Below are 96178 nucleotides of genomic sequence, written 5' to 3'. Positions count from 1 at the left end.
AACTGTCACTCCTTTAAATCTTCCAAATGTGGCTAGAGCCATGTGTGGAATTGTCGAAAGAAAATGAATGATGTCTAATTATCCCCAGAACTAACTCCTGTGGAAACAAAAAAATATGGATAAATTGAAATTGTTCACAACTTTATCCACAGCCTGTTGATAATATTATAGCTTCATTCACATATTCACAACCAAAAGTAATATCATCATAGCAAAAGAAGGCCTTATTTTCAATGTATGTCGCTAATTTATCCACAAATTCAATACGTTGTGCATAATTATTATTCACACCACTATATATTGTTTATAATCTGTTCGGCATTCGACATCATTGGCCTCAAAGCGCGAAAAATTATTCACAGCTTGTCCGATTGGCAAGCAGAATTTTCTTCTTTCACCATCTGTTCATAACTTCTGGTTGAATGTTCTAGCAGCCGCACAATCGACCAAAGGTGAAAAATAGCTGTGGATAGTCTTCCAAAGTCCTCTAACGGAATCTCTGAGTTTCCATTTGAGGGCTTTTTGTTGTGACTCAACTTATAATGACCCTCTAGTCGATTTCCGTTGATAGATTCAGATCGCTTATGGCGTCGAATGGTCGGCGACCCCAAGAATGACTCGGACGGCACCTTCGCCGTTTGAGCAGAAGTCTAAAAACATCTGGTTATAGGCTGTTCCATTGCAACCTTCTTTGCGAACGACCGTACTATAAGGAAAAATGGAGCGGGGGAACCACGGATGCGGACCGAAGGGAAGGGCTTGAGCTGGAGAAAAATAGGGATGCTGCTTGCACTGGCCGCCCTATTGGTTCTGATCGCGGTATGGGCTCAGAGCTATTATTCGAAGAAAGTGTTTCATATGGAAGACATTAAGTACGCGAAATATGCCGATTCGGGAAACGGGACCATCGAGTACAGAGGATCATTTGGCCGCGGGGAGCCGGTCTATGTCCATGCCGATGAAGAGGGGAAAAGGGTTGAGATTGCCGGCGAAATATATGAAATACGGGCATATGGTAACGGATCGGGACATTCGGCGTCCTATGAAGTGATCTATCCTGACGGGAAAGTCTACCGCGTGGAACCGTTTGGAGACCGGAGCTTTCTTGCATACGACGAGAAGGGGGAGATGGTGATACCCGGCATGAGGTTCATGGACGGCAGCGGCCAAGTTTATCGATCCGATCCGGATGAGCCCCGCTATTTCCCCACGGAGCTGGCCAAGGCTGCTGACGAGCGGTTTCATGACCCGAATGGCAGCATAGGATTCTTTTTGTTGGCGCTCGGGATAGGGATCATGAACTGGTGCTTCTTCAGATATGAGCCTTTCCAGCGGTTTATGTTTCATATTTCGCCATCAAATTGGATGTATGATAATCCGGAGCCCAGCGATTTCTACTTCTTTATGTGCAAGGCAGGGGGGATTTTCGGTATGGGATTCTCATTGTGGATATTTTTTGCGCATGCATTATGACAAAAAAAGCCCGTTTTCGTCATGGATCGGATCCAGCGAAAACGGGCTTTTCTTTAAGATATACGAACGTTTAGAACTTCGAAGCATCGCCTACCTGACTATTATCGAAGAAAACCACATCGGATGCCTGCTGTTTTCTGAGAAGGTACGTCGAACGGTGTTTTTCTTACTATAGTAAGCTTACGCGTTCTCGAATCGGCGCTGGAATTCGGTAATGGCCTCATAATCTTCCTCCAGCTTCCGGGAAATGCGTATAAAAATCGGCAGAAGCGCTTTATAAATATCGGCGCTTTCTTTCACGGGCTGGTGTTCATGGGTGCCGCCGACCATCGTCTCGACGATATCGAGCGACTCCACTCTGCCTGTGGCATACAGTCCAAGGACCACTGCGCCAAGGCAAGAGCTCTCGTAGCTTTCCGGCACGATCACCTGCTGGTCAAAAATATCCGCCATCATCTGACGCCAGATCGGTGAACGGGCGAAACCGCCTGTGGCATGAATTTTGGCCGGCCGGCCGATTTGTTCCTCCATCGCCAGCAGAACGGTATACATATTAAAGATCACGCCCTCCAGCACGGAGCGGATCATATGCTCTTTTTTATGATTGAGCGTTAAACCAAAGAACGAGCCGCGGGCATTCGGATCCCATAATGGCGCGCGTTCTCCCGTCAGGTACGGGTGAAATAGGAGTCCGTTCGAGCCGGGCGGAATACGGTCCGCGATTTTGGTCAGCACATCATAGGGATTGATGCCCAGACGCTTGGCCGTTTCGATCTCGGAGGCGGCAAATTCATCGCGAACCCAGCGGAAAATCATGCCCCCGTTATTGACCGCGCCGCCGATGACCCAATGCTTCTCCGTCAATGCATAGCAGAAAATACGTCCTTTCGGATCGGTCATCGGCTTGTCGACGACCGTACGGATGGCGCCGCTCGTACCGATCGTGGCTGCAACGACGCCCGGCTGGATGGCGTTCACGCCCAGGTTCGACAGAACTCCGTCGGCAGCGCCGAGCACGAACGGCGTGGAGACGGAGAGCCCCATGGCTGCGGCATACTCGCTTTTTAAGCCCTCCATGATATGTGTAGTAGGGACGATGGTCGACAAATGGTCCTCGGTGATGCCGGCAAGCTCCAGCGCCTGCGGATCCCATGCCAACGCCTCGAGGTTCATCATCCCGGTGCTGGAGGCAATGGAATGATCAACGACATATTGGCCGAACAGCTTGAAATAAACGTATTCTTTGATCGAAATGAATTTGGCTGCTTGCGAAAAGAGGGAGGGCAGCTCATGGCGCATCCACATCAGCTTGGTTACGGGTGACATGGGATGTATCGGAGTTCCGGTTCTAAGGTACAGCTCCATGCCGCCAAGTTCCTTTTTGAGCTTCGCCGACCAGGCTGCACTGCGGTTATCCGCCCAGGTAATGCAGCGGGTTAGCGGGGTGCCCTGGCTGTCCACGGCAATGACGCTGTGCATGGCTGCGCTAAAGGATACGAACAGCACTTGAGCCGGATCGATCCCGCTCTGCGTCATGACGCCTTGAACCGAGGCGATGACGGTTTGAAAGATTTGTTCCGGGTCTTGTTCGGCCGTAGAGGGAGTCGGTGTAAGCAGCGGATATTCGCCGCCGGCCTTGGCAACGACCTCACCGTTCTCCTTGAAAAGGACCGCTTTGGTGCTTGTAGTTCCGATATCGACGCCCATCATATAGTTATGTGTACTCAAGAGACCTACCTTCTTTCTACGTAAGGGCACCCGGCAGCTGCTTAAAAAACAGCGCTTCGGGAGCCCTCATGTGTCTTATTGCTTCATTATACAATTACATTCAGAACCAGAGCCAACACGAGCCCGGTTACGGACAGAATCGTTTCCAGCACGGTCCAGGATTTTAGCGTCTGGGCTACGGTCATATTAAAGAATTCTTTTACCATCCAGAAGCCTGCGTCGTTAACGTGGGACAGTACGATGGAGCCTGCTCCGGTAGCGAGCACCACTAGCTCCACATTGGCGCCCGGCGTCATCGCAAGCACGGGAGCAACGATTCCAGCGGCGGTTGTCATGGCTACGGTTGCAGAACCGGTTGCGATGCGAATGAGCGCCGCGACAAGCCATGCGAACAGAATCACGTTGATATTGGCGCCGGTTGCAATTTCGGCGATGGCATTGCCGACGCCGCTGTTGATCAGAACCTGCTTGAAAGCGCCGCCTGCACCGATGATCAGAATAATCGTGGCGATCGGAGCGAGGCATTCGCTGGTGAAGCGGGAAAGATCATGTTTATTAAAGCCGCGGGCGAATCCAAGCGAGAAGAAGGAGAAGACCGCAGCAATGAGCAGGGCAATGATTTCATGACCGATAAATTTGCAGAACACGGAAATGAAGCTGGTGGACTCCGGATCGATAATGTCGGCCGCGGATCCGATAAGCATCAGAATGACCGGCAGCAGGATCGTAAACAAGGTGATGCCGAAGCCTGGCAAGCCTCGTTCCGCTTTGCTTGAAAACTGCTCGGCCAGCTCTTCGGGCGGTTCGGTTCGAATCCGTTTGCCGATAAATTTACCGAACACCGGACCGGCGAGTATCGCTGCAGGAATTCCGACCAGGAACGAATAGAGAATGGTCATGCCAAGGTCCGCATCATAAGCTTCAATGGCAATCATCGGGGCGGGATGCGGAGGCACCAGCCCGTGAACGGTAGACAATCCGGCCAGAATCGGAATGCCGATGTGCAGCAGGGACATTTTCGTTTTGCGTGCAACCGTGAACACAATAGGAATCAGCAGGATGACGCCAACCTCGAAAAATACGGGAATACCGACAATAAAGCCGACGATCATCATCGCCCAGTGGACGCGCTTCTCGCCGAAGCGGTCCACGAGGGTGGTGGCGATTTGTTCGGCACCGCCGGATTCGGCCATCATTTTTCCCAGCATGGTACCGAGGGCGATAACGATCGCAATCGTTCCGAGCGTTCCGCCAAGACCGCCGGTTATCGAAGTAATCACATCCGCAGGCTGCATGCCCGTCAATAGACCGAGGATCAGTGCGGAGATCAGTAAGGTAACGAAAGGATTCCATTTATATTTGGAAATCAGCACGATCAGGAAGACGATCGTCAGCAGTGTCCAGATCATTAAGGTAGCGTTATGACTGAGACCGAATAGTGAATTCATATCTTGCTTCCTCCTATAGATTACCCATTTGAATTGGGAAATGGTTAATATCATCGGGCTGTTCTGCGGTAGTATACCCAAAACAAAAGCGAATTCTATTGTATACTTGTCGACAACTTAGAGCGTACACATGTAATATCAGTGCGGAGGAAGGGAGGATTATATTAATCCTCCGGAAAACTAAGATGAAGCGTCTGACGGGAATCATCGAAGTAATGCTGAACCGCCGTTTGGATCCGTGCCGGATCCAGGGATTCCATCTCCGCAATAAGCTGAAGATGCTTGTCCATGACATAGCGAACCTTGGGGCTCCCGCCACCGAATACCTGCCGCGTCGTAATGAGCATCACCGTGATCACGATAGGGCGAATGCTCTTCCACAGATGAAGAATTCGTTTATGGTTTGCTTCCGTTATAATCCGTTCATGAAAAGCCAAATCCTGATAGGAGAATTCCACCGGATCCTGATGTTTGGCGGCAAGCTCCATCCGATCGACGATTTGCTTTAAATGCTGGATAAGTTCAGGCTGCGGATTCGCAAACACATGTCCTTGCACAAAGCTCTCGATAAGAAAACGGACATCGTATAGTTCCTCGACTTCCTTGAGCGATAAGCCCATGACGACGGCTCCCATTCGCTCCAATTGAATCAACCCTTCGCTGGACAGCGTTTTCATCGCTTCCCGCACAGGGGATCGGCTCGTGCCGAATTCACCCGCGATCCGGTTCTCGGATAGGATTTCTCCGCGCTTGATGGTGCCGCTGATAATCTGCAATCTCAGTTCGCTGGCAATGGCCTCTCCGAGAGAGGCTCCCTGAAGCCACGTTGAGGGAAATTTCATAGCATAATTCTCCAATCCAGTACTGATTCTTGAAGTTCTCCAGTGATCATCATACCACAAGGAATGAAAGGGGGACCATGCCCAGCCTGGTCATAATGCCTGCAGGGAACATGCCCTAAAGAAACAGCAGGGTGCATGAAAGAGAATATATGTTATTCCGATTTCTCAACGGCATGGCCGCCGAATTCATTGCGAAGCGCGGCAACGACTTTGCCGTGGAACGTATCTTGATCAAGGGAGCGATAACGCATGAACAGCGACATGGCGATGACCGGCGCGCTGGCTTGAACCTCGAGTGCCGTTTCCACCGTCCATTTGCCTTCGCCGGATGATTTCATCACGCCTTTAATGCCTTCGAGCTTCGGATCCTTGGAAAAAGCGTTTTGCGTCAGTTCCATGAGCCAGCTGCGAATCACGGAGCCGTTCGACCATACCCGCGCAACATCCTCATAGTTAAAATCAAACGCGCTCTTTTCCAACACTTCAAAACCTTCCGCAATGGACTGCATCATGCCGTATTCGATGCCGTTATGGACCATCTTCAGAAAATGCCCGCTGCCGCTTTCACCGGCATACAAGTAACCATTCTCGACAGCCATATCCTTAAACAAGGGCTCAATGCCGCTAAATACGTCGCGGTTGCCCCCAATCATGAAGCAGCCTCCATTATGCGCGCCTTCCATGCCGCCGGAAGTGCCGGCATCGAAATAATGAATGCCCTGCTCCGCCAGGCGTGCTGCACGGGCGATGGAATCTTTATAATGCGAATTGCCGCCGTCAATCAAAATATCGCCGGACTCGAGGAGGGGCGTAAGCGATTCGATGACCGAATCCACGACCTTACCGGCCGGCACCATCATCCAAACGATGCGTGGTTTATCCAGTTTGGCTACGAGCAATTCGGTGGATGCCGCAGCTTCCGCGCCGCACTCGGCGGCTTGAGCGACCAGTTCCGTATTTAAGTCGTAAGCTACGACCTGATGCTGATGGTGAATCAGATTCTGAACCAGGTTGAGGCCCATTTTCCCCAGACCGATCATGCCTATTTTCATAAAACAATGCAGCTCCTTTTTAGATGTATACTTGTATACAACTTAAATTCAATTTTTATACTACTCTTTTATGGCTCTGGTGTAAACATGGGGGATAAAGAGGACTGGAGGGCGTGATGTTGACCTAAAAGGGACCATCCACAACGTGTTCAAATAGGTTATCCCCATGTGGATAATTCAAAACTAGCAATAATGACTACTTGTGGAAAACTTATGAGTTGGTCGAAGTCAAGTTTGGTTTGACTTTTGGGCCTGAACGTGATTAAATATATAAAGGCATTTTCTGTGAAGATGAGAACATTATCCGCTAGCAAGTAGCGGTCTGTTTACAAGAGATACGTCCATAGACGTCGGTTCAACAAATCGCGGTCTATTCTTCCGTGAAAGTGCGTCGATTGACGTTTTGATCTTAAAATATGGGTAAGCGATATTCCTGTAAGGGGGTGCATTAATTCATGAGACCGACTTTCAAACCGAATGTAAGCAAACGCAAAAAGGTACACGGCTTCCGTAAAAGAATGAGCACGAAGAACGGACGCAAAGTATTGGCTAACCGCCGTCAAAAAGGCAGAAAAGTACTGAGCGCTTAATATTGTGCCACGAAGACCACCGAGGTGGTCTTTTTTTCGTAATATCTGCTGCGGTGTGAGGAGTTTCCTTTGAAACCGGCAGAATATAAGCTACATTGAGTGGTAAAGGTTCGCAATCGGGTGTTTAGCGCGGTTTTGGCATGCCTATACTATTATAATAGTAGGGATGTCACAGCAGCGCAGGATGTAATGAACTTGATTAACGGCAGGGCGGTAGAAACTTGTGCATAGAAAACTTCGTTTACGGAACCGCGCTGATTTCAGCCGGGTATATCGACACGGAAAGTCCTTCGCCAATCATCAATTTGTTGTCTATTGGTCGCGCAAAAAAGAGGTAGAGCAGTTTCGCGTCGGCGTTTCGTGCAGCAAAAAGATCGGCAATGCGGTTGTCCGCAACCGGATGAGACGGCTGGTTAAAGAGATTGTCAGGCACCATCAGCACCAGATTATCGAGCATATCGACCTGATCTTTATCGTTCGAAAGGGAGCGCTCGACAAGTCCTATCAGGAGCTGGAGAAAAGCGTGCTTCATGTATTGAGGAAATCGTCCCTTTTGAAAGCGAAGAGGGGCTGAACCATGTGTTTATTTGTCCATATAAATATGTTATGATTTACCGTGGAATGGAATGGCGAAGAGAGGGGTTTTGAAGTGTCGTTCATGAAGACAAGACGAGGAAAATGGTTCCTCCTCACCGCTGTAATACTCGCAGTGGCCGTTATATCAGGTTGTGCGCCTGGAGCTGACCAAACGCGTACCATTGAAGACTTGAAAAATGGAGGCTTTTGGCAGAGCAACGTTGTTTATTACTTTACATGGGCACTTGATACGTTTGCGACATGGTTTAACGGCGAATACGGATTGTCCGTACTCGTGATGGTGCTTATCGTCCGTACCTTGATTTTACCGCTGACTCTGAAACAGGTCAGAAGCTCGAAGGCAATGCAGGCCATCCAGCCTGAAATTCAGAAAATTCGCGAGAAATATAAAGATCAGCCTGAAAAAGTCCAAATGGAAACCATGAAGCTTTTCCAGGAGAATAAGGTTAATCCGATGGCGGGATGTTTGCCGCTGATCGTACAAATGCCGATATTTATCGCACTCTATCATTCGATTTACTATAACAATCTCCTTCGTGATCACGAATTCCTGTGGCTGCAATTGGGTCAACCGGACAAGCTGTTTATTTTGCCGGTGCTTGCGGCTGCAACCACTTATTTCCAAACGAAAATGATGATGAAGATGAACCCGTCTCCGCAAATGGGGATGATGCAGTTCATGCTGTTCGTTTATCCGATTCTGATCTTTGTAATGTCCTTCCAGTTCCCATCCGCACTTCCGTTGTACTGGTTCTACAGTAACCTCTACACGATCGTGCAGAACTACTTCTTGTACCGAAACAATGACAAGGCTGCAGTCGTGGCAAGCGTTGCCAGCGCAACCGAAGGTCATAAGAGCAACAAGAGCGGTAACAAGGGCGGGAAGAAGAGTGGCAGCAAAGGCGGGAAAAAAGGTTCGAAGGGAGCCAAGAAGTCGAGATGAGTAAAATCGTCGCAACAGGAAAAACCATTGAAGATGCTGTCGCACAAGGGCTGGCCCGCTTGGGTGTAAGTCAAGACCGTGTATCGGTTGAAGTATTGAGTCAGCCATCAAGAGGATTCCTGGGCCTGTTCGGGGTCAAGGAAGCGAAAGTCGAACTAACGCTCCTGCCTGACGGTGCCGGCGGCGAACCATCTGTGAAGGAAGTTTCTCCTTCGGGTACGCAAGCTGCTCCGGCCAAAACGGTTCAGGTCTCTCATGCCTCCGTGGCGACGCAGGCAGCGCCTGCGGGCACCGCGATTGCCGAGAGCCCCGGGACAGCTTCCCTTGAAGGCAAGGACCCTTACCAGGAAGCCATCGCCTTTCTTATCGAAACTGGACAAGCCATGGGGCTTGATATCTCCGTTGAGATGGAGAAGGGAAAAGACTTTACGACGCTTCAAATTTCCGGAGCCGGACTCGGACTGATGATCGGCCGCCGGGGCCAGACGTTGGATGCACTTCAGTATTTGGCGAATATCGTAGCGAATCGGTACTCCGATAGTTATCTGCGCATCGTACTGGATGCCGAGAACTTCCGCGACCGCCGCAAGAAGACGCTGGAGGATCTGGCCGATCGATTGGCGGGACGGGTTCTGAAGACCCGCAAAGAGATTGTGCTAGAGCCTATGCCTGCTGCGGAGCGGAAGGTGATTCACGCCAAGCTTCAGTCCCATGGAGCCGTGAAGACGTACAGCAAGGGCGAAGAGCCGAACCGGCGGGTTGTCATCACGCCCAAGTCGTCCTAAATGAGTTGAAGAGCCTATATAAACAATGACTCCTTAAGCTTCAAGAGGGAGTCATTGTTTTTTAGAGAGACCTATACGCAAGACTTCCGCAGGAGGTTTTTGTTTAAGATGATAGATCAAGCAGCGGGGGAGTACACCGTTTGAGGTGTAATCCCGAGGTTTTTTAAATAGAAAGAGGTGAAGGAAACGATGTTTAGCGATACGATTGCAGCCATTTCTACGGCAGTCGGTGAAGGCGGCATCGCGATTATTCGCGTCAGCGGGCCGGACTCCGTTCGGGAAGTGGAGCGTATATTCAAAAGTAAAAACAAGCTAACGCAGGTGGAGTCCCATACCGTTCATTATGGTCATATTGTGGATCCGAAAACGGGGGAAAACCTTGAAGAGGTGCTCGTGACCGTAATGCGTGCCCCTCGTTCGTTCACGACCGAGGATGTCGTGGAGATCAGCGCCCATGGCGGCGTCATCTCCGTGAAGCGGGTCATGGACCTGCTGCTTCAATTAAACATCCGTTTGGCAGAGCCCGGAGAATTTACGAAGCGGGCCTTCTTAAATGGCCGGATAGATTTGTCTCAGGCCGAAGCCGTTATGGACCTGATCCGTTCGAAATCGGACCGTGCCTTCTCCGTTGCCCTCAAGCAGGTCGAAGGTACGTTATCCCGCAAAATCAACGAGCTGCGCCATACCCTGGTCGAAACGCTGGCCCATATCGAAGTGAATATCGATTATCCAGAGCATGACGTGGAGTCGCTCACCTCGGAATTCATTAAAGAGAAAAGCAAACTGGTGATGGGGGAAATCGATAAACTGCTCAAGACCGCGCAAGAAGGGAAAATTCTGCGGGAAGGGATTACGACTGCCATTGTCGGACGTCCTAACGTGGGCAAATCCTCGCTTCTGAACACGCTAGCCCAGGATAATCGGGCGATTGTCACGGATATACCGGGTACGACTCGCGATGTGATCGAGGAATTTGTCACCATTAACAACATTCCGTTGAAGCTGCTGGATACCGCAGGCATTCGGGAGACGATGGATGTGGTGGAGCAGATCGGCGTGGAACGATCCAAGCATGCGGTAAACGAGGCGGATCTCATTCTGCTCGTGCTGAATGCCAGCGAGCCGCTTCATCAGGATGAATTGGAATTGATGGAACAAATACGCGGTAGACAATGCATTGTCATTATGAATAAAATGGACTTACCGTCTAATCTCGATCTGGACATTCTCCATCGGTATTATCCCGATGAATTGATCGTTCCGATGTCGGTGAAGGCGCAAGAGGGGATTGACCGGCTGGAAGAGGCCATATCGCACCTGTTCTTCAGCGGCCAGATAGAAGGCGGGGATTTGACTTATGTGAGCAACGTGCGGCATATCGCCTTGTTGAAGAAATCCAAGCAGTCCCTGCAGGATGCCTACGACGCCGCCGAACAGCTCATTCCGATCGATATGATTCAAATCGATGTGAGAATGGCCTGGGAACAGTTAAGCGAGATCCTGGGCGAAGCGGTTGGCGATTCGCTCATCGATCAAATTTTTTCACAGTTTTGCTTGGGTAAATAAGCTCCAGGGCTTACTATATAGAGTAGGAACAGCTCAGCAATTTCAGGGATCCGAGATGGATGCCCTTTGATTACGTATATAACACAATAAGAATAGGAGGGTGAGCTATGAGTTATATGGGTGGCACTTATGACGTGATTGTAGTCGGTGCGGGCCATGCCGGTTGCGAGGCTGCACTGGCGTCCGCGCGTATGGGTGCTGAAACGTTGATGGTTACCATCAACCTGGATATGGTTGCTTTTATGCCTTGTAACCCGTCCATTGGAGGTCCTGCCAAAGGACATGTCGTACGCGAAATCGACGCGCTGGGCGGAGAAATGGGCCGCAATATCGATAAAACCTTCATTCAAATGCGCATGTTGAATACGGGAAAAGGTCCGGCCGTCCACGCGCTGCGCGCTCAAGCGGATAAGTTTTCTTATCAGCATACGATGAAAGAAACGATGGAGAAGGAAGAGAAGCTTACCCTACGTCAGGGTATGGTGGATCAGCTCATCGTGGAGGATGGCGTGTGCGTGGGGATCGTGACGCAGACGGGTACGGAATATCGCGCGAAAGCCGTTGTGCTGACTACCGGTACGTATTTGCGCGGTAAAGTCATTATGGGCGAACTCATGTATGAGAGCGGTCCAAACAATCAACAGCCTTCGGTAAAACTGGCGCATAACCTGCGTGAGCTTGGATTCGATCTTGTTCGCTTCAAAACAGGTACGCCGCCGCGGGTGCATAAGGATACGATTGATTTCTCCAAGACTGAAATTCAGCCTGGGGATGAGAAGCCTAAATTTTTCTCTTACGAAACGAAATCCTCCGACAATGAGCAGCTTCCTTGCTGGTTGACGTATACGTCGGTAGATACGCATAAGATCATCAATGACAACCTTCATCGCGCGCCGATGTTCTCTGGCGTTATAGAAGGAACGGGTCCGCGTTATTGCCCGTCCATCGAGGACAAGATCGTTCGTTTTGCCGACAAGCCGAAACATCAGATTTTCCTGGAGCCTGAAGGTAAAAATACAAAAGAATACTATGTGCAAGGTCTATCCACCAGCATGCCTGAGGATGTTCAGCTTGCGGTGCTTCGTTCCATTCCCGGAATGGAGAAGGTAGAAATGATGCGTAACGGTTATGCGATTGAGTATGATGCCATGGTGCCAACGCAGCTGTGGCCTTCTCTGGAAACCAAGAAGCTGCCGGGCCTGTTCACGGCAGGTCAGATCAATGGCACCTCGGGATATGAAGAGGCGGCAGGCCAAGGTATTATGGCAGGGATCAATGCGGCTCGTAAAGTGCAGGGCAAAGAGCCAGTCATTCTGGATCGCTCCCAGGGTTATATTGGAGTGCTGATCGATGATCTGGTGACTAAAGGGACGAATGAGCCGTATCGTTTGCTCACCTCCCGTGCAGAATACCGTCTGCTGCTCCGTCATGACAATGCCGATCTGCGCCTTACCGAAATCGGTCATGACATCGGACTGATCTCGGAAGAACGTTATGCCAAATTCGTGCTGAAGAAGCAGCTCGTTGAGCAGGAGATCGAACGTCTTCGTCAAACGAAGGTGAAACCGGTTGAGGTGAATGCGATGCTGGAAGACGCCGGGTCAGCACCGATCGTGGACGGAAGCAATATGCTGACCATTTTGCGTCGTCCGGAGATTACGTTTGCCATGGTGGAGTCACTCTCGCCGTCTCCTTACGAGCTGGATGAGGAAATGAAGGAGCAAGTCGAAATTCAAATCAAATATGCGGGTTATATTGAGAAACAGCTGGGACATGTGGAAAAGCTGCAGAAGATGGAGAAGAAACGCATTCCGGAGGATATCGTTTACGACGAGATCAACGGACTGGCCATGGAGGCTCGGCAGAAGCTGAACAAAATCCGTCCGATTTCCATCGGCCAGGCATCGCGCATTGCCGGCGTAACGCCAGCGGATATTTCGATACTTCTCGTTTACCTGGAGCATTATAACCGGGTAACCGCAGCGAAAGGATAAGGAATGGACGACATTCAGAAAGCTTTTGTTGACCGGCTCGGCGAGCACGGGATCACGATTGACGAGAAACAGCTTCATCAGTTTGAGATGTATTACGAAGTGCTGGTGGAATGGAATGAGAAAATGAATTTAACCGGGATAACCGAACGGGAGCAGGTTTATACGAAGCATTTTTATGATTCAATTACGCTTGCCTTTTACGTGGATATGAACAAGATCGGCAATCTGGCGGATATCGGATCAGGTGCCGGCTTTCCGGGAATTCCGTTAAAAATCTGCTTTCCCCATCTCAAGCTGACGATTGTAGATTCGCTGAATAAACGGATTACGTTTCTGAAGCATGTTGCGGATACCCTCGGGCTGTCCGGGATTGAGATGATCCATGGGCGAGCGGAAGAGGTTGCCCGCAAACATGGGTACCGTGACGGGTTCGACCTGGTCACGGCAAGAGCGGTAGCTCGAATGGCTGTATTGAATGAGTTCTGCCTGCCTTTCACGAAGGTAGGGGGACAATTTGCGGCGATGAAGGGCAGCGACCCTACGGATGAGGTGAAGGAGGCGGCCCGCAGTTTGAAAGAGCTGAGAGGGGCGTTGAACAAGGTTCATTCGTTCTCTTTGCCTGTAGAGGAATCTGGCCGTCATATCGTGGTGATCGATAAAAAGGGAGCCACGCCTTCCAAGTACCCCCGCAAAGCGGGTACGGCCAGCAAAACGCCGATCGTGTAAGCGAAAGCGACTTCGGAAATGAGATACGAACTGATTATAGAGGAGGACTCTTATAAGAGTCCTCCTCTTTTTTTATTTACTGTATTATTGATTAAGAGAGGGCATGTTAGTGAACTTGATGCATTCATTCATCCCTATATGGAGTAATATCGTGAGGCTCTCAATTAATTCCGGGTGTTTAGTCGGCTAGCCATCCTCTTGAATGATAGGAAGTGTCATTCGTTGGATAGCGAAAGGCTGAGTTCGGAAATGTGTTGTTTCTAAAACAGTTGTAACACATTGGCTACTAAACTTTTGTCCCTTGGATATATCTGTTAAGCTTTGAATGTTTCACGTGAAACATTTCAAATGTTTGAGGTGCGCTGAATAAATGATATCTATGGTAGGATTATATTTCCTGCTAGAGTTATGATCTGCGCCAAAATATTTCTTAAGGAATAAGTTGGATGGAACTCTCTTGAATGAAAGCTTCCCATTTTATTAATCGTTTAAGAGAGAGTAATTGCTTTCTTTGCAGATGAGGATAGAAGCGAGTTCTTGAATTGGCAAATCCCACAATTATTATGAATGCTGTGATCATAGATAAGGCTATGGAAGGGGAGATGCGGTTCAAGAGCATCATTTTGACGGATAAACTTTGGAACTGTGCACAAATCCTGTATAAAGCAAGCGAGAAATGCAGGAAAAAAGGTGATATTGGAGAATAGAGTTATAGGACAAAAAGTGGTAGAATAGAATCGTAGTATCCATTTGAGCTGGCGGGCCCTATTGCCCGATCCTTGAAGGGATGAAAGAGTATAAATCCTGGCTTGGTGACTTTTCCATCCTTGCTTCGTGCAGTCAACAACCTTCGATTGTTGTGACTGCTGTTTTTTGGAAGTGCCAGGTTAACCCAAGGGGGTTCTTGGCCTCATACGAAGTAGAACAAAATATATACCGCTTGTGAGATATCGATTGATAGTAAACATCATGATATTGCCTCCTGATCTATCTCTCAAGAAGCAACCGCTTCATGCAGCGGGTTCGATCAGAGAAAACACGGCTATCGACACAGACGTTTTTCTCTAATCAGCATGAAATCTGTTTTTGCAGGGAAATGCCTGACATCACAATGATTTCCAGCACCGTAACAACTTAAATGACTAGTTCTACATGGTGGCTGGAACGATCCGTGTATGCTCCACATTGTGGTTGTTCAATCGTTTAACCGATTCCGGGATAAACCGGAGGCTTATCCGTGCTATCATGAAATTAGGTGGTAATATACGGAATGAAAGAACAATTTTCGAGATTGTTTGGCTTAGCGGCAGAGCGGAACCAAGGGGATGAAGTGAAACAAATCCCGGTAAACGAGGTTGTCAGCAGCCCATACCAGCCACGGACGATTTTTGATGACGAGAAGATTGATGAGCTGCTTCAGACGATTAAAACCCATGGAGTTATTCAGCCTATCGTCGTTCGCGTTCGAAATGGCGTGTATGAGATCATTGCAGGGGAACGCCGCTGGCGTGCGGTTAAGAAGCTGGGTCTGGACACGATTCCGGCCATTGTTCGGGAGTTCAACGATTCACAAGCAGCCTCCATTGCGTTAATCGAGAATCTGCAGCGTGAAGGTCTTACCTCGATTGAAGAGGCAGTAGCTTACCAGAAGCTGATCGATCTTCACCAATTAACGCAGGAGAGCTTGGCACAGCGACTAGGCAAAAGCCAGTCCACGATTGCAAACAAGATTCGTTTGCTGCAGCTGCCGGAAGCGGCCAAAGTGGCTTTAATGGAACGCAAGGTCACTGAGCGTCATGCGCGTGCACTGCTTTCCTTGGATAATGAAGAAACCCAGCTTAAAGTGCTGGACGAAATCATAACCAAAGAACTGAATGTGAAACAGACGGAAGCACGTATCGCCTTTTATAAAGAAGTAACGACAATGAAGAAGGCCAAGCGCATATCGTATAGTAAGGATGTTCGCCTGGCCCTGAATACGATTCGTCAATCGATTGATATGGTATCCGGTTCCGGGATGGCGATCAAAACAACGGAGAATGATCACGAAGATCACTATGAAATCGTTATAAAAATACCTAAACGTTAAGATATGGTGTGAAGCGGTATGCATCGTACCGCTTTTTCTGTTGATCAAGAGATCAAGATTCTCTGCAGCAGCGATATCTTTGCTTATTAGGTTTTATGCTGCAGATGAGAAATATGTAATTTTATTATTACTCATTTTCATCGAGCGCTATATCCTGGGCATCCCGTATTTTACGGGATCGTTCACATATTACATATACAGCCTTTCGCTGTATATCATCTATTGCGACTACTTAGAAGAGTCTTCCTACATTGAGGTGAAATGAGTGTCAAAGATAATTGCCATAGCAAATCAAAAGGGCGGTGTCGGCAAAACGACGACTTCCGTCAATCTGGGAGCTGGATTGGCTTCGCTAGGCAAACGGGTGCTTTTGGTGGATATAGACCCCCAAGGTAACACAACGAGTGGGGTTGGCATTAACAAAGCCGATGTTGCAAATTGCATTTACGATATTATCATCAATGAAGTACACCCGAAGGACGCCATCTGTGGGACTAATATCGAAGGTTTGGACATCATTCCGGCCACCATTCAATTGGCTGGTGCCGAGATTGAGCTTGTTCCTACGATTTCTCGTGAAGTACGATTGAAGAAATCACTCCAATTAGTCAAACCCCAGTATGATTATATTTTGATTGATTGTCCTCCATCGCTTGGCATTTTAACGATCAATTCATTGACCGCGGCCGATTCGGTCATCATCCCGATTCAATGTGAATATTACGCATTGGAAGGTTTGAGTCAGCTGCTGAATACGGTTCGCCTCGTTCAGAAACATCTGAATACATCACTCAAGATAGAAGGCGTATTGCTGACGATGCTGGATGCGCGCACGAATCTGGGCATTCAGGTGATTGAAGAAGTGAAGAAGTATTTTCAGGAAAAAGTGTACAAAACGATTATCCCGAGAAATATTCGTTTGAGTGAGGCACCGTCTCATGGGCAGTCGATCATTACGTATGATCCCCGTTCAAAGGGAGCGGAAGTATACTTGGAGCTGGCAAAGGAAGTGATCTCTTATGAGTAAACGTTTGGGAAAAGGGCTGGATGCGCTGATTCCATCTTTGTCTATTCATGATGATGACAAGGTAGTGGAAATTCCGCTCAGTCAATTGCGAGCGAATCCGTATCAGCCGCGAAAGACTTTTAACGATGAGGCGATCCAGGAGCTGGCGGAATCGATCCGTCAGCATGGCGTGATTCAACCGATTATTGTCCGCAGCGTGCTGAAGGGTTATGAGATTATTGCCGGGGAGCGAAGATTCCGGGCATCCCAATATTGCGGCAAAGCAACGATTCCGGCGGTGGTTCGTTCCTTCAGCGACCAACAAGTAATGGAAATCGCCCTCATTGAGAACTTACAGCGCGAGAATCTGAATGCCATGGAGATTGCAGTAGCTTATCAAGGGCTCATGGAACAATTTTCCTTAACCCAAGAAGAGTTGTCGTTGAAGGTCGGTAAATCCCGTTCCCATATCGCTAACTTTTTGCGATTGCTTTCGTTACCAGAAGAAGTGAAGGAAAATGTTTCACGTGGAACATTGTCGATGGGACATGCTAGAGCGATCGTGGGAATTAAGGATCCGATTCTTGTTAAACAGCTGGCGAAACAATGCGTGGAGCAGGAATGGAGTGTCCGCGAATTGGAGGAAGCGGTTAAGAATCTGGACCGCAAACCAGCGGATAAAGCGAAGCCTAAGGTCAAGAATCGCGATCCTTATATCGATCATCTGGAAGAGGATCTTAGAGAACGATTTAAAACGACCGTCAAAATTAAGCACAATAAGGATAAAGGGAAGATTGAGCTTAATTATTATAGCAAGCAGGATTTGGAGCGGTTGTTGGAACTTCTTCAATAAGAGCAGGCTTGGTATCTGAAGGCTCCGTTGATGAGTGGTTGGTTAAAAAGTGAGTTTGATTAAAACCAAAGACATGTCGACGTTCCTGAAAGGGAATGAGATATGTCTTTATTTAACTAAACGTGAGGTGCCTCGTTTGGCAGCGGAAGTTGAGAATGCTTGAATGTGTATTGTAAAGGGAAAATACTACGGAAAAATGAAGGGGAAACATCATGGACCCGATCGTTTATCTGGATCATGCCGCGACTTCGTGGCCCAAGCCTCCTGAAGTGTTTGAGGCAATGAAGAGGGCCATGGAAGAGGCGGCTGCAAACCCGGGGCGAGGCAGTCACCGAATGGCGGTGAAGGCATCCCGAGTCCTTTACGGGACTAGGAAGACGCTGGCAGATTTGTTTGGAGTGAAGAACCCCAACGATATTGCGTTGACATCGAATACGACCGAAGCGCTTAATTTAGCCATCAAAGGGTGTTTGCGTGAAGGCGATCATGTCATTGCGACGATGATTGAGCATAATTCTGTGCGTAGGCCGCTGGAATATTTGAAGCGCACCCGAGGCATACAAGTAGACTATGTTCCCGTTGATGAGGAAGGTCAGCTTGATCTGCAACGAATCGAGGGAGCCTTTCGTTCTAATACCAGGCTTGTTGTGTGCAGTCATAGTTCCAATCTGCTTGGTTCCATTATTCCACTTGTTGAGATAGGAGAACTGGCGAAGAAGAAAGGGGCTATACTGCTCGTGGATGCTGCCCAGAGTGCCGGTATGCTGGATATTCATGTAGAGAAGATGCATGTGGGTATGCTGGCGTTCCCCGGGCATAAAGGGCTTCTGGGGCCACAAGGAACAGGGGGGCTGTATATCTCGCCTGATATTGATCTGGAACCATTGCTGCATGGAGGTACCGGCAGTCAATCGGAGGCTATTGAACAGCCGACGGTGCGTCCGGATCGATATGAGGCAGGAACGCCGAATACGATTGGATATGCGGGATTGCAAGCGGGTGTGCAGAAGGTGCTTGAATGGACGCCACAGCATATATACCGGCATGAATGGGAATTAACGCAATATATGATGGACGGCCTGCAAGAGGTGAGAGGCCTTCGTATACTCGGCCCTGCTCTTGGAAAAGCACGGACAGGCATCGTGGCTTTTGTGTCTGAAAAATTCGATGCGTCCGAAATAGCTTTTCGACTGGACCGGGAATATGGGATTGCCGTGCGTGCCGGTTATCATTGTACACCGCTTGCCCATATGGCATCAGGAACGGAACATACGGGTGCAGTCAGAGCGAGCGTTGGGATTTCTACGAGCCGTGACGAAATCGAATTCATGCGAAAAGCGATCAAGGAAATTCACAGTTAAACAAACAGATCAAGATGGAGAAGAGGAAGGAAGAAAGCATGTCTGAATTAAATGAATTGATCATGGAGCAGCTTCATTGGTTTGTCGTCGGAATGGTCATGATCATCTTGATCTTATGGATAACCTTAATTGTTCAAGGGGCAAAATTGCGCAAGATGAAGCGAAGATACGATGCGATGATGGCAGGCAGCGGGGTAGAAGATATCGAATCGCTGCTGGTCCAATTGAAAATCCAAATGGATGAAATTGAAGAAGGGCATGCCAGTCATCAAAAAATGCTGGATTCCATCAACGGCAGCTTGAAAGGAATGAAATCCAAAGTTGGCATCGTCAGATATAATGCATTTGGCGAGCGGGGGAACGAAATGAGCTTCTCCCTGGCTATCCTGAGTGAGGAGGAGGAAGGAATCGTTCTGACCGGTCTGCATAACCGGGAGAGCTCCTATGTGTACGCCAAACCATTGAAGGATGGGCAATCCAAATATCCATTGTCTCCGGAAGAAAAGGAGGCCGTTACTCTTGCGCTGCAAGAAGGGAAGAACGGTTCCACTCCTTGATCCCTGCAAACAGGCAGGTTGCAATAATATCAGATAACCGCATGACCAAGCTTAATCGAGTGTTCTGCAATACGAAGTATTCCATAAAGCCGCCGACATTGACGATTCCCGTGACGTGGATATCGCCAACCGGCGGTAATTCTTTATGTACGCCGGCTCCAGGCTTAAGAGGGCCATCGGCGATCTGAATGGAGCCTACGCTGGTTGATTGGCCTAAGCAGGCGTCAATCCCGATCACAAAAGGGTTATCGAATTTCTCATATATGGCGGTCAGCGTATCCTTCAGATTCATGGCGTGGACAGGCTCGTCCAGCGTCCCGTATAGATGAAACAGCGAACTGTTGTAGCGGGCAAGCGAAGTGCCGACCAGCGGTCCCAGGCAGTCACCGGTGGACCGGTCGGTGCCGATGCAGACAATGACAAGCGGCCGGTGCTGAATACGGGCGTCGGAGAGATGAAAGAGCAAGCGATGTATAATAGCAGAATGGATATTAGGGTCCGTGTGTGGTATTTTTAAGCTGGAAGCCTCCGGGCGAGACGTGATTTTAGATAGACGGTTCATAGAATCTTCCTTTCGTCTGCATTTGGTAGTATCAGTATATGGATGAAAGACTGTTTTTATACTTTGCGTTTTGCTTAAAATGCGATTTAATCATTTCGAGCGGTAGCCGTGCTTTGAATATGTATAGGACATGGACCCGCAGGTGTTCTATGAAATGTTGATTTATTTTAAGAGTTTTATATAAAACCCTTGTTTGCCGGACATGATAATGAGAGATATATACAACTAAAATGATAGGAAGCATGAAGGAGGATTTGGCAGTGGAAGGTGCGATGGTGATCGCATTCGATTCCACCCAGCAGGCGCTGCGCGCGGAAATGCTGCTGGAGTATGCGGATATCGAAATAGATCTGTTCCCTACGCCGAAAGAGATTACGGCTGGCTGTGCATTATCGATTCAATTCCCCTCTGATGCGTTAAAGGATGTTCAAGAGATTATCCGGCTGGAGCATGTGGAGATCCGGGGCATTTTTGCGCTTGATGACAACGAGAGGTATATCAACATCGAAGAGTAAGGGAGGACATCAGGGATGAGGGGCTTTGGTTACTTGTCTGGGGAAACTACAGAAGATGGTGTAGACTTGCAAACGATAGCTGAGGAGGCAGAGGGTTTGAAAGATAAGATCTGGGGATGGTTAACGAATGAGGAGATGTGGATGAATATTCTGTCATCCGGCATTCGGGTAATCATCATATTTATTCTGACGCGTCTCGTGATCCGGGTTGTGTATAAAATGATTGATCAGTTCCTGCTCCGGCAGGAGAAGAGCCGAATCCAGGTGAACTCAAGACGCTTTGTTACAGTAGGGGAATTGTTAAAAAATGTAACCTCCGTCGTATGTAATTTTGTCATGATCTTAATCATTCTGTCGGAGTTCAACTTCAAGCTAGGACCACTGTTGGCTGGTGCCGGTGTACTGGGTCTTGCCATCGGTTTCGGTGCACAGAGTTTGGTGAAGGACGTTATTACCGGATTCTTCATTATATTCGAGGATCAGTTCGCCGTAGGTGACGTGATCAAGAGCGGCGAGTACCGGGGAACGGTCGAAATGATCGGACTGCGCACATCGCGTGTCAGGGGGCTGAACGGGGAAACCTATATTATTCCGAACGGGATGATTACCAGCGTTACGAACTACTCTCTTTCCAACTCGCTCGCGATTGTGGATCTGCCAGTGAAGAACGATCAGCAGGTGAAGGATACGATCACATTGATTCAATCGGCACTTACGGGAATCATGGACCGCCGGCCCGAGGTGCAGCGTACGCCGGATGTGCTTGGGATCCAGTCTTTGACAACGTCGGAATATGTGGTTCGCATCGTAGCCGAGTGTAATCCGAATGCCAGGGAAGCCGTGGAACGCCAGATTTTTACCGATATCAAACAGGCCATTGAAGCACGCGAGCTGGGGCAAGAACGCGCTCAGGGTTGATCTATTCGGTGATCCGATGTTATATAATAGATAATGAAGCGACGAAACAAAAGGGAGCGGTAACCATGGAGCGCAAGGTTTTTCAGTTAGGGGATATCGTTCAGATGAAGAAGCCCCATCCTTGTGGAAATAATGAGATGGAGATTATTCGCATGGGAATGGATATTCGGATTAAATGCACGAAGTGTCAGCACAGCGTGTTGATCCCCCGTGTAAAGTTCGAGAAGAATATGAAGAAGGTTTTACGTTCGGCGCAGGAATCGGAAGGGGCAGGGGATACACCTTAATATTTCCTCCCCGGAAGCTTCCCAAGCCAGTATTCATGAAGCCGGTAAGGCGAATCTGATCGAGCAGCTAAAAAGAGATGGAGACAAGCTATTGACCAGATAACGTTTCCATGATATAATCAATCTTGCTGTGGAAAGGTACCCAAGAGGCCCAAGGGGGCTGACTCGAAATCAGCTAGGCGTCGCAAGGCGTGCGTGGGTTCGAATCCCACCCTTTCCGCCACCAATCGTTTTTACCCGTCATTACGCGGTTTACAATACGATATGTGATGCGCAAGCTGTTCGAAATACATACGTTAAGGCGCTAGCTGATTACGAAGCGCCTAACTGATTCCGGAATACTCTCTACGTGATATCGCGTAGGGGGTATTTTTTCGTTATGGATAAAAGAACCGGTCGTAAAACGGTAGGAACGCGACAGCCCATCATTAACGTAGCTTTGCCGTCTTATACGCTACAGGAAGCCGTCGATTTTGTCGTTAAGATAAAGCGCGCCAACAACCTAAAGGAACGGACGATTAGCGGCTATATACAGAATATGAACTACTTTATCGAATGGGTTACGGAGAGGCATGGCGAAATAACAATTCGCGAGGTAACGGCCGATCTATTGCGCGAGTATGTTTTATGGTGCGCGACGGATAAGGAATACTACGCCGGCCATCCGTTTAAAGCGGAGTACGAGAAAGGGAAGCTCGGGTTATCGCCGGCATCGGTAAACGTCCGTATCCGCGTGTTAAAGACGTTCTTTGCGGTACTGCATGAAGAGGAGATTATCGATCGGAATCCGGCTGCTAACGTCTCCCTAATGCGTCAGGATGTCGATACTGTTATGCCGCTTAGTGACGATGAGCTGCGCCGCTTTATGAAGGCACCAGACCAACGACAATGGGCGCAATGGAGGGATTCCGTCATTATGACGCTAATCCTGGACACAGGCTTGCGGCTAGGCGAGATTTGCGCGTTAGAAAAGCCGGAGATTGATTTCGTTAAAAAGTCGATTACGTTGCCGGCATCGAAGAATAAGAACCGTAAATCCAGGACGTTACCTCTATCAACAGAGACGGCGCGCCTATTAAAGCAGCTTATTGCGGAAACGGAGCGCAACTTCAACACTACATATGTATTTACTACTAATTATGGCGAGCAATTAAGCGAGAAGACGATACAGAAGTCATTTGATAATTACGCGGAGAGGGCTAAGCTGGGCCGGACAGTTTCACCGCATGTGCTACGTCATAACTTCGCGACAATGGCTGCAGAGAACGGGATGTCGATATTCCACCTGCAGAAACTCATGGGACATGCTGACATCGCCACAACGCGTAAGTACGTCCAAATTAGCGAGGGCAGCCTGGCGGAAGAACATAAGCGGTGCAGTCCGTTAACGCGCCTGACAAGCCGTAAGGGAGGCCGTTGATATGACGAAGCCATCAGGCGGCATTGTCCGCGTTCAGAAGCGCGATAGCGGCTATACGATACTGGACCCGTTCTTCTTATCAGACGAGCGTCTAACGTGGAAGGCAAAAGGATTGCTCGCGTATCTCCTGTCTAAACCGTCTAACTGGCGAGTTTATATCGCGGATCTCGTTAAGCGTTCTAAGGACGGACGAGACGCCGTATATTCCGCGATAAAAGAACTCGAGAACTGCGGTTATGTTGAGCGCCGACAGACGCGTGATGAAGGTAACCGAATAACCGGAATGGAAACGGTAATCTATGAGCGGCCGATTATCGACGATCCAGATCCGGACTTGCCACATACGGATATTCCGGACGTGGAAAAACCGAAGACGGAGAAACCGACGCAAGTTATTAATGAATTTAGTAATAATGACTCTAAGAGAGAAATAGATAAGAGCGACAACGATGCTATTTTACACGCGTTGGCTAAAGCATTACGCAAGCTGCCGCTAAACGATACCGCAAGCCTATACGACCACTATTTCGAGGATACTTACGCGATGCTGACGCGTAGATTTAGCGGTCAACTAGAGGCGGATGTCATTGCGCTGGCTGCCGATCGGTATTTCACGAAGGCCGTTGATCTACGGACGGGACTGCCGAAACCTAGCGTTTATTCTCCGGTCGGTGTATTTCACGATTGCTATGTGGAGGCGCTGGCGGAGTGGAGAGCGGCCCAATATAAGCGAAGTGCGGGCGGTGCATAAGTCGCATCGTGAGCGGAATAGTACTCCGGCCATCCTCGTGCGTGATCCGGCGTCTATCTGCGTCAGTCTGCGTCCAGTTGCGTTTACGTTTCGTTTGCGTTGCGCGAGTGGAAGATGGTACTGCGGTGTTATGTGATTACCTTATTTTTCCGCGAGACAGGCCGATTAGAGCGTGTTAATATCGGTTGCGACGTCGATTCGCACGCGAAAATAGACGTCAATAATTACGATCATGACGCGGAGGACTAAAATGAGGATTGACGCAGAGACTAGAAGAAGAGAAGGGCAACGTTTGGCTGCAGGAGAAGTGACAGTAGAAGAAATCGCGAAGAAATACAACAGGGATAAATCAACTGTCCGTGGCTGGAGGAGAGACGCAGAAAACATAGCGGAGGAATTGTCCGTAGGTACCGGTAGTAATGAAGTACATAAACTACGCAAAGAAAATGCACAATTAAAGGGACAGGTTCAATCTTTACTTAAGACTGTAACGCAGTTAGCGTTGAATCAGAAATAAGTATGTAAAATAAAAAAGACCGCTCCGCCTGTCATTCGGGTTAGTGGTCTTTTCTTCGTTTATATTCGCTTAAATAACGCAGTGTCCCGTGAGTAATATGTCCTGGCACTGGTATCAACGTTCCGTACACGCACGTAATCGGCCGTATACCGATCGATAAAACCGCGTTCAACTTCCGCATATTGACCGGCCACGTCCTCCTCCCAAACGGAGATGAGCGCTTCCGATAGGGCAGCCGCGAAGAAATGGACATCTTGATAGAGTTGGCGCAAATCGCGTTCTATACTCATGATGATGACGTTCCTATTCCGAAGAGATAGATACCAATTGAGCTGAGTAATAAAAGTAATACGATAAAAGCTATGATAGACCCACGTAGATTCCTCATTAATTCTCATCCTCTATAATTTCAATTAATTCCTCAATGGAACAGTCCAATGCACGACAAAGTTTCTCAAGAGTATCAAATTTAATGCCGTCTGTTTTCTCGTTATAAAGCTTCGTTATACCATTTCTATGTAAACCGGTCATATCCGCGAGTTCAGAAATCTTTATTCTCTTCTCTCCCATTATCCGTGACAAATGAACTTTAATCGCCATGCTCAGCCTCCATTCAATAAGAAAATTATAAATTAGAGTGTAAAAAATATCAATTAGGCTATTGACGATGCACATTACAGTGTATATACTGAAGGTAATCAAACGAACACTACAGTGTGCAAATAATATATTGGAGGTTTCAAAATGACTAATGCAGTAATGTTAGAAGTTTCCCGCAAATCCCTCGTTACCAGCCTGTACCCGGTAGGCTACCGCTATTCCCGTCGCATCGACCGCTTCATCCTCGTATGGAAGCCAGAGAACAAGCGCAAGCAGGAAATCGACGTTCCTATCCGTGTTCTCGCGCTGACTTTGCCGGAAACATTCGCAAGCATCTGCGCAGGTTACACGGCCGGCTGCGTCGAGGTGACCGAATCAGAATTACGCGAACTAGGGTTTTACCTGGAGGTGACGCATAATGCAGGCAACGTTTAACAACGGACTATCACGAACACAACGTGCAGCAACTCGCCGGACAAGCCGCAAGACTCAGCGTTATCTAATCCGCGGCCTAGCGTGGTTTATCGCAATGATAATTCGGGAGGTGCTATCGTGATTCTCGAACGCGTGCCGCTACTACTCGTATACACGCCGCATGAATCCGAGTTCGTTGACGCAACCATCGTACATACCGCGCCATTGACTGCTATGTATACCGTTGACGGTGCGTTGTGGATCGCCAGAATCACGTCACAAGACGATTACTACGTCTGGACAACCGATGCGCCACCGGTCATCATTTCGCAGGATAAGGGGCCGGACGATATACCAGGGATCCGCGCCAAGCTGCAGAGTATATCCGGATTGGACTTCTTATGCCGCGATGTACTAGACACCGGAGTTGACGTAGAATTTTCGCTGTGATGTAGTTTCAAACTACACCGTTCCCCGATGATGCCCGCGATAGTTGCGCTAACAGCTAACGCGGATGAGTGGAGGGGAGTTCGGTAATTGACCCGTCCAGGTCGTATGTAAAACGCTTGACCACGTACCTTATCGGCGGCAACCGGTTAGGATCGCCATGCGTGGAATCGGTCGCGGCTGCAAACGTGACCACCGTCCGTATCTCTTCCGCTCCAACGGTTGAGAATCGCCATGCGGACACTTATTCGTCTGACTTGCGGCAACAAGTCGGTGAACTAAACGCGATATGAGATCGCTGATCTCCCGGAAAAGTATCGTGTCTATCCTCGCTAACAGGCTGAGTGGGGAGGCAATTGCGGATGGAGGCGGCAACCTTCGTCCGCTTTTGTTATGTAATACGTAGCGAGACGAACATGCGTTCCACTTTTTTGAGGAAATATTAAGATTTCTTTTGTTAACAAATCATGGTGGACAGGTTATATTGAATCTAACTACATGAGAGGGGCGGCGCGCCATGAATTTCAATCTGAACGAAGCTATCCGATCTTACCAAGATAACGGAGATACACGAATAATTGATCGTATCATGGAGGATGTAGAGGAGATCGACTTTACCGAGGACCCTACGCGAAGATATGTATCATCTGAAATGAGCGAAATCCGGATTGACCTGTCCGAACCACATTTATATATCGTTTACAGAATTAAAGCGATACGAGAGAAGGCCGTTAAACACGCGTGGTATATTCGCCAGCCATTGCGCTATTTGTATCCTGAGATAAATCGCTACTTATCGATCTTGATTGTGGATTGCGGAATGGAAATTCCGTTTGAGCCGATAGATAATGACAGATACGTATGGACGTTCGACATAAACACCGAGTTGCTTACCTGGCTCATTGGCAGTGAATCCGAGATAGAACAACGCTTTAGGGAGAATTATCAGGAAACGGAGTATAAGATTTATCAGAGCTTAGTTGCAAGAGTCAGCGCGGTAGAAGAGGAAGCTGCTAAAGAGGAAACGCGAATTCGAGATGAGGTTATGGGCGATATGCGCCAGGCGTTAATGTACGTCCTCAAGTATGTTGATGCGAGTAGAAGCGATAGGGAGATCGTCAGCTATGTCAACGACGCAATCATGACGCGTTACCATGACATACAAGCGTATCGAAACGGCCTGCGTCGCGTTCGTAAGTCCGGTAGTGATCGGCGAGTGAAGCCGAAGTTTACTAACGCAAAGGTAACGGTAATCGGGTTTGAAGTGCCAGAATGGGTATTGACGAAGAAATTGAACGTACAGCAAGCGGAATTCCTGCAGAATTTGATTAATTCGGTGGAAGAGGACATACGCGAAGGAAGAGAAGAGGACTATAACGTCACAGCGGACGGGGAGTATATAGTCTCGGGGGCTTATGTAGCGCGGGTTAGCGGGTTACCGTATGAGACTGCGCGGAAGAGATTGACGAGAATAAGAAAAAAACTTGAGAAATATTTACTATAAGTGTCCCAAGTTGACAGTATATTTAGAACAGTGAGAGGAGTAAAAAGTATAGATATCCTACTTAAACATATCACAAAAATCACGGTTTTGCAACCCATATTTTAAGGAGTCAGTTAGTTTCTTATTTTGAAGGACACCGTATATTTTACAAGCGTTTGCGGTTACGCACTATGAAAGCCAGTCTGCCACCGCGTCGAATGCCTGACGACGTGAGGCGGCGTTTTTATTTGCAACACTGTATCAATAAACCACTACTACAAAGGAGGACGTTAAAATGAAACTCACATCAGAAATCATTCGCATTTGTCGTACGAATCTCGGCATGTCGCAAGGTAAACTCGCAAGAGAAGCCGGCATTTCCTGCCCATTAATTGGCGCAATCGAACGTGATGAAAGGGCGCTGCTGCCGCACGTTGAGTCGCGGATACGTAAGGCTATTCCGCTGTCGGATGAACAGATTGCCGATATCGTTGACGCTAACAGACGCGTGAACTCTTTCCGAGACGCTGCTAATTCCGGTTAATAGCGTATGTTCCCGTACGGTCAACATGACCAGCATGAACAAGTCGAAAAGGAAGGTCAAAACATTACGAATCCGAGGAAAACCGCCTCGAATCCGGTCCCTGCATACCTTACCTTGCGGATTATTTGAGGAAGAGATTAGCGCGATGAAAATGATATGTCCCAGCCCGATGTGATTTTCTTCGGGATGGATGAATTGGACGGCCAGTCCAAGAAGGCAGTTGCTTTGGATGTTGTGTTGATATATTGGGGCGCGTAGAAGAAAAGAAATAGACGAACAAATAGGGATAGAAACCTCGAAAAGACTGATATGCCTTACGTGGCGCGGTATTCGGGGATTTTGAGATGTATCTGAAATGCAGTACAACTGTACGTTTTTGTATCTGAAATGCAGTATATTTTAGGAGGGGTATTGGTGGCGATTAACAGACAAAAGGAACAGTGGCATTGGGGGAATCTCACGCTGCAAACAAAGCGAGGCGTTCTCGCCAGAAAGGAATCTATTGAGGAAGAACTCGGCGATCGCTTAGCCAGTCTCGAAATTGTGATGAAGACGACAGAAACACAAATACAAGGTAGGAAGGCGTTGGACGAGCTCCGCAGCCACGCGGATGACAACGGAGGCTTTGTATTTGCTATGTTTAACGGATGCGTCACGATGGATCAACGGTTCCCATCGCTTAATCAGTCCGACCTGGCGCGCCTAATGTTCATCGGGACATATACGAACTATGACGGCCGGCTGCAGTACGATAACGGTCGCCCCATAGATCGGAAATCGCTTGAATCTCTGTTGAATATGAGCCGCGCTCGATTTCTGGAGTTTTTCAAAAAGCTGACGGCTGAGGAAGTCGTTAGTGTAGACGAAGAACATGGAGACATCCACATCAATCCGTCAGTGTTCTATCGCGGAGAAATGAAGAAATCCGGGTATGACTTATCCGAATACCAACATACACGACTATTCCGGAGCACTGTCCGCGATCTTTACAATCGATATAACGGCCGCACAATCAAGCAACTGGCCCTTGTCTTCGCGGTACTTCCTTTCATTAATTTCGGATTCAATGTTGTTTGCTTCAACCCGGGCGAGAACAACGAGGATAGAGTGAAGCCGATGGACCTTGAGAACTTGGCCGCGCTCCTCAGTTACAAGGATACGCACAGATTGCGTACCGCACTCGATTCGCTCAAACTTGACGGAAAACCGGTATTCTTACTCATCCCAGACATTAATGACAAAAGAAAGCGCCGGATAATTGTTAACCCTAGAGTGGTATACGCGGGGCCTGCGAAGAGCCTGGCCGGAATCAAAGTTCTATTCAATTAAGCGTGGAAGCCGTAAAAGGCCGAAGCGCTATTTTTATTGTCCTACGGGCTGGACATTAAACCGCCTGGGAACACGCGGGGGAAAATATGAGGGTGCAGACCGCAGCGACCCGTAAAAGGACGAGTCAAATGAGATACGTTAATGACTATGTTAGGGTAAAGCACACGATTAAAGAAGGAAACCACGTTGTAAAAGTCTACGCGCCAGACGGTCTAGAATACTGTAAAGGGGTCTGGCCGGTCACGGACGAGAATACGAGCCTGGGCGCAATTTGGTCCGGTCTATTTCAGGGCGATAAGGTGGCACGCTTATTTGGTATCGATAAAGTCGCGATTAATTCAACGGATACCGAAGCGTTCGCTGCTTACTGCGCTGAGTCTGCGGAGGTGGACGGGAATGAATAAACTTTGGAGAGCCGGCGATCGGCTTGTCGCTTACGTCGATGACCTTGACACCATCCGCAAAATAAATCGTAGCCATCCGTATTATACCGAGACCGCCCAGTATTATGAGGGCGGGATATGCGTTGCAAGACAATACAACGTGCCTGACTCGAAGAAGCGAAATGCGCGCCGGTTGCTCGGCGTGAACGTCGATAGATAACGGTACGGTAAGGGCCGCTATAACGCCGATACAGCCGCTATATGTCCGGAAGGTATAAACACCTTCGGGGCCTATTTTGCGTGGCTAGAATCCAGCAGAAACAACGATATGGGTGCCATAGACGAACGATTTTAGCGGAGGGGAGGCGAGAGTATTAACGAGAAAATGTCGGATGCGAAAACGTATTGCCCGTACTACCGAAATGATTCAAGCTGCGCGCTATTGGCCGCTATGGATAAGGAAGACATCAGGTGCAAAGTGGCACGGGGAGAGGAAAGTATTCGCTGCCGTTACTTAGATACTCAAATCGCGAGAAGGAGCTGAGCGCCGTAATGAAGGACGTGAAGGTAATCTCTATCGAGCCGATCGAACACGGCCATAAACGCCGCGTCACTTTGCGGAGTGAGAAGAGCGGCCGGGAATTTGAAATGATCTTCGGGGACTCGATTTCGGAATCCACTATACGGAGAAACGCGCCGATGCTTGTGAAAAAACAACACATAAAAAGGGGATAAAACAATGTTTATCGAGAGCAAAACATGGACTGGCCTAAATGACCAAGAATCAATGACGGAGGTGTACTCGATGGTTGTGCCGACCAATTATAAATCACCGGTTGCACCGCCTAAACCAAAGCGAGAGAAAGCGAAGTCGATGCGCCGGAAAGGAAAGGTTAGAATGTTCAACTTGGAGAAGAATTTCGGATTCCTTCGGAGTGGCAAGGACGATTTCTTCTTTCACATCTCATCCGCAGCAGAACCAGGCTTGTCATATCTCATGAGTGGGGAACGCGTAACGTTTGAAGTAGGTGAAGATAGGCAAGGGCGCCCGATTGCCGTTAAGTTGGCGTTAGCATCATGAGACCGTTATTTCAAGCGGTCGTTACGGAGATTGGCTCGACGAAACTTATCGCAATCAACTATTTCGATGAGACCGGCGCCCATGCAGACCAGATAATCCGCGGCATTGAGGGCGTGGAGGAACTCGCAATTATTGACGTGGTGCTCGAGGCTATGCGCTTGCACAAGGTTGATACGGTGGACATCGATACGGACAACGATATGCTGTTCAAGCTGTTCCTGCCGGTGCCTGGCGTAAAAGTAACGCTGGTCCCGTCAAGCACGCTCAGTGGATTGCGCCGGCACTTATCGCCAGGATCGCCAATATATCCGTTCCTTGCGGAGATGTGCGCGGAAGATGAACCGGAAGAAGTCAAAGAGATTGAAGAAGTATCGGAGCCGCGAAAGCCGTGGTATACCCGGATAATCCAATACATTAGAGGAGTGTTCATGAATGATTAAGTTTGAACTGAAAGAGAAGTACGACAAGCAAGATGCACGATTTACCGAGCTACGGAGCAAACACGACGGATTGGTACGGGAAGCCGAGCAAAAGGTCGCGGATCTCGTTGCGGAGAAACAGCGGATTCTTATCCGGGAGTTTGACGGTGAAGACGTAGCCGCAGACCGTGCGACGATTACTAAGAAAATCGAATCCGCAGAAAAGGCCGTGCAGGAGGCGAAGAGCGTCCGAGATGCAGCGTTCGCATATGCGTCTGAAAAATCGCGAGAGGGCCGTATCACCGTACTGGACCTGACGAAGGACTGGAACACGAACGTTATTCCGCAGATTCGCGAAAAGGAGCTTAAGCCGATCGTCGAACGGATGGCCGAGGCCCGGGCGGATATGTATAACGCGCTGCTCGACTTTTACGAGCTGACGGAGGAATACGCCAGTCAACACCGCGAGTTGTCGGAACTTGAGCGTCGAGAATCGGATAGTCTTCGGAGAACGTCGTATGCAGTGCAACAGATTGAGCAGGAGTATAACCTCCCACTTGCTAAGTTGCCGGAATTGACCTCGATTAAACAGAAACGTGCGCTGCCGAAAGGGATCGACCGTAAACCAACACAAAAAGGAGCGAAATAACTTGAAATATTCAGACGTAGTAAAAGCGGAGAAACTTGCGACCGGCGATTCGCTGAAAATCGCACAAGCAACGCAATTGAAAAAGGACTACGAAGGTAGTATCGCGGCTTTCTTTAACGAGCAGTCGGGGGTGGGTTTCGTGGCGGTGCCGACCGCGGAGGACGTCGAACGATTCAACGCCAAGGCAGCCGAAACAGGAGACGCGGACGATATCGCACGAGCTGCGCTGATTGCTGATCGCTTCGAACATTATGAAGGCGAAAAGGTGGCGCACCTAGTTAATCGGGCTACCGGCGAGCAGCTACGGACTAAATTACGGTCCGGCGAGAAGATTACCGCGAATGACGTTAGAGCAGCGCAGGAGTTCGGTAAGTTGAATCCTACCGCTGAGAACGTGTCTTTGTACTCTCAGATCAAGCGAAAACACGAAGAGGGGGAATCGAAATGAAAAAAGAACTAATTGCGTTTGCAGGTTTCGAAGGAACAGACACACAGCAAATTAGGTTCTCGCGAACAGCTTGTGCACTCTATCTAGACAACAAGGGTTATGTACCTATTTCGTTAAAAATCGGCATTAATAGAAAGTACTATCACGAGTTTTTTGTTCGTTCGGGCACTATTTTTAAAGAGCAGTTGCCCCCGTTTGACGAAATTCTCATTACGTTAAGGCCGGAATACCCCGATCTTACCGACTATCCAATTGATGCTTATTACGTTGGACATCCATATTACAAGGGTTAAATACTGATACCGAAGGGCTCGCCGAATGGCGGGCTCTTTTTGTTTTCTTAAACACAAAAGGGGGAAACGAAGTGAACGCAGTAATGGAGGAAGGAATGTATTGGGCAGTGCAGGATATGGTAAGCATGCTCATGGTCAATAAGGCGAGAGGATCGGAAGAGGAAAAAGCCGAGGTTATGCGTTTAGCTGCCGAAAATATGACATCCAAGTTAACGGAATCCGGAATCATTACACCGTTGAGAGATGCGGAGAAAGAACTATTTATTACAACGATTATTGGTATCGCAACCGCAATGTCTGAGGCGGTGACTGACTGATGGAAGCAGTAGACATCGGCGGCATCAAAGCCCGCGTTTCAGCAGATATTTCGCAATTCGAGTCCGGAATTAACAAGGCGAAGGCGAAAACAGCAGAACTCGGTAAATCCGCGACAGAAGTAACGGGTGCATTTAAAGACCTCAACTCGACGCTGGCAGGAATGGGCGCCTCGTCCGCTCAGATTTCGAAGATAAACGACGCTATCCGAAAAGCTAATCCGGAAATTCTGCGTAAGGGGCTGGCGGAGGTACGCGCCGAACTCACCAAGCTCGGCATGTCGTCAACGGAGATCGATAAAATAACGAGCGGACTTGAAAAGAGCGCAACGGGCGCCTCAACAGCGTCCAAAGAGATTAAAGCGCTGGGGGCCGCATATGCAGGCCTAGCGGTAGCTATGGCCGCAATCATTACGAAGTCCGTCGAGTTTTCCGCCACGTTTGAACAGTCGATGGCTAACGTTAAAGCAATTTCGCAGGCAACCGGGGACGAGTTCGAAAGTCTGCGCAATCAGGCGCTAGAGCTCGGAGCCACAACGCGATATACGGCCGCAGAGGCTGCGGACGCGCAAGCTTTATTAGCACAAAGCGGCTTTAAAACGAAGGATATCATCGCGTCATTACCGGGCGTATTATCGCTTGCATCCGCAGGCCAGACGGACCTGGCGACAACGGCCGATATCGCTGCGTCTGCGCTGAACGGTTTCGGATTAAAGGCGGAAGAGACCGCACGCGTGGCGGACGTATTAGCGAAAGCATCGATCGATACGAACGCGGACGTTACAGATTTAGGCTTCGCGCTCAAGTACGTTGCGCCAGTCGCTGCGGCAATGGGCGTGAGTATCGAAGAGGCAGTCGCAGCTATCGGCGAGCTCAGTAACGCCGGTATTAAGGGAGAGATGGCTGGTACGCAGTTACGTGCGATCTTGCTCGCGCTGTCATCTCCGTCAGAAGAAGCGGCCGGATACATGGATAAACTCGGCGTCAGCATTTCGGATGCGGCCGGTAACATCAAGCCGCTGAGTACGGTTGTCGGTGACATGGCCGGAGCTTTCGCGCGCTTAACGCAAGTACAGCAGGCAGACGCTGCAGCTACGTTGGTCGGCCGTGAAGCAGCTTCCGGATTCTTGACGCTGTTAACGCAAGGTAAGGCGACGCTCGACGGATATACCGCGAGTCTTCAAAATGCAGGCGGAACGGCGCAAGAGGTAGCGGATATCCAAATGGACACACTCAAAGGCGCCACTCTCGAATTACAGTCTGCGTTAGAAGCGGTCGGCATAACAGTCGGGGATAAACTGGCGCCAGCCATCCGACAAGTGGCCGAATTTATAACGAATCTCCTGCAAGGATTCACGGAAATGAATCCGGCATTACAAAGCGCAATCGTGGCGTTCGGTGTAGCGACAGCCGGAGTCTTAGGACTTGCGGCAGCATTCGGCGTTCTGGCTATCGCGCTGGGCGGACTTCAAATCGCAGCAGCTCCGTTTATGGCGGTGGCTATCGCTATTGGCGCGGTAACGGCGGGAATAGCGGCGCTTGTAACGCAATCGAACCAAGCGGCAGAAGCCGTTAAGCAACATGAGGCCGCGCAGAAAAAACTCAACGAAACACTCGATAAGTCACCGATTAGCAATACGATTCAAGACGTTCAGAACATGCGAGACATGATCGGCGAATTGAATCCGGTACTCGAAGAAAGCGCGAAGTTGCAGGAACGGTTGAACGAAATCGAAGCGCTAGGCGACAAAGGCCAGGGAACGCCGGCTCTCTTATCGGAAGCTATGGACATTAACGAGCAACTCGAAGAGATGGACGAGAAGCTACGCACGATGGGTTATGACGGCGTAGAGGATGCGACGGCCAAAGCGGAAGAGCTTAAGGAGCAGATTAACGATTCGATTCCGGCTCTTCGCGAAATGGAACGTGCGGAAATCAACGCGCTCGCTACGAAAGTCCAACACATCGATAAAGTAGAGAAGCTGCGTGATGAATACGACAAGCTGACCGCAGAGGAGAAGCTGTCCGAACAGCAAAAGGCGCAATTGGCGAGTGTTGTCGAGGCGTTGACGAAAGAGTATCCCGGATTGATTGCGCAGTTGGACGAAGAGAACCAATGGCATATTACAAACCGCGGTTCTTTGGACGACTTGATAAAGGCGGAAAGTGAATCCGTTAGCGCGTCGGCAAAGGCAGCAAAAAGCCGACTGAACAACTGGAAAGTTGAGACCGAAGCGAAACTTAAACTCGCACGCGCTCAGATATCCGCCCTAGAAAAGATTGAGGGCTTTAATTTTGCCGGCAGTGCGATTGGCAAGAGGCTCCCAGGTGAAGTGGGCAAAGGCTTCGAGATGATCGGGGACCAGATTCTCGGTGCTGTTCGAGCGAAAGCGCAAGATAACGCCAACAAGTATCAGCTAGACCTCAACGAAATCGAGAAGGATATCGCGTCCATTACTTCCGGCACTTACGGAAAGTTTGACGTTGGGAGCGGAATCGACCTTAGTGACCCTGAGAAAGAGAAAAAGAGCAAAACCAAGAAGGGCAAGAAGGAGAAGTCCGCAGCCGAACTCGCCGCCGAAGCGCGCAAGAAAGCGTATGACGCCGACGTTGCCACGATCCGTTACCAGGCGGACATGTACGACTGGTCGGCGGACAAGCAAATCGCGGCTTACGAAAAGCTGCGCAAGACACATAAACAATATCTCGCGGAGTCCATCGAAGACCGGCGCACGCTCGACCTGCAGCTAAAACGATTAGCGGAAGACAGCGCCAAGTCGCGCTATGAGTTCTCGGCGGAATGGATCGCGAAGGAAGAACGCCGCATGGAGGACAGCGCTAAGTCCGAAGTAGCGATCGCACAGGCGAAGCTCAATGCGTGGACTCGCGTACGCAACCGCTATAAAAAGGACTCGGAAGAGTACAAGAAAGCGGACGAGGAAATCTACAAAGCGCGCAAGGATCTCGCTAAAGCGGAAGAGGCCGAAGCCAAGAAGGAATACGATAACTCTTCCGATTGGATTAAGGCACAGGAACGACGCATGCAGGACGCCGGCAAATCCGAACAAGAAATCGCGAAGATGAAACTTGACGCCTGGACTCGCGTGCGCAATCGGTACATGAAGGATAGCGAGCTGTACAAGAAAGCGGATGAGGAGCTGTATCAGGCGCGCAAGTCCTATACGGAGAAGACGACGAAGCTGGCCGAAGATTCCGTTAAGACGCAGAAATCCGCCATTGAGTCCGCCAAGAAAGCGGAACTCGACGCTATTGAAGCGCGTAAGAAGGCGTTTGTCGACGCTCAAGACGCGAAGATTAAGGCGATCGACGAGCAAATCGCGAAGGAAGCGGAGCTCAATTCCGACCTCGATTACGAAACGCGATTAGCGGAGAAACGCGCCCGCGCCGCCGAATTGGAGAGCGCCGTCGGTCCGGAAGGTATCCAGGAACGCGAAGACGTCCTAAAAGAGATCGACCGCATGCAACTCGAGCACGAACGCGAGCTCCGTAAACGCGAATTGGAATCGCAGAAAGATGCGCTGCAGGACGAGAAGGATGCGCAGACAAAGGCGTTCGATGACGAGAAGGCGGCGGCCGAATCGCAGTTTAATGCGCTGATACAGGCGTTCGAGTCGTACGGCGGCGATATCAAAATGATTGAGGCCGCGATATCTGCGTTCCGAATTACGGAAAATGCTTCCGCTAATGCCGCCATCTTATCCGAATTGGATTCGTTTGTGGCCGGCTATAACGCAAGAATGGCGCAGATTAGCCGAGTAACGGCGACGCCGGATTCGGACCTATCGGAATATAACGCGAACAAAGACGCATGGTCAGCGGCTAAGAAACGCGGTGATGCCGAAGAGATGGCGAGACTGGCCGCACGTAACGAGGAGCTGCGGAAGAAGTACGGCATTGAGCAGGATACCGGCAAGCTGCAGACGTTCCATGGCGGAGGCGTAGTCCAGGGACGAAACGGTGAGGAAACGCTGGTACTCGCGAAAGCTGGCGAAATGTATCTGAACTCGCAGCAGCAAGCGGCCTTATGGGATACGTTAAGCGGGCGTGCAATGGCGCCAGCAACGAACGCATTTCCGGCTGTTACGACGATTACGAATCACTTCGATATGGGCGCGGATGAAGTCGTATTGACCGATAAGGCAGATATCGCAGCGTTCTACGACGAGCGAGCGCGTACGGTTCAGCGGCTACAGACGCAGGGGGTTAAGACTAGATAAATACAGGGGGAATTTGAATGAGTTTATGCGTTTCGCTCTACTTAAACGGAGAGATACATGCGTATGCTGACTCGCGTGTCTCGGCTTATATGGACGGCAAAAGCTACCACGTACATGATGAATTTGAGAAGATGCGTCAAATTGGCGATAAGGTCGTATTTACGTCCGGAGACCTTAGTCTATGCGAGTCGTTGTATGAAGATATAGATGAGCTCAGCACAATTGAGGACATTGCAGACGCAGCTCGTATACTATATGCCGAATTCAAAACCGTCAATCCGCATTATGACAACGGTGAGTTCGGCGTTGAGTTTGGCGTGTACATCCACGTAATCGAGGGCGGCACTCCGGTCTACTATCAATTGCGTTATAACGACGATTTCAAGCCGGATAGGCAAGAACCAGGCAACCAAGATCTATTCGCGGTGGCAGGGCGATCAGATGAGGCACTTGAGCATATTTCGAGTTATATGAATCGAAGCATACCGGTCGATAAGGGGATACATCGGACGTATGAGCGTCTGGCTAACGAAACGATCGGCGGTAACCTTGTTCGCTTCACAATAAAACCTGACGGTATTGAGAGAAATGTCCGTCCTATTCGCGAAAGTAAGCCGTTGCGGAAATGGCAAGTAATGAGCGCCGGCCTACATGCGGATATGCAAGGTAACGTGGTAGCGCGGAAGATCACGTTAACAGGAACGGTCGAGAACTCGTCTATTAACACATCAACGATCACGGCCGGCACGATCAACGGCGGAACTATAAACGGTGCGCAGATTATAGGCGGAAGCATCACGTCGAATACCGACATAAACATTAATCGCGACATCCGCGTGGGTAATAACATTTATCTCGGACTATCCGGCCAGACGAATGACCGTCGCATTGAATTCGTAGACAGCGGTGCCTATCGGTCATACATCGGATTTACCGACGCAACCAAGCAGCTAGAAGTATACTCCGCGAATGACCTTCGGCTTAGTAGCGGCCTTGACGTTACTATCTCAGGCATGAGCGCGACGCTTCCGTACCAGTCATATCTCGGATCGTACGCAAGCTCAAACAAAATCGTTGTGCAGTCGGATATCTCGAATAAAGCTGATCGGTCAGAGTTAGCGAGTAAGGCAGACCGTAGCTCGGCCGGATATAATCTCGCATTCGATACCAGTACGCGGAATCTTAAGATGTTCAGCGCGACCGGTGACCTGCTCGCAACCGTCAATATTCCTAAGTAATCACGAAAGGGCTCGCGATATAACCGCGGGCTCTAACTTATTTTAACGAGGAGGAAACGAATGAAATACGAAACGAACGACCAAATTCGTACAAGTATCGACGATTTAACGGAACGACTACGCCAGGCACGCATTGAACAGGGATTGCCACCGGAAGCTAAGCCGTGGCCGGAGACCGTAGAGATGCCGCTCTCATTGGCGTTAGTCGACCGTCTACAGCCGTTTAGAGCAATCGCAATTAAGTATGCTGCGATTCTTGCGGCCGGCCAAGTCACTCGGATTGATACGGACAAGCTTTCTGAGTATGAGGAAATGGTCCGATTACTTAGGCGTTCGGTTGGGTTTTGGTGCGGCATGCACGCGTTAGGTGCGGGGAGTGCGTTTGCCACAATGAAGCGCCTTAACACAATGATTGACGAGGGTAAGGCCGGCGAGATTAATATCAGCGACGAGATGCGCAAGCTTCATATATTTATCGGATGGATGACGAAGGACAGCGGCCTCGACCATGATCTATTTGACCAGCACGGTAAATACGATATGGACGCGCGCAAAGAAGCTAAACGCCTGCTATCCGATCCTACCGCATTCCAAGCGGATATTGACGCAGCATTGGCGCTTATTAATATGAAGGAGGACGATTTATATGAGTAGACAACGGAAGGTATTAGAGGCGCAACTAACTCCGCAACAACGACGAGCGGCACAGCTTATCGTTAATAACGAATGGGCCGAGTTGCTAAATGAAGACGGAAAGAAGAAGACAGCACAAGAGCTTGCCGATGAGATTGGGATAGCGAGATCAACCTACTTCGAATGGAAGGCGCAGGAAATGTTCGCAGCTTACGTTAATTACTTGACTGAGCGCCAACTAGACGCAATGCGCTCGGAAGTGTACGTCCAGCTCATGCGTGCGATCCGCGGTGGAGCGAACGGTATACCTAGCGTAAAGGCGCTCGACTTATACATGCGCAGATACGGATTGTTGACGGACAGGACTGTCGTTGAGGATACGCGCGAAACGATCGAGACGAAGCGTAAGACAGACGATGAAATCCGCAGGGAGATCGCCGAGCTTGACGATATGGTGAGCGGTAGACAGGCGACTATTCCGGACTAAACCTGCGTTTCACCTACAACGCGCTCCCGGCGTAAGGGTACGCTGAAAAACGGGGGTCACCGATAGTTGGCGCCTGAATATCCGCTGCATACTTCGGTGAATATTACGGTGAATAAACCGATGAATAACGTATGCATCCGCAATACAATAACGACACATGCCCGCGAGTCCTTGATACATAAGGGTTTGCGGGCTTTTTTATTTGTCTAAACACACCTATATGATTAACAATCAGCTAGGTACTAGAGTGAATAACGGTGAATGCTTTAGCGCTTTAAAGTGCGGTCCCCCCAAGGCACCCCGTCATTATCGCCCCAGCAACCACACCTAAATTCCGCGAAATAATTTTTAATCCGAGGGTCAAGAGTCCGATTATTAAAAACGGTAGAATTAACGGTTACGACTTGTCTGCGGAAAGAATACACTATATAATAGTAGAAACTAATCCGATAAGCGTAGATGTGACCGAATCAATCCGTTATGTGACCGTAAGCTGAACGTTGATACGACGCCAGTTATAACGGAAATGATAACGAAAATGTGACTCGAAATCAGCTAGGCGTCGCAAGGCGTGCGTGGGTTCGAATCCCACCCTTTCCGCCACCAATCGTTCTAAGTTCCGCTGTTATGGATGCAGACGATATTGTTACATAAACCGAGGCGTTAAGCTGTACGGACGCCTTTGAATAAAACACCCTCATGCAGGACAGATGACCTGCCGAGGGTGTTTTTCGTTGTCGAGAAGCGGATATAAAAAGAAGGGCCCTAATGGGCCCTTCCTTCTGGGTAGGCGGTGCTTGTGAATTGGAATCATTTTATCAGCACTTCTGCGAACCTTGTCAACAGCTTCACTTGTCCTAAAGGTCAAGCACTCGGCTCATTTCCTCAGCTTGCAATTCGTGCGACGATCAGAAACCTTCTGCGTTGTTCAGTTGCAACGTTCAACGGAACCACACCTCTCTCATGCACCGCCTGATTATAATGTGCGCATAAAGGACTGTTTGTATACATGCTAATTTCATCGAATGGCAATTTAGAGTAAATGGTGAGCCTTCATTGCTTGAACGACAGCCATATAGGCTAAGCTCGATCGTGGGGCATCCAATAGGACGGACGCCGAACAATACCATGCGTCTGGAACACTCCAGGCTGTTACTTAGGCTGCACCCGACGCTTGTTTAACCATACGCGATCATCATTTTGAGTTTCAGGAAAGGTGTCGCCCTTGCTCATTTTAATTTGACGCGGGTTCTCGATGCCCATAATATGGTCTCTAACGCCAACTTCCATATAAATGCCGTTGTTTGGCGCTTTGTCGCCTGCACGAAATTCGGTCTGTTCTCCCATTATGGAATTCCTCCTCATTATGATGGATGGACTGCATGTATTATCATGCGCCAACAGACCTTAAATCATTGCAGGGAAAGAGAGAAAGGCGCGGTAATAAAGGGAAGAGGGCATGTTTGGTTTCGAAAAGAAACTTGCATCCGATCATCCGTTCTGATATAGTATTATGGTGCGAGTTAGACTCGCTCCTTGCTCTCAACATCGATTGAGGGCCGAAGTCCATAAGGAGGTGAAACATATGCGCAAATATGAAGTGATGTACATTATTCGTCCTGACATTGAACAAGAAGCTGTTCAAGCTGCAGTCGATAAATTCCAAGGCATCATCTCCAACGGCGGAGAAATTACAAAGCATGACGTAATGGGTAAACGCCGTCTTGCGTATGAGATCAAGAAATTCCGTGATGGCGTCTACGTTCTGGTAAACTTCAACGCAACACCTGAAGTTGTAGCTGAGCTTGAGCGTCTCATGAAGATTTCTGACGAAGTCATTCGTTATCTCATCACGAACGACGTTGCTTAATACGGACCAAACTTTGTAATTGATTTCGTTCTAAGGAGGGGATTGGATTGTTGAACCGTGTCATTTTGATTGGCCGACTGACTAAGGATCCCGAGCTGCGATATACTCCTTCAGGTGTTGCTGTAACGCAATTTACACTTGCTGTTGATCGTCCGTTTACCGGACAAGGCGGGGAGCGCGAAGCGGATTTCATTCCGGTCGTGACCTGGAGACAGCTTGCGGAGACTTGTGCAAACTATCTGCGCAAAGGCCGTCTGACGGCTGTAGAAGGGCGCATTCAAGTGCGGAATTACGAGAATAACGAAGGTAAGCGTGTATACGTCACCGAAGTCATTGCCGATAATGTTCGCTTCTTGGAGTCAAACCGTGAAACAAGCGGTGGCGGAGGAAATCGTGAGGAATCATCGTTTAACGGAGGAAGCAACGGCAATAGCGGTGGCGGAAACCGTGGGAACAATAACTACTCGCGAAACAACAATCAGGATCCTTTTTCCGATGAAGGAAAACCGATCGATATTTCGGATGATGATTTGCCATTTTAGAGAGCGTAACATCTGAGAGCAAGAAAATGCTTTAAGACCTCAGTAAAATCAAGGGGTTTTAAAGCATTTTAACTGTGTAATGGTAATCTTCATTTACGACCAGCATCCACGGTTTATTAAGATCGCACGATGTTGAGTAAAATGTGTAATATGTTATGACAGTCAATGTAGTCTAGTGATGATGACCATCCTTATTTCAAGATGTGGGTACAGCCCCGTAGTGAGAAGTTGGGGATAGCCAGAGAAAGCTTATTACGTTTGACCAATATGCATAATGAAAGGAACGAGAGTATAACAATGGCATTTGCACAAAGAAATGACGAAGAACGTGGCGAAAGAAAGTTTGCTCCACGTAGAGGTGGCAAAGGTAAACGTAGAAAAGTTTGCTACTTTACAGTCAATAAAATTACTCATATTGATTACAAAAATACGGAAGTTCTTAAAAAGTTCATTAGTGAACGGGGGAAGATTCTTCCTCGCCGTGTGACTGGAACAAGCGCAAAATATCAACGTGCTTTAACAGTTGCAATTAAACGTGCTAGGGCGGTAGCGTTGCTTCCGTACACAACGGATAATATCTAGGAAAAAGGTGTGTTGGCCTTATGGCAACACACCTTTTTCTATGGCAGCACAAAAGAGTTCATTGTACCCGCGGCGGAAGAGCATTGCATATGCGAATCGTTCCTTTTGTTTCTTGAGTTTAGTCCGGAACTCAACTATGATAATTGACAATTAGCTCCATAATAATAGATGATGGATGATATATACACTCAAGTTCGGTTAAAGTGGGAAAACATTGGCTGAACATCATATAGTATTGATCTTGGTGGTGATGAATATGGGTAATCTGAAAATTGAAAAAACTCTCAATGAGGCCGGAAAACGAAATGTAGTAGTTGTGGATGAGGACTACAACATTGTCGAGGAAATAACATTGTTTCTTCACTATTTAGAAGAGAAGGGGCACTCTGAGAACACAATCGAAGGTTATAGTAGAGACTTAAAGGAATATTTCACTTGGTTAAACGAAGTGGGGCTTAAATTTTACGAGGTTAGGAAAGCGGATATGTTTTCTTGGCTTGAGTATTTGAAAACGAAAGTCGGAAAGACGGACAAAGAGAAATCTGCAAAGACAAAGAATAAGTATATGGCAACAATAGCCTCATTTTATCGATTTTATGAAGTGATTGGGGGCTTTGTGACGGAGAACCCATTAACTTATAAAGATGATTCAAAAAACAGACATTTCCTAGTTCAGAAAGTTAGTCGTAAAGATATGGGTTTTAATTTCTTCCGAGTTAAAGAGAAAAAATCAGTTAAGGGTAAGCGTTTGACTCGGGAACAGGTTGAAAAGCTCTATCAAGGACTTGAGATGTTACAGTCAGATGAGAGCTTAAATGCCCGAAATCAGTTATTGTTCAGATTTCTTTATGAAACGGGTTGCCGGATTAGTGAGGCATTAGGTCTTCGTATAGGTGATTATGAGATTCAAACAAAAGTTGGGGTTATAAAGGTAAAAGAGCATGATCCACTATACCATAAAGACCACAACATCAAATCACTAGAAAGGGAAATACCCGTCAGCAGAGATATTGTCTTTGCCATAGAGGATTATATCTTGTATCATCGCCCTGATGATGGAAAACATCTTACGATATTTGTGAATCATGAAACCAGCCCTGGCCAATATATGATCCGCGATACGATAACAAAGCTCTTCAATAAGCTATCTGAACAAGTGGGTATAAAATGCACTCCTCACATGCTTAGGCACACCCATGGAACCGAACTCACCGAATCGGGATTTGATATGCGTTATGTCCAAGATAGGTTAGGTCATAATGATGTTAAGTCTACGAGTAAGTATCAACATTTGTCGCTTGAAGCGAAAACAACGGCATATGAAAGCTTCATGCGTCAGAGAAGGAGCGCGGAGTTGAATTGAGTAGAGCGTATATTTCAACAGTTGATACAAAAACTGATAGATGGGAGGTTCCGTATCAATCGAGTTATGGTGATAAATTATCTTTTGAATTTTCATATTTGCCAAATAAATGGTTCAAGAAAATACATAAGCAAATAACAATTGAATGCATGAGTCTAGGGAAGCCGAGCGTCGAAACACTGTATCGATATAATTATTCATTGAAACGGTTCTTTGAATTCCTGAAAGAATACAACTTGAAAATTATGGATTATGCCGATTTATCGCACCAAATTACTCAAATGTATATTTATTATTTACAACAGATTCATTTAGCAAACTCTACAAGATCGGTTGCTATGTCTGCACTAAAATGGGTAGTAGAACATGGGCAGTTTTTTGAGTATGATGGTTTTCCGGAGGGACAGGTTTTTGATGGAGATGAGTACCAAGCACTGAAGCAAGATGATGTTTTAAGGACAAGGTATATACCCGATAATGTAATGGAACAGATTGAAATAGCTTTAAAAAAGGAGAATAACATCCTCTTGAAGTCTATTGTGGAGATCGGCATCGATTCGGGAATAAGGCTTTCAGAGGTTTTGGACCTAACCGAGGGTTGTATAACTGAAGATTTTACAGGAAAACCCGTATTGTATGTTTTCTCTCCGAAAAATAAGGCTGACAGATATATCCCCGTATCAAATCGAGTCAAACGGGCAGTTCAACTACTTGAACAATACTCAGAAGTGGCCAGGAAAGAACTTGCAACAAACTACATTTGTCTTTACTGGCAAAAACGGAATATACGGTACGCCAGACTGCTCCAAAAAATATTTCGAGATAAACTTTATCGGTTTGTCAAAAAGCATGATATCAGAGATAACAATGGCGAATTATACCCATTAACCTTTCACGCATTTAGGCATACGCTAGGAACGGACATGCTAAATAAGGGCATGAGCATGTTTGAAATTCAAGAATATCTAGGTCACGAATCATTTGCACTCCACAAGCTTATATGCAAAAGTCCAAAATCCAAAAGTTGAAAGCGAATATAAAAAGCTTGGATTTATTGGCATGATAGTCAAGGAAATCAATGAGAAGGAACTTGGTCAAGGAAAGAATCTCGACACGGAAACGCTATTGTCTGCTTCATTGCCTGATGGGGCTTGTCAGAAGCCGATAAATAATGAGGGCAAGATATGCTCTAAATTTAATATGTGCGTGATCTGTCCTAAGTTTATCACGACTCCCGAACACTTACCAATTCATAAAGACCATTTGGATCGTCTCAGAGCCAACAGAGAGGCATATATGGCTCAGGAGTATATCGGGACGACACATCATCTTGAGACTGTTGAATACGCCTTAGAAACGATTATAGGGCGTTTGGAGGCGATGCAGAGTGGTTGAAAGTATAAAGCTTCAATTGTTTGATTACAACCCCCTAATACCCCAATCAGATTTCCGTTGCGGTAATAGTAAATTCTCAGACAATGTATGGGATTTTAACGGATTTATTAATGTAGAGCATTTGTCTGGCAAGAGGCTTATGATTGATTTTGAATTTGTTGTTGATAAGCCCAAAATGCTAGAAGTAATAAAATGGTTTATGCATCATGAGTTAACCACGGGCAAGTTTTCAACTGCCAAACGAAATTTAGACGGTGTTGTTCGATTTTCTAAATTTATAAAAGAATATGCGCCGGAAGTGGAGTCGTTTTCAGAAATTGATCAGATTTTATTGGAGATGTATTTTACGTATTTGCCTGAAGCGAAAAGCGAGACAAGCGGTCAGTTAATAAGTTCTGTTTCAATCAAGAAAAGTGCATTGGCGTTAAAAGAAATCTTATTAAAGGGAAATATTAAAGGCTGGGATGTTCCAAAAGATGTTCGATTTGTTCAGGGTATGTACAATGAGCTCATTATTAATAACAAAGCGTTAAAGAAGGATGCCAAGCAAGCAGAGCAAGTAAACATTGATAAAATTTCGGACGAACAGTTGATCGATCAGATATTGCGTAAAGCAGTAAGTGATTTAGATATGGACGAAAATATACTTGTTGCAGCTAGCGTAGTAGTTGGATTGCAGCTTGGACTTCGCATTAGCGAAATCATTACGATGTATAATGCCTCCATTGAGCCAATTGGCGGAGAAACTAAATTAGTATACAACACCGGTAAACTGCAAGCCGAACCTACGAGGGTGTATAAACCAGCGAATGCCCTTGTCGTACAAGCCATTACGAAAGTTGAAAAATACACGGATCCGTTAAGAAAAGAATCGGGCTTACCGTATTTATTTCTTAATCGAATACGTAATGTCAAAGGATATCCCGTGGGTATAGTTTCCCATGCAAATTGGTCAAAGAATTTTCTAAGACCCTGGCTTCAAAAACACAATCTCCGATATAAAAATGGAGATATTGCTGATTTTTCATCTCATACATTCCGCCACGCTTGCGCTACGTATGCTTTAAAAGGCGGGGCCTCTCTGGAAACCATACGGGAATTGTTAAATCACAAGTCCATTAGAGGTACACAGCACTATACACACCTGCTTCAAGAGGATGTAAGGAACAAGTTCGCGAAAGTATTCAATGAAGGCGCAGTTCTTGTTGGTAAGCAGGCTCTTCAAATAAAAGAAAAACTTAAAGTAATTAACCCATTCAAAGGAAAGACCATCGAACAAGTTGATAAATTGCGTAAAGCGCATAAGATTCAAATTTTGTCACATGGACTTTGTCTTCACCATCCAATGCGAAATGAACCTTGTGAAGGCGACGGGATATGTTTAGGATGCCGCAATTTTTTGACTACTCCGGACTTTCTTGAAGTTCATAAAGGCCGGTTGAAAAAAATTCGTGGCGAATTGGCATCTGCACCTGCTGGAGGTCCTTATGAGAACAAGTTAAAGACAATTGAAAAATACCTCGTAGGAATTATTGATGAGTTGGAAACCCAGGTGAATTATTCCGGAATTGATAATCATTCAGATTACAATATCACACCAAGCGAATGGGAGGGAATGGCATGAGTGACCCTTCTAAAGAAAATAAACTCGTTACACTGGAGCGTATCGAACAAGCAATAACAAACCTCCGAAAAGGAAAGAAAAAACTGTCCATATCAGCGATTGCTAAAAAAGCTGGCATTGAGCGAAAGACGATCTATAATCGTCCTGATCTTAAGGAACGCTGTGATCAAGCCATTTTGCTGCAGATGGAAATTGAAAAAGGGGCAGAAGAAATTGCAGCTACTGCAATCGAAACGTCAACCAGACCAAGCGGCAAAAGATTGCTTGAGAATCGGTATGAAAAAGTTAAGCAGGCGCTTCAGAATGAGAAGGAAAAGAACGAGAAACTTCTGGAAATATGCAGAAAACATGTCATAGAGAAAGCACAACTAAAATCTCGCATCGAATATTTAGAAAATAAAATTCAAGAACTAAGGGATAGGCAATTGAAACCATTCAAATAAAGGCTTGTGCTTGACCGCCACCATGTGACGAGCCGCACGCTGGGAGTCGCGCGCGGCTAATAGAAATAAACATAAATAAAGGTTTCGTATACATGCCATATAAGCAGCAACCCTTACCCGTATAGGAACGCAACACCTTACAATCCGGCGAGCTTTTGCAGCCGTTGGGCAATCTGCATAAAATCCTCATTCGAGATGCCAGGGGCAAATTCTTCCGGCACTTCTTCAAGATCGGGCACTTCCCCTCCTTGGGGAACTCCTCTGACGACTTCCAATCGCTCTCCGTCGGAAGGGTGGGATCCTTTCCAGATTTGAGCGATATCTTCATAGTCTGAATCGCTAAACGTATATAACTTTCGATGAATTCCCTGTTCTTCGTATTTGCGGGTCGCATCAAATGCCCGATTCTCAAGATTGGGAATAGGGAGCATTTTTTTTAAGTCGACTCCGGTCATGATTTCGAGCGCCTTCGCGTAAGCAAGCACATGAACTCCCCCGCGGACCAGCAAGTAACCCGTCATTTCGCGGGCGACAGGATGATCTGTCATCTCGTACACGCGCATCTTATGGGTGCGGGCGCCGCATTCGAGAAAAAAGTTATGCAGCAGATCAAGTACCAGATTGCCACTGTTAAAGACATAATCACCGTTCCATGCTTTGCCCATCGAATCGCCGGGCAACGAGGTTTGAGCTGATGCAATAAAATGGTAGGTATTGCGTTTGTCAACCCCGTTGCGCAGAGGGGACTCATCCGGATCTGCCGGAAATGTGGAACCGGACAGGCATAAATTAATGGAGTTCATCACCAATTCCACATGGCCAACCTCCTCCGCCGTAATGCTGGCCACAAGTTCATAAAAAGGCTTCAGCTTTTTTTTGCTGCGAAAATTCGAAGATTGGACCAAATAATTATTCAACGTAGACATCTCCCCGAAACGGCCGCCTAATAGTTCCTGCACGGCCGCGGCGGCGTTAGCGTCCGGATGTTTGGGAACAGGCAATGCAATGGGCAATCGATTGATGCGCTTGAACATGGCGGACATCATCCCCTTACCAAATTGATGGTTCTTATTATCTTTATGACAGGGGACGTTTGTCTCATGCCGCGCCGGAGCGCTAAGAGAGCATAACCCAAATCATTTGCTGCGTACGCAGAAAAAATGAGGAATTGTCTGTTAGCAGCAGGACATGATCTGGTTTCACGTCGGTTATCGTCCCCCGAACAGGGCCCCGAAACGTTTCAATAACCACCGGCTTTCCTTGAAGCGAGCGCAAGGTGTGATAAAAATACGGGTCAACCAAGGTTACTGTGGATAATGCGGGATTTGCCGTTTCCCTGTACATTCCATTCGGATAAGCATACACGATGAAATCTCCTCCTCATTCTCGTTACCATTTAGCCTATGCCGAAGTAAGGAAGGTTGTGTTTCCGCCTGCGTATAGACAAACAACCCGATAAAAATGACCGGAAACCGGGCGGATGCCGTTGTCTCTTCTATGCGCCTGCCATAGACTAATGCTGTAAGATCAACTTTACCTAACCCAAGGAGGAATGTTTTCAAATGCAGTTTACTAAACAGGCAATGCCCATGTTTACGCATGACCACGCCGCTTATGTCAGGCAAATGTACGACTGGCACATGAAAATGGCTCAATATCACGAACAATTGCGTGCCTTTCATCTGGAAAGAGCAAAACAATTTCAAAAGCTGGCCGAAGAAAGAGCGAAAACGTCAGAAATATCCAGCGATACCAGCGCCGCTTAAAGGCGAACCGACATGGAGCGATGTGATGAATTGGCAGCATTCCGAATCAAAATCTGGGACCGTTATGTAACCCTTCGTTCCCAATATGGAACCCGGATGCCCTTGTCTTTCGATCAGTTCTGGTACGACTTTCTGGCCAGACACATGATATCCGACAGCGGAGTCGAGCAAGTGTATGAGGACTTCTGCAACAACTGGGAGAAGCAGTGTTCGCAAAATGTTCACGATTCAAGCCACCGGTAGTAAAATCGGTGGTTTTTTCACGAACCGACTCATAATCTCAAGACTGCCAACAACCCGGAACTGCGAAGCATGTTTTTTGTTATATCGGGAAAAATAATACATGGACTGAACGCGAAAGGCAGGGAGACGATGCGTTGGATCGGTTGGTTTAAAAAGCAAGACAAAAGCGATACGCCAAAAGAAGCCGATACCCAACCTCCTGCAGGTAACTTGTCTCCGCAGCACGTGCAGCAATTGTTTCACGATATTCACGATGCACAAGTGCATGAGTTGGATGCGGGAGGGCGGAAAGTCAAGCTGTTCTACATCCGTTCCTTTGTGGATCAAAATCAGGTCGAAAGCGACATCGTGCTTCCCCTTTTGCACGCCCCGGACGAACAAGCAGGACAAAAGGTGATTTCCGAAGATCGGGTGGACGTAACGACGCTGCAGCAAACCGAAGAGCTCATCTTGCAAGGAGGAATCCTTGTTTTTGATGAAATCGGGAACGTTTGTGCAATCAAAAAGCAGAATCAGTTGGGCCGCGCCATCGATTCTTCCGAGCAGGAATCGATTGTGTACGGCCCTAAAGACAGCCTAACCGAGCAGTTGGACAAAAGCTTGAGCTTAATTTGTTTCAATCCCCAGAAGACTATGTACATCGCTGGTTGGTAAGCACCTTCCTGCGGGGACTTCGTTTTGTCGCGTTTGTAATTGCTTTGTTTTTGACCCCGGCTTACGTAGCGGTGACGGTTCATCATTATCAGGTGGTTCCTTTGGAGATGCTATTTCTTCTGATGTAATCACGGAGTGAAATTCCATATCCACCGTTCTGGGAGGCGCTGCTCATGCTGCTGACTCTGGAAATATTAAAGGAAGCCAGTTTGCGCATGCCCACCAAATCCAGCCAAACACTCGGCATCGTAGGCGGTATTGTCATCGGTCAAGCAGCCGTGGAGGCGGGAATCGCAAGCAACGTGATGGTGATTGTAATCGCCATTTCCGCCATGCCTCCTTTCTCGTTCCCAATTATTTAATGACAAATGCGAGCAAGCTTCTTCAATTTTCACTGTTGATTCTGGCGGCATGGCTTGGCATGTGGGGTATCGGTCTTGGTTTGATCTGGTTCTGCATCCACCTGCATGGACTGACTTCGCTCGGGCAGCCGTACTTGCAACCACTTAGCCCGTTTTTTGCTAGCGACTGGAAAGATACAGTGCTTCGTTTGCCGCTATCCAAAATGCGTACAAGGCCAGCTTATTTGAAGACGTTGCAACGGATGCGCGTAACCGGGAGGAAACCGTGATGTCCCCCCCTGTGCGTCCGGTCAGTTTGTATTCGATTTCAGCGCCTTTCGGATTTTTGTCCCTCGCTTTCTGGGCAAACCGGATGCAGATGGCTGCATTCCAGAAGGAAACCGAGTTTATTACGAATCATGATATGGAAGTACACAGCCTGGCTCAATCCATCGAATAAGATCTTGTCGATATGGAAACGGGCCAGCGTGGTTTTGTGATAATCGGAGAAGCGCAATATTTGGATCCTTATAATAACGGGAATTAAAACTGGCAGACGTACTATGACGCTCTGTTCGGACTTGTCGCCGATAACCCGGACTAGCAGGAAAAACTGAAATTCAAGTCGCCGGAGAGAAAGTGATTGCTTTGCTCGCTTCGCGCGTTAGTTGGAAAATTCAAAGTATAATTTTCGAAGACAACTTATCCTGCGAAATAGGACCAAAGCCCGGCTGTTGTCCAATATGGACAGATCCGGTCTTTGATATTTGTATGCGGGGGCTGGAGTAGATTGGATCAAAGTGGAACTTTCACGATGCGGATTGCTGCTTGGCGGAATAGGATAATTCGTTTCTGGACAACTTAAATGCTGTTTGCATAAATTTGGAAAGGTGGATACCTGCATGTCACCAACATCCAGTACAAGCGTTGAAAACCGGACTACCTCTGCCCCAAGACAACCGAATCGATGCAAAAATTGCATCTGGGGCAACTGGGATGGACTGAAACAATTTTGTTCAAAACCTGTCTGCATTAAGAATCAACCGCTATAATTGAAAAACGCCAACAAATGTCAAGGAGAGGGATGAGTTTCCATTTAGCCATTGCTTTGTGGACAGTATTGTGTTTCCGCTGAAAGGTAACGTCCAACTTCTGGCGGGATTGCCTGTTCAGAAGTTGCTGAATATAATGACCGTATTCACAGGAATCGAAAAGGATGCGTCCTCATTATGTTGGCCTGCAGGAACGGGATACTCGAAGCCATAGCGAGATTGAAAGAGTCCGCCATCGCTTGGGGCAATCGATACGAAGAGCGAGCGGCTTTCTGCAAGGCTTGGCGACCGCTTCAGGATTTTCGAAACGGTTCCTGCCGTGCTGCACCAAGAAGTCGACAAGACGTTGGACAGACATCTCAGCAAGCTCTTCGATCGATTCGAACTCCTGGCTATTTTGAATCGGATTTCGGGATAAGAGGGCTACGGGACAGTTTCTACTATCCGGGTTTACGATGATTATCGTGTCATCATGGCCGAACCAGCTTGGGATTGCCATGGGACTCTGGCATTATCACAGGGAAGTCCTACCGTTCATGTCGGCCAATTTTCCAAGGAATTTTTCACTTCTTCCCGCCACAGTGATGTTCTTAAACCAGTACAAGCCGGAACCCGCTGATAAAGGCTCTCCTATTTGGGGGTTTTTCCGCTTTTGTGGCCGAGCCGATCTCACAAATGGCTGATTTATATCATTCCATTCACTGGAAGCAATATCTATTCATTTCCGATCTATGTCGGGCTATATCTGCTGGCTTCGAGCATCGCCAAGCGGGGCGTTGATTGCACAGATTCATCCTCGGTAGATAAATAAAGGCCAAAACCATAAGTTTACCGATTCCAAAAATCATGCCCAGATTCATGAGCTGCATATTTACCATGTCATTGTTAAAGACTCAAGTTTGTTAATTGATGATCTACCGGACCACTATCGTTTCTCGTCATAACGGCTGACAACGAGTTCCTTTTGGAATAAGCAATTTTTTTAAGCATAGAATTTAATGATTCTATTCTCTACCAGGACATGGGTGAAATATGAAGAAAAAAACAAATATGATAATACAAATCGCCGCGACATATACGGGAACCGTGGTGGGAGCCGGATTTGCCTCAGGACAGTCGATTATGCAGTTTTTCACGGTATACGGAGCCTATGGGGTATTAGGCATTTTATGCAGCACCTTTCTTTTTGTATGGATCGGCACTAAAATGATGATTCTAGCTCACCAGATCAAAGCATTTTCATATCAGGAGTTTAATGTTTATCTGTTTGGCAAGAGTTTCGGCAAAGTCGCAAATGCCTTGACTTTTATTATTCTATTTGGGGTAACGGCCGTGATGCTTTCAGGTACCGGTACCATTTTCGAAGAACAACTCCGTCTACCCTATCAACTGGGTATTATCATCAGCATCATTTTGTGTTATCTGGTGATGACGAAGGAAATCAGCGGAATTATGTTCGTAAACTCGTTAGTCGTTCCCATGATGCTTTTTTTCACTATTCTCCTTGTCGTAAAGGTTGTCAGAATAGACAATATTTTTGATATAGTCGGTTGGCAGAACCAACAACTGTACAATTTGAAGTGGTTCGTGAGTCCGTTTGTGTATGCAGGATTGAATTTTGCTTTTATTTTAGCCGTTATGGTTCCTCTAGGGAGTGAGGTGGATGACGAAAGCGCATTAAAATGGGGAGGGTTTTGGGGAGGCATTGGTCTTGGTTTTATGCTTCTTGTCAGCCATTTTGCAATGAGCTCAAAGATGCCCGAGATTCTTCAATACGATATTCCGATGGCCGAGATTATTCGAGATTTCGGGCAGTTTTTTCATGTATTGTTTTTGCTCGTAATCTATGGAGAAATATTCACCACATTGATAGGCAATGTCTTCGGAATTTCTCGTCAAATCCAAAGTCTATATCATCTTCCTAAAAGTTGGTTAGTTCTCGGCATATTACTTGCTAGTTTTTTGATTAGTCAAGCCGGTTTCACCTCCTTACTTACTTATCTTTATCCGCTGTTTGGATATATGGGTGTGATACTTCTCGTTTTTTTAGCGGTTCAACGGCTGCCCAGGGACTAGAAGGTTAGCTGTCTAAACAAAAGAATAGTGGCGAAAAGAGATCAAACCCTACTCAACTTGTAGGGTTTGATCTCTTTTCTAATCTGTTCACCGATGAAAACAGACAAGCCATGTCCTCAATATTCATGGTTTGTCTGTTTTTCTTAAAACCCCTTATATTGAGGCTCTTCATTTTCCAACTGTTGTACGCGGCTTTCTACTTGCTGCACGATTTGTTGGGTTTGTTGGGCCGCATTCGTAAAGAGCGATTTTGCTTCTTGATTTTGTGTTTCCAAAGCAAATTGTTCCAGACTCGCCTGAGCACTTTTTAAAGATGCTACGCACGTTTTCACTTGAGAAGCAACTGTCACGGAATGTCACCTCCTTTACCTTAGGATAGGATAATGTTTCAGGGGTAATAGGAATAGATGCTTACATTCTCCCAATACCGAAATTAATATTTCCGTCTCGCAACAAAAGCATACGTTAGAAAAATTTTCAAATGGAAATGCATGAAAATAATGGAATAGGGACATATTAACTTTTGTCGATTAATGTGATTGGAAAGGAATGGTGATATTATGCCGGATTGGGTAGAAATCGCTTTGCGAACGTTATTGTCTATGGGGGTTCTTTTTGTCCTAACGAAGATATTGGGTAAACGACAGGTATCACAGCTTTCATTGTTTGAGTATATCACCGGAATCACGATCGGCAGCCTTGCAGCTTACGTTTCGTTGGATCTGGAGTCCAATTGGTATCTGGGCTTGGTTTCGATGACGGTTTGGACCGTTGTTTCTTTAGGGATTGAATTTTTACAGCTGAAAAGCAAAACGGCAAGAGACCTATTCGACGGCAAAGCAACAGTGCTCATTAAGGACGGCAAGATCATGGAGGATAACCTAAAAAAAGAAAGGATTACCACGGATGAACTTATGGAACAGCTTCGAATAAAGAATGTGTTCAAAGCTGCCGATGTTGAATTCGCCATCATGGAGTCAAGCGGTGACGTTAGCGTTCTTTTAACCAAGGAAAATCAACCGTTAACGCCTAAACACCTGGGAATAAATGTCGGGCCAGAACAAGAACCTCAATCGGTCATTATAGATGGAAAAATAATGGACGAACCGCTTGCCACGATAGGTCTAAACAGGAAATGGCTGGATACGGAACTGGAGAAATTAGGTGTTTCGATTGATAACGTATTTCTTGGACAGGTGGATTCCTATGGCCAGCTATACGTTGATTTATTTGATGATCAGATCAAAGTACCGAAACCCCAGAAAAAAGCCGCGTTGCTTGCAACATTGAAAAAGTGTGAAGCGGATCTCGAAATGTTTGGCTTATCTACCAAAGAACAAAATACAAAGCAGATGTACGAGCAATGTTCAAAAGCGTTAGAAAAGATTATTGATGAAGTTAAACCATTGCTGATTCGTTAACAATTCGCTAATTATACGTCAGCTGAAAATCGAGGAGGATGTTCATGGCAAATAATATAAAGAAAAATTTAACGCGGGTACAACAGGAATATAAAGAATTGGCGCAAAGCGTCGAACCTCCGAGGCCCATACTCAAAAACTTCATTCGTGCGTTTATAGCTGGCGGGGCCATTTGTTTGGTTGGACAAGCCATCCAGGAAATGTTTGTGCATTGGGGCGGCTTTGATGAGAAAAAAGCTGGAGACCCTACCGTGGCGGTTATGATACTCCTTTCTGTCATTCTGACCAGCATGGGGGTGTACGATAAGTTTGCCCAATGGGCTGGTGCGGGTTCCGCAGTGCCTGTGACGGGATTTGCGAATTCGATGGCATCCGCTGCGATTGAACATCAGAGTGAAGGTATGGTGCTCGGTGTTGGCGGTAAAATGTTTAAACTGGCTGGACCGGTTATTGTATTTGGTACAGTCGCCGCCTTTGCGGTAGGAATTGTACATTTGCTGATCAAAGGCGGGGGAGGCTCTTAATATGTTAAAGGGACACCAGAGTTGGCTATTTGAGAACAAGCCGTTCATCCGATCAACAGCAACGGTAGTGGGTCCATTTGAAGGAAGAGGCCCGCTGGCCAAAGATTTTGACATTGTCCATGGAGAATCCATGATGGGACAAAAGAGCTGGGAGAAAGCAGAAAAGGTATTGATTGAAGAAGCGGCAAAACTGGCTATTGAAAATGCGGGGTTGACAAAGGAACAAGTACAGTTTTACATAGGCGGGGATTTGATGAATCAAATCATTAGCAGCAGTTTTGCCGCGCGAACATTATCGATCCCTTACATCGGTGTGTTTGGCGCTTGTTCAACCTCGATGGAAAGTCTGGCATTAGCAGCTAACCTTGTAAATTCCGGTTCGGCGAAATTTGTGTTGGCGGGGACATGCAGCCATGATTCCAGTGCGGAGAAACAGTTCCGATATCCGACCGAGTACGGTTCGCAAAAACCGCCAACCGCCCAATATACGGTAACCGGGGCCGGTGCTGCCATCGTATCCATGGAAGGTGACGGACCGGTTGTTACATCTGCCACCATTGGCCGGGTTATCGATATGGGCATTAAAGATCCGTTTAATATGGGCGCAGCGATGGCTCCTGCAGCGGTAGATACCATTGAGGCGCATGTTCGAGATTTGGGAATTGAACCGGGTTATTACGATTTGATCGTTACCGGCGATCTTGCGAAAGTCGGATATGAAATCGCCTGTAAATTGTTTAAGAAACATAACTTTCCCATCGAACAAACCGAATATTCCGATTGCGGGATGATGATTTACGATTATGAAACCCAAATGGTTCAAGCCGGAGCAAGCGGCTGCGGTTGTTCGGCAGTTGTTACCTATGGACATTTGCTAAATCGGATGCGAAGAGGTGAACTGAAACGAATCCTCGTTGTCGCTACGGGGGCGCTGCTATCCCCGATTTCATTTCAACAAGGGGAAAGCATTCCTTGTATCGCTCATGCCGTATCCATAGAGGCAGGGAGGGAGATATTATGATTTTTCTTTGGGCTTTTTTGGTGGGAGGTGCAATCTGTGTTTTCGGACAATTTTGTTTTGATGTCTTGAAACTTACACCGGCCCACACCATGACCCTGCTTGTTGTATTGGGTGCGATTGTCGACGGAATTGGATGGTATGATCCGCTGATTGAATTTGCCGGGGCAGGAGCATCGGTCCCGATTACAAGCTTTGGTAACGCGCTTGTCCATGGTGCGCTTCAAGAACTAAAGAGCAATGGCTGGATTGGGATCATCACCGGAATTTTCGAAGTGACCAGTGCCGGAATATCCGCAGCGATTATTTTTTCGTTTCTCGCTGCATTGTTCGTAAAACCCAAAGGATAATACGGGGCCCATTGGAAGAGTCAGGAAAATGAAAATGACAAACTAGACCCAGTCAAAAAATCCAGCGCTTAACTCCAGATTTTAACTGGGAATTCCGCAGAAGGACTTATGCAAAGGAGGCGTTATCTCTCCGTCTGCTTCTTGAACTTGTTCACAAGCTTCGGGTTAATCGTAAACACTATGACTTTGCGCGCCTGCAGCGCCGGATTCTCGTGCAGGTACATGGCGAGATGCCAGCTGTAGACCGGGGTAACTTCAATGCGTACGAATATATGTCAGGCAAGGGAGCCAGTCATAGGTTTTCTTGAAGAATTCAATGAACTTGTGCAACGAATATTTCCGAATGCACGTTAAGGGGTCGGTTAGTGCGCTCCCTAACCGACTGGTTTTGATTATGAGAAGTTTACTTGTTCCAATCCTTACGGAATGTCCCATCAATAATTTCAAAGCTTACGAGCAAACCCGGCATAAACCGATTGTTATGGAGCTGTAGTTGTTTTTTTGTTTGTTCATACGTCGACCCAGCTATAAAATATTTCTGACGGTGAACTTTTTGCCATATGGCGAGCCTAACTGCATCATTCCATATACTGTCAGACGCTATTTATTTCGGTTCCTATATTCTCCATCGCTTCTTTGGTTCTCTCCATCAAACTCGGCTCGGTTGGAACTTTTTTACTTGCTTTGCCATCCAATACTATTGGAGATTTATTACTTGCCGTTTTGATTCGGTGTTTAAATTGTGATTTAAGTTCGCTTTTTTCCATATTTTCTCCTTTCCATTTGCCATTTTCAGAATATGTAACTGATATTATTCCGATATTCATATCCTTTATACATCATCGGAGTCAGTAGACGGTCGGCGCTTCGGTTGGTGAACCATCGATCTTACCCTTTTGGTCCAAAGCATATCAAGGAAATGGCCGAACTGTGGAATGTAAGCGAAGAAGATCTTCCGATCGGATCAGAAACTTCTCGTAGGTGATGCCGGACATATCGGCTGGCCTGCCTTTGGACACCCTCTTCCATTCCTCAAAACACTCCTCTGGTATACGGTAAGAAATCAAGATACCAAAATCGGATTTTACGCCTACCGAAGGATCAACTTTGGGACATCATCGGATTCGTGTAAATGTTCAAAAAGACGCCGATTCTCCCTGCTCCATCAACTCAGTAATTTCCTCAATGCCTTGGAGAAGTACAATGAGTTGTGTTGGCTGGTCAATAAAGAACTGATTGGCCGGTTGGTACTGGCATTGGCATACACGAACCAAAACTGGAAGATCCCCATACCTGCAAAGTATTACTCCAAACGGTTATGCAGAGATTTGCGCTTAATACATATAAGACGCTGACCGGATTAGGCCTGCGTCTTATATGTTTAAAAAGTATTGTAAATATTTTCGCATTCTACACCTGTCGGTTCGTAAAAGCAGTGGCTTTTGTATCTTCCGACAAAAGGCTGATTGTACCATGTCGAAGGGCAATTTGCGGGGGGTTTGAAATACCACAAAGCGAATTTAGCAGGCCATGGTCGCTCACCGTTAATTGACTTTCGTGCAAGGCGTCTATCTTTGTCCCTTGCCTTTTGATAAAAGTAACCGTGTATGGTTGCTTCAAACGCATGCGGCTGAAATACCATTTGCGGAATCGTACGAATGCCTTTAAAATCGGAGCAGTTTGCCCGAATCCGATTAATTCCTACAGCCCCGACGAGCAGCATTCCTTGTTCGCCTTCCCCTTCCGCTTCGGCTCGAAGCAATCTTGCCAACAGATCTATATCACTTGCCCTGGCTTTGACAACGGCCATTGTATCACCTCATTTTAGTATTCAATATATTCCCATTGTTCTATTTAGTGCTTGCTTAATATTCATACCGCTATCCGACGCACAATCTCGCAAGTTTCACCTTACGGATTGTTAATTGCCTGAATTAACTACTCTTTTTTTGGATAACTTAAAACCGCCTACATGTAACTGCGCCAGCACATGATAAATAACATCTGAAGGTGAGTTGTGAGTATTCATTTAGCCATTGCGTTATGGACGGTATTCGCGGCGTGGCGGTGGGGTCGGTGGATACAGTTTTCCCAGTGCTATCCAACGATGGTATACCTAGCTTGTTTTCAATTGCTTTACGAATTCTTCTCGCATGAAAAATTTTATTTGTGGCGTTTGGAACCCGATCCAGTATTCAACTATACCAGCGTTGTTATGCTTCACACCTTTTGCATATATCCTTTAACTGCTTTTCTCTACCTCACCCGTTTTCCGGAAGTCGAATGGAAGGCTGCGGTTCACATTGCAAAGTGGGTGCTGATTTATATCGGTGTTGAATGGGTCGGATATCGCCTCGGTTATATTACCTACTCCCGCGGCTGGAATTGCTGGTGGTCGCTTTTTTTTGACGTACACATGTTTCTCATGCTTCGTTTTCATCATACAAAGCCGGTTTGGAGCATCCCGGTGACGGTATTGTCGATCTTCTTTTACTTGATCATGTTCGGTTATCTGTAAAGGAATCCAAGCCCCGTGACGGGCATTTTTACCGTGGACGCATATAATGGCGTAACCGAATAAGAGGAGTGATGAGTCGTGGCCGATGCCTCGCAATCCATATCAAAGGTATTACCCCCCTTTTCCATTTGGGGAGTTTATGCATCCGTCGCCGGCAGGCCGGTTGTATGGGGCAAGCTTGTGATGCGCGTTTTGCCGGACCAACGAGTTCAAGGCACTATCCAATTTCGCGGAACGCCGATTCCGATTGAAGGAAGCTGGAATGAAAGCGCGCAGCAGATCGTGTTTCATTCCCCCTACGCTGCCTATTCCGGTCATTTAACCATCTATGACGATGTCCAGATTCAACTTCGGCATTTGGTCCTCACCGGACGCCTTCGAATGCTCCCCCCCTCTTTACAGGCGGGCGAATATGGAACCTGGGTAGCGACAACTGATATCAACTTGCCGGAGCATAGCGGCTATGTCACATCCCAACCGTCTTCAACTTCGCTGCCGCCGGTCGGCGTATTTGTAACGTCAAATATTCTATATGGAAACTCGCGCAGATGAAGCAGGCACATATCCGTCATCGTCCAAACATCTGGCCTTGGCGGATATAAAATAATCCGTGCAGGATGCTGTATCGCGGGTACATCGTCTTATCAACAGATTGCATAATGGCAGGTCCCCACATAAACGGAAAGGGGTGACATCGGTGGACGAAAACCAGATTCATCATGCGATTGAACAAGCCTATCAATTGATTGTTGAAGCACACCGCAACATGACTGAAATTTGGCGCAATCACGTCCTGTTTACACGCCAATGGTGGTTGGGAGTAGGTTTATCCATATGTCCTTGGCTGATTTGGATCGGAATTCGGGACCAACGAGCAACAGGACAGTTTCTACTATCCGGGTTTACGATAATTATCGTGTCGTCGTGGCTGGATCAGCTTGGGATTGCCATGGGTCTCTGGCATTACCACTGGGAAGTCATCCCGTTCATGCCGGCTAATTTTCCATGGAATTTTTCACTTCTTCCCGTCACAGTGATGTTCTTGAACCAGTACAAGCCGGAAGTAAACCCGCTGATAAAGGCCCTCCTATTTGGGGGTTTTTCCGCTTTTGTGGCCGAGCCGATCTCACAAATGGCAGATTTATATCATCCCATTCACTGGAAGCATATCTATTCATTTCCGATCTATGTCGGGCTGTATTTTATGTCTTCAAGCATTGCCAGAAAAGGCATCGATTGCGGTAAGTCCGGACCTTAAACCGGCAAGAACCAGTCGCCATATGTTACCATTCATACACGTTTGAACGGGTTGACATATTACATACGGATGCTATTGCAGGAGGTGATCGATATGACGGTAGCTTCTCAATTGAAAACAGCTGTAGCTTCGCTGAAAAGCGCGCAGGCCAGCTTTGAACAGTTTGCGTTAAATACACAAAACCAGCAGGCCAAAACCACATTCACAAACGCAGCACAACAGACACAAAACATCATTGACCAGGTCGTTCCGCGGTTGCAACAAATTGAACAAGAAGAACCGCAGTATAAAGGGTTCTAAAAAAAGCCATGCCGGTCTCTCGGCATGGCTGCAACTTTTTTCATCGTTTATATAATTGGAGGCTGATTTTCTTGGCATGGATCGCAGGACTATGGATTGTTAATACAGCATTGTTACTCATTATTGCGGTTCGGGAGGTGCGCCGCCCCGCCAAGGCGCTGACATGGATGACAGTCGGACTGGTATTTCCGATGATCGGTTTCGTTTGTTACCTTTTCGTCACGAATCCGGTGCAAATGCGGCGGGACAAGCTGGTTTCATCGCATCAGAATCCGATCGTTTTGCCTCCGTTGTGCGGCCATTCCGCAGCTGTTATCGCCCGGTCTTTACAGCCCTTATCGGTTAGTAGCCTTCGAACAGGTTCTGTCCAAATCCTCACGAACGGGATGGAAACTTACGGCAGACTCCTGCAATCGATTCAATCCGCACAAAAAACGATTGAGCTTGAATATTACATATATCGGAATGACCATATTGGAAATCGGATCACAGACGCACTGATTGACCGTGCTTTATCCGGTGTGAATATTCGTTTTATAAGGGATGGCTTGGGAAGCCGGTCGTTTCCCAAACATGCAATTCGTCGGATGAAGGAGGCGGGCATTGAATGCAGGACTATTTTCCCTTTGCGATTTCCCTGGATTCTATCCAACTTGACTTACCGCGATCATTGCAAAATCGTCATTATTGACGGAAAGGAGACATTTATGGGAGGAATCAACGTGGGGGATGAGTATACCGGAATGAAGCCGAATACCGGATTCTGGCGCGATACCCATATGCGGATAACCGGCGAATCAGCGAATGATGCGAAGGCGGTTTTTGAAGCCCATTGGAAATTGGCGTCACCGGACATACCCCATACGCCAATAACGGCAAGAAACAACCCTGAATCTGTGCAACGTTCGCATCCCAACAACGAATATCCTTTTCCTTTTGGCAAAACAGAGCGATCTGCATTCGGATGGGAGTGGGGATCGGAGCTTGGAACGACGGAAAGCACGCGTATAGCGAAAGCTTCCTCACCCGAAGATACACCTTCTGTGTATATCCAGATGTTTGAAGGCAATCCCTCGCTGCCTACTCCGGTCATTCGGGAAATGCATTTCATTTGTCTAACCCAGGCGACCCGATCCATCGACATCGTCAATCCTTATTTTATTCCCGACGCGGATATCCTGATGGCCATCAAAACAGCCGCGGCGCGTGGGGTTCGAGTGAGATTACTGGTGCCGCAGCGGGTGATTCCTAAAGTTGCAGGCGCTGCCAGCCGTACGTATTACGGCGAACTGGTGGAGGCGGGGGTCCATGTGTTTCAGTATAACAAAGGGGTATTGCACGCGAAAGTCATGATTATCGATGGCGAGATTGCCGAACTCGGTTCTTCCAACTATGATCTCCGGAGCTATCGTTTAAACTACGAAATCTGCGCAGTGATGTATCACTCCGATGTGGCTCGGGAACTAACGGAACAATTCGAACGGGATCTTGCCGAGGCGACTCCCTATCGTTTGGAAGATCACGTGAATCGACCTTCATCCGAGCGGATGCTTGATCAAGCGGCGCGTTTGTTGTCTCCTTTGTTATAATACACAAGCAATATTGGATTTAGGCATTCGTCTATGGTGCAGGTATCACCCCCGGCATATATATAGTATAGAAAAAGGAGCTGCATCATAGATGATTATAATCAAACCGATTGAAGTGAAAGGGCATCAGGTTATCGGCATTGAGGTCACTCTGCCCAAAACAACACTACTGGCTATCACAACTGAACACGGATATATCATGTGCGGCGCACTGGATATTCGGCTGTTAAATGAAAAATTAAAAGAACGTCGAATTGTCGCAGGACGTGCAGTCGGGGTACGAACGATAGAGCAATTGCTGGACGCCCCTCTTGATATGGTTACCCTAGAGGCGGAATTACATGGAATTCATCCCGGAATGAAAGGGTCAGACGCGCTTGTAAAGATGACAGACGCAGTTAATTACCGTTAGTTTTCAGGCCATTTTTTAAGGAAAGTAGGGGATTGTTTGTTAACGGGTATGCATGTTGTTATTCTTGGAGGCGATGCCCGGCATCTTGAAATTATTCGCTCATTTACTGACCTGGATGCCAATGTTGTATTAATCGGTTATGAAGATGTGAAGGAACAACTTCATGAAGTCCGGCACGCAAAGCTTACGAAGGAAGTACTTAGCAAGGCGGATGTATTGATTTTACCGGTTGTTGGTACGGATGACCATGGCAAAATAGAGTCTTCATTTTCGACCGAAACGCTAATGCTGAACAAAGAATATATGTCCTGTTTGCCTAAACATGCAAAAGTTTATTCCGGCATAGCTAAGTCCTACTTGAAGAACCTTTGCTCGGAAGTGGGTATCGATCTGATTGAATTGCTCAATAGGGACGATGTTGCCATATACAATTCAATTCCCACTGCAGAAGGCGCTTTAATGATGGCCATTCAACATACGGATATTACCATACATGGTTCGCGTTGTATGGTTCTGGGATTGGGGAGAGTCGGTCTTACGTTAGCCAGCGTGCTTCACCGTCTGGGAGCACACGTCAAAGCAGGTGTGCAGAAACCGGAGCAGTTTGCACGTGCCTTGGAGATGGGGATTGAGCCGTTTTATACGAAAGATTTGTACGAAGAAGGCGCAAATGCGGATATTATTTTTAACACGGTTGCGGCGCTAATCCTTACATCTCGTGTGCTAACTCGTATACCGCATCACGCAATCATTATTGATTTAGCTTCCAAACCTGGCGGGACAGATTTTCGCTTCGCCGAAAAACGCGGAATCAAGGCCATGTTGGCGCCAAGTTTACCGGGAGCTGTCGCGCCAAGAACAGCTGGACGAATATTGGCGAGTACGTTATGTCAAATGATGCAGGACGAACAACGGAATCGAAATCGGGAGCAAATGGACATACTTGCTTGTCCTTCTGGGGTGTGAGATCGCGAACGTAATTTAGAGAGGCATCTTGTTTATACTTGATCAGAGAGGTCGGTACTTTGCCGGCCTCCGTCTTATTTGCGTAAGAATCGGATAATGAAGCGTGGTAAAGCGGCTCTTTCTTAGATCACAAGTCGGTTTCCATGTAACGGGGGACTCTAAATTAGTGTTGGTCTCGGAATCTTGTTTCAACTGTTAAAAATGCCATATATAATAGAGAACATCCATAGATTTTTAACAGAAGACCGTTAAGGTTGCAAACATAAGCTTATTGCACAGTCGGAGGTTACTTGCAAATGGATATTTCAGATTTACTTTCACATCCTGTCGCTCACCACGCATTTCATTATACACTTGTCGGAAAAGCTTTAGTTCGATTCGGTGGTGAAGTGGCAATGGTCAATCGCTCGCTATGCAACATGCTGGGCTATACAGAACAAGAACTGCTGCGAATGAGAATACTTGACATTATTTATACGGAAGACGTTCCATTATATAACGGGTTCATGAATGACTTGCTAGGCGGCAATTCCGATTATGTCGAAATGGAGAATCGCTATATTTGTCTTGACGGCAGACACAAATGGGGAATGACAACCCTATCGGTCATCGATGTGGAGGGACATCCGGAAAGAGTATTCTTGATCCAGGTTCAGGAGATCACGTATCGCAAAAGGCTTGTTGAATTGAACGAGGCATACGCCGATAAATTCAGAATACTTGCTGACCATCATTCCGATCTTGTTTACGACGTCATGTTAGATGGAAGTTTCAGCTATGTGAACCGCGCCTGCACGAAATTATGGGGCGATGACTTATATGAGTTGGAAAGAGCACTTGGAGACACCATTCGGAAAAGTCTGGAACACGTGATGGAATCATTTACGAATTCCCCTTTTGAGATGGAAACTTCATTTGAAGCGAAAGACGGCAAAATGTTGAAATACAGCGTACTGAATATTCCCAATTTCATTCAGAATGAACTCGTAGGGCTGCATTGCATCGCAAGGGATATTACCCTGCAATCCAATATGGAAAGGGACCTAAAGCATAGCGAGAAAAAATATCGTTTGTTAGCGGACCATACGGGGGAAATGATTGCTACACTGAATATCAATGGTATTATCTACTACATATCGCCGGCGTGCAAACCATTGCTGGGTTATGATGCGACGGAATTGATAGGAAGACCTGTCTGGGAATTGTTCTATCCTCCCGATATAGAAAAATTGGGCTCGCAAGAGTGGATGAATGAAGACGGTTATAGCAACATTTTACGATTACGTCGAAGAGACGGCTCCTCTGTTTGGGTGGAGGTCGTAAGCAACACGCTGCGGTACGATTCGGGCAATGTTCGTGAGATAGTAAAGGTTTTTCGGGATATAACGAGCCGAAAGACGCTGGAAGACGTCCTAGCTACTCAAGAACGTGTCATGAGTGATATTGTAGAAACAATGGATGTCGGCGTTGTGATTTGTGATGAAAATGGGATATTGACAAGTATGAATAGAGCCGCAAGACAATTGCACGACTTTGTAAAGATACCTCTTTCGCCCGAACACTGGAGTTCTGTATACGGATTGTATCAAACAGATGGAAAAACGCTGTTGAGCAAGGAACGCGTCCCGCTTTATCGGGCGTATCGAGGCGAAAGTTTCCGGGATTTAGAAATGGTGGTTAAAAAGTCGAATGGCGAGCATCGCCTCATTCTCTGTCATGGGAAGCCGATCATTGTTCAAAATAAAATTGTGGGCGGCATTTGTGTCATGCATGATATTACCGAATTTGATGCAGCCGAGCAATCTGCTCATCAGGCAGACAAATTATCCATAGCGGGTCAAATGGCCGCGGGAATTGCGCATGAAATTCGAAACCCGCTTACCGCGCTGAAAGGATTTCTGCAATTGTTAAGCGCCGGCAAAGAAAAAGGAAGTAAGTACTACGATATTATGAAGGAAGAATTAACTCGTATCGAACTTATTCTAAATGAACTACTGGCTTTAGCCAAACCGCAAGAGATGAACATGACACAGCATGATCTTTCTAAACTGATTCAGGATATCGTCGTGCTACTTCAGACGCAGGCCACATTACATAATGTAGAAATTCACTCTCATCCAACCAAGGAACCCGTGCAGATCCGGTGCGATGGAAATAAAATCAAACAGTTATTTATTAATTTGATTAAGAATGCCATTGAAGCGATGCCTGAAGGGGGAACCGTCTGGATCGAACAAGTGCAATGCGATGAATGGGTTAAAGTAAGCATAAGGGATAATGGTGTTGGAATTCCGCAAGAATTGTTGCAAAAGATCGGACAACCTTTTTTTACACAGAAAGAGACAGGGACAGGTCTCGGGCTATCCATTTGTTATCAGATTGCAGAGTATCACAATGCGAATATTGAGGTTGCAAGCGAGGTTGGCGAAGGTACAACTTTTACCGTATCCTTTCCCATCGCTCTGTAACGGCTTATAGGTATAATCTTAGAAATCGGGTTCCACTTCGTGACGAGAAATTAGCTGGCTTTTTTACTGTAGTTCTGCACACGATAAGTGGCCGGGAAGGAAGTTAATGGTGATGAGGCAAATCGTAGAGTTCCTCATGAATTCAGATCGAATGGATATTGGACTGGCTATCGTCGATTCAGAAGCCAAAATTTTATTTTTAAATACAACCATGAATACCTGGTACACAGTAACCTCCGGAGAAGAATTCCCTGAACACTCGGCATTACAATCGATCGTGGGGCAAGTACTGCAGGATAAAAAGAATTACTCGGGAGTACTCGTGCAAGAGAGGTTAGATGGCAAAGTACGATCCATGATCACCTATGTATACCCGCAGCTAAAAGGGGAATGTTTTGTTCTGATGGCCGATATCCAAGATTTTCAACAGTACGTGAAAATACAATGCGAGAAAGAAAGAAGGGAAACCATTGTGCATATGGCGGCGGGCACAGCCAATATCATTCTAAATCCTTTAACGGTAATCAAAGGGACGCTTCAACTTCTGGAAAAAAGTTTGAAGGATCATGTTTCCGTTTTACAATTCGCGGCATCTCCACCTCATCAGAAATTGGCCGGATACTTTAAACTGCTTGATGAGCAAATTCAGACGATCGACAAAGCGTTGCAGCGATTTTTGCTCTTTGGAAAACCTTTCGAATGGAAATTTGTTCCTATTTCTCTTCTTTCATTTATGCAAGAATGGATTCCAGATATACAGGTCCAAGCATTGGAGAAAACAGTACGTTTCGCTCTGGAATTTCCGGAGCAAAACGGTTTTGTGTTTGGACACCCCAAGTTGCTGCGAGCGGCGCTGCAAGAAATCATTAACAATGCATTAGATGCAAGTCCCCCAGGTTCTGTCTTAACGCTCCGAATTAACATTACGGATAATCACATCCACATCATTGTTCGCGATCAAGGAGCAGGAATTCCAGAAGATCTGCAGTCCCGAATCATCCTACCGTTTATTACAAGTAAACAGGACGCCATTGGATTTGGGCTCAGTTTTAGTCAAGTTATGATCGAAAAAATGGGAGGCTCTTTGAAAATCGATAGCTCTGATCTAGGCACAAACGTTATTGTTCAATTACCCGCATTTAAGGGAACAGTTTAAATGTGTCGGTAACATTGCGGTAAACAAACTCTCAACAATTTTTTCAGGGGCTCTTGCCGGGAGTCGCGACCCAAAAAAGCATATTTCAATTCAACAATGCAGGGTAGCAAAGAATAATATTTCCCGAAGAGTACAAAATAAAGCTTGAAAAAATGATGACAATGGAGGAAATTACATGCCGCTCATTCCTTGGGATTCGTTTCGCAATACCGATCTATGGAGAAGGGATTTGGAAAAAATTTTTAACGAAGGTCTTCCGGAAATCGGCGCGCGTCTAGGATTTGCAACCCCTCGTATTGATGTATTTGAGAATGAACATGAAGTGATTGCTTCTTGTGAAATCCCTGGTTTGGATAAAAAAGAAGACCTTCATATCGATGTGGATGAAAACATGCTTACAATTAGTGGGACCATAAAGCAAGCGAATGAAGTGAAACAGGAACAAATACACCGCAAAGAACGGTTTGTCGGACGATTCCAACGGTCGGTGTCTTTGCCATCACGCGTTCAAACGGAAGGAACGACAGCAACGTATCGCAACGGTGTCCTTGAAGTTCGCATGCCGAAATTAAAAGCCGATACCCAACGGCAAATTGATGTGCAGTTTCATTAAAATGAATTGTGAGATCACAATATAGGCGTTACATGAAAAATGGGCGCTTGCACATAATAAGCTTTGGGGGATGAAGTCCTACCATATTGAAGGAGGTCAAAAATCGTGTATCAACAAAACCTTTCACAGCAAGCAAGCCAATGCGCGCAAATTATTCAACAGTTGATCCAGCAAACCCAGCAATCGAGCAACATGTATCAGCAAATGTTGCAACAGGAGCAGCAAAACGCCGCCCAACTGGATCAGCTGGCCCAGAAAGAACGTCAAGCGGTTCAAACCATTCAATCTGTTCTGCAAGGACATCAAACTGCCATACAGCAGATGCAGCAGGCGATGCAAATTTGTTCTCAGCTTCAACAAACAGCGCAACAACAAGCCGGCGTGCAGAATGCGGGCTGGCCAATGGCTCAGAGCTGGCAGAATCAGAATTTGCAGCCACGGCAGTATCAATAAAACAGCAAGTGAAAAAACGATCGCTTTCTTTAAAAAGAAGGCGGTCGTTTTTTCACTTGACGATGCGTATACCCCAAAAAACTTTTCTGTTTCTGGGTTGTTTACGAGGCCATGAACTGGAACGTTTTTTGGTAGCAGAGGGTGATTCTTGACCGTCTGCACGCTGGCTTTTACTGAATCCTCAACACTATCAAAACCGTATAACCATTGTTGCAAATTAATTCCCGCCTTTTCGATGGTGTCGATAGTTTCAGTAGATATGCCTTTCTCCTTCATTTTTTTTATGGCTTCGCTAGGATCAACATAGCTCATCCCGCAATCGTGATGTCCGACCACAAACACTTCATCAGCATTTAATTCATATACCGCGACAATAATGCTTCGCATTCGCCTGTTTCCAATGGCTTGCCCACCCGCAGGAGACACTATGCGAGCTCAAGCGGCTGCTGCGTCCAGGCGGAATGCTGGCATTCACTACGTTCGGAGCGGAGACGTTTCGAGAGCTGCATACCGCATTCGAGCTCGCTTACCGCGCGCAGGGCCTGGAGCCGCAGCGCCACGGCCTGCCGCTGCATACAGCTAAGGAGTGGAACGCAATGCTGGCCGCAGACGGGTTTAAGAACCCGCAGCGCTGCCAAAACGTCCGCATCGAACGGTACTCAACGGTGCGCGATTTCTCCATGCGATAAAAGTGGTCGGCGCCAGCGCCTCGGTAGCCTCCCCTTCCGGCCGGGCTGCGCCTTTTTCACGACATGTTCCAGCACTACGAAACGCGATACGGCGACCTTAATGGCGTCCTTGCGACGTATGAGCTGCTGTGCTCCGAAATAAAGTATCGCCGAAGGCGAGATGAAGAACAGGAAACCGTCTACGGAACGTTCGCGTATATATGTTGAAATTGGCAGTATTGACGAAGTGAATAATCATAAACAGCTAAATCCTTAGAGTATGAAAAATGACAGGGACAACGATGGCTTAGTGCAAAAATTTGGCTAATCGCAGTTTTGCATGACGGTTGCAATCCTATTGAGAATTCAGTGCCGACTTGACATGGAGCCTCTGCAGGCATGATTTTTTGCGAAAGGGCGAAACCACATGGGTTTCGCATGGCTGGCTAGCCTATCATGCCCGCCACTCCATGTAAAGTCTTTGGAGACTCAGTAGAGAATTCCCATTCAAAACTGGAAATATCCAAAAATTTACATATGCATCTTTCGTCTGGGAACATTTTAATTCTGCATGTTTGGTTGTGGGGGAGACAAATAGACTACTGGAACTACTGATTGCGGTAGCCTATTTGCTCTATATACAAGGAGGGGACTGTACCCCACCATTAGTATATACACCGAAGAGGTTGTATAAGTACAATTATCGAGGCGGAACGAGGTCAGTTTAAAACATTTGATTTTTAGACTCATTTGTGGTATTTTAAGAAAAGTGAACTCACGAATTACACAGGGACGTATGTGTAATCAATAAAAAATCAATTAGGACAAGGGGTATTGGGGAATTACACAGTGTGCGTTCTTCAATATTGCCATTTTAATACGGAAAGGACTGACAACACATGGCTTTTAAACAAAGAGAAGGCGGAGACAACGACAAAAGACCGGCACGCCGCGGCGGCCGCAACAAGCGTCGTAAAGTATGTTTCTTCACTGTGAACAAAATTACTCACATTGACTATAAAGATACAGACCTGCTCAAGAAATTCATCAGCGAGCGCGGAAAAATCCTGCCTCGTCGTGTAACAGGTACTAGCGCTAAATATCAGCGTGCCCTGACGATTGCGATCAAACGCTCCCGTCAAATCGCATTGCTTCCATACACAACGGAGTAATCCTTTGTGTGTAAAGCGGTTCAGCCTAATCATAGGCTGGGCCGCTTTTTTATTAGGTACAAACTCAAGTGCTTACTTCAACATCTCGCAAGGGATACCTCGGCCATATGGGGTCTGTCGTCGAGTAAGCAATATCGGCAGATGCTTGAAAAACCACGTCGCTGTCCATTGCGAAATCGTGAAAGCATCCATGTTGAGTGGCAGAGGTTAAATCATATATGAAACAAGAGCAGGGACAGACCACTTCGGTTTCAAACAGGCTTAACCAAATGTTGGGATATAATGTCTTCACGGAAGAATCGTGTCTCCTCAGAGTGTACATTGTTAAAGAGTAGCAGCGATCGATAAATACAAGCCTGGTGTAAAGCTTTCCAGTTTTAAAGCCCTGAAATCATGTCTACTTCGAAAGGACAGTGTCTATTGTAAGCAATACAACGATAAGAACAATGGATGTTCCTGCTATAAAAGAATCCATAAATGTAGGCCGATCGCAAAGTAGGCTAAAAAAATTTCTTCTATTATATATAGGTATCTGTAGCCTTTCTGCATGAAGGGTGGAATGATATTTGTCTAGTATATAGAATGCGATCCTTTTTATATATCGAAAAAAGAGATTGGTACGGGCCTATTTCTTATTCTCGTATGAAGTTTGATGTCTATCGTGTACAAACATGGTATACGAACATGGCCACGAACCGTGAGGTAAGGAAAATTTAATAATGCGATTACATTAAAATTGCAGAAATTTTTCAATCTGATGATGTCCTCTCCAGGGATACAAGCGTACATAGAGTGGAAGCTCCATGATGTTAGTCTTATTATGCATATTCCTCCTCCATTATCCAAACGATAAAGGAAAAAGGAGGTAGTCGTATGTGCAGAAGATTTTCGCTGTCCGCAGGGCTCGAAGAAGTGAATCAACGCTTTGGCATCCATCGGGTCATGTATTACTACAAGAGCCGATACAACATTAGTCCTACCCAAACCATGCCGGTCATTGTACAGGAACAGGGGGAGCGGGTACTCGATGAGTATCGGTGGGGCTTGGTTCCGTATTGGGGGAAAGATGCGGTCAACGCCGATATTACGACAGTTGATCAGAATCCCACTTATCGCAAAGCGATTGATACGAGACGCTGCGTTATACCTTGCAACGGACTATATTACTGGAGGACGGTCGGCAAACGGAGTTATGCCGTACGGACCGTGATCGGAGATAATGAAATATTCGGTATGGCGGGCCTATACGAGACATGGCGGGATGCCAGAGGAAATGAAATGAGAACCTGCACAGTTCTGATGACGGATGCTAATGAAGCGATATCGGAGTTCGAAACACGGATGCCGGCAATCTTGTCAGAAGAAAATATGGCCAAGTGGCTGGACCCGGAAATCCAGGGAAGGCATGCGGTTCATCCGCTGCTCCATACTTACCGCGGACAGATGCGCATATATCCGGTAACGCCTTTAGTGGCCGACGATACGCATGATCATCAGCAGTGCATTGAAGAAATGGATTTGAAGCTTGCTTGGGTGAAGAACCTGTAGTTCGTAAGTATGAAAGAACGAGGTTGATTTATCTGACATAAAACAGAACATGAAAGCAATCCGGAAGATGCCCCCGGATTGCTTTTTTTAGGCTTTAATGCAGTAGAGGGACGAAACCATGAAAGTCAATACCTTCAAACAGGCGTCACCTAATACGGAATTGAAGCATACGGTTAGGATGAAATATTACATAAAAATGGGCTTTATTTAGATTGAGCAGAGATAGACTAGGATTGTGTTATATAATTTAACATAAAACTTTACTTTTAGCACTTTTAATCAAGGTTTTAAATCTGAATTCAAATTATTTGTAATATAACATTACATCATTTCAACAAAACCGAAAGCGATTATAGTTATAAATTGTAAATAAATCTTGATATTACATACATTTTCAGTAAACTAAGGATATACAACGGAGATAAACTTAATTATTAACCTCGAAAACGACGATAAAAACATGATTTTTGAGAAATATGAAAAAAAGTAATTGACGTTACCTAAATTTACACGTATCATAACATTAATTTTATAGGCAAGAAGATATTGCTAGAGACTTTGGCACTAATTGACCGATGGTATATTTTCTGTAAAACTTTCAAGTTATTTCACATCATGCAGTGACATCCTAGAGAACGTAACGTTCAGTACCGAAATTATTTAAGGATGATTTCAATATTCGTCCTGATAATTTATAATGCAACAACATTTTTTAAGAGGAGGATTCGCATGAAGAAAAGAATGTCACTTCTGCTTGCAATCATGCTTTTGGCCATCACGGTACTGGCAGCATGTTCGAGCGGAGGAACAGCAGAACAGCCAAGTCAAGGGGAGCAAACGGAGCAAACACCACCAGCTGAAGGCGACAAAGATACTACAGAACCGCCTGCTGAAACTGGAGATGAAAGCCAAGGTTATTTTGAAGCTGAAGACCCATCTTTGAATCCAGCAACTGCATTGAATCGTAAAGACACACTTGTTGTCGGTATGACTGCACCTAAAGGGGTATTTAACCCGTTCTACTGGCAGACTGCTTATGACCGTTATGTTGTAGACGCAATTTTCGATTCTTTCTTCTCCCTGAACGGTGACGGTACTTATAATAATCGCTTGGCTGAGAGCGTTGAAGTATCCGAAGACAAATTGAAATACACATTCAAATTGAAGTCGGGTGTGACATACTCTAATGGCGATCCGGTTACTGTAAAAGACTATGCTTTCGCCATGAAAGTTTTACATGACAAAAGCTACGACGGTCAATCCGACATTCTGTCCGTTAACATTAAAGGCGGAAAAGATTATTACGATGGTAAAGCTGACGAGATTTCCGGTATTAAAATCATCGACGACCACACCGTTGAAATCGAAGTTACAGAAGCAAATGCTATGACGAAGGATAATCTGGGTACTGTATTTTTTGTTCCAGAATCCGTTTATGGCAAAGGTTACAAGCACGGCGACCTGGAGTACATGAAAGACCTGCATGCCAAACCAGTCGGCAGTGGTCAATATGTGCTAAAGAGCTTCTCTCCTGGACAAGAGGTAGTATTGGAAGCTAATCCAAACTATTTCTTGGGTGCGCCAAAAATTAAGAACGTCATCTACAAGACTACAACTGACGAAACCAAATTGGCTATGTTCCAATCCGGTGAAATCGATATGGATATGGTTTCCGTTAGTGAAGATAACGTAGAAGCTGTGAAGGAAATGGGCTTCTTGGATATTAACATCTTCCCATACAATGGTTACGGCTATGTTGCTCTGAACCATAAAGATCCTAAATTCCAAGATGTTAAAGTTCGTCAGGCTCTGATGTACGGTTTGAACCGTGCTGAAGTTGTTGAAATCATTTATGGTCCATATGCGAACGTAATCAATGTTCCACAATCCAGCGAATCATGGGCTTATACGAATGAAGGTATTGAACCGTATGAATACGATCCCGAGAAAGCGAAGCAGCTTCTTGATGAAGCAGGCTGGGTTCCAGGTGCTGACGGCATCCGTGAAAAAGACGGCAAGAAATTCGATATTCACTTCTCTGCAACTGCTGACAACCCGGTAATTGATGCATTGATTCCGATTATGACACAGAACTACCAAGAGCTGGGCATCAAATTGACGTCTGAAACATTGGACTTCAACGCCATCATGGATAAGAAGGATAAAGGCGAGTTTGAAATGTTCTTTGCTGCTTGGGGCTTGACTCCAGACCCAGACTCCACCGTATACATCACGGATGGACAGCAAAACGATATCGGATTCTCCAACCCTGACTATGATGCAGCTATGAAGAAAGGTCTGAATGCCTTCGATTTGGAAGAGCGTAAAGCGGCTTATGCAGAAGCATATCAAGCGCTGAACCAAAACGTTCCGGATCTTCCGATCTACCAAAGACGTGATATGTGGGCGATTAACTCCAGATTGAACGGAATTGACATCACACCTTACAAAAACTTTGCAATTGACCTGTACAAAGCAGAAATTCAACAATAGCATCAAGAAACTTATGCTCAGCTCGCAAGAGCTGGGCATATGCACTTATAAGCCGGGAGGAATATTATGAAGCAGTACATTATCCGGAGGCTGCTGCAGATCATCCCGACATTGATCGGGATTTCGATTATTATATTTGCTATATCATCTTTGGTACCAGGTGATTATATCACTGCAGTGAACAACCCGACGATGACTGCTGAGAAGGCAGCTCAGCTTCGGGAAATTTATGGTTTGGATAAGCCGCCTGTAGAACGTTATCTTACATGGGCTGGTAATATGTTAAAGGGTAATCTCGGAGATTCCCTTGTGCACAAACAACCGGTTACAACCGTAATGAATAATTACGTATGGAATTCCTTTTTTGTTGCGATTTTCAGTTTGATTTTCAGTTGGATTATAGCTACTTTTGCTGGTGTCTTCTCGGCGAGGTTTCAGTACTCATTATTCGATAAGATCGTAACTCTGGTAATCTTCTTGTGTATGTCACTGCCTTCTTTCTTTATCGGACTCCTTCTGATCAAGTTTTTTGCCTTGGATTTAGGATGGTTCCCTGTTGGCGGCATGAAGACTTCAGGAATGAATGGAAGCACATGGGATCAACTGATCGATATCGCATGGCATATGGCCTTGCCGGTTACGGTGCTTACAATGCTGAGCACAGGCAGTTTGACGCGATACTTCCGTACAAGCATGCTGGAGGTTATCCGTCAGGATTACATCCGAACAGCCCGTGCAAAGGGATTGAAGGAACGTACGGTTATTTTCAAGCATGCGCTGCGTAATGCCATGCTTCCTGCTATTACTCTCATGGGTTTTGAGCTTCCATCCTTATTTGGTGGCGCCATCATCATGGAGAAGATTTTCATCTGGCCCGGGGTCGGTCAAGTTTATCTGGAATCGATCAATATGCGGGATTATCCGTTCATGCTTGGTTTCACAGTATTCATATCCGTTCTGACACTTTTGGGTAACCTGTTGTCTGACGTTCTATATGGAGCTGCAGATCCAAGAATTCGCTTAAAGTAGGAGGAGATTCACTTGTCCGCAGAGACTGCACCATTAAAAACGAATCTACCAGTTCCGAAGAAGCGGCCGGATTCCCCATGGCGAATTGCGATTCGCCGTTTTGCCAGAAACCGTCTTGCTGTCATCGGACTTTTTATAGTTGTATTTATGTTTTTGCTCTGTTTTATTGGTCCGTTCTTTTCACCTTATGACCTGTACGATTACAATAAGCTTGATAAAAACTTACCTCCTAGCTCGAAATATTGGCTGGGTACCGATAAGCTGGGGCGCGATATTCTGCTGCGCATGATGCTTGCTGGACGAATATCTCTTTTGGTTGGGCTTGTTGCGACTGGCATTTCGGTTATCATCGGAGCAACCTTGGGAGCTTTAGCGGGTTTTTATCGTAAATGGGTAGACACGCTGATCATGCGTGTAGCTGATATCTTTATGGCAATACCTACACTACCGATCCTGATTATCCTGGGTGCGATCTTGTCGGACCTCAAGGTGGAGCCATCAGATCGTATCTATTTCTTGATGCTGATTATCGGTGTGCTCGGGTGGAGTAGTATATCCCGTCTCGTTCGCGGTCAAATCTTGGGACTCCGCGAGCAGGAGTTCATGCAAGCAACAGAAGCTTTAGGGCTTAAAGATCGCCGGAAAATCTTCCGTCATCTGCTTCCTAATACGATTCCGATCATTATTGTATCTGCAACCTTAGGGGTAGCAGGTGCAATTATTTATGAATCTGCACTAAGTTATCTCGGAATTGGTGTTGTTCCACCGACGCCGTCATGGGGAAATATGATCTCTGCTGCCAACAATCTCATTGATTTCCGTAAACGGCCGTGGCTATGGATACCGCCAGGCATGTGTATTCTTGTTACCGTAGTTGCAATCAATTTGATCGGTGACGGGCTTCGCGACGCACTTGACCCGAAAATGAAGAAGTAGGAGATGCGAATATGGCAAAAGAAATAGTAGAATTCCGCAATTTAAAAACGCATTTTCAAACCTCCGCAGGCACCGTGAAAGCCGTCGACGATGTAAGCTTCAAAATCCGTGAAGGTGAAACATTGTGCGTGGTGGGGGAGTCAGGCTGTGGTAAAAGCGTTACAGCCATGTCTCTTATGCGTTTGATCGATACTCCTCCGGTAGGGGGAGAAATCCTGTATGAAGGCAAGGATCTGCTGAAGATGAGCAAGCGCGAGATGAGCTTGATTCGCGGCAACGATATCGCCATGATTTTTCAGGAACCCATGACCTCGCTTAACCCGGTATTAACAATCGGGGAGCAGATTGTGGAGCCGATCCTGCTTCATCAGCTCGTTAACCGTAAAGAAGCAAAACAACGCGCCATCGATCTGATTAATTTGGTTGGAATCCCGCGAGCGGAGAAGATTTTCGATTCTTATCCGCATGAACTCAGCGGCGGTATGCGCCAACGGATCATGATCGCGATTGCCCTCAGCTGTAATCCGAAGCTGCTGATCGCGGATGAGCCTACGACCGCGCTTGACGTTACGATTCAGGCCCAGATTTTGGATTTGATGCGTGACATTAAGGGTAAACTCAACACTTCAATTATGCTCATCACGCATGACCTTGGCGTTGTTGCCGAAATGGCGGATTATGTTGTCGTTATGTACGCAGGCAAAGTCATAGAAGAGGCTCCGGTCATCGAGCTATTTAAACAGCCGAAGCATCCATATACCAAAGGTCTTCTGAAAGCGAAGCCGGTCATTAATCAGACGCAAGAACGTCTGTATTCGATTCCGGGACAAGTTCCTAACCCGGTAGATCTTGGAGACAACTGTCATTTCCATGATCGCTGCGAATTCTGCATGCAGATCTGCAAGGAGAAAACACCTCCGCTCGGTACGGATCCTAACGGCCATAAGGTCGCTTGCTGGCTGTATGAAGAGGAGGGGAAAGCCTAATGAGTCAAGCACTGATCGAAATAGACGGTTTGAAGAAATACTTTCCCATCACCGGCGGCGTATTTCAACGAACCGTGGGCAATGTTAGGGCCGTTGACGGAGTCAGCTTTACCATCAACAAAGGCGAATCCTTCGGGCTCGTAGGTGAATCGGGCTGCGGCAAGAGCACCATTGGACGAACCATCCTTCGATTGCTGGAAAAAACGGAAGGCAAAGTCATCTTTAATGGTACCGACATCCATTCCTTGTCCAAGGAGAAGATGCGTGCCTTGCGTCCGAAGATGCAGATCGTTTTTCAGGATCCATTCAGCTCGCTGAATCCAAGAATCAAAGTGGGCGAAGCCATCGGCGAAGCGCTCATTGACCATGGGTTGGTTAATCGTAAGGAACTTAAAGACCGCGTGATTGAAACGCTGGAAATTTGCGGCCTTGCCGCCTATCATTACGATCGGTATCCGCATGAATTCTCCGGCGGACAGCGTCAACGGATCGGGATTGCCCGCGCGTTGATTCTGAATCCCGACTTTATCGTCGCGGATGAGCCGGTATCTGCATTGGACGTATCGATTCAAGCACAAATCATCAACTTATTAAGTGATTTGCAGCGCGAGAAGCAGCTGACTTACTTGTTCATTTCTCATGATCTCAGTGTTGTAGAGCATTTGTGCAACCGAATTGGGGTAATGTATCTGGGATCGATGGTAGAAATGGCAAGCAAGGAAGAGCTGTTCCGCAACCCGCTGCATCCTTATACGAAAGCATTGCTGTCTGCCGTACCGGTACCGGACCCAACGCTGAAGCGCGATCGGATCGTACTGAAAGGCGACATTCCAAGCCCGGCGAACCCGCCTTCAGGCTGCAAATTCCACACACGCTGCCCGCTGGCTTCGGATCTGTGCAAACAGCAAGTGCCGGAATACCGCAATGTAGGAAATGATCACTTTGTTGCTTGTCACTACGCTTAATAGGACTCGTCATATCCAGGTTTTCTGACAGCAATCAGCGTGATGATTAGAAGATTTACAGATTCATAGAAGGACTTCCTATCGTCTGCGGACGGTTGGAGGTCTTTTTCCATTTTCCTGACACATTTGTTTCATTTACAAAAATTTCTAAACAGAAAATTCAAAAAAAAAGCAGACCAAATGCCTCTTTCAACCGTCTATAACTATGGAGGGCTAATTCTATGAAAAAACGGTGGCTTTGGCTGGTCATGATGTTGCTAATTATCGTCCCCATAGAGGCGGTTGTCATAGGAAATATAGAACGAGCGGGGTTTAAACCGAAGGTCGACGCGCGAGCCGTCGTCTTAATGGATTTAAACACCGGGCGTATTTTGCTCAGCGAGAATGGCGACGTACCCTTACCGCCTGCTAGCATGTCCAAGCTGATGACCGAATTGGTCATCCTGGATGACATTAAGACCGGGAAGAGATCCTGGGAAGATGAAGTCAAGATAAGCGATACCGCAAGCGACGTCAGAGGCGTTAAAATCGCCTTGAAGTCCGGCGAAATTTTGACGGTTCGCGAATTGTTCCAGAGCATAACGGTTTATTCCGCGAATGATGCGTCCGTGGCGCTTGCCGAGCATTTTGCGGGCTCCGAGGAAGCGTTCGTCCGGAAGATGAATGCCAAAGCCAAAGAGATTGGCTTATCCAGCGCCACCCGTTTCGTGAACGCATCAGGCGTCGAGCAGGGCACTGCCAATGCCAATGGTCACGCCTGGTCCTCGGATGGAGAAACGGTAATGACCGCAGAAGATACGGCTAAACTAGCCGCGCATCTCATTAGAAGCCATCCGGATATTCTAAGCACTTCCAGCAAAACGCAGACGAAGATAAGCGGACGCAATTTATATTTGAGCAACACCAATTGGATGCTGCCCTCGCTTGGCGGCCCTTATTCCTACGAAGGCACCGATGGATTAAAAGCAGGGTACACGGCGAATGCAGGGTACTGCTTTACAGGAACAGCCGAGAAGCAAGGCAGCCGGCTTATTGCCGTTGTCATGGGTACCGAATCCAAAGAAGCAAGGTTTGAAGAGACGCGAAAGCTGTTCGATTACGGATTTTCCAAGACCTTGACGTGGAGAGAGCGGCTGGACGACTGGTTCCAATATTCGGGAACCGCAGCCGCTCTTCAGCATGAGAACAGACCGGTTTAACGGATCAATGAGGATTTGGTAGATTTATAGAACTGCCCGTGAAGGGTTCACATTTGACAATATTCTGGTTTACAATAGATGATGTGTTGCAACTGGCCTACTAGTATGAAGTGAGTCAACGGGAGGAGTTCCCGTTTAATAAGAGAGGAGGGTGAGCCAAGCAGCTTAGGGTGCAAGCAAAGGCCTTTAACGATCTGACTTATCCATTAATTTATTTTATAATAAAGAAGGAATTGAACTCATGAAGAGGAAATCATTATATATTACGCTCGCTGTTGTCATATTGCTGGGCTCTTCCGCATTTCTGTTCAGAGCGCAGCTTGCGGTCGTGGCATTTGATCTGTTTATGGCAAAGGACGTAGAGGAATCGTTACAGAAATCGTATAAGCCGCTTCAGAGCGACAAGACGCCTGAACCGGTCGTACTCCAGAGCAAGCCGTTCTCGGTCATGCTGCTGGGCAGCGACCAACGGGAAGACGAGCCGGCCCGTTCGGACACGTTGATCTATGCGGTTGTACGTCCCATGGAGTCCAAAGTGCTCCTAATTTCGGTACCGCGGGATACGTACGTCGATATTATCGGCAAGGACAAGAAAGACAAGATCAACCATGCGTTTGCATATGGCGGTCATCAAATGGCGAAAGATACGATGGAAGCATTTTTCGATGAGGAACTTGATTATTATGCCTCCATTAATTTTCAAGGTTTGAAGGATGTCGTTGACGCCATTGGCGGCGTCGAGCTGCCGATCCGCAAGGATATCGTCAACAAAGGCAGGGATCATGAGAAGTTCACGATTGAAGCCAACAAACCGATTTACAATGGCGAGGAAGCCTTGAATTATGTCCGTTATCGTGAAGATAGCGACTTTAATCGGGCGAAGAGACAGCAGGTATTTTTAGATGTAGCGGCTAAGCGGGTCATGAAGCTGGATCAGATCGGCAAGGTGCCTGAACTGATCGAGATTATGGGAGATAATTTCCAGACCGATATGCAGCCTAAATTCATTATCGACCTGGCAAAGCAGATGCTGACCGGGGGCAAAGTGGATATGACCAGCTATACGATTATGGGAGAAGGCATGAAAATTAACGGCATCTATTATAATGAGGCCGACATAGAGGACGTGCAGGAAGCCCGCGACCTAATCGACAACTGGATGAACCCGGATACGCCGGCAGACCAGCTGCTGCAGCCTAAAGATGCAGAGAAACAGAAATTGCAATAACATAAACACCGGTACATCCGGATGATGTCATAGTACGTTGCTTCATCTCAATCAGCAGTCCGGATTGCCTGGCTGCTGATTTTGTGCCCTATACAAGGGAATCGAAACGACGGAGTTAACGTATGTATGAGTATGGATAGGGGAAGGAGTAACCTGCATACCAAGCTTTTGGATCAGGAAGGTTACTTAACATGACTCCATGAGGTTGGAGTCATAAGGAGGATAATGCATTATGAATATCGCTTTTTTTCTATTACCGAAGCAGGAAGTGATTTGTTTAACGCTGGACTCCACGCTCAGGCAGACGCTGGAACGGATGGAGTTTCACCGGTACACGGCGGTGCCCGTGCTGGATAAGAACGGGCAATACGCAGGCACCGTAACCGAAGGCGATCTATTATGGCATATGAAGAACTCGGAAGGCAAAATCACTTTTGAGAACGCTTCGAAATTTTTGCTGAAGGATGTTCCGTTCCGTATGGATATCAAGCCGGTATCGATTGATGCCCGGATGGAGGATCTGATTAATTTGGCCAAGGTACAGAACTTTGTGCCGGTGGTGGACGACATGAACCGATTTATCGGGATTGTCCGCAGAAGCCTTATCATCGAGTACTGTGAACGCTTTGTTTCCAAGGAGACGATGGAATCCCAAGGGGCAACATAATCATGTAGGAACGCAAACAACAAAGGGCGTGGGACCACGGGGACACCGTGGGTAACACGTCCTATTTCTATAGAGACGGGGCTCCAGCCGGCATGCAGGGGGAATAACCGGTGGCCATTTGGAGTACAAAGAGAAGGTAAGTTATCTCCGCCATGGGGACTAAGGTTGGACAGGGTGCCCCGGGGCCTTTGTGTGGGCGGCTTTTTTTTATGCTATAATGGAGAATAAAGCTGTTTTCAGGGAGAGATGGATATGCCGAATATGCCGAAGGACTTGGATGTAGCGAAACGCGCCAAAGTGATTGAATGGCTTAAAACCGAAGTAATTGATCATGTATCCCGGTTATTCAAAGCCCTATGGGAAGGCAGCACTACAAAGGTTGGAGACAGTTTGGCAAGCCTGATGATGAGCTCCTACATACTGGGCCGAAGGCTCGGCTTGACCTATCGGGATTTGGACGATCTCTTGTTGGAGAAATTGAAAAAGCATAAGCAGGAAGGACATCAGCTGGAGGATTGGTACCAGGATATTTCCGCGCTCGAAGAACATTTGCGTAAGAGGTGAACATATTGAAATTGCGCTGGACTACGGCGGTATGGAGCGTTGTATATTTGCTGCTGCTGCTGTCACTACTCACACCCTTTTCGATCGTAACGGCTTTCTTGCTGGTTCTGCCGGTTGCGATTCTGTTTACGGCTTTGAATACAAAATCATTTATCATGCATGTGGTGCCGGTGTGGCTGATTGCTCTTCTGATTCATCCCATTTATTTACTGCTTGCGATCTATTTTGCGATTCCGGGGATCGTGATGGGGTATTTATACCGAAAACGGAAGGCAGCCATGCAGGTGTTGAAGTATGGCATGGCCGTCATGCTGGTGGAACTGCTTGTCCTGCTGATGATCAGCACGGCCTTCTTCCAATTGAATCTGTCGGAATATGTGGATGAGATCGTAAAGATGACGACCGCTCCGCTCACCGAGATGGGTGTTGAAGGCGGCCTGGGCGGCCAGTTCCTTGGCACCGAACTCGATACACAACTCATTAAAGATCAAACGATGCGTTTGGTTCCGTTCGCGATGATTATCAGCTCGTTCCTTATGACGGTGGTCACTCATGCTTTGGCACGGCCCACCCTCAACAACATGGGCTTATCCGTGCCGCGGCTGAAGCCGGCCAGAGAATGGATGCTTCCGCGTTCCCTGATCTGGTACTACCTGCTCATTTTCTTCATCAACATAGCAACCGTCAATTCGGACAATACCTTCATGAAGATGATAGTAGCCAACGCTACGCCGTTGCTGCAAATCTGCTTCATGATTCAAGCGCTGAGCTTCTTCTATTATCTGGCACACGAGCGGAAGTGGCATCCGATCGCGCCGCTTTTGACGGCCATACCGATTGTTCTGTTCCCGCCGGCAATGATTATCGGAATCCTGGATCTGGCGTTCCCACTTCGTCAGGCATTTAGTAAAAACAAAAGATAGGGTGATGAGTCATGCCTAAATTTCTGCAGAAACGCTGGCACGGCTATCATACCGTCTGGGCGTTTGCGCTGGTGCTTCTGCTTGTTATTTTTCTGTCGTTCTACAATACGATTCTGGGGCTGGTCGGGCTGCTGCTTGCGGTGGTAGGCGGCTACGCGATGCTGAAGGCGGAGATGAAGTTTCGCCGCGAGCTGGTCGATTATATCGGAGATCTGTCGTTTCGGATTCAGCGGGTCGAGGGCGAAGCGGTCAGCGTGCTGCCATTTGGCATTGTGCTGTACAGCGAGGATAAGACCGTGGAATGGCATAACCGATTCGTAGTCAATATGTTTCCCCAACAGCCGCTGGTGGGCGCTTCCTTGCAGGAGCTGTTCCCCGAGCTGGTGACAGCGCTAAAGGAAATCCAGGAGAAGAAGGATAGCAAAGAGAAGCCGCCGAAGGAAATTCGGCTGGAGATTTCCCATGAGGATAAGTACTATGGAGCCACGGTAATTCCGGATGAGCGACTCATTTATCTGGATGAGATCACCGAGCTGGCAGTGCTCAGGCAGCGGTACGAGGATGAGCGGCTGGCCTTGGGCATTATCATGATGGATAACATCGATGAGGCCTCGCAGGGAATGGATGATCAACAGCGGACGGCACTCATTGCAAAGGTCACCAGCGAGATTACGAATTGGGCCCGGGAGTTCAACGTCTACTTACGGAGGCTCTCCTCGGACCGTTATTTGATGATGCTGAACCACAGGTCGCTCGATGCGCTGGAGAACAGCCGTTTTCTCATCCTGGACGAAGTCCGGGAGATGACGGCCGATCTGAAGGTACCGCTTACGCTGAGCGTCGGTCTTGCCTTCGGTTCAGACGATATCACGGAGCTGGGACAGCTAGCCCAATCCAGTCTGGATATGGCACTGGGCCGGGGCGGAGATCAGGCCGCTGTCAAAGCCGGCCAAAGGCTCTCCTTCTATGGCGGTAAATCCAACGCGGTAGAGAAACGAACGCGCGTAAGAGCGCGAGTCATATCCCATGCGCTGCGCGATTTGATGCAGGAGAGCGACAAAGTGATCATCATGGGCCACAAGCTGCCGGATATGGACGTGGTCGGCGCTGCGATCGGCATCCTGAAAGCAGCCCAAATGTATAAAGTCGAGGCTTATATCGTGATGGAGGGAATGAACCCGTCCATTTCGAGGATTATGGAAGAGGTCCGCAAGGATGAAGCCTTGATGAGCCGATTCATCTCGACCGAGCAATCGATGCAGATGATGACGGAGCACACGCTGCTCGTTGTCGTGGATACCCATAAAGCCTCCATGACGATGGAGCCGAGGCTGGTTCATCGCGCAAGCCGGGTGGTCGTGATGGATCATCACCGGCGCGGCGAAGAATTTATTAATGACGCGGTGCTGATCTATCTTGAGCCGTATGCCTCTTCAACCTGCGAGCTGGTGACGGAGGTGCTGCAGTATATTCACGACAGGGTATCCCTTACTCCGGTTGAGGCCACGGCATTGCTGGCAGGGATTACGGTGGATACCAAGCATTTTGCCCTCCACACGGGATCGAGAACGTTCGAGGCTGCCGGGTTCCTGCGGCGTCACGGAGCGGACACCATGATGATCCAGCGGGTGCTCAAGGAAGATCTGACAGAATTTATAGCGAAGGCAGAAATCGTGAAACATGCTAAAATGGTATTTGACCATATCGCTATCGCGGTGGCGAAGAGCGGGGAGCCCATGCCGCAGCTTCTCATTGCTCAAGTGGCGGATATGCTGCTGAATATGACGGATGTGCAGGCATCCTTTGTCATTAGCGAGCGCACCGACGGCAAGATTGGCATTAGCGCCCGTTCGATGGGCAAGATGAATGTTCAGATGATTATGGAACGTCTCGGGGGAGGCGGACATTTAACGAACGCCGCAGTACAACTGGATACGACGCCTGAGAAAGCCGAGGAGAAGTTGATGGAGGTACTGAAGGACATCGAAGCGAAAGAGGGGTTATTTGAATGAAAGTCATTTTCATAAAAGATATGAAGGGCCAAGGCAAGAAAGGCGAAGTGAAGGAAGTTTCGGAAGGATATGCAACAAACTTCCTGATTCCGCGGGGAGTCGCTCGTCCGGCTACCGACGGGAACATGAAAACGCTGGAGCAGCAGCAGGCCTCCGAGGAGAAGCGCAAGGCGCAGGAGAAGGAAGAGGCGCAGGCGCTCGGCAAGAAGCTGGAAGAGATGACGGTGGTCCTGAAAGCCAAAGCTGGAGAGGGCGGACGTCTGTTCGGCGCCATTACCAGCAAACAAATTGCGGAAGCATTGGCAGGACAGAAGATCAAAATCGACAAACGCAAAATTGAGCTTAGCGATCCGATCCGCAGCCTGGGCGTTACCCAGGTTCCGGTGAAGCTGCATCCTGACGTCAAGGCGACGCTCAAGGTTCAAATTACGGAGGAGTAATATGGGAGGAGAACTCTATTTCGATCGGGTCCCCCCGCAGAACCTTGAGGCAGAGCAGGCCGTGCTGGGTGCCATTCTGCTGCAGAGTGAAGCGCTGATCACGGCGATGGAGCGGGTGCAGGCTGAGGACTTCTACGATAAATCACATCAGATGATTTATGAAGTCATGGTGCAGCTCGGGGAAGGCAATCAACCGATCGATCTGGTGACCCTTACATCTCTTCTGCAAGATAAAGGACAGCTGGAAGAGATCGGTGGAGTCAGCTATTTAGCGAAGCTGGCTCATGCCGTCCCGACGGCTGCGAACGTGGATTATTACGCCCAAATCATCGAAGAGAAATCGATGCTGCGGCGTTTGATCCGAACGGCAACCCAGATTGTCAGTGAAGGCTATACCGGAGGAGAAGATGTATCCGGTATGCTCAGCGAGGCGGAGCGCCGCATTCTCGAGATCTCCAATCGACGCACGGGCAGCGGGTTTATTGCGATCCGCGACGTGCTGATGGAAGTCTTCGAGAAGGTGGAGGTCCTTCATCAGAACCGGGGGAATACGACAGGGATTCCTTCCGGCTTTGTGGATCTGGACAAAATGACAAGCGGATTTCAGCGCAACGACTTGATTATCGTGGCGGCTCGTCCTTCCGTAGGTAAAACGGCCTTCGCACTGAATATCGCCCAGAACGTGGCCATTCGCGCCAAAGAAACGGTAGCCATCTTCAGTCTGGAGATGTCCGCGCCACAGCTCGTTCAGCGTATGATCTGTGCCGAAGCGAACCTCGATGCGGGCGTGATGCGGAATGGCGATTTCAAAGGCGACGAGGATTGGTCCAAGCTAACGATGGGCATCGCCGCTTTATCCGAGGCGGAGATTTACATTGATGATACACCTGGCGTCACGGTAGCCGATATCCGTGCGAAATGCCGCCGTTTGAAAAAAGAGAAGGGGCTCGGCATGATTCTGATCGATTACCTCCAGCTCATTCATGGGCGCGGCAAGCCCGGAGAGAACCGGCAGCAGGAGGTATCCGAGATCTCGCGTACGCTCAAACAAATTGCCCGTGAGCTCGAAGTGCCGGTCATCGCGCTGTCACAGCTCAGCCGGGGCGTGGAGCAGCGTCAGGACAAGCGTCCGATGATGAGTGACCTGCGGGAATCCGGTTCGATCGAGCAGGATGCCGATATCGTTGCGTTCTTATACCGGGATGATTATTACAATCAGGAAACCGAGAAGAAGAATATCATCGAGATCATCATTGCCAAACAGCGTAATGGTCCGGTAGGCACAGTGGAATTGGTCTTCCTGAAGAACTTTAATAAATTCGTCAATTACGAGCGAACGCATGCCGATGCCTTTGCCGCCGGGTAGCGACGGTATTCACCCTTAGCCGGGCTTTCATGTTTGCTTAATGAAACAGGAAGCTTCTAAACTAAAGTTCGGAGATCGGGCCAATACCTGCCGCTCGCTGTAAGTATAGGGCATTTCTTATGGCAGTTCCCCGAATAATACGGTTATCCATCTATAATCTCGTCCTAATTCCGAACAATCGTACACACTGATGTGCGATTGTTCGTTTTTGTATTTGACTTTAAAAATGGGGACTGTTACACTGGTATTGCTGCTTTAGTGCAGTGAGGTTGAACTTTAATCAGCATGCAGAGATTTATTTCATCAGTGTTACGCGAAATCATAAGGGTGTAACAGCCCGGGCGGAGGAATGAATATGTCAACGGTAGTCGTTGTGGGAACACAATGGGGAGATGAAGGGAAAGGGAAAATCACGGATTATTTGGCGGAAAGCGCAGACGTGGTAGCCCGTTACCAAGGCGGCAACAATGCCGGCCACACCATTCTGATTGACGGTAAAAAATTCAAGCTTAGCTTGATTCCATCCGGAGTATTCTATAAAGACAAAACCTGTGTAATCGGTAACGGTATGGTCGTTAACCCGGCTGCACTCATTGAAGAGATTAATTATATTCATGATAACGGGTTCAGCACAGACAACCTGGTAATCAGCGATCGTGCTCATGTTATCATGCCTTATCATATGGTATTGGATGCTCTGGAAGAGGACCGCAAAGGTCCGAACAAAATCGGTACAACGCGCAAGGGGATCGGCCCTTGCTACATGGATAAAGCGGCACGCAACGGCATCCGGATCGCAGATCTGATGGATGCGGAAGAGTTCGAATTGAAGCTTCGCCATCTGGTGAAGGAGAAGAACCAAGTGATTACCCAGGTGTACGGCGGGGAAGCGCTTGATGTTGAAGAGATCCTGACGCAATACCTGGAGTACGCCGAAGTTATTCGTAAATATGTGCGCGACACTTCCGTTGTCTTGAATGATGCCATCGATGAGAATCAAAAGGTATTGTTCGAAGGCGCGCAGGGCGTCATGCTGGATATCGACCAAGGGACGTACCCGTTTGTTACGTCTTCGAATCCTTCTGCAGGCGGCGTCTGCATCGGTTCCGGTGTAGGGCCGTCGAAGATTCAACAAGTCATCGGCGTGGCCAAATCCTATACGACGCGTGTAGGAGACGGACCATTCCCGACGGAGCTGGATAATGAAATCGGCGAATATATCCGTGAAAAAGGGCATGAGTACGGCACGGTAACCGGGCGTGCTCGTCGCGTAGGCTGGTTCGACAGCGTAGTTGTGCGCCATGCCCGTCGCGTAAGCGGAATTACCGGCCTGTCCCTGAACTCGCTGGACGTGCTCAGCGGACTGGAGACCGTGAAGATTTGTACCGCATATAAATTCCGCGGTGAGGAGATTGCGCACTACCCGGCCAGCTTGAAAATGCTAGCCGAGTGCGAAGCCATCTATGAAGAGCTGCCGGGCTGGAGCGAAGACATAACCGGCGCGAAGACGCTGGAGGATCTGCCTGAGAACACTCGCCGTTATGTTGAGCGGGTATCCGAGCTGACCGGCATTCCGATTGCCATCTTCTCCGTCGGCCGCAACCGGGAGCAGACGAATCAAGTGCTGCCGATTTATGAGAAGTAATCAAGCGTTGGACCAAGAATAGAGAGAGTGAAAGTTCAACTTTAAGTTATGTGAAATACACCCGCCGAAGATAGGGGTCGGCGGGCTTTTTTTATGGCTGTAGAAGATCCGGGATAGGAGATGGCTTTCGAGCATACCATCGCTGGTCAATAGGTAGAAGAATTTGTCCCTTCAGCTAAAGAATATTATCCCCTAGTCATCCGCCCATCCACCCTATAATGGAGATAGACATAGAGGGCAGCACGCTGATCATTTGGAATTGGGGCTAAAAACAGCGGATGAATGCAGTCAGATCCATGTAGGGGGGACAGAAGCCATACGAACCTTTTGAATAGACGTATGGCCTTCTTGAGCGCTGGACAAGGTACACGGCGGTCCAGCATAGTAAAAAACCGGATTCATCGACTAGGTTGCCTAGGGATGAATCCGGTTTTTGTCATGCTACAACACAATCGGCTGCGTCCGTTCGGACAGCTTGCCGTCCTCGATATAGACGACCCGGTCACATAGATCCAGCATGCGCTTGTCATGCGTGACCATGATTGCAGCTTTCCGGCGCAGCTTCACTTCATCGGCGAGCATTTGAACGACCGTCCGGCCGCGCTCGGAATCCAGACTTGCCGTCGGCTCGTCTGCCAATATGAGCTCCGGATCGTTCATCCATGCCCGGGCAATGGCAACCCGCTGCCGTTCGCCGCCGGACAGGCTCTCGGGATACCGAGACTTGCGATGCGACAAGCCCAGCCGGTGAAGCAGATCATCTGCCCGCCGATGCGGCTCCTGGCCGTGCTGGTTAGCCAGCTTGGCCATCAAGAGCAGCTGATCGCGGACCGTCAGATACGGAATGAGATTGGAAGATTGAAAGACAAATCCGATATGGCGCAGCCGCAGCTGATTCATTTGTTTGGCGGGGAGCCGGGTGACCTCCTGATCGCCCATCCATATTCGTCCCCGGGTAGGGGATAGCAGTGCCCCGGCAATGGAGAGAAAGGTGCTTTTGCCCGAACCGGAAGGTCCGACCACCGCGACAAATTCCCCACCCTTGATATCCAGTGAAATGTTGTCCAGTACTTTAGCTGAGGTGTCCCCGTCACCGAATTCTTTGCTTACCTGATCCATCAACAGCTTGGATGATGTCATTATGCAGCCCTCCCGATAGCTTCGATTGCATCGATCTTGATGACCCGATATAGCGATAATAGCGATCCCATCAGGGAAACCGCCAGGAACAGCAAGGAGCAGAGCAGAACGACCGAAGGCGTTAACGAAAACGGCACGATCCCGGACAACAGGAGAGAAACCCCGTACGTCAAGCCGATGCTGATCGCAAGACTGACGATGGTGAGGGTCAGGACCTGAAAGATCAGACTCCTCACCAGATAGCCGGTCCCCGCGCCGATGGCTTTCAGGACTCCGAACTGATTCATTTTCTGAATCGTCATGACGTAGAAGAACACGGCCAGCACGAAGGCTGCAATCACAAACAGGAACACAATCATCATGATGAGAGAACCCTGCTCCTCCTGAAAACCGGGAATCCCCTGCAGGGCTTCCTCTTTCGTGATCATCTCGATGCCGGATACGTCCCGGACCAAGGCTTCCTTCTGCTCCGGAGTTCCATTCCAAGCGATGGCATTATAGATAGGCGCTGGCTTCGACGGGTTTGGCTGAAGCGCCTTCCACCCCTCAAAGTTCATGTGAATGACCGGGGCATGACTGAAGGATTGTCCCTCCGTAAAGGCAGCAATCGTAAACGTGGCGCCTGTAGCCTGATCCACGATCCGGTCGCCCAGCCGGTACCCGTCCTCTTTCAAGGAGCGGTCGGCCATCACAAGGTCGGCATCCGTATTGCTAATCATGGTGCCTTCAACGACTCGGGGTGCCAGCATGCTCTCCACATCAATGGCAAAAAAAGCCGCATCGAATTTGGCTGCGGAGCCTTCCTTGGTCAAGGTGTTCATGTGTACTCCGAGCGGAGTGGCCGGGTTTCCACCCGGGCGGCTCTGCACTTCGTTCCAGATCTCGCCGGTTAGTACGGAACGATTGATCCGATGATCGGACTCCTCCTGAAGCACCAGGTAGTCGGCTTTCATATTTTGTATGGAAGAGGCGTTATCGGAGGAAAGCCCCTGGGCCAATCCCGTGACGAACAGGACGAGCCAGGCAATCAGTACCATAATGAAGCCAATCAGCAGATAGCGCAGCTTCGCATGTTGAAGTTCACGCAGTGCAAGAAACATGTTTCTCATCTCCATTCCTGATCATTAAGCAGCACATCCCTCGGTTATTAATCTCTGCGGGATATGCCCCAAGTATAGGAATGGAATATGAACAGAGCATGAACTTGAGATTAGGCTGCATTATACGTTAGGAAGGATCACGGTGAAGGTGGCTCCCTTTCCAGGCTGACTCGTGACCTCAATACGTCCGCCATGCAGTTCGACAATTTTCTGGGTAATGGATAAACCCAATCCGCTGCTGCCCTCGGAGCGGTCACGGGCCTCATCCACGCGGTAAAACCGGTTGAAGATGTGGGGCAGATGCTCCTGCGGAATGCCAATGCCCGTATCGGAGATCTCGATGCGGCATTGTTTGTTGTGTTCGATCACACGCAGGGAGATGGCGCCCTCAGGTGCGGTGAATTTAATGCTGTTGGTGATGAGGTTCGTCCATACCTGATGCAGCAGCTGCTGATCGCCGTAAACATAGGTCGGCGGCAGCGACATATCGATGGTCAAATCTTTGCTGCGCCAGTTCCATTCGGTGTGGAGCAGCACTTGCTTGATTTGCTCGGCCACGTCGAAGGTGGATTTATCGAGAATGTTCTCTTCCTTATCCAGGGACGCCAGCATAAGCAGCTGTTTGCTGAGCTGTGACATCCGGCGGCTCTCCGCCTCAATGATCGATAAGTAATGCTGCTGCTGTTCCTCGGACAAGCGCTTGGTTTGCAGCGTCTGCGAGAAACCCTGAATGGAGGCCAGCGGCGACTGGATTTCATGCGAGACATTGGATACAAACTCCTGGCGCATCTGCTCTAATTGCGCTAGTCCTTTGGCCATCTGGGAAAAATGGTCCGCAAGCTGCCCCAGCTCGTCACGCCGGGTAACGTTCAGCTTAATGTCATATTGGCCCTGCGCCACGCTCTGGGTGGCCTCGGTTAACTTCACGATCGGTTTCACGATATAGCGCGTAATAATGCCGACAAGCAGGATGCTCAGCAGGATGGCAATGACCATAATGATGGAGAAGAAGATACGCATCTCCCCGAACTGGACGGTAATATCGGGCCTGAGGAAGAGTGCGTGAGGGCTGCCTTCTACCTGTATGGGGATGCCGATGGAGTTGCTTAGGACATTGTCGAAAAAGCCGGTAATGAACAGCTCCGACGGAAACTCCGCAATGCCATGGTACACCTTCCCGTTCAGCACTTGCCGCACCGTTTCGGGCGAGAGGTCCTGTTCACGGAACATGCCGCCGTAGAACCACTCCTTGCCTTGATCATTCACCAAATAGAATTGATAACCGAGCTGGCCGATGTGATGGAGATAATCATGGATGTCCGTCTCCGGGTGGCTGTCATAAAAGTCCCCGATATCCTTGGCCATGGTGGTGACCTTCTGATCGTTAAAGGGCTTGAGATTGTATTGGTAGTACAGATTAGACAGCACAAAAGCAATCAAGCTGCTGATCACCATGATGGCGATGGTGGTGAGGACGATGCGCGAATAGAGGGTTTTCACTGCGGCGCCGCCTCCAATTTATATCCTACGCCCCGAACGGTCCGTATTCGGAAATCGCCGCTTCGGTCCGCGAAGCGTTCCCGGAGTCGTTTGATATGAACGTCCACGGTCCGGTCATCTCCGTCAAAATCCGTTCCCCAGATGAGCTGAATCAGCTCCTCGCGCGAGAACGTCCGGTCCGGATAGCTCGCAAGCTGGGAGAGCAGCTCAAACTCCTTCATCGGCAGCATCAGTACTTTTCCGTGTCCCTGAACTTCGTAGCTTTTGCGGTCGATGGTCGTTTCGTTCAGACGGATTTTGTCCGCGCTGACCATTTGATATCGCCGCAGCAGGGCTTTGATTCGAAACAGGAGCTCCCTTGGTTCAAACGGCTTGGTTAAGTAATCATCCGTGCCGACGGCAAAACCTCTCTCTTTGTCTACAAGCTGATCCTTGGCGGTCAGAAGAATGACGGGTACATCATAATAACGCCGGATTTCTTCGCAGAGCTGATACCCGTCCTTGTTCGGCATCATGACATCCACGACAGCCAGGTGAACCTGTTCTTCCGCCAAAAGGGCAGAAGCTTCTTCCCCGTCAGCTGCAGTGAATACCGTGTATCCTTCGGTTTGAAGATGATATAGCAGGAGCTCTCGAATATGCGCGTCGTCATCTGCGATCAATATATGAATCATTGCTAGATTGACCTCCTTCATAAGCGTTCCAATGACTATATATGTATCATACATTCCCTGGTGCGGTCGATGGAGCGCTCTATCGCATGGAAGTAGTGTGGCCTAAAAGGAACCGAATCATGAAATATATCAGATTCGAAGTAGAAAAATTGGCGATTCCCACGATTGAAGCAATACCGAGTGGTCAATACTGGAAAAAGAAAGCAATCATCGTCATGTCATTGCAGCGTGCATGAGGAAGGAGGAGATACGGATGAAGTGGATGAAATGGCTGCTGAAAATCAGCTTGACCGCCATTCTGGTGAGCACGCTTACGATTGTGACCACGGGCATCGTCGTGAATGCCTATATTCAATCGGTGTTATCCAGCTTTAACATTCAACTGGAAGCGGAGCCAATGGGGGTGGGAGGTATTATGAAGTCGATGCTGGGCGTGGGCTCCGGCACCAAGCCGGATGCAGGCAGCGTCAATGCCGCGAAGGACAATCGCCAATTGGAAGAAGATCAGGGCGCTGCGGACGATGAACCGGAATCGGAAGCCGGCACCCAAACGAATGGAGGGGCCAAGGAGGACGAAGAGACGAGTTCAGGATCAACGGGAACGTCAGGGGAGACTTCGAACGATGAAGAGGCACCGGATAATTCCCTGCCTGTCATGGGCACGAATACGACAGAGTCTGGCGACTCCTCCCTGGAAGATCAGGAGATTGTCATGACACCGGGGGACATCGTGGACCGGAAGGACCGTTTGCCAACGGAGGAGAAGGAAGAGATTTTCGCCATGCTGATGAACAAGCTGCCCCAATCCGAAATGCAGAAGATCTCTGAGGCGATGGAGGACGGTCTGACCGCTGCGGAGCTTGCGGAGATCGAGCAGGGCATATCCAAATATTTGAATCCGGATGAATTCGATAAACTGATCACCATGCTCAAAGAATAGTGGTATGACGGGTTTCAGGCAGGCTCTGTCACCGTTTTGTCACCGACATGCAAAAGCCCCATATTGGAAAATATCAGGAAACCCGCGCGGGACGCGGGTTTTTCGCTATTTTCGTAAACTTGAAATGATTGTAAAGGCTATGTTAAAGTATACGAAGATCGAAAAGGTTAAAATTTTGATACCTTTTGACAGGTTGTGTCACATTCAATGCTAAGTCAGCAAGTTCAGATGAACGAATAACGGATTCTTACATATGGACAAGGCTTAAAGGAGAGAGACATGAAAGGTTCTAAGGGGAAACGGTGGATGGACAGCATCTTGCGCAAGCAAGCGGCCGATCAGTCTACCCTCAATCACAACTCAAATCAGGAGTCCCCGATGTCGTCGAATCCGCCAAAGCGGGGGTGGACATCACCGCGCAGATGGATCTGGATGTCGGCAGGGGTATTGCTCATAGCAGGATCGATATATACCGGCGGAAAAGCTTACGTGAACGCGAATACAATTCCGTTCTATCATGTGTATGTCGATGGGAAATCGATCGGTACCATTCAAGAAGATGCCCAGCTTGACCAGCTGCTGAAAGCGAAGCAAAAGGAATATCAGGAGAAGTACCCTGATGTCCCCATGGTGCTTCATACCGACGGCATCACCACGAAGGCCGACCGTTCCTATAAACCGGTCGTGAACAGCGAGGAGACGCTTCATAAGCTGGATGGCATGCTGAAAGCATATGCTCGCGGCGTGGAGCTGAAGGTGGATGGCAAGACGGTGGCGATCGTGAAGGATCAACAGACGGCCAAGGCTGCCGTCGAAGCGGCTAAGCTGAAGTTCGCTCCGGCTGCTGCGCAGAGGGAGAAGACGCAGAGAGTCGCTTTCACGAAAACGTCCGCATCGGCATCGAGCAAGAAGAAGGATGACGCAAGCGGGCTCGAGTCCGTGGACATCAAGGAGAAGATTTCGCTTGCCAACACGAAGGCTGACCCGAACAAGGTGCTGGACGTGGAAGAAGCGGTCAAGGTGCTGACCGGCACGAAGGACAAGCCGGTGGTGTACACGGTGAAAGAGGGAGATACGATTTCCTCGATCGCACAGCATTTTGGCATGAAGTCTGCCGACGTCATGGCGCTCAATCCCGGGCTTGAAGAGAAATATGTTCAGATCGGGGCCGAGCTGCAGGTGACGAAGCCGGAAGCGCCGCTGACGGTCAGAACGGTGGAGACGGTGTCGGTGAAGCAGCCGAGCAAACCAGAGACGATTGTTCGCAAGAGCAGCGAGCTCCCGCTGGGCAAGCGGAAGGTCGTCCGTCCCGGACGCGACGGCGTGAAGACGGTGGATTACATCGTGACCAAAGAGAACGGCAAGGTTATCTCCAAGCAGTGGACAGGCCAACAGGTGGTTCAGGAATCCCTGCCGGAAGTGGTGTACAAAGGAACCAAGGTAGCACCGAAGAAAAAAGCGGCAGCGGTGACCCAGAAGTCCAGCGGCAGCATGTTCGCTTGGCCGGTGAGCGGGGCGCGCATTACAAGCTCCTTCGGACATCGGTGGGGAAGAAGCCATGAGGGCATTGATATGGTTGGCGGAAGCACCATTATGGCAGCGGCCTCCGGAAGAGTGGTCTTCGCGGGTCAGCAGAGCGGTTACGGCAACGTCGTCATTGTCGATCACGGCAATGGATATCGCACGCTGTATGGGCATATGAGCAAGATTTCCGTCGGCAACGGCCAGTCTGTTGGACAAGGCTCCAAGCTGGGCGTCATGGGTAATACGGGCCGTTCCACCGGGACGCATCTGCATTTCGAAGTGCAAAAAAATGGAGTTGCCCAAAATCCGATGAAATATCTGTAGTTCTGTGTTATACTAGGTAAACCAATGCGACATAAGCCATTATTGGTTCATATATCATAATAGTGAAGATGGCCGCTCCTTAACGGGGGCGGCCATCTTTGCGTCTTGCAGGCGGTGATTTGGGGATGTGGGGCAGAACGGGAAAATAGTCTGCAGTGGTGTCGCAAGCGGTATCCTCCTCCGTCGCTGTTGAATTCGGAAAATAGGAATGCCGCTTATGATGAGATTTTCCGAATCCAAAGGCGATCGCTGCCGCTCTCCGAATGACACCGCATGCTGCGGTAGAGGGTATTTCCCTTATCTGTCGGATCCATCCCCGTGTACTCCAGCTAAGCTGCGAAGCGGATGGCCGCCCCCTGAATCGGGGCGGCCGTAGGGGAGGCGGTGTGAGTGGGGCAGAACGGGAAAATAGTTTGCAGTGGTGTCGCAAGCGGTGTCCTCCTCCGTCGCTGTTGAATTCGGAAAATAGGAATGCCGCTTACGATGAGATTTTCCGAATCCAAAGGCGATCGCTGCCGCTCTCCGAATGGCGGACCAGTGGGTGTGTAGCGGCGGCAG

The 96178-nt window shown here is 47.8% G+C and carries 102 protein-coding genes, 1 tRNA gene and 2 pseudogenes; 87 read left to right on the top strand and 18 right to left on the bottom strand.

Annotation, left to right across the window (positions count from 1 at the left end; translation table 11 throughout):
- Nucleotides 1-738: 738 nt before the first annotated feature.
- Complete coding sequence (locus tag AC3RCL_RS32080; protein ID WP_251501987.1) at nt 739-1473, top strand: DUF6199 family natural product biosynthesis protein; 735 nt, start codon at nt 739-741, stop codon at nt 1471-1473.
- A 180-nt stretch (nt 1474-1653) separates the two neighbouring features.
- On the opposite strand, the gene gntK is transcribed toward AC3RCL_RS32080, so the two are convergent.
- From gntK to gnd, 4 genes are all read right to left on the bottom strand, one after another.
- Complete coding sequence (gene gntK / locus AC3RCL_RS32075; RefSeq protein ID WP_041622082.1) at nt 1654-3183, bottom strand: gluconokinase; 1530 nt, start codon at nt 3181-3183, stop codon at nt 1654-1656.
- 104 nt (nt 3184-3287) lie between these two features.
- Nucleotides 3288-4649, bottom strand: coding sequence for a GntP family permease (locus AC3RCL_RS32070; protein WP_015738131.1), 1362 nt, complete (start codon nt 4647-4649; stop codon nt 3288-3290).
- Between the two features lie 164 nt (nt 4650-4813).
- Complete coding sequence (locus AC3RCL_RS32065; RefSeq protein WP_492534044.1) at nt 4814-5491, bottom strand: GntR family transcriptional regulator; 678 nt, start codon at nt 5489-5491, stop codon at nt 4814-4816.
- A gap of 152 nt (nt 5492-5643) precedes the next feature.
- On the bottom strand, nt 5644-6543 hold the full coding sequence (gnd, locus tag AC3RCL_RS32060) for a phosphogluconate dehydrogenase (NAD(+)-dependent, decarboxylating) (RefSeq protein ID WP_492534042.1): 900 nt from the start codon (nt 6541-6543) through the stop codon (nt 5644-5646).
- Between the two features lie 455 nt (nt 6544-6998).
- Between gnd and rpmH the strand changes: the two genes are divergently transcribed.
- From rpmH to AC3RCL_RS32000, 12 genes are all read left to right on the top strand, one after another.
- Entirely contained in the window at nt 6999-7133 is a 135-nt protein-coding gene (rpmH, locus tag AC3RCL_RS32055) for a 50S ribosomal protein L34 (protein WP_006207379.1), read from the top strand.
- Between the two features lie 223 nt (nt 7134-7356).
- A complete protein-coding gene (gene rnpA / locus AC3RCL_RS32050; RefSeq protein ID WP_009591465.1) occupies nt 7357-7707 on the top strand; it encodes a ribonuclease P protein component in 351 nt (116 codons plus the stop codon).
- Nucleotides 7708-7782: 75 nt separating this feature from the next.
- Nucleotides 7783-8673: a YidC/Oxa1 family membrane protein insertase gene (locus AC3RCL_RS32045; protein WP_009591548.1), complete on the top strand. Its 891-nt coding sequence runs from the start codon at nt 7783-7785 to the stop codon at nt 8671-8673.
- Nucleotides 8670-9458 (top strand): RNA-binding cell elongation regulator Jag/EloR, encoded by a 789-nt coding sequence (gene jag, locus AC3RCL_RS32040; RefSeq protein WP_492534038.1) that lies wholly within the window; start codon nt 8670-8672, stop codon nt 9456-9458. Before AC3RCL_RS32045 ends, jag begins: the two co-directional genes overlap by 4 nt.
- A 189-nt stretch (nt 9459-9647) precedes the next feature.
- A complete protein-coding gene (mnmE, locus tag AC3RCL_RS32035) occupies nt 9648-11024 on the top strand; it encodes a tRNA uridine-5-carboxymethylaminomethyl(34) synthesis GTPase MnmE (RefSeq protein ID WP_492534036.1) in 1377 nt (458 codons plus the stop codon).
- Nucleotides 11025-11131: 107 nt separating this feature from the next.
- Nucleotides 11132-13018 carry a tRNA uridine-5-carboxymethylaminomethyl(34) synthesis enzyme MnmG gene (mnmG, locus tag AC3RCL_RS32030; RefSeq protein WP_492534034.1) on the top strand — a complete coding sequence of 629 codons (1887 nt, stop codon included), beginning with the start codon at nt 11132-11134 and terminating at the stop codon, nt 13016-13018.
- Between the two features lie 3 nt (nt 13019-13021).
- Complete coding sequence (gene rsmG / locus AC3RCL_RS32025) at nt 13022-13744, top strand: 16S rRNA (guanine(527)-N(7))-methyltransferase RsmG (protein WP_492534032.1); 723 nt, start codon at nt 13022-13024, stop codon at nt 13742-13744.
- Between the two features lie 1270 nt (nt 13745-15014).
- Entirely contained in the window at nt 15015-15833 is an 819-nt protein-coding gene (gene noc / locus AC3RCL_RS32020; protein WP_009591452.1) for a nucleoid occlusion protein, read from the top strand.
- Nucleotides 15834-16098: 265 nt separating this feature from the next.
- Nucleotides 16099-16860 carry a ParA family protein gene (locus AC3RCL_RS32015; protein ID WP_009591460.1) on the top strand — a complete coding sequence of 254 codons (762 nt, stop codon included), beginning with the start codon at nt 16099-16101 and terminating at the stop codon, nt 16858-16860.
- Nucleotides 16853-17692 (top strand): ParB/RepB/Spo0J family partition protein, encoded by an 840-nt coding sequence (locus AC3RCL_RS32010; RefSeq protein ID WP_009591559.1) that lies wholly within the window; start codon nt 16853-16855, stop codon nt 17690-17692. Before AC3RCL_RS32015 ends, AC3RCL_RS32010 begins: the two co-directional genes overlap by 8 nt.
- Nucleotides 17693-17904: 212 nt before the next feature.
- Complete coding sequence (locus tag AC3RCL_RS32005; protein WP_015738125.1) at nt 17905-19053, top strand: aminotransferase class V-fold PLP-dependent enzyme; 1149 nt, start codon at nt 17905-17907, stop codon at nt 19051-19053.
- A gap of 38 nt (nt 19054-19091) precedes the next feature.
- Nucleotides 19092-19610: a DUF4446 family protein gene (locus tag AC3RCL_RS32000; RefSeq protein WP_015738124.1), complete on the top strand. Its 519-nt coding sequence runs from the start codon at nt 19092-19094 to the stop codon at nt 19608-19610.
- On the opposite strand, the gene yyaC is transcribed toward AC3RCL_RS32000, so the two are convergent.
- Entirely contained in the window at nt 19567-20172 is a 606-nt protein-coding gene (gene yyaC, locus AC3RCL_RS31995; RefSeq protein WP_036659575.1) for a spore protease YyaC, read from the bottom strand. The genes AC3RCL_RS32000 and yyaC overlap by 44 nt on opposite strands.
- 260 nt (nt 20173-20432) lie before the next feature.
- Between yyaC and AC3RCL_RS31990 the strand changes: the two genes are divergently transcribed.
- The 7 genes from AC3RCL_RS31990 to AC3RCL_RS31960 all read left to right on the top strand — a co-directional run bounded on the left by AC3RCL_RS31990 (nt 20433) and on the right by AC3RCL_RS31960 (nt 24580).
- Nucleotides 20433-20687 (top strand): putative Se/S carrier protein, encoded by a 255-nt coding sequence (locus tag AC3RCL_RS31990; RefSeq protein ID WP_015738122.1) that lies wholly within the window; start codon nt 20433-20435, stop codon nt 20685-20687.
- 15 nt (nt 20688-20702) lie between these two features.
- Nucleotides 20703-21605, top strand: coding sequence for a mechanosensitive ion channel family protein (locus tag AC3RCL_RS31985; RefSeq protein ID WP_015738121.1), 903 nt, complete (start codon nt 20703-20705; stop codon nt 21603-21605).
- A 65-nt stretch (nt 21606-21670) separates the two neighbouring features.
- On the top strand, nt 21671-21892 hold the full coding sequence (locus AC3RCL_RS31980) for a DUF951 domain-containing protein (RefSeq protein ID WP_090909575.1): 222 nt from the start codon (nt 21671-21673) through the stop codon (nt 21890-21892).
- 132 nt (nt 21893-22024) lie between these two features.
- Nucleotides 22025-22115, top strand: a tRNA-Ser gene (locus AC3RCL_RS31975).
- A gap of 156 nt (nt 22116-22271) precedes the next feature.
- Nucleotides 22272-23312, top strand: a complete 1041-nt coding sequence (locus AC3RCL_RS31970; protein ID WP_492534026.1) for a tyrosine-type recombinase/integrase — start codon at nt 22272-22274, stop codon at nt 23310-23312.
- 1 nt (nt 23313) lies between these two features.
- Nucleotides 23314-24063, top strand: a complete 750-nt coding sequence (locus tag AC3RCL_RS31965) for a helix-turn-helix domain-containing protein (RefSeq protein ID WP_492534024.1) — start codon at nt 23314-23316, stop codon at nt 24061-24063.
- A 250-nt stretch (nt 24064-24313) separates the two neighbouring features.
- Nucleotides 24314-24580: a helix-turn-helix domain-containing protein gene (locus tag AC3RCL_RS31960; protein WP_071219322.1), complete on the top strand. Its 267-nt coding sequence runs from the start codon at nt 24314-24316 to the stop codon at nt 24578-24580.
- Nucleotides 24581-24639: 59 nt separating this feature from the next.
- On the opposite strand, the gene AC3RCL_RS31955 is transcribed toward AC3RCL_RS31960, so the two are convergent.
- The gene (locus AC3RCL_RS31955; protein WP_492534022.1) at nt 24640-24870 is read right to left on the bottom strand and encodes a hypothetical protein; all 231 of its coding nucleotides are present in this window, start codon (nt 24868-24870) and stop codon (nt 24640-24642) included.
- A 97-nt stretch (nt 24871-24967) separates the two neighbouring features.
- Complete coding sequence (locus tag AC3RCL_RS31950; RefSeq protein WP_492534020.1) at nt 24968-25180, bottom strand: helix-turn-helix domain-containing protein; 213 nt, start codon at nt 25178-25180, stop codon at nt 24968-24970.
- A gap of 144 nt (nt 25181-25324) precedes the next feature.
- Here AC3RCL_RS31950 and AC3RCL_RS31945 point away from each other — a divergent pair, with 144 nt between their 5' ends.
- The 17 genes from AC3RCL_RS31945 (at nt 25325) to AC3RCL_RS31865 (ending at nt 39580) form a co-directional block, all read left to right on the top strand.
- Nucleotides 25325-25615 (top strand): hypothetical protein, encoded by a 291-nt coding sequence (locus AC3RCL_RS31945; protein WP_492534018.1) that lies wholly within the window; start codon nt 25325-25327, stop codon nt 25613-25615.
- Between the two features lie 117 nt (nt 25616-25732).
- Nucleotides 25733-26044 carry a hypothetical protein gene (locus AC3RCL_RS31940; protein ID WP_492534016.1) on the top strand — a complete coding sequence of 104 codons (312 nt, stop codon included), beginning with the start codon at nt 25733-25735 and terminating at the stop codon, nt 26042-26044.
- A 514-nt stretch (nt 26045-26558) separates the two neighbouring features.
- Nucleotides 26559-27545 (top strand): hypothetical protein, encoded by a 987-nt coding sequence (locus tag AC3RCL_RS31935; RefSeq protein ID WP_492534014.1) that lies wholly within the window; start codon nt 26559-26561, stop codon nt 27543-27545.
- A 274-nt stretch (nt 27546-27819) separates the two neighbouring features.
- Nucleotides 27820-28068 (top strand): helix-turn-helix domain-containing protein, encoded by a 249-nt coding sequence (locus AC3RCL_RS31930; protein ID WP_492534012.1) that lies wholly within the window; start codon nt 27820-27822, stop codon nt 28066-28068.
- Nucleotides 28069-28482: 414 nt separating this feature from the next.
- A complete protein-coding gene (locus AC3RCL_RS31925; RefSeq protein ID WP_492534010.1) occupies nt 28483-29397 on the top strand; it encodes a hypothetical protein in 915 nt (304 codons plus the stop codon).
- A 396-nt stretch (nt 29398-29793) separates the two neighbouring features.
- A complete protein-coding gene (locus AC3RCL_RS31920) occupies nt 29794-30000 on the top strand; it encodes a hypothetical protein (RefSeq protein ID WP_492534008.1) in 207 nt (68 codons plus the stop codon).
- A 251-nt stretch (nt 30001-30251) separates the two neighbouring features.
- Nucleotides 30252-30515, top strand: coding sequence for a hypothetical protein (locus AC3RCL_RS31915; protein WP_492534006.1), 264 nt, complete (start codon nt 30252-30254; stop codon nt 30513-30515).
- A gap of 4 nt (nt 30516-30519) precedes the next feature.
- Nucleotides 30520-30861, top strand: coding sequence for a cold-shock protein (locus tag AC3RCL_RS31910; RefSeq protein ID WP_492534004.1), 342 nt, complete (start codon nt 30520-30522; stop codon nt 30859-30861).
- Entirely contained in the window at nt 30858-31301 is a 444-nt protein-coding gene (locus AC3RCL_RS31905; protein WP_492534002.1) for a hypothetical protein, read from the top strand. Before AC3RCL_RS31910 ends, AC3RCL_RS31905 begins: the two co-directional genes overlap by 4 nt.
- Nucleotides 31294-31929: a hypothetical protein gene (locus AC3RCL_RS31900; RefSeq protein ID WP_492534000.1), complete on the top strand. Its 636-nt coding sequence runs from the start codon at nt 31294-31296 to the stop codon at nt 31927-31929. Before AC3RCL_RS31905 ends, AC3RCL_RS31900 begins: the two co-directional genes overlap by 8 nt.
- Before the next feature lies 1 nt (nt 31930).
- A complete protein-coding gene (locus AC3RCL_RS31895) occupies nt 31931-32377 on the top strand; it encodes a hypothetical protein (RefSeq protein ID WP_492533998.1) in 447 nt (148 codons plus the stop codon).
- Complete coding sequence (locus AC3RCL_RS31890; protein WP_492533996.1) at nt 32374-32670, top strand: hypothetical protein; 297 nt, start codon at nt 32374-32376, stop codon at nt 32668-32670. The genes AC3RCL_RS31895 and AC3RCL_RS31890 overlap by 4 nt, the downstream gene beginning before the upstream one ends.
- A 71-nt stretch (nt 32671-32741) precedes the next feature.
- Complete coding sequence (locus AC3RCL_RS31885; protein WP_492533994.1) at nt 32742-32987, top strand: hypothetical protein; 246 nt, start codon at nt 32742-32744, stop codon at nt 32985-32987.
- Nucleotides 32987-37222 (top strand): phage tail tape measure protein, encoded by a 4236-nt coding sequence (locus AC3RCL_RS31880; RefSeq protein ID WP_492533992.1) that lies wholly within the window; start codon nt 32987-32989, stop codon nt 37220-37222. The genes AC3RCL_RS31885 and AC3RCL_RS31880 overlap by 1 nt, the downstream gene beginning before the upstream one ends.
- Nucleotides 37223-37239: 17 nt before the next feature.
- Nucleotides 37240-38460 (top strand): hypothetical protein, encoded by a 1221-nt coding sequence (locus AC3RCL_RS31875; protein ID WP_492533990.1) that lies wholly within the window; start codon nt 37240-37242, stop codon nt 38458-38460.
- Nucleotides 38461-38520: 60 nt separating this feature from the next.
- Nucleotides 38521-39114, top strand: coding sequence for a hypothetical protein (locus tag AC3RCL_RS31870; RefSeq protein ID WP_492533988.1), 594 nt, complete (start codon nt 38521-38523; stop codon nt 39112-39114).
- Complete coding sequence (locus AC3RCL_RS31865; protein WP_492533986.1) at nt 39107-39580, top strand: phBC6A51 family helix-turn-helix protein; 474 nt, start codon at nt 39107-39109, stop codon at nt 39578-39580. The genes AC3RCL_RS31870 and AC3RCL_RS31865 overlap by 8 nt, the downstream gene beginning before the upstream one ends.
- A gap of 1152 nt (nt 39581-40732) precedes the next feature.
- Here the strand turns inward: AC3RCL_RS31865 and AC3RCL_RS31860 are convergent.
- The gene (locus tag AC3RCL_RS31860) at nt 40733-40927 is read right to left on the bottom strand and encodes a YjzC family protein (protein WP_015738119.1); all 195 of its coding nucleotides are present in this window, start codon (nt 40925-40927) and stop codon (nt 40733-40735) included.
- A 238-nt stretch (nt 40928-41165) separates the two neighbouring features.
- On the opposite strand from AC3RCL_RS31860, the gene rpsF reads away from it, so the two are divergent.
- From rpsF to AC3RCL_RS31820, 8 genes are all read left to right on the top strand, one after another.
- A complete protein-coding gene (gene rpsF, locus AC3RCL_RS31855) occupies nt 41166-41450 on the top strand; it encodes a 30S ribosomal protein S6 (RefSeq protein ID WP_009591503.1) in 285 nt (94 codons plus the stop codon).
- A gap of 47 nt (nt 41451-41497) precedes the next feature.
- The gene (ssb, locus tag AC3RCL_RS31850) at nt 41498-41992 is read left to right on the top strand and encodes a single-stranded DNA-binding protein (RefSeq protein WP_015738118.1); all 495 of its coding nucleotides are present in this window, start codon (nt 41498-41500) and stop codon (nt 41990-41992) included.
- Nucleotides 41993-42289: 297 nt separating this feature from the next.
- Complete coding sequence (rpsR, locus tag AC3RCL_RS31845) at nt 42290-42574, top strand: 30S ribosomal protein S18 (protein WP_023559051.1); 285 nt, start codon at nt 42290-42292, stop codon at nt 42572-42574.
- 256 nt (nt 42575-42830) lie between these two features.
- Entirely contained in the window at nt 42831-43937 is a 1107-nt protein-coding gene (locus AC3RCL_RS31840) for a tyrosine-type recombinase/integrase (protein WP_005828374.1), read from the top strand.
- Nucleotides 43934-44965: a tyrosine-type recombinase/integrase gene (locus AC3RCL_RS31835; RefSeq protein ID WP_492533982.1), complete on the top strand. Its 1032-nt coding sequence runs from the start codon at nt 43934-43936 to the stop codon at nt 44963-44965. Before AC3RCL_RS31840 ends, AC3RCL_RS31835 begins: the two co-directional genes overlap by 4 nt.
- 31 nt (nt 44966-44996) lie before the next feature.
- On the top strand, nt 44997-45332 hold the full coding sequence (locus AC3RCL_RS31830; RefSeq protein ID WP_492533980.1) for a hypothetical protein: 336 nt from the start codon (nt 44997-44999) through the stop codon (nt 45330-45332).
- Nucleotides 45325-46956, top strand: a complete 1632-nt coding sequence (locus tag AC3RCL_RS31825) for a tyrosine-type recombinase/integrase (RefSeq protein WP_005828376.1) — start codon at nt 45325-45327, stop codon at nt 46954-46956. The genes AC3RCL_RS31830 and AC3RCL_RS31825 overlap by 8 nt, the downstream gene beginning before the upstream one ends.
- Complete coding sequence (locus AC3RCL_RS31820; RefSeq protein ID WP_005828377.1) at nt 46953-47399, top strand: DUF6262 family protein; 447 nt, start codon at nt 46953-46955, stop codon at nt 47397-47399. The genes AC3RCL_RS31825 and AC3RCL_RS31820 overlap by 4 nt, the downstream gene beginning before the upstream one ends.
- Before the next feature lie 137 nt (nt 47400-47536).
- Here AC3RCL_RS31820 and AC3RCL_RS31815 read toward each other — a convergent pair whose 3' ends face one another.
- Nucleotides 47537-48433 (bottom strand): manganese catalase family protein, encoded by an 897-nt coding sequence (locus AC3RCL_RS31815; RefSeq protein WP_005828378.1) that lies wholly within the window; start codon nt 48431-48433, stop codon nt 47537-47539.
- An 82-nt stretch (nt 48434-48515) separates the two neighbouring features.
- Nucleotides 48516-48743, bottom strand: a complete 228-nt coding sequence (locus AC3RCL_RS31810; RefSeq protein WP_326050536.1) for a YuzF family protein — start codon at nt 48741-48743, stop codon at nt 48516-48518.
- 218 nt (nt 48744-48961) lie between these two features.
- On the opposite strand from AC3RCL_RS31810, the gene AC3RCL_RS31805 reads away from it, so the two are divergent.
- The 8 genes and pseudogenes from AC3RCL_RS31805 (at nt 48962) to AC3RCL_RS31770 (ending at nt 53531) form a co-directional block, all read left to right on the top strand.
- A complete protein-coding gene (locus AC3RCL_RS31805) occupies nt 48962-49165 on the top strand; it encodes a hypothetical protein (RefSeq protein ID WP_005828380.1) in 204 nt (67 codons plus the stop codon).
- A 12-nt stretch (nt 49166-49177) separates the two neighbouring features.
- Nucleotides 49178-49408, top strand: a complete 231-nt coding sequence (locus AC3RCL_RS31800; RefSeq protein ID WP_492533976.1) for a hypothetical protein — start codon at nt 49178-49180, stop codon at nt 49406-49408.
- 129 nt (nt 49409-49537) lie between these two features.
- The gene (locus AC3RCL_RS31795) at nt 49538-50062 is read left to right on the top strand and encodes a spore germination protein (protein WP_035316911.1); all 525 of its coding nucleotides are present in this window, start codon (nt 49538-49540) and stop codon (nt 50060-50062) included.
- Nucleotides 50020-50693, top strand: a pseudogene (locus AC3RCL_RS31790) (spore germination protein). The gene AC3RCL_RS31795 and the pseudogene AC3RCL_RS31790 overlap by 43 nt, the downstream one beginning before the upstream one ends.
- A complete protein-coding gene (locus AC3RCL_RS31785; RefSeq protein ID WP_007779739.1) occupies nt 50693-50863 on the top strand; it encodes a hypothetical protein in 171 nt (56 codons plus the stop codon). Before AC3RCL_RS31790 ends, AC3RCL_RS31785 begins: the two are co-directional and overlap by 1 nt.
- Before the next feature lie 12 nt (nt 50864-50875).
- Nucleotides 50876-50950, top strand: a complete 75-nt coding sequence (locus tag AC3RCL_RS31780) for a CHASE3 domain-containing protein (RefSeq protein WP_081494688.1) — start codon at nt 50876-50878, stop codon at nt 50948-50950.
- 960 nt (nt 50951-51910) lie between these two features.
- Nucleotides 51911-52138 carry a CBO0543 family protein gene (locus AC3RCL_RS31775; RefSeq protein WP_285844152.1) on the top strand — a complete coding sequence of 76 codons (228 nt, stop codon included), beginning with the start codon at nt 51911-51913 and terminating at the stop codon, nt 52136-52138.
- Nucleotides 52139-52487: 349 nt separating this feature from the next.
- Nucleotides 52488-53531, top strand: a complete 1044-nt coding sequence (locus AC3RCL_RS31770; RefSeq protein ID WP_028407029.1) for a YkvI family membrane protein — start codon at nt 52488-52490, stop codon at nt 53529-53531.
- A 143-nt stretch (nt 53532-53674) separates the two neighbouring features.
- Here the strand turns inward: AC3RCL_RS31770 and AC3RCL_RS31765 are convergent, their stop codons facing one another.
- Complete coding sequence (locus AC3RCL_RS31765) at nt 53675-53881, bottom strand: DUF1657 domain-containing protein (RefSeq protein ID WP_007781230.1); 207 nt, start codon at nt 53879-53881, stop codon at nt 53675-53677.
- A 210-nt stretch (nt 53882-54091) separates the two neighbouring features.
- Here AC3RCL_RS31765 and AC3RCL_RS31760 point away from each other — a divergent pair, with 210 nt between their 5' ends.
- From AC3RCL_RS31760 to spoVAE, 4 genes are read left to right on the top strand one after another with little or no spacing between them, the layout of a single operon-like run.
- Complete coding sequence (locus AC3RCL_RS31760; RefSeq protein ID WP_492533973.1) at nt 54092-54952, top strand: DUF421 domain-containing protein; 861 nt, start codon at nt 54092-54094, stop codon at nt 54950-54952.
- A gap of 44 nt (nt 54953-54996) precedes the next feature.
- Entirely contained in the window at nt 54997-55476 is a 480-nt protein-coding gene (gene spoVAC / locus AC3RCL_RS31755) for a stage V sporulation protein AC (RefSeq protein ID WP_005832062.1), read from the top strand.
- A gap of 1 nt (nt 55477) precedes the next feature.
- The gene (gene spoVAD / locus AC3RCL_RS31750) at nt 55478-56497 is read left to right on the top strand and encodes a stage V sporulation protein AD (RefSeq protein ID WP_127510464.1); all 1020 of its coding nucleotides are present in this window, start codon (nt 55478-55480) and stop codon (nt 56495-56497) included.
- On the top strand, nt 56494-56844 hold the full coding sequence (gene spoVAE / locus AC3RCL_RS31745; RefSeq protein ID WP_005832063.1) for a stage V sporulation protein AE: 351 nt from the start codon (nt 56494-56496) through the stop codon (nt 56842-56844). Before spoVAD ends, spoVAE begins: the two co-directional genes overlap by 4 nt.
- 593 nt (nt 56845-57437) lie before the next feature.
- Here spoVAE and AC3RCL_RS31740 read toward each other — a convergent pair.
- Both AC3RCL_RS31740 and AC3RCL_RS31735 read right to left on the bottom strand, forming a co-directional pair.
- Entirely contained in the window at nt 57438-57671 is a 234-nt protein-coding gene (locus AC3RCL_RS31740; RefSeq protein ID WP_143767919.1) for a hypothetical protein, read from the bottom strand.
- Nucleotides 57672-58225: 554 nt separating this feature from the next.
- Nucleotides 58226-58654, bottom strand: a complete 429-nt coding sequence (locus AC3RCL_RS31735; protein WP_005832064.1) for a cell wall hydrolase — start codon at nt 58652-58654, stop codon at nt 58226-58228.
- A gap of 207 nt (nt 58655-58861) precedes the next feature.
- Between AC3RCL_RS31735 and AC3RCL_RS31730 the strand changes: the two genes are divergently transcribed.
- The 11 genes from AC3RCL_RS31730 to AC3RCL_RS31680 all read left to right on the top strand — a co-directional run bounded on the left by AC3RCL_RS31730 (nt 58862) and on the right by AC3RCL_RS31680 (nt 68577).
- Nucleotides 58862-59362, top strand: coding sequence for a hypothetical protein (locus AC3RCL_RS31730; RefSeq protein WP_143767920.1), 501 nt, complete (start codon nt 58862-58864; stop codon nt 59360-59362).
- Nucleotides 59363-59545: 183 nt separating this feature from the next.
- Nucleotides 59546-59914, top strand: a complete 369-nt coding sequence (locus tag AC3RCL_RS31725; protein ID WP_492536510.1) for a hypothetical protein — start codon at nt 59546-59548, stop codon at nt 59912-59914.
- A 145-nt stretch (nt 59915-60059) separates the two neighbouring features.
- The gene (locus AC3RCL_RS31720; RefSeq protein WP_005832066.1) at nt 60060-60620 is read left to right on the top strand and encodes a CBO0543 family protein; all 561 of its coding nucleotides are present in this window, start codon (nt 60060-60062) and stop codon (nt 60618-60620) included.
- 93 nt (nt 60621-60713) lie between these two features.
- The gene (locus AC3RCL_RS31715; RefSeq protein WP_005832067.1) at nt 60714-60920 is read left to right on the top strand and encodes a DUF1657 domain-containing protein; all 207 of its coding nucleotides are present in this window, start codon (nt 60714-60716) and stop codon (nt 60918-60920) included.
- A gap of 71 nt (nt 60921-60991) precedes the next feature.
- The gene (locus tag AC3RCL_RS31710; protein WP_028406247.1) at nt 60992-62509 is read left to right on the top strand and encodes a phospholipase D-like domain-containing protein; all 1518 of its coding nucleotides are present in this window, start codon (nt 60992-60994) and stop codon (nt 62507-62509) included.
- Nucleotides 62510-62600: 91 nt separating this feature from the next.
- Nucleotides 62601-62921, top strand: a complete 321-nt coding sequence (locus AC3RCL_RS31705) for a YunC family protein (RefSeq protein ID WP_005832069.1) — start codon at nt 62601-62603, stop codon at nt 62919-62921.
- A gap of 36 nt (nt 62922-62957) precedes the next feature.
- Nucleotides 62958-63887, top strand: coding sequence for a dipicolinate synthase subunit DpsA (dpsA, locus tag AC3RCL_RS31700; protein WP_007784329.1), 930 nt, complete (start codon nt 62958-62960; stop codon nt 63885-63887).
- Between the two features lie 296 nt (nt 63888-64183).
- Nucleotides 64184-66355, top strand: coding sequence for a PAS domain-containing protein (locus AC3RCL_RS31695; RefSeq protein ID WP_426202599.1), 2172 nt, complete (start codon nt 64184-64186; stop codon nt 66353-66355).
- Between the two features lie 112 nt (nt 66356-66467).
- Entirely contained in the window at nt 66468-67511 is a 1044-nt protein-coding gene (locus AC3RCL_RS31690) for an ATP-binding protein (RefSeq protein WP_492533966.1), read from the top strand.
- Between the two features lie 175 nt (nt 67512-67686).
- Entirely contained in the window at nt 67687-68124 is a 438-nt protein-coding gene (locus AC3RCL_RS31685) for an Hsp20/alpha crystallin family protein (protein WP_174349569.1), read from the top strand.
- 105 nt (nt 68125-68229) lie between these two features.
- A complete protein-coding gene (locus AC3RCL_RS31680) occupies nt 68230-68577 on the top strand; it encodes a hypothetical protein (RefSeq protein ID WP_023559073.1) in 348 nt (115 codons plus the stop codon).
- Nucleotides 68578-68691: 114 nt separating this feature from the next.
- Here the strand turns inward: AC3RCL_RS31680 and AC3RCL_RS31675 are convergent.
- Nucleotides 68692-68964, bottom strand: a pseudogene (locus AC3RCL_RS31675) (carbonic anhydrase); the annotation flags it as partial.
- A 74-nt stretch (nt 68965-69038) separates the two neighbouring features.
- Between AC3RCL_RS31675 and AC3RCL_RS31670 the strand changes: the two are divergent.
- The 17 genes from AC3RCL_RS31670 to AC3RCL_RS31590 all read left to right on the top strand — a co-directional run bounded on the left by AC3RCL_RS31670 (nt 69039) and on the right by AC3RCL_RS31590 (nt 88418).
- Nucleotides 69039-69266 (top strand): methyltransferase domain-containing protein, encoded by a 228-nt coding sequence (locus tag AC3RCL_RS31670; protein ID WP_418936662.1) that lies wholly within the window; start codon nt 69039-69041, stop codon nt 69264-69266.
- 878 nt (nt 69267-70144) lie between these two features.
- Complete coding sequence (rpsR, locus tag AC3RCL_RS31665; protein ID WP_006207333.1) at nt 70145-70417, top strand: 30S ribosomal protein S18; 273 nt, start codon at nt 70145-70147, stop codon at nt 70415-70417.
- Between the two features lie 873 nt (nt 70418-71290).
- On the top strand, nt 71291-71965 hold the full coding sequence (locus AC3RCL_RS31660) for an SOS response-associated peptidase (protein ID WP_096777264.1): 675 nt from the start codon (nt 71291-71293) through the stop codon (nt 71963-71965).
- Between the two features lie 729 nt (nt 71966-72694).
- Nucleotides 72695-74458, top strand: coding sequence for an ABC transporter substrate-binding protein (locus tag AC3RCL_RS31655; RefSeq protein WP_492533960.1), 1764 nt, complete (start codon nt 72695-72697; stop codon nt 74456-74458).
- A 66-nt stretch (nt 74459-74524) separates the two neighbouring features.
- The gene (locus tag AC3RCL_RS31650) at nt 74525-75487 is read left to right on the top strand and encodes an ABC transporter permease (RefSeq protein WP_277747420.1); all 963 of its coding nucleotides are present in this window, start codon (nt 74525-74527) and stop codon (nt 75485-75487) included.
- A gap of 12 nt (nt 75488-75499) precedes the next feature.
- Nucleotides 75500-76423 carry an oligopeptide ABC transporter permease gene (gene opp4C, locus AC3RCL_RS31645; protein WP_492533958.1) on the top strand — a complete coding sequence of 308 codons (924 nt, stop codon included), beginning with the start codon at nt 75500-75502 and terminating at the stop codon, nt 76421-76423.
- A gap of 11 nt (nt 76424-76434) precedes the next feature.
- Nucleotides 76435-77409: an ABC transporter ATP-binding protein gene (locus AC3RCL_RS31640; protein WP_277747418.1), complete on the top strand. Its 975-nt coding sequence runs from the start codon at nt 76435-76437 to the stop codon at nt 77407-77409.
- Entirely contained in the window at nt 77409-78374 is a 966-nt protein-coding gene (locus tag AC3RCL_RS31635) for an ABC transporter ATP-binding protein (RefSeq protein WP_009591536.1), read from the top strand. Before AC3RCL_RS31640 ends, AC3RCL_RS31635 begins: the two co-directional genes overlap by 1 nt.
- A 221-nt stretch (nt 78375-78595) precedes the next feature.
- Nucleotides 78596-79573: a D-alanyl-D-alanine carboxypeptidase family protein gene (locus AC3RCL_RS31630; protein ID WP_492533955.1), complete on the top strand. Its 978-nt coding sequence runs from the start codon at nt 78596-78598 to the stop codon at nt 79571-79573.
- 241 nt (nt 79574-79814) lie between these two features.
- Entirely contained in the window at nt 79815-80801 is a 987-nt protein-coding gene (locus AC3RCL_RS31625; RefSeq protein WP_492533953.1) for an LCP family protein, read from the top strand.
- A 232-nt stretch (nt 80802-81033) separates the two neighbouring features.
- Nucleotides 81034-81468: a CBS domain-containing protein gene (locus tag AC3RCL_RS31620; RefSeq protein WP_009591456.1), complete on the top strand. Its 435-nt coding sequence runs from the start codon at nt 81034-81036 to the stop codon at nt 81466-81468.
- A gap of 261 nt (nt 81469-81729) precedes the next feature.
- Entirely contained in the window at nt 81730-82032 is a 303-nt protein-coding gene (locus AC3RCL_RS31615) for a MazG-like family protein (RefSeq protein WP_175320760.1), read from the top strand.
- Nucleotides 82033-82037: 5 nt separating this feature from the next.
- Nucleotides 82038-82955 (top strand): DUF2232 domain-containing protein, encoded by a 918-nt coding sequence (locus AC3RCL_RS31610; protein WP_492533951.1) that lies wholly within the window; start codon nt 82038-82040, stop codon nt 82953-82955.
- Between the two features lie 11 nt (nt 82956-82966).
- Nucleotides 82967-84967 carry a DHH family phosphoesterase gene (locus AC3RCL_RS31605; protein ID WP_036659567.1) on the top strand — a complete coding sequence of 667 codons (2001 nt, stop codon included), beginning with the start codon at nt 82967-82969 and terminating at the stop codon, nt 84965-84967.
- Entirely contained in the window at nt 84964-85407 is a 444-nt protein-coding gene (gene rplI / locus AC3RCL_RS31600; RefSeq protein ID WP_015738107.1) for a 50S ribosomal protein L9, read from the top strand. Before AC3RCL_RS31605 ends, rplI begins: the two co-directional genes overlap by 4 nt.
- A gap of 1 nt (nt 85408) precedes the next feature.
- On the top strand, nt 85409-86773 hold the full coding sequence (dnaB, locus tag AC3RCL_RS31595; RefSeq protein ID WP_015738106.1) for a replicative DNA helicase: 1365 nt from the start codon (nt 85409-85411) through the stop codon (nt 86771-86773).
- 355 nt (nt 86774-87128) lie between these two features.
- Nucleotides 87129-88418, top strand: coding sequence for an adenylosuccinate synthase (locus tag AC3RCL_RS31590; RefSeq protein WP_492533948.1), 1290 nt, complete (start codon nt 87129-87131; stop codon nt 88416-88418).
- Between the two features lie 441 nt (nt 88419-88859).
- Here AC3RCL_RS31590 and AC3RCL_RS31585 read toward each other — a convergent pair whose 3' ends face one another.
- The 4 genes from AC3RCL_RS31585 to AC3RCL_RS31570 form a co-directional block, all read right to left on the bottom strand.
- Nucleotides 88860-89558, bottom strand: a complete 699-nt coding sequence (locus AC3RCL_RS31585) for an ABC transporter ATP-binding protein (RefSeq protein ID WP_096777259.1) — start codon at nt 89556-89558, stop codon at nt 88860-88862.
- On the bottom strand, nt 89558-90658 hold the full coding sequence (locus tag AC3RCL_RS31580; RefSeq protein ID WP_492533946.1) for an ABC transporter permease: 1101 nt from the start codon (nt 90656-90658) through the stop codon (nt 89558-89560). Before AC3RCL_RS31580 ends, AC3RCL_RS31585 begins: the two co-directional genes overlap by 1 nt.
- 120 nt (nt 90659-90778) lie before the next feature.
- Nucleotides 90779-92158 carry a sensor histidine kinase gene (locus AC3RCL_RS31575; protein ID WP_096777257.1) on the bottom strand — a complete coding sequence of 460 codons (1380 nt, stop codon included), beginning with the start codon at nt 92156-92158 and terminating at the stop codon, nt 90779-90781.
- Nucleotides 92155-92832 (bottom strand): response regulator transcription factor, encoded by a 678-nt coding sequence (locus AC3RCL_RS31570; protein ID WP_096777256.1) that lies wholly within the window; start codon nt 92830-92832, stop codon nt 92155-92157. The genes AC3RCL_RS31575 and AC3RCL_RS31570 overlap by 4 nt, the downstream gene beginning before the upstream one ends.
- Before the next feature lie 253 nt (nt 92833-93085).
- Here AC3RCL_RS31570 and AC3RCL_RS31565 point away from each other — a divergent pair, with 253 nt between their 5' ends.
- Together AC3RCL_RS31565 and AC3RCL_RS31560 are read left to right on the top strand one after the other, a co-directional pair.
- The gene (locus AC3RCL_RS31565; protein ID WP_192570163.1) at nt 93086-93772 is read left to right on the top strand and encodes a hypothetical protein; all 687 of its coding nucleotides are present in this window, start codon (nt 93086-93088) and stop codon (nt 93770-93772) included.
- A 279-nt stretch (nt 93773-94051) separates the two neighbouring features.
- A complete protein-coding gene (locus tag AC3RCL_RS31560) occupies nt 94052-95620 on the top strand; it encodes a peptidoglycan DD-metalloendopeptidase family protein (RefSeq protein ID WP_213580866.1) in 1569 nt (522 codons plus the stop codon).
- Nucleotides 95621-96178: the final 558 nt, after the last annotated feature.

The organism is Paenibacillus sp. MT86, assembly GCF_058792535.1.
This window is presented reverse-complemented; position numbering and strand designations above follow the sequence as displayed.

What these genes read in the sequence shown, in the direction of transcription:
- AC3RCL_RS31965 (WP_492534024.1), top strand. Translation starts at nt 23,314, where the DNA reads ATGACGAAGCCATCAGGCGGCATTGTCCGCGTTCAGAAGCGCGATAGC.
- AC3RCL_RS31560 (WP_213580866.1), top strand. Translation starts at nt 94,052, where the DNA reads ATGAAAGGTTCTAAGGGGAAACGGTGGATGGACAGCATCTTGCGCAAG.
- AC3RCL_RS31585 (WP_096777259.1), bottom strand. Translation starts at nt 89,558, where the DNA reads ATGACATCATCCAAGCTGTTGATGGATCAGGTAAGCAAAGAATTCGGT.
- AC3RCL_RS31865 (WP_492533986.1), top strand. Translation starts at nt 39,107, where the DNA reads ATGAGTAGACAACGGAAGGTATTAGAGGCGCAACTAACTCCGCAACAA.
- AC3RCL_RS31900 (WP_492534000.1), top strand. Translation starts at nt 31,294, where the DNA reads ATGATTAAGTTTGAACTGAAAGAGAAGTACGACAAGCAAGATGCACGA.
- AC3RCL_RS31870 (WP_492533988.1), top strand. Translation starts at nt 38,521, where the DNA reads ATGAAATACGAAACGAACGACCAAATTCGTACAAGTATCGACGATTTA.
- AC3RCL_RS31980 (WP_090909575.1), top strand. Translation starts at nt 21,671, where the DNA reads ATGGAGCGCAAGGTTTTTCAGTTAGGGGATATCGTTCAGATGAAGAAG.
- AC3RCL_RS31625 (WP_492533953.1), top strand. Translation starts at nt 79,815, where the DNA reads ATGAAGAGGAAATCATTATATATTACGCTCGCTGTTGTCATATTGCTG.
- AC3RCL_RS31705 (WP_005832069.1), top strand. Translation starts at nt 62,601, where the DNA reads ATGATTATAATCAAACCGATTGAAGTGAAAGGGCATCAGGTTATCGGC.
- AC3RCL_RS31840 (WP_005828374.1), top strand. Translation starts at nt 42,831, where the DNA reads ATGGGTAATCTGAAAATTGAAAAAACTCTCAATGAGGCCGGAAAACGA.
- AC3RCL_RS31890 (WP_492533996.1), top strand. Translation starts at nt 32,374, where the DNA reads ATGAAAAAAGAACTAATTGCGTTTGCAGGTTTCGAAGGAACAGACACA.
- AC3RCL_RS31640 (WP_277747418.1), top strand. Translation starts at nt 76,435, where the DNA reads ATGGCAAAAGAAATAGTAGAATTCCGCAATTTAAAAACGCATTTTCAA.
- AC3RCL_RS31800 (WP_492533976.1), top strand. Translation starts at nt 49,178, where the DNA reads ATGGAGCGATGTGATGAATTGGCAGCATTCCGAATCAAAATCTGGGAC.
- spoVAC (WP_005832062.1), top strand. Translation starts at nt 54,997, where the DNA reads ATGGCAAATAATATAAAGAAAAATTTAACGCGGGTACAACAGGAATAT.
- AC3RCL_RS31740 (WP_143767919.1), bottom strand. Translation starts at nt 57,671, where the DNA reads ATGAATATCGGAATAATATCAGTTACATATTCTGAAAATGGCAAATGG.
- AC3RCL_RS31905 (WP_492534002.1), top strand. Translation starts at nt 30,858, where the DNA reads ATGAGACCGTTATTTCAAGCGGTCGTTACGGAGATTGGCTCGACGAAA.
- rpsR (WP_023559051.1), top strand. Translation starts at nt 42,290, where the DNA reads ATGGCATTTGCACAAAGAAATGACGAAGAACGTGGCGAAAGAAAGTTT.
- rpsR (WP_006207333.1), top strand. Translation starts at nt 70,145, where the DNA reads ATGGCTTTTAAACAAAGAGAAGGCGGAGACAACGACAAAAGACCGGCA.
- AC3RCL_RS31620 (WP_009591456.1), top strand. Translation starts at nt 81,034, where the DNA reads ATGAATATCGCTTTTTTTCTATTACCGAAGCAGGAAGTGATTTGTTTA.
- AC3RCL_RS31635 (WP_009591536.1), top strand. Translation starts at nt 77,409, where the DNA reads ATGAGTCAAGCACTGATCGAAATAGACGGTTTGAAGAAATACTTTCCC.
- AC3RCL_RS32010 (WP_009591559.1), top strand. Translation starts at nt 16,853, where the DNA reads ATGAGTAAACGTTTGGGAAAAGGGCTGGATGCGCTGATTCCATCTTTG.
- mnmG (WP_492534034.1), top strand. Translation starts at nt 11,132, where the DNA reads ATGAGTTATATGGGTGGCACTTATGACGTGATTGTAGTCGGTGCGGGC.
- AC3RCL_RS31785 (WP_007779739.1), top strand. Translation starts at nt 50,693, where the DNA reads ATGTCCCCCCCTGTGCGTCCGGTCAGTTTGTATTCGATTTCAGCGCCT.
- dnaB (WP_015738106.1), top strand. Translation starts at nt 85,409, where the DNA reads ATGGGAGGAGAACTCTATTTCGATCGGGTCCCCCCGCAGAACCTTGAG.
- AC3RCL_RS31590 (WP_492533948.1), top strand. Translation starts at nt 87,129, where the DNA reads ATGTCAACGGTAGTCGTTGTGGGAACACAATGGGGAGATGAAGGGAAA.
- AC3RCL_RS31650 (WP_277747420.1), top strand. Translation starts at nt 74,525, where the DNA reads ATGAAGCAGTACATTATCCGGAGGCTGCTGCAGATCATCCCGACATTG.
- AC3RCL_RS31770 (WP_028407029.1), top strand. Translation starts at nt 52,488, where the DNA reads ATGAAGAAAAAAACAAATATGATAATACAAATCGCCGCGACATATACG.
- AC3RCL_RS31760 (WP_492533973.1), top strand. Translation starts at nt 54,092, where the DNA reads ATGCCGGATTGGGTAGAAATCGCTTTGCGAACGTTATTGTCTATGGGG.
- AC3RCL_RS31735 (WP_005832064.1), bottom strand. Translation starts at nt 58,654, where the DNA reads ATGGCCGTTGTCAAAGCCAGGGCAAGTGATATAGATCTGTTGGCAAGA.
- AC3RCL_RS31955 (WP_492534022.1), bottom strand. Translation starts at nt 24,870, where the DNA reads ATGAGTATAGAACGCGATTTGCGCCAACTCTATCAAGATGTCCATTTC.
- AC3RCL_RS32080 (WP_251501987.1), top strand. Translation starts at nt 739, where the DNA reads ATGCGGACCGAAGGGAAGGGCTTGAGCTGGAGAAAAATAGGGATGCTG.
- yyaC (WP_036659575.1), bottom strand. Translation starts at nt 20,172, where the DNA reads ATGAACCGTCTATCTAAAATCACGTCTCGCCCGGAGGCTTCCAGCTTA.
- AC3RCL_RS31960 (WP_071219322.1), top strand. Translation starts at nt 24,314, where the DNA reads ATGAGGATTGACGCAGAGACTAGAAGAAGAGAAGGGCAACGTTTGGCT.
- AC3RCL_RS31920 (WP_492534008.1), top strand. Translation starts at nt 29,794, where the DNA reads ATGAATAAACTTTGGAGAGCCGGCGATCGGCTTGTCGCTTACGTCGAT.
- AC3RCL_RS31860 (WP_015738119.1), bottom strand. Translation starts at nt 40,927, where the DNA reads ATGGGAGAACAGACCGAATTTCGTGCAGGCGACAAAGCGCCAAACAAC.
- AC3RCL_RS31630 (WP_492533955.1), top strand. Translation starts at nt 78,596, where the DNA reads ATGAAAAAACGGTGGCTTTGGCTGGTCATGATGTTGCTAATTATCGTC.
- AC3RCL_RS31695 (WP_426202599.1), top strand. Translation starts at nt 64,184, where the DNA reads ATGGATATTTCAGATTTACTTTCACATCCTGTCGCTCACCACGCATTT.
- AC3RCL_RS31935 (WP_492534014.1), top strand. Translation starts at nt 26,559, where the DNA reads ATGAATTTCAATCTGAACGAAGCTATCCGATCTTACCAAGATAACGGA.
- gntK (WP_041622082.1), bottom strand. Translation starts at nt 3,183, where the DNA reads ATGATGGGCGTCGATATCGGAACTACAAGCACCAAAGCGGTCCTTTTC.
- AC3RCL_RS32005 (WP_015738125.1), top strand. Translation starts at nt 17,905, where the DNA reads ATGGACCCGATCGTTTATCTGGATCATGCCGCGACTTCGTGGCCCAAG.
- noc (WP_009591452.1), top strand. Translation starts at nt 15,015, where the DNA reads ATGAAAGAACAATTTTCGAGATTGTTTGGCTTAGCGGCAGAGCGGAAC.
- AC3RCL_RS31970 (WP_492534026.1), top strand. Translation starts at nt 22,272, where the DNA reads ATGGATAAAAGAACCGGTCGTAAAACGGTAGGAACGCGACAGCCCATC.
- AC3RCL_RS31910 (WP_492534004.1), top strand. Translation starts at nt 30,520, where the DNA reads ATGTTTATCGAGAGCAAAACATGGACTGGCCTAAATGACCAAGAATCA.
- AC3RCL_RS31580 (WP_492533946.1), bottom strand. Translation starts at nt 90,658, where the DNA reads ATGTTTCTTGCACTGCGTGAACTTCAACATGCGAAGCTGCGCTATCTG.
- AC3RCL_RS31690 (WP_492533966.1), top strand. Translation starts at nt 66,468, where the DNA reads ATGAGGCAAATCGTAGAGTTCCTCATGAATTCAGATCGAATGGATATT.
- AC3RCL_RS31660 (WP_096777264.1), top strand. Translation starts at nt 71,291, where the DNA reads ATGTGCAGAAGATTTTCGCTGTCCGCAGGGCTCGAAGAAGTGAATCAA.
- jag (WP_492534038.1), top strand. Translation starts at nt 8,670, where the DNA reads ATGAGTAAAATCGTCGCAACAGGAAAAACCATTGAAGATGCTGTCGCA.
- rplI (WP_015738107.1), top strand. Translation starts at nt 84,964, where the DNA reads ATGAAAGTCATTTTCATAAAAGATATGAAGGGCCAAGGCAAGAAAGGC.
- AC3RCL_RS31775 (WP_285844152.1), top strand. Translation starts at nt 51,911, where the DNA reads ATGATTATCGTGTCATCATGGCCGAACCAGCTTGGGATTGCCATGGGA.
- AC3RCL_RS31685 (WP_174349569.1), top strand. Translation starts at nt 67,687, where the DNA reads ATGCCGCTCATTCCTTGGGATTCGTTTCGCAATACCGATCTATGGAGA.
- AC3RCL_RS31570 (WP_096777256.1), bottom strand. Translation starts at nt 92,832, where the DNA reads ATGATTCATATATTGATCGCAGATGACGACGCGCATATTCGAGAGCTC.
- AC3RCL_RS31605 (WP_036659567.1), top strand. Translation starts at nt 82,967, where the DNA reads ATGCCTAAATTTCTGCAGAAACGCTGGCACGGCTATCATACCGTCTGG.
- AC3RCL_RS32065 (WP_492534044.1), bottom strand. Translation starts at nt 5,491, where the DNA reads ATGAAATTTCCCTCAACGTGGCTTCAGGGAGCCTCTCTCGGAGAGGCC.
- rpsF (WP_009591503.1), top strand. Translation starts at nt 41,166, where the DNA reads ATGCGCAAATATGAAGTGATGTACATTATTCGTCCTGACATTGAACAA.
- AC3RCL_RS31615 (WP_175320760.1), top strand. Translation starts at nt 81,730, where the DNA reads ATGCCGAAGGACTTGGATGTAGCGAAACGCGCCAAAGTGATTGAATGG.
- AC3RCL_RS31725 (WP_492536510.1), top strand. Translation starts at nt 59,546, where the DNA reads ATGCGCGTTTTGCCGGACCAACGAGTTCAAGGCACTATCCAATTTCGC.
- AC3RCL_RS31810 (WP_326050536.1), bottom strand. Translation starts at nt 48,743, where the DNA reads ATGTACAGGGAAACGGCAAATCCCGCATTATCCACAGTAACCTTGGTT.
- AC3RCL_RS31565 (WP_192570163.1), top strand. Translation starts at nt 93,086, where the DNA reads ATGAAGTGGATGAAATGGCTGCTGAAAATCAGCTTGACCGCCATTCTG.
- mnmE (WP_492534036.1), top strand. Translation starts at nt 9,648, where the DNA reads ATGTTTAGCGATACGATTGCAGCCATTTCTACGGCAGTCGGTGAAGGC.
- AC3RCL_RS31815 (WP_005828378.1), bottom strand. Translation starts at nt 48,433, where the DNA reads ATGTTCAAGCGCATCAATCGATTGCCCATTGCATTGCCTGTTCCCAAA.
- AC3RCL_RS31670 (WP_418936662.1), top strand. Translation starts at nt 69,039, where the DNA reads ATGCTGGCATTCACTACGTTCGGAGCGGAGACGTTTCGAGAGCTGCAT.
- spoVAE (WP_005832063.1), top strand. Translation starts at nt 56,494, where the DNA reads ATGATTTTTCTTTGGGCTTTTTTGGTGGGAGGTGCAATCTGTGTTTTC.
- AC3RCL_RS31945 (WP_492534018.1), top strand. Translation starts at nt 25,325, where the DNA reads ATGACTAATGCAGTAATGTTAGAAGTTTCCCGCAAATCCCTCGTTACC.
- rpmH (WP_006207379.1), top strand. Translation starts at nt 6,999, where the DNA reads ATGAGACCGACTTTCAAACCGAATGTAAGCAAACGCAAAAAGGTACAC.
- rsmG (WP_492534032.1), top strand. Translation starts at nt 13,022, where the DNA reads ATGGACGACATTCAGAAAGCTTTTGTTGACCGGCTCGGCGAGCACGGG.
- AC3RCL_RS31950 (WP_492534020.1), bottom strand. Translation starts at nt 25,180, where the DNA reads ATGGCGATTAAAGTTCATTTGTCACGGATAATGGGAGAGAAGAGAATA.
- gnd (WP_492534042.1), bottom strand. Translation starts at nt 6,543, where the DNA reads ATGAAAATAGGCATGATCGGTCTGGGGAAAATGGGCCTCAACCTGGTT.
- AC3RCL_RS32070 (WP_015738131.1), bottom strand. Translation starts at nt 4,649, where the DNA reads ATGAATTCACTATTCGGTCTCAGTCATAACGCTACCTTAATGATCTGG.
- AC3RCL_RS31655 (WP_492533960.1), top strand. Translation starts at nt 72,695, where the DNA reads ATGAAGAAAAGAATGTCACTTCTGCTTGCAATCATGCTTTTGGCCATC.
- AC3RCL_RS31830 (WP_492533980.1), top strand. Translation starts at nt 44,997, where the DNA reads ATGATAGTCAAGGAAATCAATGAGAAGGAACTTGGTCAAGGAAAGAAT.
- AC3RCL_RS32000 (WP_015738124.1), top strand. Translation starts at nt 19,092, where the DNA reads ATGTCTGAATTAAATGAATTGATCATGGAGCAGCTTCATTGGTTTGTC.
- AC3RCL_RS31795 (WP_035316911.1), top strand. Translation starts at nt 49,538, where the DNA reads ATGCGTTGGATCGGTTGGTTTAAAAAGCAAGACAAAAGCGATACGCCA.
- AC3RCL_RS31875 (WP_492533990.1), top strand. Translation starts at nt 37,240, where the DNA reads ATGAGTTTATGCGTTTCGCTCTACTTAAACGGAGAGATACATGCGTAT.
- AC3RCL_RS31930 (WP_492534012.1), top strand. Translation starts at nt 27,820, where the DNA reads ATGAAACTCACATCAGAAATCATTCGCATTTGTCGTACGAATCTCGGC.
- AC3RCL_RS31985 (WP_015738121.1), top strand. Translation starts at nt 20,703, where the DNA reads ATGAGGGGCTTTGGTTACTTGTCTGGGGAAACTACAGAAGATGGTGTA.
- spoVAD (WP_127510464.1), top strand. Translation starts at nt 55,478, where the DNA reads ATGTTAAAGGGACACCAGAGTTGGCTATTTGAGAACAAGCCGTTCATC.
- AC3RCL_RS31715 (WP_005832067.1), top strand. Translation starts at nt 60,714, where the DNA reads ATGACGGTAGCTTCTCAATTGAAAACAGCTGTAGCTTCGCTGAAAAGC.
- AC3RCL_RS31880 (WP_492533992.1), top strand. Translation starts at nt 32,987, where the DNA reads ATGGAAGCAGTAGACATCGGCGGCATCAAAGCCCGCGTTTCAGCAGAT.
- AC3RCL_RS31805 (WP_005828380.1), top strand. Translation starts at nt 48,962, where the DNA reads ATGCAGTTTACTAAACAGGCAATGCCCATGTTTACGCATGACCACGCC.
- AC3RCL_RS31820 (WP_005828377.1), top strand. Translation starts at nt 46,953, where the DNA reads ATGAGTGACCCTTCTAAAGAAAATAAACTCGTTACACTGGAGCGTATC.